The organism is Flavonifractor sp. An10, from assembly GCF_002161215.1.
Classification (GTDB): domain Bacteria; phylum Bacillota; class Clostridia; order Oscillospirales; family Oscillospiraceae; genus Flavonifractor; species Flavonifractor avistercoris.
On record NZ_NFMB01000003.1, the window covers coordinates 345,547 to 460,889 of the forward strand.

At 58.7% G+C, this 115,343-nt stretch carries 102 protein-coding genes and 2 pseudogenes (2 of these 104 only partly in view); 42 read left to right on the forward strand and 62 right to left on the reverse strand.

The genetic code is table 11. From position 1 onward, the window contains the following. A protein-coding gene (tnpA, locus tag B5E42_RS06925) for an IS200/IS605 family transposase (RefSeq protein WP_204244376.1) crosses the window boundary here: on the reverse strand, positions 1-200 show its beginning. 277 nt of this gene lie to the left of the window's left edge; the window shows 200 of its 477 coding nt (coding positions 1-200); the start codon lies at positions 198-200; its stop codon lies beyond the left edge, outside the window. A gap of 183 nt (positions 201-383) precedes the next feature. Beyond that, entirely contained in the window at positions 384-1,406 is a 1,023-nt protein-coding gene (locus tag B5E42_RS06930; RefSeq protein ID WP_087238005.1) for a PDDEXK nuclease domain-containing protein, read from the reverse strand. A 324-nt stretch (positions 1,407-1,730) separates the two neighbouring features. Here B5E42_RS06930 and B5E42_RS06935 point away from each other — a divergent pair, with 324 nt between their 5' ends. The 5 genes and pseudogenes from B5E42_RS06935 to B5E42_RS06955 all read left to right on the forward strand — a co-directional run bounded on the left by B5E42_RS06935 (position 1,731) and on the right by B5E42_RS06955 (position 5,631). Continuing rightward, positions 1,731-2,411 (forward strand): DUF3991 and toprim domain-containing protein, encoded by a 681-nt coding sequence (locus B5E42_RS06935; protein WP_242967049.1) that lies wholly within the window; start codon positions 1,731-1,733, stop codon positions 2,409-2,411. A gap of 127 nt (positions 2,412-2,538) precedes the next feature. Further along, positions 2,539-3,930: pseudogene (locus B5E42_RS06940) on the forward strand (type IV secretory system conjugative DNA transfer family protein); the annotation flags it as partial. A gap of 515 nt (positions 3,931-4,445) precedes the next feature. Next, on the forward strand, positions 4,446-4,784 hold the full coding sequence (locus B5E42_RS18775) for a hypothetical protein (RefSeq protein WP_141242477.1): 339 nt from the start codon (positions 4,446-4,448) through the stop codon (positions 4,782-4,784). 143 nt (positions 4,785-4,927) lie between these two features. Next, positions 4,928-5,371, forward strand: a pseudogene (locus tag B5E42_RS06950) (TraM recognition domain-containing protein); the annotation flags it as partial. Further along, positions 5,368-5,631 (forward strand): helix-turn-helix domain-containing protein, encoded by a 264-nt coding sequence (locus B5E42_RS06955; protein WP_087238011.1) that lies wholly within the window; start codon positions 5,368-5,370, stop codon positions 5,629-5,631. The pseudogene B5E42_RS06950 and the gene B5E42_RS06955, both read left to right, overlap by 4 nt. A 13-nt stretch (positions 5,632-5,644) precedes the next feature. Here B5E42_RS06955 and B5E42_RS06960 read toward each other — a convergent pair whose 3' ends face one another. The 13 genes from B5E42_RS06960 to B5E42_RS07020 all read right to left on the reverse strand — a co-directional run bounded on the left by B5E42_RS06960 (position 5,645) and on the right by B5E42_RS07020 (position 21,999). Beyond that, positions 5,645-6,175: a biotin transporter BioY gene (locus tag B5E42_RS06960; protein WP_087238013.1), complete on the reverse strand. Its 531-nt coding sequence runs from the start codon at positions 6,173-6,175 to the stop codon at positions 5,645-5,647. Between the two features lie 249 nt (positions 6,176-6,424). Beyond that, positions 6,425-7,813: a solute carrier family 23 protein gene (locus tag B5E42_RS06965; protein ID WP_087238015.1), complete on the reverse strand. Its 1,389-nt coding sequence runs from the start codon at positions 7,811-7,813 to the stop codon at positions 6,425-6,427. Between the two features lie 63 nt (positions 7,814-7,876). Next, positions 7,877-9,355, reverse strand: coding sequence for an amidase family protein (locus tag B5E42_RS06970; RefSeq protein ID WP_087238017.1), 1,479 nt, complete (start codon positions 9,353-9,355; stop codon positions 7,877-7,879). 5 nt (positions 9,356-9,360) lie between these two features. Further along, a complete protein-coding gene (gene arcC, locus B5E42_RS06975) occupies positions 9,361-10,302 on the reverse strand; it encodes a carbamate kinase (RefSeq protein ID WP_087238019.1) in 942 nt (313 codons plus the stop codon). A 103-nt stretch (positions 10,303-10,405) separates the two neighbouring features. Then, positions 10,406-11,614: an amidohydrolase family protein gene (locus B5E42_RS06980; protein ID WP_087238021.1), complete on the reverse strand. Its 1,209-nt coding sequence runs from the start codon at positions 11,612-11,614 to the stop codon at positions 10,406-10,408. A gap of 110 nt (positions 11,615-11,724) precedes the next feature. Continuing rightward, positions 11,725-12,960, reverse strand: a complete 1,236-nt coding sequence (locus tag B5E42_RS06985; protein WP_162613921.1) for an amidohydrolase family protein — start codon at positions 12,958-12,960, stop codon at positions 11,725-11,727. 14 nt (positions 12,961-12,974) lie between these two features. Beyond that, complete coding sequence (locus B5E42_RS06990) at positions 12,975-14,321, reverse strand: solute carrier family 23 protein (RefSeq protein ID WP_087238025.1); 1,347 nt, start codon at positions 14,319-14,321, stop codon at positions 12,975-12,977. Positions 14,322-14,377: 56 nt separating this feature from the next. Beyond that, the gene (locus B5E42_RS06995; RefSeq protein ID WP_087238027.1) at positions 14,378-15,784 is read right to left on the reverse strand and encodes an amidohydrolase family protein; all 1,407 of its coding nucleotides are present in this window, start codon (positions 15,782-15,784) and stop codon (positions 14,378-14,380) included. A 38-nt stretch (positions 15,785-15,822) separates the two neighbouring features. Beyond that, positions 15,823-17,145 (reverse strand): solute carrier family 23 protein, encoded by a 1,323-nt coding sequence (locus tag B5E42_RS07000; RefSeq protein ID WP_162613922.1) that lies wholly within the window; start codon positions 17,143-17,145, stop codon positions 15,823-15,825. Positions 17,146-17,299: 154 nt separating this feature from the next. Further along, complete coding sequence (locus B5E42_RS07005; RefSeq protein ID WP_087238031.1) at positions 17,300-18,100, reverse strand: cyclase family protein; 801 nt, start codon at positions 18,098-18,100, stop codon at positions 17,300-17,302. A gap of 54 nt (positions 18,101-18,154) precedes the next feature. Next, on the reverse strand, positions 18,155-19,579 hold the full coding sequence (locus tag B5E42_RS07010; protein ID WP_087238033.1) for a DUF1116 domain-containing protein: 1,425 nt from the start codon (positions 19,577-19,579) through the stop codon (positions 18,155-18,157). 19 nt (positions 19,580-19,598) lie between these two features. Next, the gene (gene fdrA / locus B5E42_RS07015) at positions 19,599-21,155 is read right to left on the reverse strand and encodes an acyl-CoA synthetase FdrA (protein WP_242967050.1); all 1,557 of its coding nucleotides are present in this window, start codon (positions 21,153-21,155) and stop codon (positions 19,599-19,601) included. Beyond that, on the reverse strand, positions 21,142-21,999 hold the full coding sequence (locus tag B5E42_RS07020) for a DUF2877 domain-containing protein (protein WP_087238035.1): 858 nt from the start codon (positions 21,997-21,999) through the stop codon (positions 21,142-21,144). Before B5E42_RS07020 ends, fdrA begins: the two co-directional genes overlap by 14 nt. A gap of 225 nt (positions 22,000-22,224) precedes the next feature. Here B5E42_RS07020 and B5E42_RS07025 point away from each other — a divergent pair, with 225 nt between their 5' ends. Together B5E42_RS07025 and B5E42_RS07030 are read left to right on the forward strand one after the other, a co-directional pair. Continuing rightward, positions 22,225-22,848, forward strand: a complete 624-nt coding sequence (locus tag B5E42_RS07025; protein WP_162613923.1) for a PucR family transcriptional regulator ligand-binding domain-containing protein — start codon at positions 22,225-22,227, stop codon at positions 22,846-22,848. 46 nt (positions 22,849-22,894) lie between these two features. Then, entirely contained in the window at positions 22,895-23,854 is a 960-nt protein-coding gene (locus B5E42_RS07030; protein WP_162613924.1) for a helix-turn-helix domain-containing protein, read from the forward strand. Between the two features lie 57 nt (positions 23,855-23,911). On the opposite strand, the gene B5E42_RS07035 is transcribed toward B5E42_RS07030, so the two are convergent. Together B5E42_RS07035 and B5E42_RS07040 are read right to left on the reverse strand one after the other, a co-directional pair. Further along, complete coding sequence (locus B5E42_RS07035; protein ID WP_087238042.1) at positions 23,912-24,430, reverse strand: nitroreductase; 519 nt, start codon at positions 24,428-24,430, stop codon at positions 23,912-23,914. Positions 24,431-24,455: 25 nt separating this feature from the next. Further along, a complete protein-coding gene (locus tag B5E42_RS07040; RefSeq protein WP_087238044.1) occupies positions 24,456-25,112 on the reverse strand; it encodes an HAD family hydrolase in 657 nt (218 codons plus the stop codon). Between the two features lie 205 nt (positions 25,113-25,317). Between B5E42_RS07040 and B5E42_RS07045 the strand changes: the two genes are divergently transcribed. The 25 genes from B5E42_RS07045 to speB all read left to right on the forward strand — a co-directional run bounded on the left by B5E42_RS07045 (position 25,318) and on the right by speB (position 50,224). Further along, a complete protein-coding gene (locus B5E42_RS07045; protein WP_087238047.1) occupies positions 25,318-25,767 on the forward strand; it encodes a HutP family protein in 450 nt (149 codons plus the stop codon). Positions 25,768-25,956: 189 nt separating this feature from the next. Next, the gene (locus B5E42_RS19840; protein WP_255396994.1) at positions 25,957-26,091 is read left to right on the forward strand and encodes a hypothetical protein; all 135 of its coding nucleotides are present in this window, start codon (positions 25,957-25,959) and stop codon (positions 26,089-26,091) included. Between the two features lie 2 nt (positions 26,092-26,093). Beyond that, on the forward strand, positions 26,094-27,302 hold the full coding sequence (gene madB, locus B5E42_RS07050) for a Na+-transporting malonate decarboxylase, carboxybiotin decarboxylase subunit (RefSeq protein ID WP_087238049.1): 1,209 nt from the start codon (positions 26,094-26,096) through the stop codon (positions 27,300-27,302). A 32-nt stretch (positions 27,303-27,334) separates the two neighbouring features. Beyond that, entirely contained in the window at positions 27,335-29,005 is a 1,671-nt protein-coding gene (mdcA, locus tag B5E42_RS07055) for a malonate decarboxylase subunit alpha (RefSeq protein WP_087238051.1), read from the forward strand. A gap of 13 nt (positions 29,006-29,018) precedes the next feature. Further along, positions 29,019-29,345, forward strand: a complete 327-nt coding sequence (gene mdcC / locus B5E42_RS07060; RefSeq protein ID WP_087238053.1) for a malonate decarboxylase acyl carrier protein — start codon at positions 29,019-29,021, stop codon at positions 29,343-29,345. Then, a complete protein-coding gene (locus tag B5E42_RS07065) occupies positions 29,342-30,304 on the forward strand; it encodes a biotin-independent malonate decarboxylase subunit beta (RefSeq protein WP_087238055.1) in 963 nt (320 codons plus the stop codon). The genes mdcC and B5E42_RS07065 overlap by 4 nt, the downstream gene beginning before the upstream one ends. 1 nt (position 30,305) lies before the next feature. Then, a complete protein-coding gene (mdcE, locus tag B5E42_RS07070; protein WP_087238057.1) occupies positions 30,306-31,181 on the forward strand; it encodes a biotin-independent malonate decarboxylase subunit gamma in 876 nt (291 codons plus the stop codon). A gap of 1 nt (position 31,182) precedes the next feature. Further along, the gene (locus B5E42_RS07075) at positions 31,183-32,256 is read left to right on the forward strand and encodes a hypothetical protein (protein WP_087238059.1); all 1,074 of its coding nucleotides are present in this window, start codon (positions 31,183-31,185) and stop codon (positions 32,254-32,256) included. Next, positions 32,250-32,945: a malonate decarboxylase holo-[acyl-carrier-protein] synthase gene (mdcG, locus tag B5E42_RS07080; RefSeq protein WP_087238061.1), complete on the forward strand. Its 696-nt coding sequence runs from the start codon at positions 32,250-32,252 to the stop codon at positions 32,943-32,945. Before B5E42_RS07075 ends, mdcG begins: the two co-directional genes overlap by 7 nt. 11 nt (positions 32,946-32,956) lie before the next feature. Further along, the gene (locus B5E42_RS07085) at positions 32,957-33,166 is read left to right on the forward strand and encodes a biotin/lipoyl-containing protein (protein ID WP_087238063.1); all 210 of its coding nucleotides are present in this window, start codon (positions 32,957-32,959) and stop codon (positions 33,164-33,166) included. Between the two features lie 75 nt (positions 33,167-33,241). After that, positions 33,242-34,105 (forward strand): triphosphoribosyl-dephospho-CoA synthase, encoded by an 864-nt coding sequence (locus B5E42_RS07090; protein WP_087238065.1) that lies wholly within the window; start codon positions 33,242-33,244, stop codon positions 34,103-34,105. A gap of 439 nt (positions 34,106-34,544) precedes the next feature. After that, positions 34,545-35,009 carry a hypothetical protein gene (locus B5E42_RS07095; RefSeq protein ID WP_087238067.1) on the forward strand — a complete coding sequence of 155 codons (465 nt, stop codon included), beginning with the start codon at positions 34,545-34,547 and terminating at the stop codon, positions 35,007-35,009. A 559-nt stretch (positions 35,010-35,568) separates the two neighbouring features. Further along, a complete protein-coding gene (locus B5E42_RS19315; RefSeq protein WP_204244389.1) occupies positions 35,569-35,712 on the forward strand; it encodes a hypothetical protein in 144 nt (47 codons plus the stop codon). A gap of 73 nt (positions 35,713-35,785) precedes the next feature. Then, the gene (locus B5E42_RS07100; RefSeq protein WP_087238069.1) at positions 35,786-37,390 is read left to right on the forward strand and encodes a recombinase family protein; all 1,605 of its coding nucleotides are present in this window, start codon (positions 35,786-35,788) and stop codon (positions 37,388-37,390) included. Then, positions 37,390-38,142, forward strand: a complete 753-nt coding sequence (locus B5E42_RS07105; RefSeq protein ID WP_087238071.1) for a recombinase family protein — start codon at positions 37,390-37,392, stop codon at positions 38,140-38,142. Before B5E42_RS07100 ends, B5E42_RS07105 begins: the two co-directional genes overlap by 1 nt. Beyond that, positions 38,139-39,785, forward strand: a complete 1,647-nt coding sequence (locus B5E42_RS07110) for a recombinase family protein (protein ID WP_087238073.1) — start codon at positions 38,139-38,141, stop codon at positions 39,783-39,785. Before B5E42_RS07105 ends, B5E42_RS07110 begins: the two co-directional genes overlap by 4 nt. Further along, positions 39,782-40,531 carry a metallophosphoesterase gene (locus tag B5E42_RS07115; RefSeq protein WP_087238076.1) on the forward strand — a complete coding sequence of 250 codons (750 nt, stop codon included), beginning with the start codon at positions 39,782-39,784 and terminating at the stop codon, positions 40,529-40,531. Before B5E42_RS07110 ends, B5E42_RS07115 begins: the two co-directional genes overlap by 4 nt. A 235-nt stretch (positions 40,532-40,766) precedes the next feature. Further along, positions 40,767-41,399, forward strand: a complete 633-nt coding sequence (locus tag B5E42_RS07120) for a hypothetical protein (RefSeq protein ID WP_343214180.1) — start codon at positions 40,767-40,769, stop codon at positions 41,397-41,399. 49 nt (positions 41,400-41,448) lie between these two features. Continuing rightward, positions 41,449-42,969 (forward strand): DNA methylase, encoded by a 1,521-nt coding sequence (locus B5E42_RS07125; protein ID WP_087238078.1) that lies wholly within the window; start codon positions 41,449-41,451, stop codon positions 42,967-42,969. Further along, positions 42,966-43,409, forward strand: a complete 444-nt coding sequence (locus B5E42_RS07130) for a hypothetical protein (protein WP_087238080.1) — start codon at positions 42,966-42,968, stop codon at positions 43,407-43,409. Before B5E42_RS07125 ends, B5E42_RS07130 begins: the two co-directional genes overlap by 4 nt. A 7-nt stretch (positions 43,410-43,416) precedes the next feature. Beyond that, the gene (locus B5E42_RS07135; protein ID WP_087238082.1) at positions 43,417-44,253 is read left to right on the forward strand and encodes a KilA-N domain-containing protein; all 837 of its coding nucleotides are present in this window, start codon (positions 43,417-43,419) and stop codon (positions 44,251-44,253) included. A 63-nt stretch (positions 44,254-44,316) separates the two neighbouring features. Further along, entirely contained in the window at positions 44,317-45,339 is a 1,023-nt protein-coding gene (locus tag B5E42_RS07140; RefSeq protein WP_087238084.1) for a serine protease, read from the forward strand. Between the two features lie 819 nt (positions 45,340-46,158). Continuing rightward, positions 46,159-47,523: a sigma 54-interacting transcriptional regulator gene (locus B5E42_RS07145; RefSeq protein ID WP_087238087.1), complete on the forward strand. Its 1,365-nt coding sequence runs from the start codon at positions 46,159-46,161 to the stop codon at positions 47,521-47,523. Between the two features lie 257 nt (positions 47,524-47,780). Continuing rightward, a complete protein-coding gene (nhaC, locus tag B5E42_RS07150) occupies positions 47,781-49,265 on the forward strand; it encodes a Na+/H+ antiporter NhaC (protein WP_087238089.1) in 1,485 nt (494 codons plus the stop codon). A gap of 35 nt (positions 49,266-49,300) precedes the next feature. After that, positions 49,301-50,224, forward strand: coding sequence for an agmatinase (speB, locus tag B5E42_RS07155; protein ID WP_087238091.1), 924 nt, complete (start codon positions 49,301-49,303; stop codon positions 50,222-50,224). A 594-nt stretch (positions 50,225-50,818) separates the two neighbouring features. Here the strand turns inward: speB and B5E42_RS07160 are convergent. The 8 genes from B5E42_RS07160 to B5E42_RS07195 all read right to left on the reverse strand — a co-directional run bounded on the left by B5E42_RS07160 (position 50,819) and on the right by B5E42_RS07195 (position 59,394). After that, positions 50,819-51,976 (reverse strand): site-specific integrase, encoded by a 1,158-nt coding sequence (locus B5E42_RS07160; protein WP_087238093.1) that lies wholly within the window; start codon positions 51,974-51,976, stop codon positions 50,819-50,821. 670 nt (positions 51,977-52,646) lie between these two features. Then, on the reverse strand, positions 52,647-53,444 hold the full coding sequence (gene frlD / locus B5E42_RS07165; RefSeq protein WP_087238095.1) for a fructoselysine 6-kinase: 798 nt from the start codon (positions 53,442-53,444) through the stop codon (positions 52,647-52,649). Continuing rightward, positions 53,441-54,301 carry a fructoselysine 3-epimerase gene (frlC, locus tag B5E42_RS07170; RefSeq protein ID WP_087238098.1) on the reverse strand — a complete coding sequence of 287 codons (861 nt, stop codon included), beginning with the start codon at positions 54,299-54,301 and terminating at the stop codon, positions 53,441-53,443. The genes frlD and frlC overlap by 4 nt, the downstream gene beginning before the upstream one ends. A 61-nt stretch (positions 54,302-54,362) precedes the next feature. Next, positions 54,363-55,358 (reverse strand): SIS domain-containing protein, encoded by a 996-nt coding sequence (locus tag B5E42_RS07175; protein WP_087238100.1) that lies wholly within the window; start codon positions 55,356-55,358, stop codon positions 54,363-54,365. Positions 55,359-55,380: 22 nt separating this feature from the next. Further along, positions 55,381-56,478, reverse strand: a complete 1,098-nt coding sequence (locus B5E42_RS07180; RefSeq protein ID WP_242967051.1) for a spermidine/putrescine ABC transporter substrate-binding protein — start codon at positions 56,476-56,478, stop codon at positions 55,381-55,383. A 79-nt stretch (positions 56,479-56,557) separates the two neighbouring features. After that, positions 56,558-57,385, reverse strand: a complete 828-nt coding sequence (locus B5E42_RS07185; RefSeq protein WP_087238101.1) for an ABC transporter permease — start codon at positions 57,383-57,385, stop codon at positions 56,558-56,560. Position 57,386: 1 nt separating this feature from the next. Then, the gene (locus tag B5E42_RS07190; protein ID WP_242967052.1) at positions 57,387-58,301 is read right to left on the reverse strand and encodes an ABC transporter permease; all 915 of its coding nucleotides are present in this window, start codon (positions 58,299-58,301) and stop codon (positions 57,387-57,389) included. A 13-nt stretch (positions 58,302-58,314) separates the two neighbouring features. Then, entirely contained in the window at positions 58,315-59,394 is a 1,080-nt protein-coding gene (locus tag B5E42_RS07195) for an ABC transporter ATP-binding protein (protein WP_087238103.1), read from the reverse strand. Between the two features lie 359 nt (positions 59,395-59,753). On the opposite strand from B5E42_RS07195, the gene B5E42_RS07200 reads away from it, so the two are divergent. Continuing rightward, positions 59,754-60,506 carry a GntR family transcriptional regulator gene (locus B5E42_RS07200; protein ID WP_087238105.1) on the forward strand — a complete coding sequence of 251 codons (753 nt, stop codon included), beginning with the start codon at positions 59,754-59,756 and terminating at the stop codon, positions 60,504-60,506. Beyond that, positions 60,496-61,263, forward strand: a complete 768-nt coding sequence (locus tag B5E42_RS07205) for a GntR family transcriptional regulator (protein ID WP_087238107.1) — start codon at positions 60,496-60,498, stop codon at positions 61,261-61,263. The genes B5E42_RS07200 and B5E42_RS07205 overlap by 11 nt, the downstream gene beginning before the upstream one ends. 402 nt (positions 61,264-61,665) lie before the next feature. On the opposite strand, the gene B5E42_RS07210 is transcribed toward B5E42_RS07205, so the two are convergent. The 7 genes from B5E42_RS07210 to B5E42_RS07240 form a co-directional block, all read right to left on the reverse strand. After that, a complete protein-coding gene (locus B5E42_RS07210) occupies positions 61,666-62,823 on the reverse strand; it encodes a site-specific integrase (RefSeq protein WP_087238109.1) in 1,158 nt (385 codons plus the stop codon). Between the two features lie 990 nt (positions 62,824-63,813). Next, positions 63,814-64,587, reverse strand: a complete 774-nt coding sequence (locus tag B5E42_RS18785; protein ID WP_141242480.1) for a hypothetical protein — start codon at positions 64,585-64,587, stop codon at positions 63,814-63,816. Between the two features lie 389 nt (positions 64,588-64,976). Continuing rightward, positions 64,977-65,840, reverse strand: coding sequence for a hypothetical protein (locus B5E42_RS07220; RefSeq protein WP_087238113.1), 864 nt, complete (start codon positions 65,838-65,840; stop codon positions 64,977-64,979). 30 nt (positions 65,841-65,870) lie between these two features. Next, a complete protein-coding gene (locus tag B5E42_RS07225; RefSeq protein WP_141242481.1) occupies positions 65,871-66,617 on the reverse strand; it encodes a hypothetical protein in 747 nt (248 codons plus the stop codon). Between the two features lie 22 nt (positions 66,618-66,639). Next, a complete protein-coding gene (locus B5E42_RS07230; RefSeq protein ID WP_162613925.1) occupies positions 66,640-67,695 on the reverse strand; it encodes a WYL domain-containing protein in 1,056 nt (351 codons plus the stop codon). A 41-nt stretch (positions 67,696-67,736) separates the two neighbouring features. Beyond that, positions 67,737-68,504: a hypothetical protein gene (locus tag B5E42_RS07235; RefSeq protein ID WP_087238119.1), complete on the reverse strand. Its 768-nt coding sequence runs from the start codon at positions 68,502-68,504 to the stop codon at positions 67,737-67,739. Between the two features lie 14 nt (positions 68,505-68,518). After that, the gene (locus B5E42_RS07240) at positions 68,519-70,537 is read right to left on the reverse strand and encodes an AAA family ATPase (RefSeq protein ID WP_162613926.1); all 2,019 of its coding nucleotides are present in this window, start codon (positions 70,535-70,537) and stop codon (positions 68,519-68,521) included. A 104-nt stretch (positions 70,538-70,641) separates the two neighbouring features. Between B5E42_RS07240 and B5E42_RS07245 the strand changes: the two genes are divergently transcribed. Then, positions 70,642-71,661: a hypothetical protein gene (locus B5E42_RS07245; protein ID WP_087238123.1), complete on the forward strand. Its 1,020-nt coding sequence runs from the start codon at positions 70,642-70,644 to the stop codon at positions 71,659-71,661. A gap of 417 nt (positions 71,662-72,078) precedes the next feature. On the opposite strand, the gene tnpA (B5E42_RS07250) is transcribed toward B5E42_RS07245, so the two are convergent. From tnpA (B5E42_RS07250) to B5E42_RS07280, 7 genes are all read right to left on the reverse strand, one after another. Continuing rightward, positions 72,079-72,555: an IS200/IS605 family transposase gene (gene tnpA / locus B5E42_RS07250; protein ID WP_204244376.1), complete on the reverse strand. Its 477-nt coding sequence runs from the start codon at positions 72,553-72,555 to the stop codon at positions 72,079-72,081. 459 nt (positions 72,556-73,014) lie between these two features. Further along, complete coding sequence (locus B5E42_RS07255; RefSeq protein ID WP_087238125.1) at positions 73,015-74,271, reverse strand: acetyl-CoA C-acetyltransferase; 1,257 nt, start codon at positions 74,269-74,271, stop codon at positions 73,015-73,017. 55 nt (positions 74,272-74,326) lie between these two features. Further along, complete coding sequence (locus B5E42_RS07260) at positions 74,327-74,737, reverse strand: MaoC family dehydratase (protein WP_087238127.1); 411 nt, start codon at positions 74,735-74,737, stop codon at positions 74,327-74,329. A gap of 99 nt (positions 74,738-74,836) precedes the next feature. Beyond that, positions 74,837-76,387: a CoA-transferase gene (locus tag B5E42_RS07265; protein ID WP_087238129.1), complete on the reverse strand. Its 1,551-nt coding sequence runs from the start codon at positions 76,385-76,387 to the stop codon at positions 74,837-74,839. A 127-nt stretch (positions 76,388-76,514) separates the two neighbouring features. Further along, entirely contained in the window at positions 76,515-77,840 is a 1,326-nt protein-coding gene (locus B5E42_RS07270; RefSeq protein WP_087238132.1) for a GntP family permease, read from the reverse strand. Positions 77,841-77,899: 59 nt separating this feature from the next. Then, positions 77,900-78,805: an alpha/beta hydrolase gene (locus tag B5E42_RS07275; protein ID WP_162613927.1), complete on the reverse strand. Its 906-nt coding sequence runs from the start codon at positions 78,803-78,805 to the stop codon at positions 77,900-77,902. Between the two features lie 88 nt (positions 78,806-78,893). Further along, positions 78,894-80,228: an acetyl-CoA hydrolase/transferase C-terminal domain-containing protein gene (locus tag B5E42_RS07280; protein WP_087238136.1), complete on the reverse strand. Its 1,335-nt coding sequence runs from the start codon at positions 80,226-80,228 to the stop codon at positions 78,894-78,896. Positions 80,229-80,731: 503 nt separating this feature from the next. On the opposite strand from B5E42_RS07280, the gene B5E42_RS07285 reads away from it, so the two are divergent. Then, the gene (locus B5E42_RS07285; RefSeq protein ID WP_162613928.1) at positions 80,732-81,607 is read left to right on the forward strand and encodes a LysR family transcriptional regulator; all 876 of its coding nucleotides are present in this window, start codon (positions 80,732-80,734) and stop codon (positions 81,605-81,607) included. A gap of 1,288 nt (positions 81,608-82,895) precedes the next feature. Here the strand turns inward: B5E42_RS07285 and B5E42_RS07295 are convergent. From B5E42_RS07295 to B5E42_RS07315, 5 genes are all read right to left on the reverse strand, one after another. Then, the gene (locus tag B5E42_RS07295) at positions 82,896-83,810 is read right to left on the reverse strand and encodes a 3-keto-5-aminohexanoate cleavage protein (RefSeq protein ID WP_087238142.1); all 915 of its coding nucleotides are present in this window, start codon (positions 83,808-83,810) and stop codon (positions 82,896-82,898) included. Positions 83,811-83,817: 7 nt separating this feature from the next. Continuing rightward, positions 83,818-84,669, reverse strand: a complete 852-nt coding sequence (locus tag B5E42_RS07300) for a 3-keto-5-aminohexanoate cleavage protein (RefSeq protein WP_343214181.1) — start codon at positions 84,667-84,669, stop codon at positions 83,818-83,820. Between the two features lie 9 nt (positions 84,670-84,678). Continuing rightward, a complete protein-coding gene (locus tag B5E42_RS07305) occupies positions 84,679-85,713 on the reverse strand; it encodes a 2-dehydropantoate 2-reductase (protein ID WP_087238144.1) in 1,035 nt (344 codons plus the stop codon). A 21-nt stretch (positions 85,714-85,734) separates the two neighbouring features. Then, positions 85,735-86,583, reverse strand: a complete 849-nt coding sequence (locus B5E42_RS07310) for a 3-keto-5-aminohexanoate cleavage protein (protein ID WP_087238146.1) — start codon at positions 86,581-86,583, stop codon at positions 85,735-85,737. Between the two features lie 205 nt (positions 86,584-86,788). Further along, on the reverse strand, positions 86,789-88,228 hold the full coding sequence (locus B5E42_RS07315) for a sigma 54-interacting transcriptional regulator (RefSeq protein ID WP_242967053.1): 1,440 nt from the start codon (positions 88,226-88,228) through the stop codon (positions 86,789-86,791). A gap of 218 nt (positions 88,229-88,446) precedes the next feature. Between B5E42_RS07315 and B5E42_RS07320 the strand changes: the two genes are divergently transcribed. From B5E42_RS07320 to B5E42_RS07330, 4 genes are read left to right on the forward strand one after another with little or no spacing between them, the layout of a single operon-like run. Then, the gene (locus B5E42_RS07320) at positions 88,447-89,490 is read left to right on the forward strand and encodes a ketopantoate reductase family protein (RefSeq protein WP_087238148.1); all 1,044 of its coding nucleotides are present in this window, start codon (positions 88,447-88,449) and stop codon (positions 89,488-89,490) included. Positions 89,491-89,499: 9 nt separating this feature from the next. After that, positions 89,500-89,919 carry a MaoC family dehydratase gene (locus B5E42_RS07325; RefSeq protein ID WP_087238152.1) on the forward strand — a complete coding sequence of 140 codons (420 nt, stop codon included), beginning with the start codon at positions 89,500-89,502 and terminating at the stop codon, positions 89,917-89,919. A 52-nt stretch (positions 89,920-89,971) separates the two neighbouring features. Continuing rightward, a complete protein-coding gene (locus B5E42_RS19140) occupies positions 89,972-90,139 on the forward strand; it encodes a hypothetical protein (protein WP_162613929.1) in 168 nt (55 codons plus the stop codon). Between the two features lie 58 nt (positions 90,140-90,197). Beyond that, complete coding sequence (locus B5E42_RS07330) at positions 90,198-91,748, forward strand: sodium:solute symporter family protein (RefSeq protein WP_087238154.1); 1,551 nt, start codon at positions 90,198-90,200, stop codon at positions 91,746-91,748. 845 nt (positions 91,749-92,593) lie between these two features. Here B5E42_RS07330 and B5E42_RS07340 read toward each other — a convergent pair. The 18 genes from B5E42_RS07340 to B5E42_RS07420 all read right to left on the reverse strand — a co-directional run bounded on the left by B5E42_RS07340 (position 92,594) and on the right by B5E42_RS07420 (position 112,429). Next, the gene (locus B5E42_RS07340; RefSeq protein WP_242967054.1) at positions 92,594-93,631 is read right to left on the reverse strand and encodes an aldose epimerase family protein; all 1,038 of its coding nucleotides are present in this window, start codon (positions 93,629-93,631) and stop codon (positions 92,594-92,596) included. A gap of 3 nt (positions 93,632-93,634) precedes the next feature. Next, a complete protein-coding gene (galT, locus tag B5E42_RS07345) occupies positions 93,635-95,131 on the reverse strand; it encodes a UDP-glucose--hexose-1-phosphate uridylyltransferase (protein WP_087238158.1) in 1,497 nt (498 codons plus the stop codon). Positions 95,132-95,134: 3 nt separating this feature from the next. After that, entirely contained in the window at positions 95,135-96,127 is a 993-nt protein-coding gene (gene galE, locus B5E42_RS07350; RefSeq protein ID WP_087238161.1) for a UDP-glucose 4-epimerase GalE, read from the reverse strand. Positions 96,128-96,164: 37 nt separating this feature from the next. Beyond that, positions 96,165-97,451 (reverse strand): galactokinase family protein, encoded by a 1,287-nt coding sequence (locus B5E42_RS07355; protein ID WP_087238162.1) that lies wholly within the window; start codon positions 97,449-97,451, stop codon positions 96,165-96,167. 165 nt (positions 97,452-97,616) lie between these two features. Further along, a complete protein-coding gene (locus B5E42_RS07360; RefSeq protein WP_087238165.1) occupies positions 97,617-99,272 on the reverse strand; it encodes a galactoside ABC transporter permease in 1,656 nt (551 codons plus the stop codon). A gap of 16 nt (positions 99,273-99,288) precedes the next feature. Then, a complete protein-coding gene (locus B5E42_RS07365; protein WP_087238167.1) occupies positions 99,289-100,797 on the reverse strand; it encodes a sugar ABC transporter ATP-binding protein in 1,509 nt (502 codons plus the stop codon). 202 nt (positions 100,798-100,999) lie between these two features. Then, on the reverse strand, positions 101,000-102,085 hold the full coding sequence (locus tag B5E42_RS07370; RefSeq protein WP_343214182.1) for a substrate-binding domain-containing protein: 1,086 nt from the start codon (positions 102,083-102,085) through the stop codon (positions 101,000-101,002). Positions 102,086-102,092: 7 nt separating this feature from the next. Further along, on the reverse strand, positions 102,093-102,293 hold the full coding sequence (locus tag B5E42_RS20025; protein WP_141242484.1) for a hypothetical protein: 201 nt from the start codon (positions 102,291-102,293) through the stop codon (positions 102,093-102,095). Positions 102,294-102,480: 187 nt separating this feature from the next. Then, a complete protein-coding gene (locus tag B5E42_RS07375) occupies positions 102,481-103,446 on the reverse strand; it encodes a substrate-binding domain-containing protein (protein WP_087238169.1) in 966 nt (321 codons plus the stop codon). Further along, a complete protein-coding gene (locus B5E42_RS07380) occupies positions 103,433-105,145 on the reverse strand; it encodes a sensor histidine kinase (RefSeq protein ID WP_204244390.1) in 1,713 nt (570 codons plus the stop codon). Before B5E42_RS07380 ends, B5E42_RS07375 begins: the two co-directional genes overlap by 14 nt. Further along, positions 105,142-106,425, reverse strand: a complete 1,284-nt coding sequence (locus B5E42_RS07385; RefSeq protein ID WP_087238171.1) for a response regulator — start codon at positions 106,423-106,425, stop codon at positions 105,142-105,144. Before B5E42_RS07385 ends, B5E42_RS07380 begins: the two co-directional genes overlap by 4 nt. A gap of 416 nt (positions 106,426-106,841) precedes the next feature. Next, a complete protein-coding gene (locus tag B5E42_RS07390; protein WP_087238174.1) occupies positions 106,842-107,999 on the reverse strand; it encodes a tyrosine-type recombinase/integrase in 1,158 nt (385 codons plus the stop codon). Positions 108,000-108,076: 77 nt separating this feature from the next. After that, positions 108,077-108,277: an excisionase gene (locus tag B5E42_RS07395; RefSeq protein ID WP_087238176.1), complete on the reverse strand. Its 201-nt coding sequence runs from the start codon at positions 108,275-108,277 to the stop codon at positions 108,077-108,079. 10 nt (positions 108,278-108,287) lie between these two features. Beyond that, positions 108,288-109,598, reverse strand: coding sequence for an FtsK/SpoIIIE domain-containing protein (locus tag B5E42_RS07400; protein WP_087238179.1), 1,311 nt, complete (start codon positions 109,596-109,598; stop codon positions 108,288-108,290). Beyond that, positions 109,585-110,547, reverse strand: a complete 963-nt coding sequence (locus tag B5E42_RS07405) for a viral replication protein (protein WP_087238181.1) — start codon at positions 110,545-110,547, stop codon at positions 109,585-109,587. The genes B5E42_RS07400 and B5E42_RS07405 overlap by 14 nt, the downstream gene beginning before the upstream one ends. 154 nt (positions 110,548-110,701) lie before the next feature. After that, positions 110,702-111,019 (reverse strand): hypothetical protein, encoded by a 318-nt coding sequence (locus B5E42_RS07410; RefSeq protein ID WP_087238183.1) that lies wholly within the window; start codon positions 111,017-111,019, stop codon positions 110,702-110,704. 179 nt (positions 111,020-111,198) lie between these two features. After that, a complete protein-coding gene (locus B5E42_RS07415; protein ID WP_087238185.1) occupies positions 111,199-111,576 on the reverse strand; it encodes a helix-turn-helix domain-containing protein in 378 nt (125 codons plus the stop codon). A 655-nt stretch (positions 111,577-112,231) separates the two neighbouring features. Then, on the reverse strand, positions 112,232-112,429 hold the full coding sequence (locus B5E42_RS07420; RefSeq protein ID WP_343214184.1) for a helix-turn-helix transcriptional regulator: 198 nt from the start codon (positions 112,427-112,429) through the stop codon (positions 112,232-112,234). Positions 112,430-112,524: 95 nt separating this feature from the next. On the opposite strand from B5E42_RS07420, the gene B5E42_RS07425 reads away from it, so the two are divergent. Further along, the gene (locus B5E42_RS07425) at positions 112,525-112,986 is read left to right on the forward strand and encodes a hypothetical protein (RefSeq protein ID WP_087238188.1); all 462 of its coding nucleotides are present in this window, start codon (positions 112,525-112,527) and stop codon (positions 112,984-112,986) included. Between the two features lie 149 nt (positions 112,987-113,135). Next, on the forward strand, positions 113,136-115,343 hold the 5' portion of the coding sequence (locus B5E42_RS18795; protein WP_141242485.1) for an ATP-binding protein. It continues 387 nt past the right edge of the window; 2,208 of the gene's 2,595 nt are visible here — the first part of the coding sequence; the start codon lies at positions 113,136-113,138; its stop codon lies beyond the right edge, outside the window.

Consider the following 115,343-nt stretch of genomic DNA (forward strand, 5'->3'; position numbering starts at 1 on the left):
AACATATGTATATGGTCTGGGCACGCTCTGGCTTCTATAATCTCTATGCCCTTTTGCTGACACAGTTTTCTTAATATTACTCCTATATCTTGTTTTATCTGACTATATATCTCCATCCTTCGATATTTGGGTGCAAATACGATGTGATATTGACACCTCCAACTTGTATGCTCTAAACTACTTATGTCTTTGTCTTTCACGATGAAGACCTCCCTGTTATCGTAGTTGTGTGGTCGGCAAACCACTTCTACCTTATCAGGGAGTTTTTTCTTTTTCTACTTTTCTCCTCGCTATAAGCTATTTTTTACCCCCGGCATAGCCGGGGGTTGCCTTTGGTGCCAGCAAAACTAGTGGGGCTCGGATCAGTCCGAGCCCCACTTCAACTATTCGTCCAATTTGTGAAAGGAGTCGAGTCGGAGCTCCCGCTTCAACTCATCTTCAGAGGGGAGATAGGTCTTGTACTTAGAGGTGAAGATTTGGGTGTTGTTTTCCGGCAGCGTATAGCGCACCACCGCGTCGTTCTTCTCTGCGCACAGCACAATGCCAATGGGCGGATTGTCCCCTTCATTCATCATCTCACGGGTGTAGTAGTTCACATACATCTGCATCTGGCCGATGTCCTGGTGGGTCAGGGTATCTGTTTTCAGGTCAATCAGTACAAAGCACTTGAGGATGTAGTTGTAAAACACCAGATCAATAAAGAAACTCTGCCCGTCCAGAGTAAACCGCTTCTGGCGGGAGACGAAGGAAAAACCGCGGCCCAGTTCCAGAAGAAACTGCTGGAGGTGATCGATAAGGGCCTGCTCCAGATCACTCTCATAGACATGGGTATCCGGCTGGATCTGAAGGAATTCCATGACATAGGGATCCTTGACGATCTTCTCATACTCAGGTTTGGGTTCTCTGCGCTGAATTTCCGCAGCGACGGATGCCTTGTCCTGGCTGGCCAGGATCCGCTGGTAATACATGGTGTTGATCTGGCGCTCCAGCTGACGCACACTCCAGGCCGATTTGGCACACTCCTCCGCATAGAACGCGCGTGCCTTCTCATCTGATACACGCATCAGCAGTCGGTAGTGTGACCAGCTCAATTCGCTCCACAGCGTGGAGCGAATCGGAAACGTGCAATAGAACTGGCGCATATTTCGGAGCCCCTGCACACTGAAGCCTTTTCCGAATTCAGCAGTCAGTTTTGCGGAGAGGTATTCTAAGAGCCTGCTTCCATACTCCGCCCGGTCATTTTCTCCACACGCTTTGTAGATCTGCTCTCCGATCTCCCAATAGGCGGTCACCATGGCGGAGTTGACCGCTTTGGCTACGGAGTGCTGGGCAGTCACAATGGAGCTGCGGATGGCGTGATAGGTCTGCTCTGGGCTGACGGCTAAAACTTCATTCTGATTGTTCATGGGCAGCCTCCTGGCACAGTCAAATTCTGTTTCTTTTATTTTACACAATCCAGGGAAAGACAGCAACCAAAACCGAGGTGATTTCTCACGGGAACCTATATTCACTATACCGACGAGCAGAAGGAGCGGGCCAACTCCGTTGACCTGGAGGAGTTCCTGCGGCGGCGGGGGGAGAAACTGCTCCGCTCCGGGCGGGAGTACCGGCTGGAGCGGCGGCACCGCATCACCGTTCGGGGCAGCGAGTGGTACGACCACGCCGCACGTCAGGGCGGCCATGCGGTCAGCTTCGTCCAGCACTACTACGGGACAACCTATCAGGAGGCCATGGAGCTCCTGTTGGGGAATGAATTGGGGGAGGCATATCCCGCCGCGCAGCCAAAGCGGGAGGAGCCGCCTAAGCCCTTTGCCCTTCCTCCGTCCCACACCGATATGCGTCGGGTGTACGCCTACCTGATGAAGCAGCGCCACATCAGCCGGGAGGTGATCACCCACTTCGCCCGGGCCGGCCTGCTATACGAAGATGCCCAATACCACAACTGTGTCTTTGTGGGCACGGATGAGCAGGGCGTCCCCCGCCACGCCCACAAGCGGAGCACCAACAGCCAGGGCAAGTCCTTCAAGGTCAACGCGGAGGGCAGCAGGCCCCAGTACAGCTTCCACCACGTGGGACAGGACGGCCTGCTCTATGTGTTCGAGGCGCCCGTCGACCTGTTATCCTTTCTGACGCTGTATCCGGGCCGTTGGCAGGAGCACAGCTATGTGGCCCTGTGCGGTACCAGCGGCCAGGCCATGCGCTGGATGTTGGAGCAGAACACCCACCTCCATGATGTGGTGCTCTGCTTGGATCACGACGAACCGGGACAGGCCGCCGCCAGGCGCCTTCAGGAAGAACTGCAGGGAGCAGGATACCACAGCGGTATCCTGCTCCCTGTGCATAAGGACTGGAACGACGACCTGGTGCAGGGTCAGACCATGGCCGGCCCCGCTATGGCCCAGAGTATGTAAGCCTATCCGGCGGTGGCTGGGAGCGCACCGCCCGCCAAGGGGGCGGTGCGCTCTGCCGCTGGACCGGGCCCCGGTTCATCCTGGACCACCAAGAAGGTCACACTGGAAGGTAGATCAAACACAGAGAATGACCAGAAAGAGGGAGATACACGTGAGTAACGATACCTGGATACTGATTCTCCTGCTGGCAGCAGTGTTCGGTGCCCTGGTAGCTATCACCGCCTTCTCCAACCGGGGCAGCCTGGACAGCATCAAGAGCAAGGACGTGGGCGACGGCCAGCACGGCACCGCCCGCTGGGCCACACCGGTGGAGGTGCGGAAGATCTTCCGCTCTGTACCCTTCCAGCCTGCGCTGTGGCGGAAGGGGGAGCAGCTCCCGGACGCGCAGGGGCTGGTGCTGGGCTGTATGGGAAAGATCCCGGCCCCGCCAGAGTTCTGTTTGCTCGGGAAAACCGTCCATCCGCCCATTCCGGAGAGACTGTGGAAGCACGGTGGGATCCGGGCCCTGGTGGACTGTGACGACATCCACTGCCTCATGATCGGTGCCTCTGGCGTGGGCAAGACCGCCTACTTCCTATACCCAAATCTGGAATATGCCTGCGCCAGCGGCATGAGCTTCCTAGCCCTGGACACGAAGGGGGATCTGTCGCGAAATTATGGCGGTATTGCCCGGGACTGCTATGGCTATCAGGTGTCCGTGGTGGATCTCCGCAATCCCACCCGCTCGGATGGCTACAACCTGCTCACCCTGATCAACCACTACATGGACGTGTGCCGGAAAGACCCGTCCAACCTGGCGGCCCGGGCCAAGGCAGAGAAGTACGCCAAAATCCTGTCCAAGACCATCATCAACCCGGAGGGGGAGAACTTCGCACAAAATCAATATTTTTACGACGCAGCAGAGGGTGTGCTCACTGCCGTGACCCTCCTGCTGGCGGAATATTTGCCGCCCAAACGGATTCACGGGGAGCTGCGGGAGCGGAGGCACATCGTGTCCGTGTTCAAGCTGGTGCAGGAGCTCCTGGCCCCCAGCATCCTGCCGGGCAAAAACGAGTTCCAGCTCCTCATGGACCGCCTGCCGGAGGAACACAAGGCCAAGTGGTTCTCCGGCTCCGCCCTCACCGCCGCCGAGCAATCCATGGCCTCCGTCATGTCCACCGTGCTCTCCCGGCTGAACACCTTCCTGGACTCGGAGCTGGAGCAGGTGCTCTGCTTCGACAGCGCCATGGACGCTGAGAGCTTTGCCTCACGGAAATCCGCTATCTTTCTGATACTTCCGGAGGAAGACAGCACCAAGAACTTCATGGCCGGGCTGATGATCCAGACCCTGAGCCGGGAACTGTTCTCCGTGGCGGATGAGCACGATGGGAAGCTGCCCAACCGGGTGGTGTTTTTCTGTGACGAGCTAGGAACCATGCCCGCCTTCGACATTCTGCCCCTGTTCTCTGCCGGCCGCTCCCGGCGGCTGACCCTGGTGCCCATCATCCAGTCCCTGGCCCAGTTGGAGAAGAACTACGGCGCGACTTGTTAGCCAACAACCACTATCCTATAGGACTAAATCCTATAGGCGACAGACCGTATAGTGTGAAAATGGCTGGGCAAAGTAATTTGCCTAACTGTAACCTTGATAGATGGAATGAGGGGGTAACGCCCTGAAACGTCTTCCCTGATACTCCGATTGGCGCTGCAAGACAGCACTTGTAGGGTCAAGAGCTCGGTGAAGTCGGCTGAATACACTCGCTGTATCGACAACAATCATATTGTATCGTTACGGCAAAAGCAAGCCAGAGGTGGCTGTGAGTGTTAGGCCGGGGGTCTACAAAATGCCTATGGTGAGAATGAATGAAAATTCTGACGAATATCCGAATGTACGGGTCTACATTTTTAGGAAGTCGAAAAGGCTTTTGAGCAATTTGCTCGTGTGTGGGGTAAAGTAAAAATCGTAGTTATGAAATACCCTATTCCGTTACAGGCGGAAGTAAGCACACAGGCTCACAGGATACACCTAAGGGCATATATGCAAAGATAGAGGTTATGGAACAAGGGAAGGTTAGAACACAGAAAATGAGTGCTGTCTCAGTGTTAGCAGGGAAACTCTATGACATAACCTGCTTTTATCTAACTGAAAGCGGTGGCACGACTGATGAAGTTGCTGTAATGGCAATGGAGGAACAGCCACCAGTCAAATCTGAAGAAAGGCAAATAAAACTACATTATAGCAATTTGGTACTGGTAACAACTGATGTTCATCGGCTGCTTCACGCAGCAAAGCCAGAAACGATAAGGGCTTATATGGACATGCTTAAGCCAGATAAAAAGCAGATGGCTAAGATCAATCGTCTCAGAAAAATGCTCGACCTACCCTGTATTTAACAGAAAATTGTGTTTAGTTTCAGGTGTAGTTTAAGTTGCAAAATTCAGTTTTGATGGAACGCCGTGTGCGGGGAAACCTGCTTGCACGGTGTGGAGTGGGGGAAAAGTTGGAGATGACATCAAAGACTTACCTATCACTATGTAAAGAAGGGGCGGAAATCATCATGGACAATGTGCAGGACACTATCTTCGGCGGCTTTGCCCCTAACAGCCAGACCGCCGAGGTGCTCTCCAAGGCCCTGGGCAGCCGCACCGTCATGAGCGGCTCCATCTCCAGGGGGAAGGGTGAGACCAGCCAGAGCCTGCAGATGATTGAGAGGCCTCTCATGACCCCGGATGAGCTCAAGTCCATCCCCAAGGGCCACTTCATCGTCATGAAAACAGGCACCCACCCCATGCAGACCCGCCTGCGGCTGTTCCTGGAGTGGGGGATCACCTTTGGGGAGCCCTACCAGGTGCCCCAGCGGGCCGCCCGGAAGGTCTACTACGCCAGCAAGGCGGAGCTGACCAGAGCCATCTGCCGGGCGTTTCCCCTCCGGACAGGGGGTGCTGATTACCGTACAGGGAAGGAGAAGGGCAATAAATGAGCTATTTTAACGAGATCTACAATGACCCGGAACTGAGCGCCAGGGCCAAGCAGGTGCTGGTCTACCTTCACGACCGGGCAAACAAGGACGGCGAGAGCTGGTACGCCATTGGCACCATGGCAAAAGATCTAAGTCTCTCTCGCTCCACGATAAAGAGGGCCCTGGAGTTGATCCGCCAGGGCCGGGTGGAGAAAAGGGCAAGATACCGAGGGAATGGAGGATGCACTTCCAATCTGTGCATACTCCTGGAGGTGAAGTAGAATAAGTAATGTTTTAGCGGCTTTTGGCCAGAACGGGGGCCAGCCTCTTACGCAAGGACCAGGCCAGGATCAGCTTTGCGGTATCGGGTAGAAGGAAAGGAATCACACATGTACTCAGTACAGCTGGCAATCCCGCAGCACCACCAGCATACCCCAGAGCATACCACACTGAACCGAACAGATAACACAGACCCTGTCCCACAAGGGCAGAGGCCAGAAATACCGGCTGAGAAGTGCCAAGGGCAATCTCTGCCAGCCATACCACCAGAGTAGTGAGCAAGAAGCCTAGCAGATAACCGCCAGTGGCACCTAGCAGGACACCGATTCCCCCGGAAAAGCCGGCAAATACCGGTAGACCCACCGCGCCAAGCAGCAGATATGTTCCCACCGCAATTGTGCCCATCTTGCCACCGAGCAGAGCGGGGGCAAGAAAGACAGCGAAGGTCTGGAGGGTGAAGGGCACCGGCGCAGGGATGGATATCCAGGAACAAATTGCCATGAGGGCGGCGAAAAGAGCCACCCGAGACAGATTACGGGCAGGCATTGCAAATCTTCTTCAATTGTAAACTTTAGATATATTTTAGTTTACAGCAAAACACAAATAGCAAGATACGGTATTATGAGAGGAAAGATACTCATCATTCAGAAATCTGTGGCAGCATCAGATCGCCACACCCGATGTACACGCAGCCGGGCCTGTGTGGCTAACACACAGGCCCGGGCTGGTACGATATCTGTTTGGTGCAGACCTCCGCAAGCTTCCCGCAGTTTTCAATAAAACTGCATTGCCTTTTTAGCTTGCTTTCTCTTCTTTCTTATCCTTCAGGATGATGTTCAGAATAATGTTCAGACCGACACCAAAAATCACCGCCAGAAACACGTTGGAAGTGCACACCATGTTCAGGAAGGGCGGCAGAGAGCTGGCCCACTCCGCATAGGTAGAGCTGCAGTGATATGGGAGCATAACCGCCAGAGAAAGCGTGGTTCCGGCAATGATCGTGTTCCTCAGTGTTCTGGGGGAGGACACGATTGTGTCAATCCCGGAGAACATGATGGAAGCCGCTGTAATCAGGAAAACCGCGCCGATGATCGGCTTGGGGATTCCCGCCAGTACATACGCCATCTTGGGGCACAGACCGTACAGCAAAAACAGGATTCCCGCAACCTGTGTCACACGTCGGGAGGCCACGCCGGTGGCAGCCACAATGCCGATATTCTGGGTATAGGAGGTGCAGGGCAGGGCGCCGAAGAAGGCGGTGATCACACAGCCCAGGCCCTCGGCCATAATACCCCGGTCGATATGTTTGACCCGATAGACCTCTTTACAGGCGGAGCAGGTGGCGCCATAGTCGCCGACTGACTCAAAAATCGAGCCGATGTACCCGGAGAAGCCGCCGAGGATTGCGGCTCCGACAAACGCGACCAGCTGGCCGGACTCCCCGGACGGATTTGGCATATCCCGGAAGGGAAACAGCTGAGGCAGGGCAAACCAGGGTGCCTCCTGAACCGCTTTCCAGTCGAAGAGCCCCAAAGCAGACGCGCCGACAACCCCAACGAGAACCACACTGATGAGGATAAAGCCCTGAGAGACGATGCCTCTCCCCAAGAATTTCAGCAGCAGCGCCAGAATAAAGGCGATGACGGCCAGGATCATATAGACCGGCTCTGTGTTGGAAAAGGTCCACTGCACGGCAATCCTGGCAGCCACAAACCCGATAGAGGTGACCACCGAACCCAATACCACCGGAGGCAGAAACTTCCGGATTTTGCTGATCACACGGGTCGCGCCCAGCAGGAATTCCAGGAAGCCGCCCACCAGGATGGAGCCCCAGGTGGCCGGAAGCCCGTACACACCGGCAATGCTCCCCATGGAGGACATCAGCGAGGACGACGTGCCCTGTACAATGGGGAGCCGGTTTCCAATGGTGGTCTGCAGGAAGGTGCAGATACCCATGCAGAAAAAGCAGGCACTCAGCATTGTGGCCGTAAAGCTGGCGGACTGGATACCGGCAAGGGATGCAAAACCGCTGACCCACATAAACGGTGTGAAATCCACCAGTGTGATCTGCAGGGCAAAATACCAGCTCTTCCACCAGGGTTTTGGAACATCCTCAATCCCGATGGTCACTTCAATGTTGGATTCCGGCTGTTCATCAAAGATGGGCTGTTCTGGTTGATACATGTTCTTTCCTCCTATCTGCATACCGCAGGCAGGGAGCGGCGGAGGCTCACCAAAGGCGGGAAATCAGGGAAGCTCCGGTGCCGACTGCGGCGGACGGCGGAGCCGAGATACCTGTTCGAAGGAATAGGCGATGGCAATCAGGACGGGCTCGCTGAAGGGCCGGCCGATAATCTCCATGCCCACCGGTACGCCGATGGGGGCAGTTCCGCTGGGGGCAAACCCGGCGGGCACCACAACAGAGGGGAACCCAGTCACCGAGCAGAGCACGCCGTTGCGCTGCTGCTGGGATTCGCCTATTTTGCACACCAGTTGCTGCTGGTGAGGATACACGATGGCGTCCAGCCGCAACTCTGCCATGAGGCCCATCACCTGATCCCGCACTCTGTCCTGGAGCAGTCGCTTCCGGTTGTATTCCGGTGTGTCGACCTCCTTCTCCTCTGCCTCCAGCAAGTGCTGCCGGAGGGCCGGGTGATACTTGCCGCTGGCCACCACCTCCTCCAGAGAGTGGACGGGGGCGGAATCCCCCTGCTGGGCCAGGTAGTGGTTTAGATCGTGCTTGAAGTCGTCCAGGTGGACGCTGACATGCCCGGTCAGCCAGGCGGAGTCGATGGACTCCCGGATGGAGATCAGCTCTGCTCCTCCCTCTTCAAAATAGCGGAGGGCGGGCCGGACCACCCGGTTGACCGCCTCATTGGCGGGCTGGGTGCCGAAGAAGCTCTCCAGCACGCCGATGCGCTTCCCCCGCATCCCATCCGGGTCCAGGAAGGGGAGGTAGCTCTCCGGCTTACGGCCCACACACCAGGCGGTCCTGGGATCCGCATGGTCATAGCCCGCGATCACGTCCAGCGTCCGCACGGCGTCCTCCACCGTGCGGCAGATGGGGCCAGCGGTGTCCTGGGTCATGCTGTAGGGTACGATGCCATCCCGGCTGACCAGCCCCAGGGTGGGCCGGATGCCTACCAGGCTGTTGGCGGAGGAGGGGCTGCGGATGGAGTTGATGGTGTCGGTGCCGATGCCAATGAGGCCCATATTGGCGGCAATGGCTGCCCCGGTGCCTCCAGAGGAACCGCCTGGCGTCCGGGTCAGGTCGTAGGGATTTCGGGTCTGCCCCAGGATGGAGCTGATTGTCTCCCCCCAGATGGCGAACTCATGCAGATTGGTCTTGGCCAGGATCAGGGCTCCGGCCTGGCGCAGGCGTTTGGTGAGGAAAGCATCCTCCCGGGGGACAAAGCCCTCTAGGGCGCGGGAGCCAGCTGTGGTAGGCATATCGCAGGTGCCCACGTTGTCCTTCAGCAGGACGGGGACGCCGTGCAGGGGGCCGGAGAGGGCCCCCGTCTCCCGGAGCACCCGATCCAGCCGATCCGCCTCCTCCAGCGCCCGTGGGTTGACGGCAATGATGGCGTTGAGGGCGGGCCCCTGTTGATCATAGGCCTCCATGCGCGCCAGATAGGCCTCTGTCAGTTCTCGGCAGGTCAGCTTTCCCTCCAGCATGGCCTGCTGAACCTGGCGGATGGTACATTCCATGATGGGAAATGTGGTCATATCACTCAACTCCCAATTCTGGTTCCGGTCTTGCCCTGGATTCCGTCCTTGGCCTTTTCCAACAGAGTGATCAGGGCACTGCGTCCCTGGCCGGACTCGGCGAACTGGAGGGCGGCCTCCACCTTGGGCAGCATGGAGCCTGGGGCGAAGTGCCCCTCGGCGATATAGGTTCTGGCCTCATCCGGAGTCATGGAATCCAGCCACTTCTCCTGGGGGGTGCCGAAGTGGATGGCCACCTTCTCCACTGCCGTAAGGATGACCAGGAAGTCGGCCTCCAGCTCCTGGGCCAGGCGGCAGGAGGCGAAGTCCTTGTCAATGATAGCCTCCACACCCTCCAGGTTGCCCTCCTCTGTCCGAACCACCGGGATCCCACCGCCGCCGCAGGCGATCACAATCTGCCCCGCCTGCACCAGGTCACGGATGGCGGGCAGCTCCACAATGGAGGCGGGCTGGGGGGAGGGCACCACCCGGCGCAGGCCCCGGCCGGCGTCCTCCGCGTAGGTAAAGCCCCGCTCCGCGATGAGGCGGTCGGCCTCCTCCCGGCTCACATAGGTGCCGATGGGCTTGGTGGGGTTTTGGAACGCCGGGTCAGCCCGATCCACCACCACATGGGTGAGTACAGTGCTGACCTCCTTGGCAATCTCCCGCCGGGCCAGCTCGTCCCGGATGGCGATCTGCAGATCGTGGCCGATGTAGCCCTGGCTCATGGCGCAACAGATGGACAGGGGGCAGAGGGTGTACTTGTCCGGCTCCTGCTTATGAAGTGCGGTCATTGCCTTCTGGATCATGCCCACCTGGGGGCCGTTGCCGTGGGCGACGATGACCTCGTGGCCCTCGGCCGCTAGATCCACGATAGCCTTGGCGGTATTGCGCACCGCCTCCCGCTGTTCCTGATAGTTATTCCCCAGGGCGTTGCCGCCCAGGGCGATGACAATTCGTTTTCCCATTTTTGGCTCCTCCTGTCAAAATATCGGGCGATGAACGGCGGCGGCCCGCCGGCGGGGACGGGCTGTTCCCGGGCGGGCCGCCGATGCACGCGGTTAGATGGAATCAATCTCTCAGGGTGACGTCCACGCCGTCCTTGATGACGCAGACCGGAGGACGGTGGTGCCAGATGGCGTGGTAGACGTCCTCCTCGTCCAGGATCACCAGGTCGGCGTTGCCGCCCACCTCCAGCTTGTGGCCCTGCATGCCCAGCACCCTGGCGGCGCTGGTGGTCACCATGTCGTAGAGCAACTCCATGTCGGCAAAGGTGGTCATCCAGAGCAGGTGGCTGGCCAGGAAGGCGATCTGCAGCATGTTGCACTCACCGAAGGGGTAGTAGGCGTCGGCCACGTCGTCCTGGCCCAGGGCCACGGGGACGCCGGCGGCCAGCAGATCCCGGACGCGGGCGTGGAGGGGGCCGGTGTGGGGGTCGGACACCAGGCCGACGCCCGCCTGCTTCATGAGGGCCACCAGCTTGCGGAAATAGTTCTCGTTGTAGAGCTCCATGGCACGGCAGTGCTGGGCGGTCACCCGGCCCTGCCAGCCCATCTCAATGGACTTTTTACACAGCATCTCCAGGGTGCGCTCACCGGGGTCGCCCACGTCGTCCAGCAGCATGGAGATGTTCTTGTCGAACTCCTTGGCGATGGCGCACATCTTGTCCACATGGGACTGCTCCAGCTCCTCGGTGTACTCCATCCAGGGGATGCCGCCGATCACGTCCACCCCCATCTCCGCCGCCTGGCGCACCAGCTCCTCGGTGCCGGGCTCACGGATCACGCCGTCCTGGGGGAAGGCAACCACCTGCAGCTCCACCTTGCCCTTGAACTCCTCCCGGGCCTTCAGCAGGGCCTTCACACCCTCCAGCCGGGCCTTGGAGTCCACGTCGGCAAAGGCGCGGATGTGGGTGTTGCCATGCTTCAGCGCCATCCGGCACACCTTGCGGACGTTCTCGATAATCCACTTCTCGTCGTAGCAGGCCTTGAAGTCGGCGGCCCGCTCGATGGCGGTCATGGCGCCGCCCATGCCGCCGGTGTGGTACTCGCCCAGGGCCTCCTGCCCGGCCATCTCCAGGGTGAACACCTTGTCCAGGTGCAGGTGGCCGTTGACAAAGGACTCGGTCACCAGGCAGCCCTTGGCGTCGATGGTCTGGGCCGCGTCGGTGGAGAGGTTCTTTCCGATGTCGGCGATCTTACCCGCCCGGATGCCGATGTCCACGGTCTCCTTGCCGGAGGCGCGGGTCTTGGCATTGGTAATCAGAATGTCATAGGTCATATGTGTTTTCCTTCTTTCTATTGTCATAAATAATTCATGTGAAATATGGAGATGGCAACAGTTTTTATGCCCAGGTTGGTAGTAGGTGTGCCGTTACAAGTCGCTTAGATTTAGATAAAGAGCTTCGTTTCCCTCTCTGTCTGCGCAACCACCTTGCCCTTGCGTATCACATACAGCCGGTCGGAGTCCAGCCGAATCGCTTCTCGCACATCCGTGGCATCCAAGATTACGAGGTTAGCATTTTTCCCGATTTCCAGGCCGTAATCTTCCAGTCCCAGGATCTTTGCAGCATCCACTGTGATCATATCGTAAAGTTTTTCGATCTCGTCTGGTGCGGTCATCTGCGCGGCATGGCCGGTCAGGTTGGCAAGCTGGAGCGAATTGGCTGCTCCAAAGGGATAAAATGTATCGTTCAGATTGTCCTGTCCAAAGCAGACAGTCACTCCGGCTGCCAGAAGTTCCTTCACTCTGGTAATGCCGCGGCGGATGGGCTGTTTGTCGTTGCGGCCTTCCAGAACCAGGTTGGTAGGCGGATTCGTTATAATCCTCATACCAGCCTTGGCAACCTTTTCAATCACATAGGAGGCATAGTGGTCATCATACGCCGCCAAGGCGCAGGTATGTCCGGCGGTGACCCGACCGATGTAGCCGCGCTTCAGCGCTTCGTCTGCCACCATCTCCAGGGTGCGGTAAAAGGGATCATCCGTTTCATCGACATGCATATCCACGTCCGCATCATATTTTTCCGCCAGGTCAAAGCAGAATTTGACGTGTTCCCTGGAATCATCCGGCGAATTTTCGTTAGCAGGCATTCCTCCGACAACGTCGGCGCCCCGTTTCATGGCCTCTTCCATAAGTTCCTTAGCCATCGGGCATTTGATCAGACCAACCTGGGGGAAGGCTACGATTTGGATGTCACAGACGCCCTTATACTTTTCTTTTAACGCGGCAACGCCGTCATAGGTAACAATACCCGCCACATCATCCAAATCAATATGAGATCGGATGTTCAGGGTACCATTTACAATTGCACGATTGACCACATCGCTGCCCCGCTTCACGATACGCTCAACGGAGTAGTTTTTCTTTGCAATTGCCTGGATGTCAATAGCATCCTGTAAAGTGACCACCTTTGCATCCGGCATCTCATCCAGCACGTTGTTTTTGTCCAGGTGAATATGAGGCTCAATGAAGCTCGAGGTGACCAAACGGCCTTCGGCATCAACCACGGTGTCCGCTTCACAGAGAACCCGCTTTCCGATTTCCTTGATTTTCCCATCATCCACCGCTACATCCATCAAATCACTCTGATTGCGTAGCTTGGCATTTTTGATCAGCATTTGCATCATTGATTCCCCCTTCAGTCTTTTTCGCCCTGGCCCTGGTAGATGTAGTCGTTACCAGGGAGGATCAGATTCAGGACAATACCGACAAAAGCAGATACAGCCAGTCCGCCAAATTCAAAGCTGCCGATAATCAGCGGATGGGCCTCGAAGCCCAAACCGAAAATCAAGATAATTGCCATCAGCAGCATATTCCGGGGATTCGACAGATTCACCTTTTCCTCCATGAGCGTGGAAACACCGGAAACGACAATAGTACCATAAAGGATGGTGGAAATACCTCCCAAAATCGAGGCGGGGATCGTGTTGATAAACGCATCAAACACGCCGAAGAAGGACAGCAGGATGGAAAAGATGCCGGCGATGAGTGTAGTTCTAGCATCATAGACTTTCGTCATGGAGACAACGCCGGTATTCTCGGAATAGGTCGTGTTTGCAAAGCCGCCCAGCAGACCGGCAACAGAAGTTCCGACGCCGTCGCCGATCAGACTGCGGTGCAGACCGGGATCAACGATGAAGTTGCGCTTACAGGCTGCGCCCACAGCGGCGGTCACGCCTACGGTGTTGACCACACCGGCGAGGGAAACAATCATAAATGTGATCACCGCATTTGCTGCCACGTTGAAGTCAAATTCCGCGCCGCCGGTCAGGAAGGAGAGCGGTGAAGATGACATGAACGGGGGAACTCGGAAAATTTCGACCTGTCCAAACGCAGAAAAGTCAATCCAGGTGAGCCCGAGAAAATCAGGATCGATCAGGGTGACAATGGCACCCACAGCGTAAGATACCGCAACTGCCAGCAGAACAGGAAGCAGCTTGATCATGCCCTTGCCGAAAAGATTTACCACAAACATTGTGATAATTGCAATTCCGGCGAGGACCCAGTTGGTGGAGCAATCCGCCACGCCTGTATCTGCCAGCACCAGCGCCAGCAGCATGACACAGGGAGCGGTGACAACCGGCGGGAAAATGCGCATGATTCTTGCGGTGCCAAGCTGTTTGACAAAAAAGGCCACAACCAGGTAAATTAAACCTGCAAAGAAGGTACCCAGAGCAACATAGGGAAGAAGAGCACCTTCCCCATTCGCGATAGAAAGCGCGGCGCTGATAAACGCAAAGGATGACCCAAGGAATACCGGCATCTTTTTCTTCGTAATGAAGAAATACAGGACGGTACCCAATCCGCAGCTGAACAATGTCACAGAAACACTGAAGCCAGTTAGCAGAGGAACCAAAACAGTTGCGCCGAACATGGCGAATACGTGCTGGCAGCCCAGGAGCAGCATTTTTGCCATTCCAAGCTGTTTGAATCCGTCGCGGATACCATCTTCCGGAATTTCAACATGCGTTGTTGACTTAACCATTTGGCCGACCTCCTAATATAAATTGGGGGAGTGCTTTGGTCTTTTGTCAAATTATTTCAGCACAGATCCGCCTTCAGCCCCTCAATGCGCGCGGAGGCCCGGGTCAGCAGCTCACGGCCCACCTGGGTGACGTACTGGCGCTTCTCTTCCTCATTGACCTTGGTCAAATGGCCCTTATGCACCACCAGCTCACCGTTGACCACGACCTCCTCCACCATGCGGGCGTCACCACTTAGGACAATGCAGTCCACCGGGTCGTTGCAGCCGCCGGCATACTGGAGCTGGCTCCAGTTCATGAGGGTAAAGTCGGCGGCCATGCCGGGGGCCAGGTAGCCGATGTCGTCACGATTGAGCACCTTGGCCCCGCCGGCGGTAGCCAGATAGAGCACGTCCTCAGCGTTGGCGGAGTTGTCACCCCAACTCAGACGGTTGAGCAGGTAAGATACCCGGATCTCCTCCATCATGTTGGCCGAGTTGCTGCTGGCCGCACCGTCCACGCCGATGCCGAAGCGGGTGACGCCGGCCCGCAGGAAATCGGGCACCCGGCAGGAGCCGGAGCTGAGATACATGTTGGAGATGGGGCAGGTGGAAATTCCGGTGTTGGTCTTGGCCATCAGCTCCACCTCCTCGTCGTTCAGGTGGATGCAGTGGGCATAGTAGAACCGGTCGCCCAGCATGTCGTGGCGGCGGAACCACTCCACCGGCCGGCATCCAAAGTGCTCGATGGTGTACTCTACCTCGTGCTGGCTCTCGGCCAGGTGGCCGTGAACCATGATGTCCAGCTTCTCCGCCAGATCCACCGTGGCCCGGACGATCTCCTCGGTCTCATACTGGGCGATGCTGGGGCCGATGCCCACCTGGCACATGGAGAATCGGGAGGGGTCGTGGTATTTCTTGACCAGACGCTCGGCGTCGGCCATGACGCCCTCGGTGGTGTCCACCACCTCGGGGGGAACAATGTCGCTGGTCACTGAGTGGTAGGCCCGCACCGGGTGGAAGCGGATACCCAGTTCCCGGGCGGCCTCAATCTCCGCGTCTACCAGGCCGGTGACCCCCACAGGGTGGGGATACCACAGGTCGTTGGAGGTAGTCACGCCGGTTTTCAGGCCGTCACCAAGACTGGCATAGATACCGGCCCGCGCCACATCGGTGTTGAGATCCTTGTAGATCTCGTACATGGTGGTAAGCCACGGCTCCAGCCGCAGGCCCTGGGTAGCCTTGATGTTGCGGATCAGTGTCTGCCAGGTGTGGTGGTGGGTATTGACAAAGCCGGGGAGGATCACGCGCCCGCTGGCATCCACCACCTCGTCAATCTCCACCGTGCCGGCCAAGCTCTTTTCCAGATCCGTGCCGACGGCCTTGATCTGATTCCCCTCGATGAGCAGGTCACCGTGGCGGTAACGGGTACGCGCCTCGTCCATGGTGATGATCCAATCTGCGTTCTTATACAAAGTACGTTTCATATCTGTGTTTTCCCTCCTATCCGCTGGCTGCGGCTGGCTTACTGATTGGCGGCCTCCGCCTTCTCCTCCTTGTCCTCCCGGAGGATCAGGCTGAGCACGACCGCGGTGATGGCCGTTCCGGGCACGCCGCTGAGGATGGTGGACACCCAGAAGGGGAAGGCGGCCAGGGCGTTGGCGGTCATGCTAAAGCCGATGCCCACGGCCAGGGAGGCGCCCACGATGGTGGTGGTGCGGGGGGTGAGCTTGCTGCTCATGATCACGGTCATGCCGGACACCAGGATGGTGCCGAAAGCAGTCAGGGCCACGCCGCCCAGCACGGGCTCAGGAATGGCGGAGAACACGGCGCACAGCTTGGGGCACAGGCCGCACAGGGCAACCACGACGCCGGCGATGGCGGTAATATAGCGGCTGGTGACGCCGGAGACGCCGCACAGGCCGATGTTGGCACTGCCGGAGATCACGGGCACATTGTTGAACAGGGTGGAGAGAATGCTGCCGATACCCTGAGCCAGGATGCCGCCACGGGTCTCCTTGCTGTTGGCCAGGCGGTTCTGGGCCAGCATGGCCGCCGTGGCCTGGTCGCCCATGAGCTCTACCAGCGCGAAGAAGCAGAGCACTGTGATGGTAACCGTGGGGCCAAGCTCAAATTCCAGGCCGAAGTGCAGGGGCTGGGGGGCGCGGAGCCAGGGCTCACTGGCGATGCCGGAGAGATCCAGTTTCCCAAAAGCGGCGGCCACACAGGACATGATCACAATGGCGATGAGGGGAGACGCCTTGGAGAGGAAATTCTTCCGGCCGTAGTGGTTCAGCACCAGCATGATGATAATCGTGCCTGCGGCCAGGAGGAGATTGATGGGATCGCCGTAGTCGGCGGAGCCGTCCCCGCCGGCGCAGTAGCCGATGCCCACGCCGCAGAGGCTCAGGCCCAGGGCGGTGACCACGGAGCCGGTGATATAGGGCTTGAACAGGTTGGACAGCTGCTTATGGAACGCGGTCCACAGCACCACCGTCACGATGCTGCCCACCAGGCAGGCGCCTGTATAGACCCCCAAGCCGTATTGAGCGCCCAGGGCGATGCCGGGGGCCACGAACACGAAGCTGCACTCCAGGGGGATGGGCAGCCGGGCGCCCACCGGGCCGAAGCCGATGGTCTGGATAATGGTGGCAATACCGGTGACCAGCAGACAGCCGGCCACCAGGATGGTGATCTCTGACGCGCTCAGGCCCACGCCGCTGCCGATGAGCAGGGGCACAGGCAGTACGTTGAATACCAGAACGACAATCTGCTGGAGGCTGAGGGGGATGGACTCGCCGACGGGCGGGCACTCGTTCAGCGTGTATCCGGTTGGGATCTTTTTCACAGGGTTTTCCTCCATTTCTCTCTAATTTCTGGCGTTTGCAATGCAGAAAGCCCAGGGAACAGCGTTATGAAACTGTCGCCCTGGGCTTTCCTCATGCGGGGTTTGGGTATGGTATTCTGGAGGTTCGGGTATTACAGTCTATCCGGATTCCGGCTTACACGTCGTCGAACCCGTCAAAGGCCACAATGCGGCTGATGCAGCTCTCACCCTCCACCAGGCGCCAGGGGAAGCAGCCGATGACCACGCGCTTGTTGGACAGCTGGTCGATATCGCCGCCCATGCACTCGGCGTGGATGGCCTCGTAGGGCTTGCAGAACAGCTCGATGTGCATGGCCTGGTAGTGCTCCGGCCAGGGATAGACCTCGTTGAGGGTCTTGCCGTAGCGCTCCTGGAAGATCTTGTCGCACTTGGCGGCCTCCATGGGCTCCCAGTCGCGGATCTTGGTGTTCATGGGGTGGTCGGCGGAGCCGCAGTCCACACCGATCCACTTGATCTTCTTGTCGCGCACCCACTGGATAAAGTCCAGGGAGGGGCCGGGGTGGCGGAGCATGTAGCGGCGCTCGTCGGCGGTGGGGGAGTCCCAGCCGTAGATGTGGTAGCCGGTGTTGATGATCAGGATGTCGCCCTCCTTGACCTCCACCCGCTTCTCGATGTCCTCGGCGGTGTAGATGCCGAAGTCCTCCATCTGATCCCGCAGATCCACCACCACGCCGGGGGCACAGAGCTTGGTCAGCTCCAGGGAGGCGATGTCGCGGCCGGCGGTGTCGAAGTGCAGGGGGCCGTCCAGGTGAGTGCCCACGTGGTTGGAGTGAGTGATCAGCTGGCCGTTGGCGCCGTTGGGGGCCAGGCGCTTGAAGAACTTCATCTGCAGGGGCTCATAGGTGGGCCAGGGGGGCGTGTTGATGCCCAGGGGGATGGTGAGATCGTACATTTTGATGTCAGACCACTTGCTCATAAGAATACCTCCATTTGTTTTAAGCGGTTTGGTTTGTGAATGAGTGGAATATGCTCAACCCCAGGCCTCGGCGCAGGCGGCGATGGCCTTGGTGAAGCAGCCCTCGGGGGGATTGACCAGACCGGCGCCGATCTGTCCCACGCCGTAGTCCTTGTGGGCGATGCCGGTGTTGATGATGGGACGGATGCCGGTCTCGATAACCTTCATAATGTCGATGCCGGTGGCGCTGCCCCGGAAGTCCAGGACGGGGATCTTGTAGGCATTGCCCTCGCCCACGGTGATCTCATACATCTGGGAGGAGTAGTTGATGGCGTCCTGCACCTGCCCGCCCACGAACTGAACGATGGCGGGGGAGGCGGCCATACAGAAGCCGCCGATGCCGGTAGTCTCGGTGATGCAGCTATCGCCCACGTCCCGGTTGGCATCCTTCTCGGTGAAGCCGGGGAAGTAGAGGCCGCGGATGAACTCCGAGGGGGCGGTGAACCACTGATCCTTGCCCAGGCCGGCGATGCGGATGCCGAACTCCGTGCCGTTGCGGCACATGGTGGCCACCACGGTGCTGTAGGGAATGTCGAAGATGGCGTCCATGGTGCTCTTGCAGGCGGGCATGGTCAGGTTGAGGAACACGTGATCGTTGTCGTTGAGGAACTTGAAGGCGGCCATCTGCTGTTCCTTGGGGAAGTGGGTGTTGTAGATGTCCTGGGCGATCTCCCGCAGGAGCAGGGACGTGCCGGCCTTGTTCCGATTGTGGCCCTCGTCGCCCATCTGGAGAGCCTGCGCGATCATGACCTTCAGGTCGATCTCGCCGTGGAGCTCCAGGGCCTCCTTCAGCACGGGGTAATACACCTCCCGCATCCGGTGCAGGCGGTCAAACACCTCTTGGTCACAGGCGCCGAAGCGGAGCACCTTGCCCAGGCCCTCGTTCATGGTGCAGTAGGCGTCAATGCCGAAGGTCTTGTTCACCACGTGCCACACGGGCATGGAGTAGGTGACGATGCCGGCCATGGGGCCCACCGCGTTGTGGTGGTGGCAGGGGGAGAAGGTGATCTTCCCGCTGGCGGCCAGCTCCTCCGCCTCCTTCAGATCCTTGGCCAGTCCCTCGTAGATCAGGCCGCCCATTACAGCGCCCCGGACGGGGCCGCACATGTTCTCCCAGGTCACCGGCGGGCCGGCGTGGAGAATGGTGGTGGGGGTCATGCCGGGGATGGCCTCGCCGGCGGTGGACATGCCCACCAGCACGGGCTGGGCGGACAGGATGCGGGACAGGGCCTCCTGGTTGGCCGCCTGGATCTTCTCATACAGCTCCGGCTGCTTCAGCTTGCGCAGGTAGCCGGCAATCTTCTTGTCGCCGCCGGCGATGGGCTTCCAGTCCACGTGGACGGCGGGCTTGTCCTGCTTGACCAGATCCTGATAGAAGGACTCGATGCCGAAGTTGACTACGTTCAATTTTTGTTCAAACAGCTCGTTAACCTTGCTCATTTCCAAACCTCCTGACGGATTACAGTCTGCGCAGGATCAGCTGCGCGAAGCGGGTGGCCTGGGCGTTGGTGGGCAGGACGATGGCCCCGGCGTCCGCCAGCTTCATCTGGGTGGCGGAACGGCTCTGGGGGTCGCCCTCGGTGCCGCAGACGGAGGCTACCACAGCCAGATGGCGGCCGTTCTTGGAGGCCTCGGCCTTGGCCGCCCGGATGGCGTCAGCCAGGTCGGCGGCGGGATCCTCGTGGGAGCCGTAGCCGATCACGCAGTCCACCAGGATTACGGCCGCCTCGGGGTCGGACGCCTCCTGCACCACCCGCTCGGCGCGGAGGGAGGGGTCGATCATGGGGTGGGGGCGGCCCACGGTGAAGGCGTCGTCGCCGAAATCCAGGAAGGTGTGGCGGACGGACGGAGCGGTGCGGGCGTTCTCCAGGTTGTCCTCCGGGTTCAGGGGGATGTTGGACTGGATGTGGCCCAGCTCGCCGATGAGCAGCTTCATGGCCTCGTCGCAGAGCGTGCCGCCGGTATAGAGGCCGCGGATGTACTTCTGGGTGGGGGCCATCTTGGCCGCCTCGGCGGCCGCCATCTGCTCGGCCTGCTGGACGCCCATGGAGAAGGTGTCGAAGGTCTCCGGCGTCTCGCCCTTGGAGAGGGCCACCGCCTTGTGGGCACAGTCCTCCAGGGAGCAGGCCGCCACAAGGCCCCGCTTCTCAATCTCGGTGGGGTCGCCGCCGATGAAGCAGACCACCACAGGCTTGCCTCCGGCGGCCGCCTGATCCAGGATCTGGGCCGCAATTTCAGGTGCGGGGGGCTTGGAGACCATGGCGATGACCTTGGTCTTGGGGTCGTTGATGAGCGCGTCCAGGCAGAGCTTCATCATGATGCCGCCGATTTCACGGCGCAGATCCCGGCCGCCGGTACCCAGCAGCTGGGAGATGCCGCCGCCAAGCTGGTCGATGATGCAGGACACCTCCTGGGCGCCGGTGCCGGAGGCGCACACCATGCCGATGTCGCCGCTCTTGACCACGTTGGCGAAGGCCAGGGGGACATGGTTGATGATGGCGGTGCCACAGTCGGGGCCCATCATCAGCAGCTCCTTGGCCGCGGCGTTCTCCTTGAGCTCCTTCTCCTCCTCGATGGTCACGTTGTCGCTGAACAGCATCACATTGATGTTGTGGTCCAGGCAGTTCTGCGCCACACCGGCGGCGTGACGGCCGGGCACGGAGATGATGGCCATGTTCAGATCGGGGTTGACCTTCAGCGCGCCCTCCAGCGTAGGCGGGAAGTAGTCGCTCTTGCCCTTGGACGCCTTCTTGCTGAGCAGCTCATCCACCTTGGCCACAGCGGCTGCAAAGGCCTCGTCGCTGTCGCAGTCGGCGGCCACAAAGAAGTCGTTGGCGGTGACCTCTTCAAAGCCGGGGGCCGCCAGGTGCAGATTCTTTACCAGCTCCTGGTTCAGGTCGGTACCCATGCCCACCAGCGCCTCGTTGACCCCGTCCACAGTCTTGACCTCCTTGGAGATGATCATCAGGGTCACCGAGTCGTAGTACGTGTTCTTGCGAACCTCAAGTTTCTTCAAGTCGTTTCCCTCCAGTTGAATTGGTGTCCAGAAGTCCAAAATAGAAGCCTGTCAGAAAATCACATCCAGAGCTGCTCCCGAAGCTGGCCACCCGCTCCATCGCGGTTAACCGTTCCGCCTCCCCGCCGCCGCGGCAGAGGCAGCGCTTCAACGCCAGGATGTCCTCGGAAAAATATCCCTTCCCCGCCCAGCGGAGCAGGTTCGCGCTGATGTCGTTGGTGGCCGCCGCCGCCGTCTCCGCCAGGAGCGCGGCCGTCCCGTCCCTCCGGAAAGCCGGCGGGAGGGCGGCCAGATAGCCGCACAGCCAGTCGTCCGAGGAGGGGGTCAATCCGGGGCCGCAGCCGGCGATGCGCCGAACCGCGTAGCAGGCGGAACCGGCCTCGCCAGACCAAACCGCCCTCCGGAAGGCCAGAAGCCGGTGGGACAGGAACTCGGCCCAGGGGTTGTCCGCCTCCTGAAAAGCCAGACAGACAAGCCCGGTGCCCCGGCGCCCGGAGAGAAAATTCAGAATGAACGACTCACTCCCCGGCGGAGGAAGGGCCTCGCCGGGCCGCAGTTCCATCCTCTGCGCCTGCTGAAACGAGATCAGCTTGGCGCCGTCCGCGAAAATGCCGTCCCGCCCGATGGTCAGAGAATACGCACCCAGCCTGGAGAAATCCATCGCCCGCTCCAGCACCGCCGAGCCCGGCTGCAGCCCCTTTCCGGGGGAAAGCAGCGTGAGCATCCCGGCGCCGGCAGACAGGTTGGCGGCGTGCTGAAAGGCGGAGTGGAGTGATGCAGGGCCCGGCTCCTGATCCAGGGAGCTCCACAGCGACGCGCAGATTTTTATCGCTCTGACCGGCATTCCCTCTCCTCCTTTCCCATCGCTCCGGTGTGGTTCCGACAGTCAAAAATCCGGCGGCAGTCCCGCCGCGCATCACCTCCGGTTGTGGTTATTTCCAGTTTCGTTTTCCTTTGCTTTGTTACAATCCACATTATAAAAGTCGCCATACGGCGCTTCTATATTGACATTTTACAAATGCGATTTTATAATTTTGTCAGAATTTTTCCGGCACAGGAGATGGGTATCATGACAGAGATTGAGGAAATTTCATACTTTCCGGAGGTGTCCGAGGTCATCAGCCTTCCAGTGTTCCACGGCGCCAGGCTGCTGGGCGGAGGCGCGGGCCTGAACCGGACTGTGGAGGGCATCAACCTGAGCGATACCCCGGAGTATTACAAATGGCTCAGCAAGGGGGAGCTGATGGCCACCACCTGCTATGCCATCCACGACGATCCGGAGGCGGTGCGGGCCTTTCTCCCCAATCTGGCGAAAAAGGGGATCTCCGCCGTCTGTATCAAGCCGGCCCAGTACCTCAAGGAAATCCCGTCCTTCATGGTGGAGCAAGCCGACGCCTATGGCCTGCCTTTGCTGGAGCTGCCCGCCTCGGTACAGCTCTCCGAGCTGACCAAGGGCGTCTCCGACGAGTTGCTGCGCCGGCAGACCGCTCTGCTGCGCAGCACCCTCCAGGTCAATGAGATGCTCACCCGCACCATCATCGAGGGGGCGGGTCTTTCGGACATCGCCCGGATGATCTCCGAGCTGGCCGGAACCTCTGTTTTGATCCTGGACAACATCAACCATCGCAAAGCACTTTGTGTCGCCAAGGGCGACCAAAGTACACTACACAGGGGGGGTAAACACACAAGATAATATCATTAAAGCTATCATTGCTAACTCTCGAGTGCATGAGCTTGAGGTGGGTGGTTATTCATTTGGCTACTTATATCTTTATGGCTTTGACCACAGCACCTACCTCCAGAACGACATTTTGCACCAGATCCTCCAGACCATCCCCCTGGAGATCTCCCGGGAGCGTTCCGTGCAGGAGCGCAGTGACGACGGCTTTATCGCCTATCTGCGGCACATCTTCTCCGACCCGATCACCGACGAGGGCTCCGAGCGCCTGCGGGCCGCGGAATACGGCCTGAACCTGGAGTACAGCCACATGCTGCTCCAGCTGGAGGTGGTGGAGCAGGACGCCTCCGGCGGCCACTATGCGGTGGAGTTCCAGCGCACCCTGCTGACCAGCAACCTGCTCTCCATGCTCACCAACCTGGCCCTCTCTCCCCGGCTGCTCCCCCTGGTGGACGGCTTCCTGGTGATGATGAGCGCCCCGGCCAACAGTGTGGATCTCAACCACCTCTCCGCCCGCTTCCCGGAGTATCTCCGCTCCCTGACACGGGAATATCCGGCCCTGCGCCTCACCGGCGGCTGCGGCAGGCCCCACACCGGCCTGGATGGCCTGATCCTCAGCCGTCGGGAGGCGGAGATCGCCCTGCGGGCCGCCGCCGGCCGGGACGGCGTCCTGCTGCGCTTTGAGGATCTGGGCGTGCTGCGCCTGATCTACGCCAAGGATACCGAGACGGAGATCGACCACTTTGTCCGGGAGAAGCTGGGGGAGCTGGTGGACGCCTCCCACCCCCGCAACGCCGAACTGATGAGGACTCTGTCCTCCTATTTCGACAACTTCGGCAACGTCAAGCGGATGAGCGAGGAGCTGTTTACCCACTACAACACCGTGGCCTACCGGCTGAAGAACGTGCAGGAGCTCACCGGGGCCGATTTCCGCAAGGCCACGGACCGCTTCGAGGTGGAGCTGGCCCTCTACCTGTATGACTTCCAGAAGCGGCAGCGGGAGGAATTGGACGGCAAATAAGTATAAACAGGGCGGGGCCCTTCCATTTTGGAAGGGCCCCACCCTGTTTGCGCTATTTTACAGCTTGACGATATAGTTCTGCTTCCTGGGGGCCGCCTCAACTGGCTCCTGGGCGGCATAGCCCAGCGCCACGGCGCCCACGCCCCGCAGCGTCTCCGGGAGTCCCCACTCCCGTAGCAGTGCTTTCCCCTTCTCATTGTCAAACATCTCCCGCTCCCGGTGGACCCACACGGTGGCCAGCCCCATGGCGTGGGCGGCCAGCATCAGGTTTTCCAGAACGCAGGTGCCGTCCTCCACGAAGGTGTTCCCCTCGGCCAGAACCAGCACCACCACCGGCGCGCCGTAGTAGGGGTCGGAATCCCCTCCCATGATCTCCGCATTCATGGCGGAGAGCGCGCTCCGCAGCTTAGAATCCCGCACCGCGATGATTACCGGCGACTGCCGTCCGCCGCCGGTGGGGGCATAGGTGCCCGCCTCCAGCACCTTGTCCAGTACGTCCTCCGGCACGGCGTCGGGCCGGTAGGAGCGGCAACTGCGGCGAGTTTTGATCAGGGTCAGCATTTCCTCGTGGTTCATAGTTAAATTCCTCCTGTTTCGTATTTCAATATATAGATAAAAGTATCTGCTCCAGCTCCGCCACGGAGTGGGCGATGGCCGGGGCTCCGGCGGAGAGAAGCTCCTCCTCGCTTCCATAGCCAAAGGTGACACCGACAGCGTCGATGCCGGCCTGCCGCGCCCCCTCTACGTCGTGCCGGCGGTCTCCCACCAGGACGGCCCTTCCGTCGGCGGGCAGCGGGCACTGAGAGAGGGCGTAGGCGGCTACCTCGTGCTTTTTGCTGCGGCTGCCGTCCAGCTCGCTGCCGGCGATCACCTGGAAATTGCCGTCCAGCCCATAATGGTGCAAGATCTGGCGGGCAAACACCTCCGGTTTGGAGGTAGCCACAGCCAGAACCTTCCCCGCCCCCCTCAGGTGGGCCAACAGCTCCGGAATTCCGTCGTAGACCCGGTTTTCCAGCATGCCCTTCTCCCGATAATATTCTCGGTAGTGCTCCACCGCTTCGGCGGCCTGGCCGGCGGAAAACCCGCAGAACTCCCGGAAGCCCTCCGCCAGAGGCGGGCCGATAAAGCGGTTCAGCTCCGCCGTGCTCATCTGGATCCCATAATAGCGCAGGGCGTGGGCCACGGAATTCCGGATTCCCTCCCCAGGGTCCGTCAGGGTGCCGTCCAAGTCAAACAGAATCGGATTGTATGATTTCACAGATTACCTCCCAAGCAGAGATCTCCGGCGGCCCTTCCTTGGATGCCCGCACCAGATCTACTTTTACATACAGGATTGTAGCACCAGCGGGGCGGAAAGTGTCCCTAAAAAGCCGGATTGGATTTTGTGGAGATTTGTGATTGTTTTGCCCTCACCATTCGACTATCGTAATAAGCGTCCAAGACAGCAGCGGGAGGTGAGGCACATGCCGGAGGACATCTTTACGGACGAGGCGTTGCCCCTCAGCCAGAACGGGGTGGGCTTCAATGCTCTGCGCCTGGCTATGACACGGACGCTGGCGGAGGAGGAGGAGTTAAAGCGGCGCTATGCGCAGGCAGGGCTCCGATTTGTGGTGACTGAGGTGGGCGGCAATACTAAGCGGGACTTTCAGGAGAAGGTCAGCCGGGCGGTATTCGGCGCCGCGCTGAACGCAGGGGTCATTGAAAAGGAGCCCCACGAGGTCCACGCCCTGATCCACGCCGCGGAGGAGGCCAAGCACGGCACCATTGTGAACACCTCCTCCGAGTCCAATCTGGCGGTGAAGATCGCCATCGTCCGGGAGCCCCACTGGCTCGCCGTGGCCATGTTCGGTGAGTCGGCAATCCACCCCATCACCAGCCACCAGAGGTGTGGCCTGGGCGTGATGAATGTTTAAAAAGGGCATATGTCCTTTTTAATAGAGAGAAAGAGAGTGATTCTGGAATCAACACGCAGGAGACGCGGCGCTTCATGAGCAGACATTTTAGGATGAGAGAGACAGACGGAGTTTTCCGAATAGAGGCCGCGTGCTCTTTTCCGGCGGAGACAGCTTCCGCCAAAGCAGAATGGAGGTAAGAGATCAATCATGAGTCCCATCACCTATTCCCTGTTTGCATACGGGCTGACCGCAGTGATCTCGTATGTAGTCATCGCCATCATTGTGGCCATCAACGCGTTTATGAGCCGATCCCATAAGGGCTCCGGCAGAAAGGAGGCGTGAGCATGGAACTGCTGACGACCCTCTTCCCTGGTATCGGAAGTATGCTGGCCCAGGAGCCGGCCATCGCCGCCGCGCGGCTGGTTTTGATTGTCATAGGCTTTATCCTGGCCTATATGGGCTTCACCCGTAAGCTGGAACCCCTGATCATGGTTCCCATGGGGCTGGGTATGATCTGTGTCAATGCAGGCGTACTCTTCCTCAGTGACGGCTCGATCGGCACCCTGCTGCTGGATCCCCTGGTCAGCGATCCCACGGAGCTGATGAACATCCTGCAGGTCAACTGCTTCCAGCCCATCTATAACTTCATGTTCTCCAACGGCCTGATCGCCTGCCTGGTGTTTATGGGCATCGGTGCGCAGAGTGAGATCAGCTTCCTGCTGGCCAAGCCTTGGACCAGCATCACCATCGCCCTGTTTGCCGAGCTGGGCACCTTTGTCACCCTGGCGGTAGGCATCCTAGGCTTCGGGCTGGAGCCGGGCCAGGCCGCCGCCGTGGCTACTATCGGAGGGGCCGACGGCCCCATGGTGCTGTTCACCTCCCTGATCCAGGCACCGGAGCTGTTTGTCCCCATCTCCATCATCGCATACCTGTACCTGAGCCTTACTTACGGCGGCTATCCCTATCTGATCCGTCTAATGGTGCCGAAAAAGTACCGCGGCATTGACGTGGAGGTCTATCCCCCCGAGGTGCCCCAAAAGACCAAGTTCATCTTCTGCGTGGTGGTCTGCGGCGTGCTCTGCCTGCTGCTGCCCATGGCCGCTCCCCTGATCCTCTCCTTCTTCATCGGCGTAGCCGTAAAGGAGGCGGAGATCCTCCCCTTCCAGGAGCTTCTGGAAAAGGGCATCCTGTACTTCTCCACCTTCTTCCTGGGTCTCACCCTGGGCATCCTCTGCGAGGCGTCCACCCTTTTGAACACCGCCGTCATCAAGATCCTGATCCTGGGCATCCTGGCCCTGGCCATCTCCGGCGTGGGCGGCCTGCTGGGCGGCTGGGTGATGTACCTGGTCAAAAAGAAGCAGTTCAACCCGGTCATCGGCATTGCCGGCGTATCCTGCGTGCCCACCACCGCCAAGCTGGCCCAGCACGCGGCGGCGGATGAGAACCCCTTCGCCGTGATCCTGCCTGTGGCGATGGGTGCCAACATCTGCGGCGTCATCACCAGCGCTATTGCGGCAGGCGTGTTCGTCACCACCATCTCCATGATCGGCTGACCGGCCGAAGCGCAAAGAGAGGAGTCATTGCCATGCAAGAGACACAGCAGCGTCAATGGGATACTCTGCGGCAGGATACCGCCCGGAGGCTGGCAGCCGCCGAGGAGGCAGTGGGGGCCGGCAAGCTGGTGAAGGCCAAGGACACCGTCAAGCTGTTGGAGGCCGTCATCCACCCCGGTGATAAGATCAATCTGGAGGGCAACAATCAGAAGCAGGCCGACTTTTTGGCCGAGCGGCTGTGCCGTGTGAATCCCGAGAAGATCCACGGCCTGCACTTGGTACAGTCCGCCATCGCCCTGGACAGCCACACCAAGCTGTTTGAAAAGGGTATCGCGGAGAAGATCGACTTCTCCTACTCTGGCGCCCAGGCCGGCAAGCTGGCCCAGGCTGTGCAGGAGGGCAAGGTGAAGCTGGGAGACATCCACACCTATCTGGAGCTCTTCGGCCGGTATTTCATCGATCTGATCCCCCGGGTTGCCCTGGTGGCCGCCTACCAGGCGGACAAGGACGGCAATCTTTACACCGGCTCCAACACCGAGGATACCCCCGTAGTGGTGGAGGCCACCAAGTTCAAACAGGGCATTGTGATTGCCCAGGTCAACGAGGTGGTGGACCGTCTCCCCCGGGTTGACATCCCCGGCGACTGGGTGGACTTTGTCATTCAGTCCCCCCGCCCCTTCTACCTGGAGCCCCTGTTTACCCGCGACCCCGCCCTGATCACCGATGCCCAGGTGCTCCGTGCCATGATGGCCATTAAGGGCATCTATGCCGAGTACGGTGTCCAGACGGTAAACCACGGGATCGGCTTCGATACGGCAGCCATCGAGCTTCTGTTGCCTACCTACGGCGAGCAGCTGGGCCTGAAGGGGAAAATCTGCACCTCCTTCGCTCTTAACCCCCACCCCACCCTGATCCCCGCCATCGAGAGCGGCTGGGTAAAGAACATCCACTGCTTTGGCGGAGAGTTGGGCATGGAGGAGTATGTCAAGGCACGGCCCGATGTGTTTTTTGTGGGGCCGGACGGCACGCCCCGCTCCAACCGCACCTATGCCCAGATCGCCGGCCACTACGCCGTGGATCTGTTCATCGGAGGCACCCTGCAGATTGATGAGGACGGCAACAGCTCTACCGCCACGGCTACTCGTATTGCTGGATTTGGCGGAGCGCCTAATATGGGCTGTGATCCCCACGGACGCCGGCACGCCAGCCAGGCATGGCTCAAGTGCGGCGCAGAGTCCGGCACAGCGGAGGCCGCTCTGGGCGGCATGCCCCGGGGCAAGCGTCTGGTGGTCCAGCTCCAGGAGACCTTCCGGGAAAAGATGGCCCCTGGGTTTGTGGAGCGGCTGGATGCCTGGGAGCTGAAGGAGAAGGCCGGTCTGGCCCTGCCTCCGGTCATGATCTACGGCGACGATCTGACCCATATTGTGACCGAGGAGGGAATTGCCTATCTGCACAAGTGCAGAAGCCTGGAGGAGCGGCGCGCAGCCATCCGCGCGGTGGCCGGCTATACCGCGGTAGGCCTCAAGGCCAACCCCAAGGAGACCCGGGAGCTCCGGGCCAGCGGGATTGTCAAGACCCCGCAGGATCTGGGCATTGACCCGGCCAAGGCCAACCGGAGCCTTCTGGCGGCCAAGAACGTCCGGGATCTGGTAAAGTGGTCTGGCGGCCTGTACCAGCCCCCCGGCAAATTCAAAAACTGGTAAGGAGGTCTGCAGGATGGCACTGCAACATCTGGAATTTTCCTACCCGGGTATCCCCGGCGCGTCCATTCCCGACCAGTGGTTCCACAGCGGTGTGGTGGGCTCCGGCGATATGGAGGTCCTTCTGACCCGCAAAGAACAACAGGGGAAAGTCACTGTCAAAGTCTGCACTCCGGTGCGTGGCTTTGAGCAGGTGTGGGACAAGGTGCTGGAGCGTTTTGTTCTGGAGAGCGGCTGCGGGGACCTGGAGCTGGAGATCAACGACAACAACGCCACCCCGTTTGTAGTGGGCCTCCGTCTGCGGCAGGCCCTCCAGGATGCGAGAGGAGGGGAGCTGGCGTGAACTATCAGGAGGGACAGAACCACAGCTTTCTGGAGGCAACCGCCAGAGAGCGGGCTAACCTGCTGGTGGATGAGGGGAGCTTTACAGAGCTCCTGGGTCCCCAGGATCGTATGACCAGTCCTCACCTGCCCGCATTGGGCGAGGCGGTCAGCTTTGACGACGGCGTGGTCACCGGCGTGGGCCGGATTGGAACCCGCCCCGTCTTCCTCATCTCCCAGGAGGGTCGGTTTATCGGCGGCGCCGTGGGCGAGGTGCACGGTGCCAAAATGGCCGGTATCTTCCGCCTGGCCTTGGAAGCCTACGAGGCGGCCGCCAAAGCGCATCCTGACAACTTGGATCTATATCGCCCCGCAGTGGTGATCTCCTTCGAAACTGGGGGCGTGCGCCTCCATGAGGCCAACGCTGGCCTGCTGGCCCACGCAGAGGTCATGGATCTGATCCAGGACACCAAGGGCAAGCTGCCGGTGATCTCCCTCATCGGCAGCAAGGTGGGCTGCTTCGGCGGTATGGGCTTTGTGGCCGCCGCTACGGACGCCATTATCATGAGCCCCCAGGGACGTCTGGGGCTGACCGGCCCGGAGGTGATCGAACAGGAGATGGGCAAGGAGGAATTTGACGCCTCTGACAAGTCCCTGATCTCCCGCACCACTGGCGGCAAGCACAAGTACATCATGCGGGACTGCAACATCCTGGTGGAGGACAAGGTGGCGGATTTCCGGCGGGCCCTGTGCGAGCTGCTGGCCCAGCCCTACGAAAAGGTGTGCGCCTGCCGCCGCATCGGCTCCTATGAGCTGGTGAAGGAGCAGATGGATCTAGTTGCCCTGGCCGCGGAGCTGAACCCCGGCGATGCTAAGGACGTGTGGCGCTACTACGGCAACGAGCATCCGGAGCAGCTGCCCGAACTGGAGACAGCGGAGTTCCTGCGCGTGGTACACCGCCGCCCAAAGGAGGTGCGTTGACATGGAATCAATGATCGGCCGCGGCCGGGATGCCATCTCCATGATTGTGGATCCCGACAGTTTTACGGAAAACCGGGTGGGCGAGGCCCAGGTGCCGGAGGGCTACGGCCCCGGCGCCGTGGTGGGCACCGCCAGCCTCAACGGCAGACCCGTCACCATCCTGGCCAATGACGCCCAGGCCGTCAACCCCCGTTTCCCGGTGGTCTATTTCGGCGTCATCGGTATGGAGGAAGCCTATAAGATGGCCTCCGCCGTCTACGAATCCATCCTGGCCGACCGGGACAAGCCCGTGGGAGAAAAGCGGCCCCTGCTGCTGATTGTGGACACCCCGGGCAACGGCCCCGGCAAGGTGGAGGAGATCTTCGGCATGAACAAGGCCACCGGCGCCTATCAGCTTGCCCTGGCGGAGGCGCGGAAGGCGGGCCATGCGGTGATCGCCATGGTCATCGGCCGGGCCATCAGCGGCGCGTTCCTGTGCCACGGCCTTCAGGCGGATCACATCCTGGCCTTGCCCAAGGAGTGCGGCACCATGATCCATGTGATGCCCCTGACCAGCATCTCCCGCATCACCAAAATGGACATCGAGCGGCTGGAGGAGCTCTCCCAGGAGAGCCCGGTGTTCGCCGCCGGCGTGGATTTCTTCTACCGCCTGGGCGGCGTGGAGGAGATCGTCCCCGCCCCGGAGGGCATGCGGGACGCCCTGGCCCGGCATGTGGAGCTGGTGGAGGCCCTGAAGCGCGAGGGGCACTATGAGCAGACCGGCCCCTGGAGCCGGGGCGCTCTGGGCGCGGAGCGGGGCGGGCGGACAACCCGGCCGGAGGTGCTCCGCCGGATGGCGGAGGAGTTTGCCGCGGTATCCTCCTCCTATCTCGCCTGACATGGGTGCCGGAGCGGAGCTGCGCCGGGCCCTGCTGGAGTTCGGCACGGGCCCGCTCCTGGCCGAGATGCCCCGCCGCACCCTGGCGGACAAGGGGATCGCCGGCCCCACGGCGGCCCATGTGATTGAGGAGCTCCACACCCCGCTGAACCTGGCCTATACGACCTTTACCACAGGCACCACCGCATTCCAGACCCCTGTGGGCGTCACCTGGCAGGAGCTTCCTGACCGCGCGGCGGCCGGTGTCCGGGCCCTGGAGCGGTGCGGCGTCCCCCGGGGCGCGGAGCTTCTGGTGACCTACCCGCCGCTGGTCAATGTATTCAGCCGGCAGGCCCTGGAGGAGTATGGCTCGAAGGCCCGCTTCATCCTGCGCCCCTCCAGGGACGCGCTGCTGGCCGAGCTGTGCAGCGGTGCCCGCTTTGTGGTGGGGGAATCCTCCTTCCTGCGGGCAGCTCTGCAGGACGCACACCGGCTGGGCCTGTCCCGCGAGCTGCCGGAGAACCTGGTGCTCATCGCCGCCGGCACCCCGCTGGATCCGGAGCTGGCTGATGAGGCCGCTAGGCTACCCGGCGCGCAGGTTCACGATCTGTATGGCTGTCAGGAGTTCGGCTGGCTGGTGTTGGACGGTGCCCCCCTGCGGACAGATATCACTCTGTGCCGGGATCCGGGGGATGCGGGCAGGCACCATCTTCTGGTGGGCGGACTCCCCACGGGAGACTGTTTCCGGCTCGGAGCACACCCGCTGAACCCGGAGGGTGCCATCTGTACCAATACCAAGGTTCGCTCCCCTCTGGAGCTGGAAACCACCCTGTTGGCAGGGAATGTCTCCAGCCGGGATACGGCGCTCCGCACCGCTCGCACCATCCTGCGCATCAAGTCCCGTATCATCCGGGTATCCCCAGATTATGTCTGTGGGGCGGAGCAGACGCGGTTGACGGTGGGGCCTCCGGGCGGCCCACCCCTGCTGGAGCTGGAGGGCCCGGAGGCTACCCGCATGCTGGACACGCTGGTACAGGCCCAGCGGCAGTACCAGAGACAGGCCAAGACCGATCCGGTCTGGAGGAAGAAATGCTGACAGAAATTCCGCGCCGCCATACGCTGCTCCGCCTCTCCAGAGCCGGGGAGGAGTCCCTCTGGCTCCGCAGAGAGACCGTCTACCCCGATCCCGCCGCCTGGGAGGCGGTTTGGGAGCGATTCCGCGGCATCCCTGTGATCACCCGGCGGCGGGCCGCCCCCGGGGAACTGATTCCTGTGGGGGTATCTCTCCCCATCCGGCGGGACGGCGGGCGATGGCGCATGGCCTCACAGGTGCCTTTGGACGGGGTAACGAAGGCCGTTTCCGCCGTACAGGCGGCGGAAATGTGCGCCGAAGGCTCTTTGCCCTTCAGCGGCCTGGTGACGCAGCTGCTCCGTCAGGTGCCTCGGTATGGGGCTGCGGCGGGCTTGTTCGGCTCCGCCGCCCTGGAGGCGGTTACAGGTCTGCCCTACTGCCACGCCGGTTCCGATCTGGACGTACTGCTCCTGCCCCAAGAGGACGCGGATCTCCCAGCTCTGGGAGGTCTGCTACGCCGGCTGGAGGAAAAATGGAGCCTGCGCATAGACGCGGAGGTGGCCCTGGGCAGCGGGCGATATGGAAAACTGGCGGAGCTGCTGTCCGGCTCCGGCACCATCCTGGTCAAAGGCGGTTCAGCCCCTGTATTGTGTTCCACCCGCGCTGTCCTGGCAGGCCTGGGCAGCGGCGGTAAATCAATTCTGAAAAAGTGAGGTTATCAGTTATGGAAATCAAAGCGCGTGTTCCCGGTATGATCGTGGATGTGAAGGTCAATGAGGGCGACCATGTGGAGGTCAAGGACGTCCTGATGGTCATGGAGGCCATGAAGATGGAACAGCCCATCCCCTGCCCTGTGTCCGGCGAGGTTGTGGAGCTGCGTGTGGAAAAGGGCGACCGGGTCCGCAGCGGCGACGTACTGGCTGTCGTCGAGTAAATCTGATCACCGCAGGCTGGGCCGCACCGCGCATCATTCGCCGGTGCGGCCCTTTTAGATAGGAGGTAGTTGGCCATGACCGCAAATGCGCAATCCGCGGTTCTGGAACAGGAGGCGGCCTTTGCGGCGCGGCAGGCCACCCGCAGCCTGCTCTATGAGGTGAGTGTATCCCCCAAGCCGGGCCTGGTGGATCGCTTTGACAGCGGAGCCCATGCTGATATGGATTTTTTCACCTATTTGGACAGTTCGGCAGCCTTAACCGAATATTTCCGCATAGCCTATCTGGAAGGCGCTGCCTCCTCCTGCCTTACTCCACCGGAGCTATTTCCTCGTCTGAGACGGCTAGGTGTCCAGGCAGAGCAACAGATGTACACTGCTACTGGGGGTGTAAACACCCACAAAGGGATTATTTTTACCCTGGGGCTGTTTTGCGGCGGGCTGGGCTGGCTTTTCGGACGCGGTGAGTCTGCGGATGAGATGGGATTGCTGCATCTGTGCAGTCAAATCGTGACATCGGAATTTGAACGTGAACTAAAAATGCTGCCACGCACATCGATGCGAAGCGGTGGAGAGCGTTTTTATGCTGCTACCGGTCACTCCGGCATCCGTGGCGAGGCGGCCGCCGGGTACCCCAGCATTGCTTACTGTGGACTTCCTGCCCTTCGTAGCGCTCTGCAGCAAGGATATTCCATCAACGATGCCGGTATCATTGCTCTGCTGGAACTGCTGTGTTGCGTCCACGATTCCAATCTCTTTGTACGCTGTGGGGAGAAGAAACAGCACGAATTGGCTCAGGCAGCCAGAGAAATCTTGGATGCGGAACAACTAGATCTTGGGCGGGTAGCACGGCTGAACCAGCGGTGTGTCCGCGACTGGGCCAGTCCCGGAGGCTGCGCAGACCTGCTTGCCGCAACGTTTTTTTGCATTTTTATTTTATGAAGCCTGAGAAAATTGGAGAGAGTATTTCATCCGAGAAAGGCAGTTTGGAAAGTTGAATCTCTTTTACGGAACTGTTTTTCAACAAGCCGGAATCGTCCACGCTGTATTGCCTGCCCAGGTACCACAGCGTGGATTTTTTATAGCCACCTTCCTTGTATACTCACATTCATGAGAGGAAAGGGAATATCATAATATACCTGGGTTCACTGTGGCATTAAGAAGTGCCTGCGCCTACCGGCGCACCGCACCGCCTTTACCTATGCAGCAAAAAGAACCTGGATCTGCTGCAGACTTCTTAATGCCGCAAATCAGGCCGACGGCTTTGTGCGTTGGCTCAAACCCGATGGTCTTTGTTTTCCCTATTGGCACACGGTAGGGTGCCGCGGTCCTCCGTTTCTGAATTTTGGACTTCCAAATTCAGAAGAACGGAGGAAACAGCATGGGCTTTAACTATGCAAGGGAACGCAGGAAGTTCGAAGCAGAATGGAGAAAGCTCCGTCAGGAATACGAACAGGCAGGAATGGATCCGAGCTCAATAGAGGAAATATATCTCTTTGATCTGGCTGAATTTTGCTCCCGCAGGAGATTCGAGACACGGACACAGCCTCTGCCTGATATGTATGAAGCAGCTGAAGGAGCAAGTCAATCTTTTTTGCTGAGAAAGCAAAAAAGATTTTCCACAGGATTTGATGAGGCTGACTTTTTAGGGGAAGATTCATGGCTGGAAACAATAGAGGATCCTACCCTCTGGAAACGCTTGAATCAGCTGAATCATAGGGATCTGGAGCTGCTGAAATACCTCGTTTTGGAAGGACATACTCAGAAAGAGCTTGCACAGAAGTGGCACTGTTCACAGAGGCTCATATCTAAGCGGCTCAAAAAAATTAAAAAATTTTTGAAATAAGGTTCTAAAAATTGACCTCTCGCTGCCTATAGCAGTGAGAGGCCAATTTTTCAGCCTTTCTGGTATATTGAAAAGTGAATATCCGGCAGCGGGATACGTCCGCTGACGAGAGGCCCTCCGGGAAGGGGGCCAAAGCGACGCTGGAGGATGCGCCAAGACCACCTGTGCGGGAGACCGCATCAAAGACGGCCAAGGAAGGTGCAGAGCGGTACCCATCCGTCCACAAAGCAGCCTGTGGCGGGCTGTTTCGCATTGCGGCTGGTTTTGAACCAGTCCGACCCTCGTCAGCAATCCAGTAATGATACTCCTGTCCAGCCACAGCCCCGGGTGATACCGGGACCAAGCAATGGGGGCAGCTCGGAGAGATCCTCGGAGGGGTGAGATTCCCGTGATGTGTGCCAACACAGTCCGTCTGCTGCCGCCCTGCCGCCTGGGGGAGTAGTGTCGAATACAGGCGTGGAACGATTGCATTTTAGAAATTCAAAATTTCAGAAGATAGGGAGTGGAGGCCGCTCCCTGCCCATTTGGGAGCGGCCTCCGCCTGAAACGAGGGTTGGTTATGAACCAGAATATCAACTACATCGGGATGGTGAACCTCCTCCGCCGCCTCCAGAGCACCGGCCTTGTCAGCCGGAAGGAGGCCAGGAGGATCGCCGCCCGGCTCCGGGCAGAAACCGGGGCAGACGTCATATTTTATCCCTGATTTTTGTTGTGTTTGGATATGGATATTTTGCGGAAGTGCTGGTATTGTGTGTTGCTGAAAAGGAGACGATTCCGTGGACGAGCAGAAGAAAACCAGCGGTTCCCTGGCGCTGAGCGGAGCGCCCCAGGTGATCACCATCCCGCCCAGTGACCCGGTCAGAGCCCGGAAGCTGCGGGTGGCGGCCTATGCTCGGGTGAGCTCCAGCTCAGAAGACCAGCTCAACTCCTTCGCGGCCCAGAATGCCTACTACACAGAGCTCATCACTGCCAACCCGGAGTGGGAGTTCGTGGATGTGTATGCGGACAAAGGCATCACCGGCACCTCGGCGGAAAAACGGGAGGATTTCCAGCGCCTGCTGGCGGACTGCCGCCGGGGCCGGGTGGACAAGATCCTGGTGAAGTCCTCCTCCCGGTTCGCCCGGAACGCCAAAGAGTGCCTGGAGGTCATCCGGGAGCTGAAGGCCCTGGGGGTGGGGGTGTGCTTCGAGGAGCAGGGCATCGACACCTCAGAGCTGGCCGGTGAGTTTCTGACCGCCATCTTCGCCATGATGGACCAGAAGGAGAGCGAAAATATCTCGGACAATATCCGCTGGAGCATCCAAAAACGGATGGCAGGCGGTACATTCGTCCCCTCTTCCCTTCCCTTCGGCTACAAAAAGGATGAAGAAGGCGGAATCACCATAGACCCTGGGCGGGCAGAGTATGTACGGGGAATCTTCTCGGATTTCCTGAAGGGATACAACACGCAGGAAATCGCCGACCGCATGAAAAAGTGCCAGAGCGTTGACCCTGCGCTGAGTCCCTATCAGTGGACAGTCAAGGCGGTTGCCCGTATTTTGAAGAACGAAAAATACACAGGGAACTCCCTTTGGCAGAAGTCGTTCCGGACGCAAACGCTCCCCCGCCGCTCACTGACCAACAGAGGAGAGTTCAATCAATACTATGCGCTGAACACACACCCCGCAATTATCGACCAGGCCGTATTTGACAAAGTGCAGAGCCTCCTGCGAGAGCGGAAGCAGCACTATTTCAGCAAGGTAAAATGCGGTACCCCCATAAGCGGGATGTTGAGGTGCGGCCACTGCGGCACTCTCTTCCGGAAACAGGTGAATAGCGGGATTACTTACTTTATCTGCCGCACCCACACTGTGGATCTGGATGCATGCCCCATCGGCCCCGTTCCAGAGCGTACCATATATGAAGCCTTCCTCCGGCTGTACCACAAGCTCCGGCACCAGGGGATGCCCATTCTCACCCAACTGCTTACAGATCTCCAGGCGGCCCGGAAGGGCAAGCTGCTCTGGAGCTTGGACATCGTGGCACTCAACCAGAAAATTGCAGACATCACCCGTCAGGATCGGCTCTTGGCCCAGCTCAGGCAGCAAGGGCTTGTCGACCCTGATATTTTTATATCACGCAAAAACGAGCTGGCGGAACAGCTCCGCTCCGCGAAGCTGGAGAAGGAACGGTTCCTGGAGGCCGAGGAGGATCAGACAATCCAGCAGACCCAGGAGCTGATAGAAGCCCTGGAGGCCGGGCCGGCCTTCCTGGACACCTTCGATGGGGAGCTGTTCCGCGAGCTCGTGGACAAGATCATCGTGGAGAGCAATGACCGCCTGCGGTTCCGGCTGATCAATGGCCTGGAGCTGACAGAACCCATAGAACGGACGGTGAGATAATGGGGAGCAACCGGAAGCGGCCCTTCGGCTACCGGATGGAGCTGGGAGAGGTGGTGTTCCACCCGGCAGAGGCGGAGACAGTGCGTTGGATCTATGACAGCTACCTGGCCGGGGCCAGCTACAACGCCCTGGTGGACAAGCTCCGGGAGCGGGGCATCCCCTACGACGAGGGCAGGCCCTGGAACAAGAACATGGCCGCCCGTATCCTGGCAGACCGCCGGTACACCGGCGATGGTGGATTTCCGTCCATCATCCCGGAGGGCCAGTTCGGCATGGTTCAAGCCCGAAGGCAGGAAAAAGTCTCCCCTCGCAAAAAGACGCCAGCCCAGAAGGAACTGCGGAAGCTGTGCGGCGGCAGCCCGCCGGCCTGGGTGGAACGGCAGATGTCGGGCCTCCTGAACCGCCTGATCCGGCACCCGGAGCTCATCACCTGCCCCGTGTTGGAGGAGGAGCCCCCGCCAGAGGCAAAGAAGCTGCGCCGGGAGCTGGACGAACTCCTGCACCGCCCGCCGGTGGACGAAGCCCAAGCCAAAAGGCTGGCCCTCCAGCTTGCAGCCCTCCAGCTAAACGACATCGGGCCGGAGGAGTATGAAACTCTACGCCTCCAGAGGCTGTTTCAGGGGCGGACTCCCATGGAGGAACTGGAGCAGGTGCTGCTCCACGATAGCGTCCGCCGCATCACCGTCAGCAACGGGGCAATCACTGTCCTGCTGAAAAATAATCAGACCTTGGAAGGAGGAAATGGTACATGAACGATACCGCGCCTCAAGTGATTGTGATCCCAGCCAAAGCAGAGACGCCCCAGGAACAGGAGAAGAAGCGCCACCTGCGGGTGGCCGCCTACTGCCGGGTGTCCACAGACAGCGAGGAACAGCTGTCCAGCTATGAGAACCAGCTGGCCTACTACACGGAGAAGATCATGAAGGAACCGGGCTGGACCATGGCCGGGGTGTTCGCGGACGAGGGCATCACCGGCACCTCCACCTGCAAGCGCAAGGAGTTCCTTCGGATGATCCGCCAGTGCAGGCAGGGGAAAATCGACATGATTCTGGCAAAGTCGGTCTCCCGCTTCGCCCGCAATACCGTGGACACCCTCAACTTCACCCGGGAGCTGCGAGGCTTGGGAATTCCGGTGATCTTTGAGGAGCAGAACATCAACTCCATCTACCCGGAGAGCGAGTTCCTCATCACCCTCCACGGGGCATTTGCCCAGGCGGAGAGTGAGAGCACCAGCAGCCGGGTGCGCTGGGGCAAGCGCCAGGCCATGAAGTCCGGCCACGCCGCCATGCACTACGAGCGGCTGCTGGGCTATGAGAAGGGGCCGGACGGCAGGCCCAGGATTGTTCCGGAGCAGGCGGAGACAGTCCGCTTTATATATGACCGCTATCTGGCCGGAGACAGTATCCGGGAGATCAAGGCGGCCCTGGAAGAGAGGAAAGTCCCCACAGTCTCCGGGAAAGAGGTGTGGATGGGCTCCCATATCCGGAGCATCCTGACCAACGAGAAATACTGCGGGGACGTCCTGCTCCAGAAGACCTTCATCGCCGACTGCATCAGCAAGAAGGTCATTCCCAACACCGGGCAGCTCCCCAAATACCTGATTCAGAACCACCACGAGGGCATCGTCAGCCGGGAGGCGTTCGATGCCGTCCAGCTGGAGATGGCCCGGCGGAACGCCAAAGCGGGCGCCACGAGAAAGAGCACCCCCACTGGCCGGGGCAAGTACAGCGGCAAGCATGTACTTAGCAACCTGCTATTCTGCGGGGAATGCGGCACCGCCTACCGGCGGTGCGTGTGGACCCAGCACGGGGTCAAGCGGCCTGTATGGCGGTGCGTCAGCCGGCTGGACTACGGGAAGAAGTTCTGCACCCAGTCCCCCACCCTGGACGAGGAACCGCTTCAGCAGGCCGTCCTGGCCGCCGTCAACACCGCCATGGCCGACCACGACACCCTGGCCCGGCAGCTCACCGCCGCCATGGAGCGGGAGCTAGCCCCCATCCCCGGGGAGAGCATGAGTCTGGCGGACATGGATCGGGCTCTGGAGGAACTGAGCACCCAGTTTAATGCCCTGCTGGCCGAGGCGTCTGCCAACCCTGGGGCGGACTACACGGAGCAGTTCCGGGAGCTGTCTGAGTCCACCGCCCAGCTCAGGGAGAGAAAAGCCGGGCTGGAGGGTGCCTGCCAGGAACAGGGCCGGGTACAGAAGCGTCTGTTGGCGGTGTCGGCCGCCATGGAACATATGACGGCGGCGCTGACAGAGTGGGATGAGGAGGTCATCCATCAACTGCTGGAGAAAGTAACGGTGCTCTCCCGGGAGAAGATCCGGGTGACCTTCCGGGACGGCAGGGAAATCGAGCAATACGTGGCACAGCCAAAAAGGAGGAAGCTGGCGTGAAGCTCTATGCGACGGGCGACACCCACGGGAATTTTGAGCGGTTCCGCCCGGAAACCTTCCCGGAGGGCCGGGAACTCACCAAGGAGGATGTGGTGCTCCAGCTGGGAGACTTCGGCGGAGTGTGGTTTGGGGATGAACGGGATGACGAGGCCCTGGATTGGCTGGAGGGATTGCCCTTCACCGTGGCCTTCCTCTCGGGAAACCATGAAAACTATGACGCCTTGGCCCAATACCCGGTGGAGACCTGGCACGGCGGCAGGGTACAGTCCATCCGGCCCCACGTGCTCCACCTGATGCGGGGACAGGTCTATGAACTGGCTGGGTTCACCTTCTTCACCATGGGCGGCGCGGCCTCCCACGACATTGAAGACGGCATCCTCAGCCTGGATGACCCCAACTTTGAGCGGAAATACCTGACATTGAAGCGAAAGGAACGGGCCCGGTTCCGCATCGACCACCTGTCCTGGTGGAAGGAGGAACTGCCCTCAGAGGAGGAGTACGCGGAGGCCAGGAGAAACCTGGACGCCCATGGCTGGGCGGTGGACTATATCCTCACCCACTGCGCCCCCACCAGCATCGCCCTCCGGCTCTCGCGGCACAACGTGGCGGACCGCCTGACGGACTTCCTCCAGGAGGTCAAAGACCGGGTCCAGTACCACTACTGGCTGTTCGGCCACTACCACGGCAACAGAGCTGTTGACACCAAGCACATCCTCCTGTGGGAGCAGATCGTGCAGGTCCCATGACGTAGACCGCAAAGGAAAGGGCAGCCCGCCACCTTTTCCTTTGCGGCTTTCATTTGAGAAAATATCTCGCCCCTATGGCACGGATAGAACAAATGTGCTATAATCGAGACAGAACATGCTCAGGGAGGCGGTCACCGTGGCAGTGGAGGACGGCGTGTGGATCATGCGGGGGCTGGACTGGGACGACCCCAGCCGCATCCAGAGCTGAGAGGAGCTCATCGGCTGGATTGACGAGGTGGGTTTCCTGCCCCTGTTCAAGAACGAGGTGGACGGCTTTTCCGCGGAGGAGAACACCTCCGACCTCTACTGGTGGACGGGGGACGAGGAACAGGACCCCTGGGAATGGCGGCGGCTGATCGCCCGCAGCGGCAAGGTGGCCTACGGCAAGTTCTTCGGCGGCAAGGCCGGGTTCATCTCCAAAGCCTGGTTCCCCCACTTTGCCAACTGGCGGCGGGACGGCTATGACTTTGACAGCCGCTGGGAGGACGAGCTGGCCTCTATGCGCCAGAAGCGGATCATGGACTGCTTTTCGGAGCAGGACGAGTGGTTCTCCTCTGAGCTCAAGCGCCGGGCCGGCTTTGGCAAGGGCGGGGAGAAGAACTTCGAGGGGACGGTGACCGACCTGCAGATGGGCGGCTATCTGCTCATCCGGAACTTCCGGCAGCGGGTCAACAAAAAGGGCCTTCCCTACGGCTGGCCCATCTCGGTGTACGCCACCCCGGAGGCCCTGTGGAGCTATGACCACGTCACCTCCGCCTACGGCGCAAATCCGGCGGAGTCCAAAGCCCAGGTCTATGAGCAGGTGCGGGAGCATTTCCCGGAGGCGGCCCAGGAGGAGCTGGACGAGGTGCTGGGCTGGTCCCGATAATGGGACCGGCGGTGTGAGATACTAACGCGGAGAAGGGAGTGACCGGGGCGTGAAGGAAGAGTGCTATGTGTGCTGCGACCTGAAGAGCTTTTACGCCTCGGTGGAATGCGTGGAGCGGGGCCTGGATCCCATGACCACCAACCTGGTGGTGGCGGACAAGCGCCGGACGGACAAGACCATCTGCCTGGCGGTCTCTCCCTCCCTGAAAGCCTATGACATCTCCGGCAGGGCCCGGCTCTTTGAGGTGGTCCAGCGGGTGCGGGAGGTCAACGCCCGCCGGCAGCAGCGGGCGCCGGAACATCGGTTCACCGGCTCCTCCTGGCACGACCCGGAGCTGCGGAGAAACCGCTCCCTGGCCCTGGACTACATCGTGGCTCCGCCCCGGATGGCCAAGTATATCGAATGGAGCACGAGGATCTACCAGGTGTACCTGAAATACGTGGCCCCGGAGGACATTTTCCCATACAGCATCGACGAGGTGTTCATGGACGTCACCAACTACCTGGACACCTACAAGATGACCGCCCGGGAGCTGACCCGCACCATCATCCTGGATATCCTCCAGACCACCGGCATCACCGCCGCGGCGGGGATGGGCACCAATCTGTACCTGGCCAAGGTGGCCATGGACATCGGGGCCAAGCACGTCCCCGCCGACGAGTACGGGGTGCGCATCGCCTGGCTGAACGAAACGGACTACCGCCGGGCCCTGTGGACCCATCAGCCCCTCACCGACTTCTGGCGGGTGGGAAAGGGATACGCCGCCAAGCTGGAGGCCCACGGCCTGTACACCATGGGCGACATCGCCCGGTGCTCCATCGGCAGGCCGGAGGACTTCCATAACGAGGAGCTGCTGTATAAGCTGTTCGGGGTCAACGCGGAGATCCTTATCGACCATGCCTGGGGCTGGGAGCCCTGCACCATCGCGGACATCAAGGCGTACAGGCCGGAGAACAAGAGCATCGTCTCCGGCCAGGTGCTCCAGCACCCCTATGACTTCGACAAGGCCCGGCTGGTGGTGCGGGAGATGGCGGACGCCCTGGCCCTGGATCTGGTGGACAAGGGGCTGGTGACCAACCAGTTTGTCCTGACCGTGGGCTACGACAGGGAGAACCTGGACGACCCGCGCCGCCGCCAGAGCTACCACGGTCCGGTGACCACCGACCACTATGGGCGGCAGATCCCCAAGCACGCGGTGGGAACGGAGAACTTCCCCTACACCTCCTCAGGCACAGACCTGCTCCGTGCGGCGACGGCGCTCTATGACCGCATCGTGGACAAAAACCTGCTGATCCGCCGTCTGAGCATCAGCGCCAACAAGCTGCTGGATGAGGCGGAGGCGGCCCGGCAGTGCCCCGCGGAGCAGCTGGACCTGTTCACCGACTACGCCGCCAGGGAAGAACAGGAACAGGCGACCGAGGCCGCCCATGCCAGGGAGCGGAAGCTCCAGGAGGCTATGCTGGGCATCAAGAAGCGATATGGCAAGAACGCCATCCTCAAGGGCATGGACCTGGAGGAGGGCGCCACCGCCCGGGAGCGGAATCAAACCATAGGAGGACACCACGAATGAGCGGACGCTACGACGACATCATCGGCCTGCCCCACCCCACGTCCCAGCGGCATCCCCGGATGCCCATCCGGGAGCGGGCTGCGATTTTCAGCCCCTTCGCCGCCCTGAGCGGCCACGGGGCCGCCATCGCGGAGACCGCCCGGCTGACGAAGCGGCGGATGGAGCTGGACGAGGATACCAAGGCGGAGTTGGACCGCAGACAGGCCGTCCTGCTGGCGCACATCGGGGAGCAGCCGGAGGTTACGGTCACCTGGTTCCAGCCGGACGAAAAGAAGGACGGCGGGACCTACGTCACCACCACAGGTCGGCTGAAAAAGCTCGACACCGTCCAGCGGGTCCTGGTCCTGCTGGACGGAACCAGCATCCCGCTGGAGGATGTGGTCGGTCTGGAGGGCGATATCTTTCAGGAGTTCATTGACGATTTGATATACGGGAGGTAAGCAGCAGGTGAATAAACTGGTTGTCCGTGGGACAGAGGTCAGTATCCAATGGAATATGGAGCGGGATGACTATATCAGTCTGACTGATATTGCGAAAGTGAAGGACAGCGATAACCCCAGATACATTATCCAGAACTGGATGCGGAACCGAAATACAATAGAGTTTCTTGGGGTCTGGGAATCTCTCTACAATCCAAATTTTAACCGTGTCGAATTCGATACGTTTAAAAGCCAGGCCGGCCTGAACAGCTTTGTGATGACTCCGCAGAAATGGATCGAGGCCACATCCGCGATAGGGATCGTTTCCAAGGCTGGCCGTTACGGCGGGACGTATGCCCATAAGGAAATTGCCTTCGAGTTTGCCTCCTGGATCTCGGTTGAATTCAAACTATACCTGGTCAAAGAGTTTGAGCGGCTCAAGGCAGAAGAGATGCGGCGGTTTGGCTGGGACATCAAGCGCAATCTAGCTAAAATCAATTATCGCATCCATACCGACGCCATCAAGGAGAACCTGATCCCGCCGGAACTCTCCTCCAAGCAGATTTCCCTCGTTTACGCCAGTGAAGCAGATGTCTTGAACATGGCTCTGTTTGGCATGACCGCACAAGAGTGGCGGGATCGTCACCCGGAGCTGAAGGGCAATATCCGGGATCACGCAAATGTTTCTCAGCTCGTGTGCCTTGCCAATCTGGAAAATCTGAACGCCGTATTTATCGGCGAGGGGATGCCCCAGGCGGAACGGCTGGCAAGGCTGAATGCCATAGCAATCAGCCAGATGCAGGTGCTGACTCAGGATCACCGGATCGAAATGCTGGAGGCGCAAGTAGATACAGGGAACAAGTAGAGTGATTGAGGCGTTGTCATTTGTATTCCATTGAAAAAGAGGAAAGTTAGTTGAGAGGTCATTATGAAAGAATTTAATGATTACGACAGAAAATATCCGAATCTTGTAATGGATATTCTTGATTACTTCAAAATTGAATCCGGTATTGATAAGAAGTCAATTCTTAAATTTTGTACAATGCATGGTAAGAAAAATGGTGGCGGAGTCGATCTTGTATATCAACCTGAAATAGTAAGCAGAATTTGTCAAAAACTTTGCAAAAAGAATAAGCTATCAGCGTTGCGAACAGGTAGCGGCCTGGGCTTTGATGACAATTATGGATTCATTATCCACAACAAACACGAGTGGGAACGAAACTACAACAAGTTGCGCCATTACTATAATTCTTTAGTATACGGATTCGAATATATTTATTACTTTTATAAAGAATTAGTTATTCCGCTTGTATGGGAAAAAGGAAATGGAGATTACTCTGCAGGCACGGGTTTCAAGTTTTATGGCGGTATTGTTACAGCGAGGCACTGCATAGAAGATCCTAAACACCTATCGATTAAAGGTTTTTCGGCGGCTGAACTACGGGAAAGCCAAATTCTTGTACCAAACAATCCAAATCTTGACATTGCATTTATCGATGTAGGTCGATCTGATGATTTAGAGGTATTTATTGATGATGGAACAATTTTACAAGATGTTCTAGTAATGGGCTATCCCAAAATTCCTGCATTTACTGATTTTCTAACTGCAGAAAAAGGAACAATTTCAAGCAAGGCTGAATCCAGATTGACTCCAACGAAAGGAGCCGTTGCGGCTTTCGGAGACAACTATTTATCTGGGGCCGAACTCATGCTTATTACTGCAAGAATTAGGGGTGGGAACAGCGGCGGGCCCGTAATAAATGAAGATGGTTCAATTATAGGAATCGCCTGCCAAACGCCATACTATGACGATGAGATTGGAGATTACGATGATTTAGGCTATGGAATCGCCGTGCCTATAAAATATTTGCTAGAGGTTTTACGGGGGAAAAATCAAACCACAAGGAAAAATAAAGATTTTTTTAGAGATAATACTTTATGTGGCGAATGAACGCACTCGATGAAAATGAATTCAGCCTGCGCTGGGGTATAACCCATGGCAAACACTCATACGGTGCAAAAGTGCCGCCAAGCAGAAGGCCGACATTCGCATTCTTCAAATATCCAGATTGGAGTCCAAAGACATAAAAGTACCGCATTCCGTTGGAATGCGGTACTTTTTTCACTTTTTCGACCACTTGTTTTTTGCGTTTCTAACACTTTTCTAACACACCGTCCTGTGAAATAGCCTGTGGCAGCTGTAATTTGCTGATACCGGGCTTTATCCTAGTACTAAAATCGAACGCCCCCAAAGGGCCCAAAATCGGGGCCCTAGGAGGCGTTCTTTCTCTGGAACTGAATGGCCTAGATGGTCAGGATTACCGCGTCATGACTGCCCTGGACAGCCGCCGCCCCACACGCGGCCCAACGCCGCCGAAATCCCCGTTTCAGTAGCACCGCCTTCACCTCCACCCCCAAAACCGGCACACAGGGGAGGCACGGCCGCGACAGGGAGCTTCCTTGTGGTTATCTGCCTCTCCTTCTGGAGTGGGTGTGAGCCGTGCCCGCAAATGCGCCGTGCAGTAGCTTGCGGCAAGCCAGGGTGCTCTGCTTGCCCCACCCAAGGGTGAGTGATCGAGCTTTAGAGGCTGCTCCATTCCCAGGTACAATACCCGTCTGACTGACTTGTACTGCCCAGAGAATTGTCCAATCGCGGCTTTTATGGTATATTGATCAGGAAACCATGGGCACAACCAGCGCAGAGGAATCTACCCAGGACACGTCTGGTGCGGAAAGCGCTAGCTTTGGATAGCGGTGAGGTGAGCAGCACATGATCGGAAAATGGCTCAATTACATGGCCAGGCTGCACGACGGCGTGGACGCCATTCTGATTGCAGATCGTCATGGAATAATTGAATATTCCGCTATGTTTTCAGAGCGGGAAAATGGCATGATTGACGAGGGCTTTATCGGGAAAAGCATCCTGGAGGCATACCCGGAGCTGACTGAGGAGACCTCCAGCCACTTCCGGGTGATGCGGACGGGCAAACCGGTGCTCAATGAAAAGCAGGAGCTGACGGACTTCTACGGCCGACGGATCATGCTGGTCAGTTCCACCTTTCCCCTGGAGGACGGCGGGGAGCTGATCGGCACCATGGAGACCTCGGTGTTCTATCACAAGGACTCCCAGCTGGACGGGAAGAACCACTGGCTGACCAATTCCCACACGGGCCTGTTTCGCCTGGAGGACATCATCACCCGGAATTCGGAGATGCTGGCCCTGAAGGACACCGTGCAGCGGGTGGCCGCCAACCCCTCTCCGGTGCTGATCTGGGGGGAGACCGGCACGGGCAAGGAGCTCTTTGCCCAGGCCCTCCACAGCCACAGCACCAGATCCAAGGGCCCCTTCATCTCCCAGAACTGCGCGGCCATTCCCACCACCCTGCTGGAGAGCACGCTGTTCGGCACCACCCGGGGGAGCTATACCGGCGCGGAAAACCGGAAGGGCCTGCTCAAGCAGGCCGACGGTGGCACCCTCTTTCTGGACGAGGTCAACTCCATGGATCTCTCCCTCCAGGCCAAGATATTGAAGGCCATTGAGGAGAAGAAGTTCAGGCCCGTGGGCGGAGAGCAGGATGTGCACAGCGATGTGCGCATCGTCTCCGCCATGAACGTGGATCCCATCACCGCCGTGCGGGACGGACTGCTCCGGCGGGATCTGTTTTACCGGCTGGGGGTGGTGCAGCTGGCCCTGCCGCCCCTGCGGAAGCGGCCGGAGGACATTCCGCTGCTTACCGACTTCTATGTGGAGCGGTACAACCGGAAAATGGAGCGGACGATCACAGGGGTCAGCGAGCTGGTGCGCAACGCCCTGCTGGCCTACGACTGGCCCGGCAACGTGCGGGAGCTGCGAAACGCGGTGGAGTCGGCCTTTAACCTGTGCACCGGCTCTGTGATCCAGCTCAGTGACATCCCGCGGTACATCTTTTACCACGAGGAGGAAAAGGCGGCGGAACCGGCGGCGGAGGCCCTGCCGGACGGCATGGGCCTGCAGGAGGCGGTGCGCCGCTATGAGAAGGGCCTGATTGTCCGCACGCTGGAGCAAAGCCGCACCATTACGGAGGCGGCGGAGAAGCTGAAGCTGACCCGCCAGGCCCTGCAGTATAAGATGATGAAATACCATCTGAACAGCTAAACGAAAGGCAAGAATTTTTGCAATTTTGCGCAAATTTTCTTGCCTTTTTCTGTTTCTGCCGTTCTGGATCTACTGCCGCCTGAGCCGGACAGCCCTATTCACAAGGGTGTCTGACAAAATCAGGCCCATCTGAAAACCTGGCATCTCTCTTGCTAAATATCCAGGCAGTGATCTGCTGGGAGCCCCATAGGCAAGGTCAGGAGAGGGACGTCAGGCTCCGGTGATCCAGCATGCTGTGAAAGGAACGGTGAAAGAAGATGAACTCCAACCAGTCCGCTCAAGAACCCCGAGCCCTACCCCTCCCGGTGGCACTGCTTCCCATCCTGGCTTTGGTGCTGATCATGGGCAGCGCAGTTCTGCTGTTCGGCGCAGACCCCCATGTGCCACTCCTGATGAGCACCGTCGTATCCGTCATTATCGGTCTGATCTACGGCCACAAGTGGAAGGATATCCAGAGCCGGATCATCGAATCCGTTAGCTCCGTGTCTGAAACGGTGCTGATTTTGATGCTGATCGGTGGCCTTGTGGCCATGTGGATTGTCTCCGGCACGGTTCCCGCCATGGTCTATTACGGCCTGAAGGTCATCAACCCGTCCTTTTTCCTGGTTACCAGCTGTGCGCTGTGCTGCATCGTCTCGGTGGCCTGCGGCAGTTCCTGGACCACAGCGGCCACTGTAGGCATCGCACTGATGGGAATCGGCGCCGGTCTGGGCATCAACCCAGCCATGACGGCCGGCAGTGTGGTCTCCGGCTCCTTCTTCGGTGACCGGCTCTCCCCTCTGTCCGACATCACCAACCTGACCTCGGCGGTGACCAAGGTCAACCTGTTCGAGCATATCCGCCATATGATTTACACATCCGCCCCCGCGCTGATCCTGGCGATGATTATCTACTTCTTCCTGGGTCTGCAGTATTCCAGCGACAGCATGGACATGAGCACCATCTATTCCATGCAGCAGACCCTGGCGGCAAACTTTGACCTGAACCCCATCCTGCTGCTTCCCCCTGTCCTGGTGGTGCTGATGGTGGTCTTCCGGGTACCTGCCATCCCCGGTCTGGCAGGGGGCATTGCCCTGGGCGGCGTGTTCTTCATCTTTTTCCAGGGCGGGCTGCAGATGGGCTTTTCCGCCAGCTTCCAGACCATTATCGAGTGCATCAATTACGGCGCGGTGGTGGAAACCGGCGACGCTTTCATCGACGGCCTGCTCACCAGAGGCGGGATCCAGGGCATGCTCTACACCATCTCCCTGATGATTTGCGCCATGGTGTTCGGCGGAAGTCTGGAGCAGATCGGCTCTTTGCGCGTAGTCTCCGACAAACTTTTGAATCTGGCCAGAGGAACCGGCTCCCTGGTTCTGGTCACTATTCTGTCCTGCATCCTCACCAATGCGCTAACGGGCGACGTCTATCTGTCCCTGATGATCCCTGGCCGCATGTACTCCAACGAGTACAAAAAGCGGGGCCTGCAGGGAAAGAATCTATCCCGAGCTCTGGAGGACGGCGGTGCGGTCAGTTCCTGCTTCTTCCCCTGGAACGCCTGCGGCTCTTATATGAGCAGCACGCTGGGCGTGAGCTGTGCTGCCTATGTACCCTTTGCTTTTGTCAACCTGATCACCCCCATCGTTTCCATTTTGTTTGCCTATGCCGGCATTACCATCATAAAAATGACCAAAGAAGAATGGGCACAGGCTAAGGCCCAACTGGCTGAGACCGGCGAACCCTCCCTGTCCGAGGAGCGCTGAATGATATTTAAAGAAATAAGAAAGAGGCGATCATTATGTTGCTGCAAAATTCCGTCATCCACGATCCCGCCATCTGGGCGGGGCTGAACCACCCCGAGCTTTCTCTGGAGGAGGCGGACATCGCTGTTTTCGGCATCCCCTACGATGGAGGGGTCAGCTTCCGCTCCGGCACCTGCGAGGCGCCCCAGGAGCTGCGGAAGATCACCCACACCATCTCTCCCACTACCGAGGACTTCCGGGACATCTCCCCCCTGAAGGTGAAGGATCTGGGGGACTGCGTCGGAAAAGACCGGGACGAGATGTTCGCCGAGGCGGAGGAGCTGGCCTTCCAGGCCGTGAAGGCGGGCAAGTTCTTCACCATGATCGGCGGCGACCACTCGGTGACCATCCCCGTCCACCGGGGCATCAACCGGGCCGTGGATGAGGACTTCGGCATCATCCACATCGACGCCCACTTCGACCTCTGCCACGAGATGCACGGCGACACCCTCTCCCACGGCTCCACCGAGCGGCGGGCCACGGAGCTGTCCCACGTGGGGGACAGCGACCACCTCTACTTCCTGGGCATCCGCTCCATCGAGTCCGACGAGCTGGACTTCTACCACAGCAACAAGGTCAACGTCCTCTCCGCCGCGGAGATCGACCACCAAGGCGTCCCGGCGGTGCTGGAGCAGGTGGTGGGCCACATGAAACGCTTCTCCAAGGTCTACATCACCCTGGATATCGACTGCCTGGATCCCGCCTACGCCGCCGGCACCGGCACCCCGCAGTTCGGCGGCCTCACCGCCCGGCAGCTGCTGGACATCCTGAAGGGGCTCTTTGACGGCCTGAACATCATCGGCATGGACGTGGTGGAGGTGGCCCCCAAGCTGGATCCCTCCCTGGCCGCCCTGTTTGCCGCCCGGAAGATCGTTACCGAGTGCTGGGCGCATCACTACTTTAAGAACCTGAACCCCTGACAGAGGCGCCCTCCCCAATAGGGCAGCTATTAGAGCCTCAAAAGGCTTCAAGGCAGCTGCTGCCGCGGCTGAAGATTCAAAATGCTCCCCCTTCAGCCAGAGAAGGCCCGGCAGAATAGAATTCTGCCGGGCCTCTCTTTTTTGCCCTTCGTTGCATTGATAGGGCAAATGGTTGCTTTCTATAATGGAATTAGCGGCAACAAATCATCTCCTGCCAATGGTGAAGTTTCTGCTTCTGAAGCGGGCCATTCTCTTGTTTATTGCAACGCAAAATCTGAGGTTGGCAAAACTTTGACCCAGAATCTGACCCAGAACAGGAAAAATCCCGGCGGAGCGGAGAGCATATGACCTCCGGGATCTGGAAGATTTCCGGAACAAAAAGGACCGGAAAGGGCCGGAAATCAACGGATTGAACCTCTGATAGCAGCTCATAACCCGGAGGTCGAAGGTTCAAATCCTTCCCCTGCAACCATAAACCCGTCAGAATTCGTGGATTCTGACGGGTTTCCTTTTGTTTTCATCACTTTTTCGGGCTGATTATTTTTGCCGTTTTGGTCTGACCCAAACCGCGACCCATACGGGATCTCGGAGCGGTCAGGGCTGGAGAGTTCCAGAGAGGACGCTGCCCATGGTTTTTGCCGCCTGGCGTTGGGATGCCGTGGTCACGTGGGCGTATGTGTCCAGGGTGAACCCCGCAGAGAAGTGCCCCAGCATCCCGGACACCGTTTTCACATCCACCCCGTTCTGCAGGGCCAGGGTGGCAAAGGTGTGGCGCAGATCATGGAACCTAACCCTAGGCAGCCCCGCCCGTTTCAGCACCCGGTGGAGCATGTGCAGCACGCTGTCCGGGGAGATTGGACCGCCGGTAGGGCTGGGGAACACCCAGGGGCTACCGCCCACTTTTTCCTTCTGCTCTAACAGAATGCTTACCGTATCCTCTGCCAGCGGCAGGGTGCGGTAGGCATTTTTCGTTTTTAGTGGCGCATCCACCACCTCGCCGTTGATTCGGGCAATCTGCCGCCGAACCCGGAGGTCGCCCCGCTCTAAATCAATATCCTCCCATTTGAGGCCGAGAAGTTCTCCCCGGCGGAGCCCGGTGGCCAGCTCCAGGTAGTAGAGCTCATACACACCGCTTTCTTTTGCCTCTCTCAGGAAGGACTGTAGCTGTTCCACCGGCAGAGTTTTCATCTCCCGGTGCTCCAGCCTGGGCAGGGCGCAGCCCTCCGCCGGATTGGCGACGATTAGTTTCTGCTCTTTGGCTAAGCTCATCGCAGAGGAGATGATCTGGTGGATGTTCCGCACTGTCTTGGGGCTCAGCCCTTTGGCCTGGTGCCTGGATTCCAATCGGTCTACGCGACCGTTGGCCAGCAGCTTCTTGTAGAACTTCTGTAGTTCCGGAGAAGTGAGCTTTTCCAGCGGGATTCTTCCAATATTGGGCTTGATGTGGTTGTCGATGTACCCACGATAGGTCTGATGGGAGGAGGGCCGCACCTTCACCTTGGCGTAGTGCTCGAACCACACCTCCATCCACTGGCCAACCGTGTACCGACCAACCTTGGCCGCATCCAGCCCCTTCGCTTCCTCGATTGCCTGCTTCAACTTAGCCTTGACCTCCGCCTGGGTCTTTCCCAGGACGTTTTTGTAGATAGCCTTGCCCGTCTCCGGATCGCGGCCGGCGGTATATCGTCCTTCCCATCGGCCATCTTTCCGCTTGCGGAGGTTACCCTCCCCGTTGGCCCTTCGTTTTGCCATGGCTTATTACCTCCTTTGCAGCAACACAGCATACCGCAGAAGGGGAGAAATAGCCATGCCAACGGTGCAGAGTTAACAGAACATTATCATTTGCCTTTTCTTTGTTTTATGCGGCGCAGGATTTGCGTATCCTATGCAGGGAAGGGTGCTCCTAGCCCAAACGCCCCCACAGCGTCGGTTAAAAAGGCCGGAACCAGCTGAAAACACTGGATTTCTCAAATTGACGACCACCTAAAACCGCTGTCTGTGGTGAAAAGGTGCACCTTCCGCGAAAGCCGGAAAAGCCCCGCACCGCGGGGCTTTGTGGCCGGTAGGTGGACGCTTGCGACCACCTACCTTTATCCTAGTACGAAAATCGAACGCCCCCAGAGGGCCCAAACAGGGCTTCCCGGAGGCGTTCTTCTGTTGGAATTGAATGTTCTGGATGGTCAGGATCACCGCGTCATGACTTGTCCAAGACAGCCACCGCCCCACACACGGCCCAACGCTGTCCAAATACCCTCGACAGGGGCACCCGCCTCCATCCGCTCCGAAACCGGCACACAGGGCCCACACGGCCGTGACAGGGGTCTTCCTGTGGGCGTCTGCCCCTTCCCGGAGAGTGGGTGCGGGCCACGCCCGCAAAAGGCGTTTGGCGGCCGCTTACGGCAAGCCAGGTGCTCTGCTTGCCTTACCATGCCCCGGCATAGCCCAGGGTGACGCTACTGTTTTCGGCCCCCAGGGCCATGCAGGCTGGGATGTCCTCCCCCCGCATAAGGCCGTAGAGGAAGCCGGCAATGAAGCTGTCTCCGGCGCCCATGGTGTCCACCACCGTGCAGGGCACGATGCCCCCCCGGTAAAACCGGCTCCCGTCAAAGGCCAGGCTGCCCCGCTCTCCCCGGGTGGCCACTACGAGCTCCGGTCCCTTGGTGTGGATGGCGCGGAGGATGTCCTCCAACTCCCTGTCTCCGGCGGAGTCGTTGGAGAAAAAGGCGTAGTCCACCCAGGGCAAGGCCTTTTCCGCCGCCGGGTCCTCCGGCCGGTTGGCGCAGTCGAAGGCCACCGGTACCCCCCGGGTCTTCAACCGGGGCAGGTCGCCCTCCACCCGGCCCCACAAACCGGACACCACCAAGTCGTGGCCACAGAGGAAGTCCACGTCCTCCTCCGTCAGGCGGAAGTTCTCCATCACCCCCTCCTCGTAGTCACCGAACACCCGGTCTCCGTTTACGACCGTCACGTGGGACAGGGCGGTGGAGCCGGGCTCGGTGTGCAGGTGGGATACGTCCACCCCTTTGGCCGCCACAGCCTGCCGCATGAGTCTGCCATATTTGTCATCCCCCACCACGCCGGTATAGGAGGCGCTACCCCCCAGCCGCACGGTGTATACCGCAACATTCACCGGGTTTCCGCCGGGGTAGGCGTCCCCCGTCTGGTCGTATAGGTCGATGCAGTTGTCCCCCACGGCGGCCAGCCTGATGTCGTCCTTCATAGCTTCCTCCCAGCGCTTGTGCGCGTTTTTCGCAGATTTTCCGTCTCCATGGCCCGCACCCGCTCCAGGGCCCGGCGGGCATAGAGGGCGGGCTCGGACAGGTAGGCGGTGACCAGCTCGATGGTGGCCTTCCCCTGGTAGCCCCGCTCTGCCAGTTCCCTCAGAAGCTCCGGCAGAGGCAGGATCCCATCGCCGGGGATCAGATGATCGTCGCTGTGCCCATCGGAGTCCACCAGGTGCAGATGGGCCAGCTTCTTCCCCAGAAGATCCAGATAGTTTTCCACTGGCTCCCCCGCTGCCGCTGGGGGCACCACGTCGCACATGCCCAGCAAGCAGGGAGAATCTACCTCCTCCAGGGCCTGAGCCAGCTCCCCGGCGGTGGTGCACAGGTTACTCTCCCATGGGGTAAGGCTCTCCAGCAGAATTTTATGATCCAGTGCCTCCGCTCTGTCCGCCAAACGGCGCAGGCTCTCCACCAGCCGGGCCCACAGCGCCCGCCGGGGCACGCTATATCCCCCGTGGCCCACGGAGATGAGGGTGTACTCAGCCCCTAGGGCCTTCCCCATCTCCAGACACAGCTCCAAATATTCCATGCTGTCCTCCCACTGGGCGCGTCCTCCGGCCATATAGTTGTAGGGGTAGGCGTTGTGTTCCGGCGTGTAGACGTATACAGGCATCTGGTATTTTTCCACCATAGACCGGATTTCTGCCACACCGCCCAGCCGGAGATCCGGGGCGAAGGCGTGGGGGCGGCCTCCCCAAAGCTCGATATAGTCATACCCCAGCCGCCCGGCATCGGAAAAGGCCCGCTCCAGGGGATAGCGCTGATAGCCGCTGGTAAACATACCCAGTTCCATTTCGTCCTCCCGAAAAGGGCGGCCCCGAAGGCTGTTCGGGGCCGCCCTTTGATGGCGTGACTCAGTAATCCAGCCGCCGGTAGTAGCGCCGGATCTCCATAGGATGGCAGTTGATGGCCTCCATGTGAGCGTCAATGCGCTGGGTGACGGCGTGGGTCACCAGATGGGACAGGTTTCCCCGATACTTGTCGTCGATACCGGGCAGAGCGTAGTCCCTGGAGTCGATGACGGTATAGTTGGCACACACGCGGGGCAGGAACTTCACCACCCGCTCGCCGAGGGGCCGCTGGGCATCCTCTCCCACAAACACGGTCACCGGGGTGTCCCGATCCACGATTTCCAGCATGCCGTGGAAGAACTCGGCGGCGTGGATGCTCTTGGTGCGGATCCAGTGCTGCTCCTCCCAGTAACACATGGCGTAGGAGTAGGTGGAACCGTACTGGTTGCCAGCGCCCACGAAGTAGTGGAGCCTGTCATCGTGGTGCTTCTGGGCGAACTCCAGGCCGAAGGCGTCGGCGGCCTTCTCCACTTCCACCAGATCCCGGGCCAGATGGGCATCCAGTTGGGCGTAGTACTCGTCGTACTCCGGGAACTCCCCCCGGTTGTACATAAACCGGTCGGCCACCATGAAGAACTTCAGCTGCTCATTGGCGGGGTAAGCGATCTCCCAGTCCACCATTCCAGCCAGCTGGGCGGTCTCCACGTCGATAAAACCCAGCACCCTGGCACCGGCGGCCTTGACTTTCTCCACGCCCCGCACCATCTCCTCGGTGCTGCCGGTGACGGAGGAGATCACTACAATGGTTCCATCCCCCACCCGCCGGCTGCCGGTGGTCAGGTACTCCGCCGCGTTCTCCACAAAGAGCTCCAGGTCGGAGCGCTCCTTCATGTGGACCTCGGCCTGGAGGCAGGAGGCCCAGGTGCCCCCGATGCCCAGCCAGCATAGGTTGCGGAACCCCTTCTCACAGATCTCGTCCACAATGGCCTCGATCCGCTGCCGCAGGGCCAAGGCCCCCTGTACGCTGGCAATCTGTTTTTCCTCGTCAAATTTCAGCATAGAGTCCTCCTCGGCTGGCGGTTTACTCGCCGACCTTCAGCATCTGATAGTAGTCGTTGTAGATGGTCAGGGCCTCGCCCACATCCTCCTGGAAGAACACATTCTCTTTGTAATCGAAATCCTTGGAGGGGTCGTTGCGGTAGGACTCGGGGGCGGCGGCCACAGCGGCGTCGTTGGGGCAGAAGTAGGGGAATTCCTCCAGGTTCTGGGCCATGACCTCGGGGTCGCAGATATAGTCCAGGAACTTATATGCCAGGTCGGTGTGCTTGGCGCCGGTGGGGATAACATACATGTCAAAGCCCAGCTGCACCGCGTCGTCGGTGAAGGGGGCCACAGTCAGGGGGCTGTCCGCGCCGCCGGTCTCGGCAAAGGCCCAGGAGGCGTTGCCATCATAGGTGAAGGCCACGCTGGCGGTGCCGTTGGTCAGGTTCTGCTCGGCGTTGCCGTAGGCCACCACGTTGTCGTTGTACTTCACCAGCCACTCATAGGCCTCGGCCAGCTCCTCCTCGTTCTCGGAGTTGGGGTCGTAGCCCAGGGCCACCAGGGCCATGGGGAACAGGTTGCGGGCGCCGTCGATGGAGGTGATCTGCCCCTTCAGGGCGGGGTCGATCAGGTCGTTGTAGCAGGTGATCTCGATGGGGCAGGTCTCGGTGTTGTACACCACATAGATGTAGTTGCCCAGGTAGGGGATGCTGTGGTTAGGGGAGGACCAGTAGGCGGGGTTGATGTTGGAGGAGTTGGGGATGCGGGACAGGTCCAGCTCCTCCACGTAGCCGCCGGCGATCAGGGACTCCATGTAGGCGTCGCAGGTCATGATCAGGTCGTACTGGTCGCCGCCGCCGGAGGTGAGCCGGGTGACGGCGTCGGCGTTGTCGCTCATGTAGGAGATGTTGACGGTGCAGTTGTTGGCCTCCTCAAAGTCGGAGACCACCTGGTCGGAGATGTACTGCTGCCACATGTAGATGTTCAGCTCGGTGCTGGCGGTCTCCTCGCCGGTGGGGGTCTCGGCGGCGGGGGTCTCCCCGGAGGGGGGCTCGGCGGCGGGCTCGTTGCCGCCGCCGCAGGCGGCCAGGGCCAGAGCCATGGTCAGGGCCAGGATCAGTGCAAGAAACCGTTTCATTTGTCTGCCTCCTTGTGATGTTTGGTTGAGACTGCTTCTATGCCGTATCCGCCGCGTCCTCCCGCGGCGGGGTGGGCCGTTACCGGGCGGCCGCCTTCTCCCTCCTGCGGAGCAGGGCCTTGACGCCGTTGCTCAGCAGCATGGCGGCCACGATCACCAGGATCATGATGGTGGTCAGGGCGTTGACGTCGGGGGTGACGCCGGTGCGGTTCATGGACAGGATCAGCACCGGCAGGGTGGAGTTGCGGGCGCCGGAGAGCATGTTGCTCATGACCACGTCGTCGATGGACAGGGTGAAGGACAGGAAGGCGGCGGACATGATGCCGGGCACCATGCTGGGCAGGGTGACCCGCAGGAAGGTCTGGATGCGGTTAGCCCCCAGATCCATGGAGGCCTCCTCCAGTTCGTAGCCGTCGCCGCTGATGCGTCCCTTAATGGTGACCACCGCGTAGGGGATGCAGAAGGTACAGTGGCCCACCAGGATGGATCCCAGCCCAAGGGACAGGCCCACGTTCATGAAGATGATGAGCAGGGCCACGGCCAGCACGATCTCGGGCACGATGATGGGCACGTAGAGCATGCTGTTGATGAAGCGCTTGCCCCTGAACTCGTACCGCTTCAGGCCCAGGGCGCCCAGGGTGCCGATGACCACCGAGATCACCGTGGCCAGCACCGCGATGACCAGGGAGTACCACAGGCTGCCGATGAGGGCGTCGTTCTCCAGCAGCTTGCCGTACCACTGGGTGGTGAAGCCGTTCCAGTAGAAGTTGTACTTCTGGTCGTTGAAGGAGAAGACCATCATCACCGCCACGGGGATGTAGAGCACGGTGTAGATGAGGATGGCGTACACGTCGCCCAGAATGCCGAGGCGCCGCTTGCGCCGCTGAGTCTTGGACAGGGCCGCCATGTCACACCACCTCCATGTCTTCCAGCTTGGCGAAGCGGGTGTAGATGAAGATCAGCAGCCCGGTGATCACCAGCAGCAGCACGGACAGGGCCGCGCCCAGGGGCCAGTTGCGGATGGCGCCGAACTGGTTCTTGATGATGTTGCCGATGTAGAGGACCTTGCCCCCGCCCAGCATGTCGGACACGGTGTAGATGCCCAGGGAGGGGATGAACACCAGGATCACGGCGGAGAAGATGCCGGGGAAGGTGAGGGGCAGGGTGATGCGGAAGAAGGTCTGCCGGGGGTTGGCCCCCAGGTCGGAGGAGGCCTCCAGCAGGGAGTTCTGCAATTTCTCAATGGTGCTGTACAGGGGGAGCACCGCGAAGGGGAGCATGTTGGTCACCAGGCCCAGCATCACCAGGGGGTCGGTGTAGATGAAGGTGATGGGCCCGCTGGTGATGCCCGCCCACTGGAGGAAGGTGTTCACCGGGCCGCTGGTCTGGAAGAGGAGCAGCCAGCTGTTCAGCCGCATCAGGGAGTTGGTCCAGAAGGGGATCATGATGAGCATGATCAGCTTGGAGGCCACCTCCGGCGGCTTGCGGGCGATGTAGTAGGCGAAGGGGTAGCCCAGCAGCAGGCAGGCCACGGTGGTGAACAGGGCCACCTGGAGGGACTTGACGATGACCTTGAAGTAGATGCTGTCCAGCAGGGTCTGATAGCTTTCCAGAGAGAACTCGTACACCACATCGCCGAAGACGCCCCGGGACATGAAGCTGACATAGATGATGTAGAGCATGGGGATGGTGACGAAGAGCACCATCCACGCCGACACCGGCCCGGCCTGGGCCAGAGCGGGGATGGTCTTGCGGCGCACGTCCCGCCGGCGGTTGATGGCCTCCAGCTCGCCGGCGCCGGCGTTTGGCTTGTGACGGCTCATTTCCGCGCCCCCTTTACTGGGCGGCGGCCGACTTCTTGATGGCCACCGATTTTTCCGGGCTCCAGCGGAGGAAGAGCTGCTCCCCCTCCCGCAGGCCGTAGTCCTGCTCGAACCGGGAGAACTTGACCTCCTGGCCGTCCCGCAGGTCCAGGGCGGTCTTGACTACCGTGCCCATATAGGTGAAGTCCTTCAGGATAGCCGGCAGATCGAAGCCCTCCGCCGGCGCCAGGCCGTACTCCAGGTGCTCCGGACGGACAGATACATGCATCTCCTCGCCAACCTGGAACCCCTTGCCGCGTGTGGTGAGCATTCCGGACGGGGTTTCCACCCGCAGCAGGTCCCCCTCCACCGCCTTCACCGTGCCGTCGAAAATGTTGGACTCCCCGATGAATCCGGCTACAAAGCGGGTCTTCGGATGGTCATAGATCTCCATGGGCACGTCCAGCTGTTCGATCACACCGCCATTCATGACGGCAATGCGGTCGGACATGGTGAGGGCCTCTTCCTGGTCATGGGTGACATAGACGAAGGTGATGCCCAGCTTTTTCTGAAGGCGCTTGAGCTCAATCTGCATCTGCTTGCGCAGCTTGAGATCCAGGGCGCCCAGCGGCTCATCCAGCAGCAGCACTTTGGGGTTGTTGATCAGGGCCCGTGCGATGGCCACCCGCTGCTTCTGCCCGCCGGACAGTGCGTCCGGCTTGCGCTTTTCAAAGCCAGCCAGCTGCACCAGGGCGAGCATCTCGGTCACACGGCGCTGGATCTCGTCCTTGGGAACCTTTTTGATGGTCAAACCGTAGGCCACGTTGTCAAACACTGTCATGTGGGGGAACAGGGAGTAATTCTGGAACACGGTGTTCACGTCCCGCTGATAGGGCTCCTTGCTCTCCACCCGTTCCCCCTGCACCTTGATGATGCCGGAGGTGGCATCCTCAAACCCGGCGATCATCCGCAGGGTGGTGGTCTTGCCGCAGCCGGAGGGCCCCAGCAGGGTGAGGAACTCCCCCTCCTGGATCTCCATATTCATTTTTCGTACCACTAGGTTGCTCCCGAACCGTTTCTCCACGTTGATCAGGGATACAATACTCTCTGCCATGCCCGATCTCACCTCATTTTTGGTTAAAAGCCGCAAAAATCCAGGCGGAAACCGGGTGGTTTTCCTCCGCCTCTCTCTTTGCCTGCATCATAGCATATCTTCCCAGGGATAGCAATCTCTTTTTACAGATAAGCAAAAAATAAAAGCATACCAATTTGTAATTTTAAATATTCTTTGTGCTCCACAGCTTTTGCAGTTGGAAAAAAACTGAAGAAACGCCGGACTTTTTCCTGCAGGCCGGAGCAGAATTGGACTGAAATCACCTTCACCTGCCTGGATGCGCCATTGTCAGATCTTTGGAAATGTGGTATGCTTTTGACAGATTTTCCGGCCCGGGGCCGGAGGAGGAGCGATGATGAATGGAGGAATATAAGCTCAGGCCGGGTGCCCGGGCGCGGGAACTGCTGGAGGGCTTCCTGGTGGAGTACGGCCTGGCGCCGGGGGATCGTCTGCCCTCTGAGCGGGCACTGAGCCAGCGCTGGGGGCTGAGCCGCTCCACCCTCCGCAACGCTCTGTCCCTGATGGAAGAGGATGGAACCCTCCGCTCCCGGATCGGGGCAGGCACCTTCGTGGCTCCGGCCAAATACACCCGCAGCCTCCAAGGCCTGCTGTCCATGAGTCAGTCAGCCGCGGGACAGGGGCGTACCGTGACCACCCGCCTGCTGCGGCTGGAGCAGGCAGAGTGCGACAAGCATCTGGCAAAGCGATTTGGCCAAATGTTGGGCTATCCGCTTTATAAAATCGTGCGCCTGCGCTCGGTGGATGGGGAGCCGGTGATGATTGAGACATCCTATATCCCCGCAGGGCGTGTTCCCGGCCTGGAAAAGAAGGATCTGGAGCACCAGTCCCTCTTCGCTATACTAGAGGAGGACTATGGCGTGATTCCCCGGGAGGGCGATGAAAAAATCGGCATCACTTATGCCACGGATGAGGAAGCTGCACTGATGGGGGTGGAACCGGAGTCTCCCCTATTCTGGATTGTCAGTACTACCTACGACCAGGGCGGACAGATGATGGAGTACTGCCGGGCAGCAGCCCGGCCGGACCGCCTGCGTATCACCACGGTTATGGAGCGTAAATTGGAAGGGGCGATAACTGAATATGAGGCATGACGAAGCTGTGGGCCCCCAGTCCCCCCTGTATCTCCAACTTCGCGAGCTCATCCGCAGCAAGATCGAAAACGGCGAATATCCCCCCGGCACCGCCATCCCCTCAGTAGGCACTTTGGCTGAGAAATACGGCATCCACCGTCTTTCGGTTCGCTCGGCCATCTCCGCCCTGATCGGAGAAGGGCTGCTCAAGAGTGTCCAGGGCAAAGGGATTTTTGTGGTGGGAGAAAAGCTGGAGCAGGATCTGGAGACTGTGGGCGGCTTTGAACAAACGCTGAAGGCATCGGCCAAGCACTTTGAGCAGCGGCTTCTGGTCAAAGCCAGCCGTACTGCCGGCCCTCTCTATGCCAGCTGGCTGAACTGTCTGGCAGAAGAACCGCTTTATTATGTCAAGCGCCTGAGCCTGCTGGATGGGGAGCCCCTGTCTTTGGAAGAGGCCTACATCCCACAGTGGCTTGTCCCCAATTTAGCCGATGTGGATCTGAACGTATTTCCACTCCATGAGGTGTACGAATTTTATGGCATACACCTATTACGCGGGGAGCAGAGTTTGGGTATCACCCGGCTGGATTCTCCCGATGCCAGGCTGCTGGACGTGGATCCCAGGCGGGGGGTACTCACCCTCCAGTGCGTGCGCTATGGCAGCCCCGAGCGGGCCGACGGGGCCCCCGCCGGCCCCGGGGACGAACAGCCGGTGGAGTTTACTCGTACCCACATCCGAGCAGATAAGTGTGACCTGAGCGTCCATTTTCACCGTTGAGTTCTCAACCTTCTTCTTTTATCTTATAGGCTTTCTCTGGCGCAGTTGGCAGCTTCTTTTTCCTATACCTGCTACAAATTCTGCGGCCGGGCTACTACCTTGACCCAAAACTTGACCCAGAACAGGAAAAATCTCGGCGGAGCGGAGAGCATATGACCTCCAGGATTTGGCAGATTTCCAGAGCAAAAAGGGGCGGAAAGTGCCCAAAATCAATGGATTGAACCTCTGGCAGCAGCTCATAACCCGGAGGTCGAAGGTTCAAATCCTTCCCCCGCAACCATAAACCCGTCAGAATTCGTGGATTCTGACGGGTTTCCTTTTGTTTTCATCACTTTTTCGGGCTGATTATTTTTGCCGTTTTGGTCTGACCCAAACCGCGACCCATACGGGATCTCGGAGCGGTCAGGGCTGGAGAGTTCCAGAGAGGACGCTGCCCATGGTTTTTGCCGCCTGGCGTTGGGATGCCGTGGTCACGTGGGCGTATGTGTCCAGGGTGAACCCCGCAGAGAAGTGCCCCAGCATCCCGGACACCGTTTTCACATCCACCCCGTTCTGCAGGGCCAGGGTGGCAAAGGTGTGGCGCAGATCATGGAACCTAACCCTAGGCAGCCCCGCCCGTTTCAGCACCCGGTGGAGCATGTGCAGCACGCTGTCCGGGGAGATTGGACCGCCGGTAGGGCTGGGGAACACCCAGGGGCTGTCTTCTGCTTTCTTCTTCTGTGCTTCCAGAACGTCTATCGTATCCACCGCCAGCGGCAGGGTGCGGTAGGCGTTTTTTGTTTTCAGAGGTGCCTCCAGCACCTCTCCGTTGATCCGGGCGATCTGCCGCTTAACCCGGAGGTCGCCCCGCTCCAAATCAATATCCTCCCATTTCAGGCCGAGAAGTTCGCCTCGCCTCAAGCCGGTGGCCAACTCCAGGTAGTAGAGCTCAAACACGCCGCTGTCCTTGGCCTCTCTCAGGAAGGACTGGAGCTGTTCCACAGGTAGGGTTTTCATCTCCCGGTGCTCCAACCTTGGCAGGGCGCAGCCCTCCGCCGGATTGCTGGCTATCAGTTTCTGCTCCTGAGCCAGTTTCATAGCCGAGGAAATGATCTGGTGGATGTTCCGCACGGTCTTGGGGCTCAGCCCCTTGGCCTGATGCCTGGATTCCAGCCGGTCCACCCTGCCTTCCTCCAACAACTTCTTGTAGAACTTCTGTAATTCCAGAGAAGTGAGCTTTCCCAGCGGGATTTTTCCAATATTGGGCTTGATGTGGTTGTCGATATACCCACGGTAGGTCTGGTGGGATGAGGGCCGTACCTTCACCTTGGCGTAGTGCTCGAACCACACCTCCATCCACTGCCCCACCGTGTACCGGCCAACCTTGGCCGTGTCCAGTCCTTTCGCTTCCTCGATTGCTTGTTTCAGCTTTGCCTTAGCCTCCGCCTGGGTCTTTCCCAGCACGTTCTTGTAGATGGCCCTGCCCGTCTCTGGATCGCGGCCGGCGGTATATCGCCCTTCCCATCGGCCATCTTTCCGCTTGCGGAGGTTACCCTCCCCGTTGGCCCTTCGTTTTGCCATGGCTTATTACCTCCTTTGCAGCAACACAGCATACCGCAGAAGGGGAGAAATAGCCAGGCCAACGGTGCAGAGTTAACAGAACATTATCATTTGCCTTTTCTTTGTTTTATGCGGCGCAGGATTTGCGTACCCTGCGCGGGGAAGGATGCTCCCAGCCCAAACGCCCCGACAGCGTCGGTCAAAAAGGCTGGAACCGGCTGGGAACATTGGATTTCTCAAATTGACGACCACCTAAAACCACCGACTGTGGCGAAAAGGTGCACCTTCCGCGAAAGCCGGAAAAGCCCCGCACCGCGGGGCTTTGTGGCCGGGAGATGGGCGCTTGCGACCACCTCTCTTTATCCTAGTACGAAAATCGAACGCCCCCAGAGAACCCGAAACGGGACTCCCCGGAGGCGTTCTTCTTCTGGAATTGAATGTTCTGGATGGCCAGGATCGCCGCGTCATGGCTGTCCCAGACAGCCACCGCCCCACACACGGCCCAACACCGCCGAAATTCCCGTTCCGGGGGCAGCTTGCCCCGCTTCCGCTCTGAAACCGGCACACAGGGTGCACACGGCCGCGACAGCGGTTTCCTCCTGCCTGTCCGCCTCGTGCTTGAGTACGCCGGATGCTCACGGTGCAAAGTGGGTGCGGGCCACGCCCGCAAATGCGCCGGGCTGCCGCTTGCGGCAAGCCAGGTGCTCTGCTTGCCCCACCCATGGGTGGGTAAAACGTCCCCTTGACCTCCAGCCTCCGGATGGGTTACTCCAGGCACGGCACAGAGCCAAGTTCTTCCTTCTGAATTTCCCCGTAGGGGCTAACCCCTTTTTTGTTTTATTGCGGCGCAGCTTTTGAGGTGGGTCTACCGCCTTGACCCTGAATCTGACACAGAACAGGAAAAATCCCGACAGAGCGGAGACTATATGACCTCTGGAATTTGGCAGATTTCTGGGATAAAAAGGGCCAGAAAGCGCATGAAATCAACGGATTGAACCGTTGGTAGCAACTTCATAACCCGGAGCTCGGAGGTTGACACCCTTCATCGGAAAGACCGGGCCCAGTTCCAAGGATCTCTTTTGTATAAATAATTCGGTGATGTTCAAAGGGGCAACAAAAGAAAGTGATATCGAGAAAGAATTCTGGCTTCACAACCAGCTTACTGTATTGAGCGTTCAAGAGTTCCTCCAGATCAGTCAGTCCCCATGACTCTGGAATATCCCCGACATGAGCATCGCACAGCACAAAGCGACCGTCTTTCGGAAGAAACAGGCCATTTTCTGAGCGGGAATATGGCCCTGAAGTGAGAATCTGGATTTTTGTGGAAAGAGCTGCTCCCATAGCTTCCATGAGATCTGTGAAATCAAAAGGTGCCATACTAAGTGGATCGGTATAGAAAAGGAAACAGGTGCGATATATGTCCTCCAATGTGCTGAGACTATCAGCACATACGACCAGCCATAATGAATCAGATGACTTATTACATTCCTCAGCCTGTTGCCAGAGGCTTAAAATGCTTGGTATGGTCTCTTCGGTGACATTCAGATTACCAATCACACGTACTGGAATGGCTCCGTTTATTGAGCCGTAGAATGGTTGTTTATCTTGATCCATTGCAGTTAAAATGGTCGAAAGCTCGGCAGGATCTTTGCATTTCCAATCGATTGTATAACAGGAAAATTTATACCCAACCCAACCGTGTGCAATTGAAGCTGGGATGTTTTGGCACTCCAGCGAAACAAGATATCGCTCTTCTGTAGTCCACATGTCGCTCAACAAGCCCATAAAATAGCCCCTCATTTCTGTAATCGTTCCAATCCTCTCGTCGTGCGGCTTTGCGCTCCTGACTCAGGTATCACTTGGACTTTTCTGATATATATCATCTTAAGGCAAGGCGCTGTCATCAGCCGGAACAGAATTCTTCGATGGCCAGGCTCGCCGCGTCATGACTGTCCCAGACAGCCACCGCCCCACACACGGCCCAACGTCGTCGAAGCCCTCTGGCAGGGGCACACACCTTCTCCACCGCCTCGAAACCGGCACACAGAGGTCACACGGCCGCCACAGGGGTCCTGTCCGGCAATCCTGCACATGAGTGTGACTTCCCCCGCCAGGAAAGTGGGTGCGGGCCACGCCCGCAAATGCGCCGGGCGGTCGCTTGCGGCAAGCAGAGCCTACCCTCTGATCAGCTGAGCGCAAAGGGCAAACGCATCCGGACTCCCGATGCCAAAATCCAACAGCCAACTTCGGAGCTTTTTCAGGGCCCGCGGCTTCGGAGCGGCCTTCTCCATCGGTTCCATGGAGAGCCAGTTCGCCGACCAGTTATGGGTGGAGCAGGAGGCCAGCTTTTCCCGGTCGTCGTCCCCTACAAAGCAGACACAGGGGTGAGGCGTGCCATCCTCACAGACGCCCTGGAGAAACAGGCCGGCCGGGATGCCGGCGGTTCTGACCCAGTTGCCGTCGGAGAAGGGAAGCTCCAGGTCGGGCAGATGGTGGAGGATCGGCTCTTTTTCGCCGGGAAGGCGGTGCTCCGCGGCCCCCCGCAGAAATGACTCCTCCCGGAGTTCCCCCAGCCCCGCCCGCCGGAGCAGAGCATCTCCCAGGACGGGATAATGGGGAAACCAGACGCCGCACGCATCCCGCACCATCAAAAAAGCGCCGATAAATCGTGCCTCCCCGCTTGGCAGGGGATCAAACAGTTGCAGCAGCGGGTCTGTCCCGACAGAAGGGCACACAGACGCATGAAGGGCCGCATCCAGGCGGAAGTATGGTTCCTGGTCTTCCCGCCAAAGATACAACCGGTCCGGGAGGGCCTCATAAAACGCCTGCCAAGCCGCCCGGAAGGTCTTTGCCAGAAACCGAATGGCGCGGGCCTCCGCCGGGTTCGCCTCCGCCGCCAGCCCCTCCAGCAGCTCCGCCTTCCGGTTCATAGGCAGGGGGGCGCAGGCGATGATTTGACCCTGTTCAAAGGGGGTAAGGGACTGGCAGGCGAGCCAGGCGGCGATACGGGGGGATGAGATCAGCGCTGGGATATTCACACAGCATCCTCCTTCTCAGGATGAAGGCAGTCACGGGTGTCGGATTGTTACAGGCTCTTTCAGATTCTTAAGGCTTGGCTCAAAAATATGACAGGCGGGGTGGTACACATAATAAACGTCAGTCCATTCACTTTTGCCTGGGAGCCACACATGTTGGGGTCCGCCCTTGTTCCAGGGCTGAATCCCGAGCATCTCAGCGACCACATCAAAGCAGCCACAGCAGACGATGATCTCCGGAGACAGAAGTTCAATCTCCCGTATGATGAAGGCCATGTACTTTTGAACATACTGCTTCAGCTGCGTGTTATTGCAATCCCCAAATCCACCCCGTTTATTCAGGTTTATATATCCAAAAGATTCTGTACCGTTCCGCCCCAATGCTTCAAAAACCGCTTGAAACCTATTTGCATATATTTTCCTTGTCGAACTATTTATGCACTCGTTGAACCAGAAGCGACCGCTGGTTTCCGGACCAATGGCGCCGTAGCCGCTGAGATTGGCCTCCTTTAAAATAAAAAGCACCTGCACACTTTGGGTACACGGCTGTCTGACAGGCACCTCCATGCGGGTGACGCCGTCCGGGCAGAAGCTGCCCCTGAATTTTTCCGTGTCCTCATCGTCTACTTTTTTGCCGCCCCTGCCGATGGGATAGGTGTCCGGATAACCTTCAGAAAGCTGTTCGCACAGATGCGCCGCCCTCCAGAGCACAAAAAGCTCCTCCAGATTTGAGCATCGTTCAATGCCTTTTCCCCAATCAAAATACTGGTTCATACTCATCCCGTCTGCTTCCCCTCTCATTTTATTGGTACCCCTCCAGCGCCCGCTCCAGCATCCCCTTCACTCTGTCCCGTAAATCCTCCGGCTCCAGGACGGTCACATGGGGTGCGAAGCTCTTGGCGAACTGCTCCACAGACATTTCGTTGGCGAACACCGTGGCAGTGACACCGTTGTCATCCTCGTCAGAGAAAGCGATATCCATCCCAAATAGGTCGATCATATCGCTGACCAGGAAGGAGGCGATCCGCAGCCTGGCCCGGCAGTCGCCGCTGGCATACATATAGACATGGCGCCTCATATACTCCGCCAGATCCAATGGGCGGCCATCCGTCCCCGTCAGGGAGGAGAAGGGCCGGGCGGACTCATTCAGCACCTCCAGGTCACAGATGCGGTCCAGCCGGTAGTTGGCCACATTGTCGTGGCTGTCATGGTTGCAGATAAGGTAGTATTTTCCCTCCCTAGCCGCCATCTGGTAGGGAGTGACTACATACTCCCGGACGCTGCCGTCGGACCGGGTACGAAGGTGCTGCTGCTTGTCCGTGCGGTACTCCAGATAGTGAAAGGAGACCTTCCGGTTTCTGCAGATGGCCTCGTCCAGCAGCTCGATGTTGAGAAAGAGCTGCCGGTTGTCGGTCCGGTCCTCCGGCATGGGAGCGATATGGCCCACCCGGGAGCGGAAATAGACACTGGACAGCTCCTCCAGCTTCTCCACCAGCTCCCTGCACTGACTGTGGGGCAGGTGCCGGGAGAAGAGAAGCCCGTCAATGAGCAGCCGCAGTTCCCCGTCGGTAAACTCCCGCACCAGGTAGAATTCAGTGAGGATAGTGTTCTCCGCCAACTCCCCTGTCCGGGGGTCCGATGTAGTGCGGGCGATCTCCGTGTATTCAACACCCAGGCCGAACTCCACCAGATCCATCAGGTTGCGTTTGATGGCCTTCCGGTCGGCGGTCATACCGTACCGGCTGCGCAGCAGGTCGCCAATCTCCCGCTGGCTGAGCCTGTGGTTCTCGTCGGAGTATCTGCGCAGGATGTCCAGAATGTTCACGATCAGCAGCTTCTTGGGCTGTTTGGCATACATGGTCATTCCCTCCCCCACTTCAGTATAGCAGAGCTGTCCCCTCAGGGCAAGGGCGGGCCGGAAAGCCTGCTGTAATCGGGCATGGCCGCGTCTTCATCCACGGGGGCGTGGAAGCTGTCCCCTCCGTTCTGGTCGTTCCACAGTGCCAGCAGGGCCTGATATACCGTGCCCGGAAAATAATAGCTAGGGGCCGGGCCTGCCAGGACGGCGGCCAGCTCTGAACGTTCCTCCGGGGAAAGCCTGTCTTCTGCCGGGGAGAGCCAGGCGGGCTCCGTCAGGCTGACCGCCGCTCCCGTGCCGTCCGGCCGGACATAGTGGAAATGGGGCCGGGGCTCACAGTCGTCTGTTCCGATCCGCAGGGCGAATTTCCCCCGGCGGGTAAAGGCCGTAGCCCAGTCCTCCCGCTGCAGCAGATTAACGTAGAAGGGGCGGTGGAGTTGTTCCGGTACCTGGCAGGCGTTGTAGGCGTTCCACGCGGCCATGGCCTGTTCCCAGTTAGTGGGGTCGCCCGGCGCTCTCCGTTGGCGAAAGAACCGCTCCAGCTCCCACCGCCGGGAGAGGGGCAGGTTGTCGTGGGGCTCCATGGGCCGGGCATCTTCCAGCAGCAGGCAGATCTCCCGGCCCCGGCCATACCGAAAGAAGAAGTGGGGCTTGTCAAAGTCCCGGCACGGGGCGCACACCAGCACCTGCCCGCCCCGGTCAGTCCAGCCCACCAGGAGGAAGGACTGACCGTCGGGGCCGGTAATCCGGCTACCGGTGACAGGACGGAGCTTTTCCCTGAGTCGGGCAATCAGCTTCGGCAATCTCATAACGGCATGCCTCCTTACGCAAAGCCGATGGTCCTCCGCTCTGGCCGGCTTTCGCATACCGGCGCCTCAAAATCCTCCGCCAGCAGGAGGCCTACCTCCCTGGAGGATACCCGTTCCGGCCCGACCCGCACCAGGCGGCTGGCCTGACGCATGCAGGCCCGTTCCAGCAGGTTCCGGGCCAGACGGCCATTTCCGAAGTCCGGCGTTTTTACCGCGTCCCGGTAGATGGCCAGGAGCTTCTCCGCCGCCGCTGGCTCCACCGTCAGCTTCTTTTTTTCCGCCAGCAACCGTGTGATGTCCACCAGCTGCTCCGGCGTGTAGTCGTCGAAGGGTACATGGAAGGCGATGCGGGAGCGCAGGCCAGGGTTCTGTTCCAGAAACTGCTCCATTTTGTCGGGATAGCCGGCGAAGATCACCACCGTGCTTCCCCGGGCGTTCTCCATCTCCTGGACGATGGTGTTGATAGCCTCATCGCCGTAGAGACCCCGGCCGTCTGCCAGGGAGTAGGCCTCGTCGATGAACAGGACGGAGCCTTTGGCCTTCCGGAAGGCCTCCTGTACCAGTTTGGCGGTCCAGCCCACATATTTGCCCACTAGGTCGGCCCGCCCCACCTCATGGAGCCGTCCATAGGGCAGCACCTTGTTTTCCACCAGAATCTCCGCCAGCAGCCGGGCCACAGTGGTCTTGGCCGAGCCGGGGTTCCCGGTGAAGGCCATGTGCAGGGCAGGCATGGCGCAGGCCATACCCTGGGCCGCAAACAGTTTCTGCGCCTTGGCGTAGTCCAGGATTTGATCCGCCACAGCTTTGACCCGCTCCAGCCCCACCAGCTCCTGGAGATGCCGATAGGCGTCCCCTTTGGGCTTCCGGGCGGCAGCCAGATCCCGGGCGGGGGTCATGTGGGCATACTGCGGATAGACCCGGCTGCGCAGGAGGCAGTTGTGCCAGCGCCGGTACCGCTCGTCCAGCTCCGTCCGGCGGAGGCTGGGCCCGCTGTCCAGGCCCCGGTAAAGGGTCCGGTCCCCCGGCACCCCGTCCTTTTTCGCCCTTCTTCGGAGATAGGCCCGGGCCTGCTCCGGTGTGGCGGGCTCCTCCCGGAGTTCCACCAGCACCGTGCCCTCCAGCTGCTCGAGCAGGGCCTCCCGGGCCTCCGCAGCTCCTGTCGGCAGGCAGACCACCAGCTGGAGGCTGTCCCCGAAGAGGTCGAAGCAATCCGCCAGCAGCTTGATGCCGTTCAGGTCGCTTTTGGCAAAGGCGTCGCCCCGTTCCACCTCCCCCGCCATCACGACCAGGGCGCCGTGGGCAGCGTTGCCGCAGATCTCGGTCACATCCATGAAGCCCTTTATATCATCCAAATCGCAGATGCAGTACCGCCGGCTCTCCAGCCTACCGGCCTGGTACAGCGCCTGGAGCAGGAGCCCGGCAATTTCCTGCTGGTCCGGGACATGCTCCGCCTGAACCAGATAGTGAACCGGATAGCCTCCGGAGAACGTGGCGGCGGCGGGGCGGCGGACGCGCTCCAGTTCGGGAAGGAAGGTGCCGGAGCACATAAGTTCCTCTGCCCGACGGGCCAGCTCCGCCCAGGGGCGCTTCCGGGCCAGCAACTTGTCCCGGAGTATGCGGCTGTCAGACTCGAAGTGGTGCCCCCCTCGCCGGTAAAAGTGCAGGCAGGCAAACTGGTCCAGCCAGGAGCGCCAGTCTGCCACCAGCCTCTGATCCTCCGCCTTCTCCAGCATACCCCGCAGCCGGCTGCCGGTGATCTCCTCTGCCTTCTCCAGCCGGACTCCGGTCAGCCCCAGACTTTGGAGGAAGTCCTGGGGCTCCCGTCCCAAGTGTTCTGTCAGTGCGGCGCCCAGGATGAGGTGATTCTCATGATATTGCTCCAAAAAGATGAAGTAGTCTTTTTCAAGTCCGTTTTCATCCAGGCGGAACGCCTCGATCTGCTCCCGCAACAGCGACCGGTCGGCCTGGTCCTCCTTTTCCGGAAGCACCTGCTCGGCGTTATCCGCAGTAAACGTAAAGCAATAAAACAGCATGCAGCTTCCCCCTTCTGCCCACAGGATAGCGGATTGGATGGGGCGTTTTTGCCCCATCCAATCCGTTATCCTGTACCCGTAACATCCAAAGGGAGGGGCTTGTCATGGAAAAGGCGACCGCAGCGGTGCTGGAGCTCATCGAGTCCGCGGAAATGCGCGGCTATCTGAAAAAGGTGGGGGACACGCTGCCCCTCCAGGTTTGGCTGGAGGCTGCGGCAGGCGCACCGGCGCCGCTGGAGAAAAAGCTGGCGGTTCTGGAGCGGATCGCCCTAGCACAGACAGAGCCGGGTGCGCGCCGGCTGGCAGAGGAATACTGCCGGGCCGCAGCACGGGTGCTGGAGGCGCTCACCGGGCCGCAGATACCGGGCACGGTGTTCCAGCTGGTGCAGATGTCCGCCGCGGAAGATTCAAACCGAATAGAACGGGATGATGTATTCCTTTTTACTAAGTGGAAAGCGGTACAGGCCTTCGCAAGGTCCTATCTGGATGAGCTCTATGAGGACGAGCCGCCGGAAGAGAAAGCCCGCCCCTGGTACTGGTACGAGCTGACCCTGTGCCGGCCGGAAGAGGGCGGTATGCTGCGCCCCGGGGCATACACCTATCTGCTGTCGGCGGCGGGAGAGGCCTGGCTGTTCATGCGGGAGCGCCCGGACGGGAAGGCCACACCCCAGCCAGAGGAGGACTTCTGGTGGTCCGGCCTGAGTCTGAACCTGCCCGTCCCGTTCCGGCCCGGCGATATCCTTACAGTGGACTGCCGGCCCTTTGCCGGCCCGGGTCGGTGCCTGGTTCTGGAGGTAGGGGACAACCGGGACTGCTGCTGCGTGCAGGTGCTCTATCCCTGCCCGGGCGGCCGGGCGGACGTCGGCGCGCTCAAGCACGGACACTGCTTTTGCAGCGGGGTGGTGCAGATCCTCTCGCCCCTCTACCGGGTATCCCGCTGGACAGGTCAGCTCCCGCCGGAGGAGGTGTTTCTGGAACCGCTCAGCCGAAAGCTCCACGCCGACCCGCTGCTGGGGCCCAGGCTGTGGACCGCTATTTACCGGTACGAGCTTGAGACCGACCGGCTAGGCGGCCAATCCTCCTCCGGCATCCCGGTGGCGGATCTGCTCGCCCTGGTTCCATAGACGGAACCCTTCCGATCCACATGCCCGATGGTGCCGTTTTGTCCGCGAGCCGCGCGCTGAGCCATTTTTTGTTTATAGCGGCGCAAATCTTGAGGCGGCTCTACTGCTCTGACCCATAACCTGACCCAGAATAGGAAAAATACCAGCGGAGCGGAGCATATATGACCTCCGGGATTTGGCAGATTTTCGGAGTAAAAAGTGCCGGAAATCGTCTGAAATCAATGGATTGAATTTCTGACAGCAGCTCATAACCCGGAGGTCGAAGGTTCAAATCCTTCCCCCGCAGTCAAAACCTCCGGCTAAGCCGGAGGCTTGAGTAGGCCCTATAAGGGCCTGATACGGACGAAGCCCCTTAAGGGGCCCCGAAAGGTTTGCCGACTGCATTTCTTTCTCGGGCTACCCCTTAAGGGGTTCCTTTTATGCCTTCCTGTTCTCGCGACCCGTAAACGGGTCAACAAACTCTTTCAGGCCTATCTGGTCTGCTATTTGATCCGATGCCAGTTGGTTTCGGATATACTCTGCTATTTGCTTTTTATTCCGTCCCACTGTATCCACATAATATCCTCTGGCCCAAAAGTGCCGATTTCCATACTTATACTTCAAATTTGCATGCCGATCAAATATCATCAGACTACTTTTCCCTTTCAAATACCCCATAATCTGTGATACGCTGTACTTGGGTGGGATACTTATCAACATATGTATATGGTCTGGGCACGCTCTGGCTTCTATAATCTCTATGCCCTTTTGCTGACACAGTTTTCTTAATATTACTCCTATATCTTGTTTTATCTGACTATATATCTCCATCCTTCGATATTTGGGTGCAAATACGATGTGATATTGACACCTCCAACTTGTATGCTCTAAACTACTTATGTCTTTGTCTTTCACGATGAAGACCTCCCTGTTATCGTAGTTGTGTGGTCGGCAAACCACTTCTACCTTATCAGGGAGTTTTTTCTTTTTCTACTTTTCTCCTCGCTATAAGCTATTTTTTACCCCCGGCATAGCCGGGGGTTGCCTTTGGCGCCACCAAAACGAACGCCCTCCCGGGCCCCAAATGGGGGCCCGGGAGGGCGTTCATTTTCTGGGCCTTCATCTGCTGGGTCACTTTGGTGTGTTGTCCTGTATTCTCTGAGAAGCCACTTTCTCACGCGCCGCACAAGTCTGCGGAAATCGCTTCCGAGGGGTACTTTCCTGTGCTTTCCATGAAACCGGCATACAGGGGCGACATGGCTGAGGCAGGGGCCCTGGTATTCTACTCACTCTCACTCAAAAGCAGCCGAGGGCTTCTCCCTTCCAAAATGCATTTAACGGTATCACAGTTTCCAATGTACTTGACAGCCTAGTTTAGCACTTTTCGAAGATGGTTGCAACACCCATGCCGCCGCCGATGCACAGGGTGGCCAGGCCCTTCTTGGCCTCGGGCCGCTTCTGCATTTCGTGGAGCAGGGTGACGATGATGCGCGCGCCGGAGGCGCCCACGGGGTGGCCGATGGAGATGGCGCCGCCGTTGACGTTCACCTTGTCCATGTCGAAGCCCAGCTCACGGGCCACGGCGATGGACTGGGCGGCAAAGGCCTCGTTGGCCTCCACCAGGTCGATGTCCTCGATCTTCAGGCCGGCCTTCTCCATGGCCTGACGGGAGGCGGGCACCGGGCCCACGCCCATGATCTTGGGATCCACGCCGCCCTGGCCCCAGCTCACCAGCTTGGCCATGGGCTTCAGGCCGTACTTCTCAACGGCCTCGCCGCTGGCCAGCACGATGGCGGCGGCGCCGTCGTTGATGCCGGAGGCGTTGCCGGCGGTGACCCGCTGCACGTGCTTGCGGGTGTCGTCGGCGTGCACCTGGGTGGGCTCAAAGGTGTGGACAATCTCGTCCTCCACGCCCTCGGGGCCCACGGGGAAGGCGCCCTTCAGCTTGGCCAGGCCCTCCACGGTGGTGCCGGCGCGGGGGAACTCGTCCACCTTGAACTCCACCATTTCCTTCTTCTTCACCATGACGGGGACAATCTCGTCGTTGAACCGGCCGGAGCTGATGGCGGCCTCGGCCTTCTGCTGGGAGGCGGCGCCGAAGGCGTCCAGCTCTTCCCGGGTGATGCCCCACACGTCGCAGATATTCTCGGCGGTGGTGCCCATGTGGTAGTTGTTGTAGGCGTCCCACAGGCCGTCCTTGATCATGGTATCGACGACCTTCTTGTCGCCCATGCGGGCGCCCCAGCGCTCATTGGGCAGGGCGAAGGGGGCGGCGGACATGTTCTCGGTGCCGCCGGCCACAATGATGTCGGCGTCGCCGGCCAGGATGGCCCGGGCGCCCTCAATGACGCTCTTCATGCCGGAGCCGCACACCATGCCCACGGTGTAGGCGGGGACGGAGTAGGGCAGGCCGGCCTTCACGCCCACCTGGCGGGCGGGGTTCTGGCCCAGGGCGGCGGTGAGGATGCAGCCGAACATCAGCTCGTCCACCTGCTCCGGCTTCACGCCGGCGCGGTTCAGGGCCTCCTTCACCACCACGGCGCCCAGCTCGGGGGCGGGCGTGTCCTTTAGGCTGCCCCCGAAGGAACCCACCGCGGTACGGCAGCAGTTCACAATATAGATTTCTTTCATATATGTCTACCTTCCTGTTGTGTCCATATTCAGTAGAGGCTTCTTAAAATCATGTTTAGCCCCTCGGCGGCATTGTTGTAGCCATACCTATAATTACGGTATCTCCCCGCTGATTCGTACAGACGGTTTCAAATTTGGCGATATTTTTTTCAGGCAGGAGTTCCTTTACGGTACAGGTTGCAGTAATTGTATCACCAATGCGAACCGGCTTTGTAAACCTCAGCTCCTGCCCAAGATAAATGGTACCGGGTCCCGGAAGTTTCATGCCCAGGACCGCGGATATGAAGCCAGCGCCTAGTATACCGTGGGCAATCCGTCCGCCAAACCGTGTCTGACTTGCCGATACTTCGTCTGTGTGGGCGGGGTTTAGATCACCTGTAATTCCGGCAAAGAGGTAGACATCTGTCTCTGTGACGGTTTTGGTTACACTGGCGCAGTCTCCCAACTTCATCTCCTCAATGGTCATAACAAGATCCTCCAGTTCTTAGCAGTTTATCCTATCAGCTGTTTAAATCGGAGCACTTGCGGCACCTATGGTTTACCCTATTTATATCGCATGGTGCAGTTATAGTTTAAGCCCCATCAATTCATCGCAGAAAATACGCTCGTCCATGACTTTTACATCCTTTATGACAGGGACGAAGTCCATCTGATCAAGGACATCTTTCTGAATATCGATGCCTGGTGCAATCTCTTTCAGCTCTACTCCGTCCTCAGTAAGTTCAAATACGGCACGCTCCGTAACATATAGGACGGGTTGCCGGTGTTTCATTGCATAGCTTCCCGCGAAGGTGACCTGCTCCACCTGATTGATCAGTTTTCTGACCCTGCCTTCCTGAATGATGCTCAATCTTCCGTCATTCACGGCGACTTTCAGCCCTCCGGCGCTGAACGTACCGCAGTAGACCACTTTTTTGGCATTTTGTGTGATATTAATGAAGCCGCCGCACCCGGCGACTTTGGGGCCGAATTTGCTCACATTAATATTTCCCATCTTGTCCATCTGTGCCAGCCCGAGAAATGCCACATCCAGTCCGCCGCCGTCGTAGAAATCAAACTGGACCGGCTGCTCCAGAATGCAATCTACATTTGTGGCGGCACCAAAGTCCAGTCCGCCGGCTGGAACGCCCCCTACCGCGCCCACTTCTGTCGTAAGAATCATGCCTGTCAGGCCCTCTTCTGCCGCAATGGCGGCCACGCCTTCCGGCATGCCGATTCCCAGATTCGTGACTGCATGTGGAATTAACTCCATCGCGGAGCGGCGGGCAATAATCTTACGTTCACTCATCGGAAGAGGGGCGAGGGCATCCAGGGGAACCCGAATCTCACCTGAAAACGCGGGATTGTATTGGGTGCCGAAGGTCTGCATATGATGCCTCGGTTCCGCTACTACCACAGCATCCACATAGATCCCGGGCAGGCGGATAAGTCTCGTATCCAGGCAACCATAGGAGACCACTTCTTCCACCTGAACAATGACCTTACCGCCAGAGTTGTGGGCGGCCTGCGCCTGTGCAACGGCCTCGGCGTATATACCCTCCTTTTCAAATGTGCAGTTCCCGTGTTCATCGGCATAGGTGGCACGGATGACTGCAACATCGATGGGAAATGATGGGTAAAAAAGCTTTTCTTCTCCCTCTAATTCAATGAGTTTGACAACATCTCCCGCTTCACAGGCAGCCTGGTTGATCTTCCCGCCTTCCAGTCGGGGATCTACAAAGGTATCCAATCCTACATGGGTGATAACCCCCGGACGCCTCGCCGCGATTTCACGAAACAGCTCAGAAATGACACCCTGAGGCAGGTTATAGGCCGCGACTTTATTTTCGAGTGCCAGCTTTCCCAATTTAGGCGCCAGCCCCCAATGACCACCGATAATCGTCTTGCATAGCCCGTCAACGGCCAAATGGTTTAAGCCGCGGTCGGCGCTGTCACCCTGTCCGGAAGCGTATACGATCTTTAAATCTCTGAGGTGTCCGCCCCGCCCCGCATCTTCCAGAGCCGCCATAATCTCTTCGGGATGCATCAGCCCATTGGCAAATCCGCCGAAGGTGACGGTCGCACCATCAAAGAAAAAGGTTTCAACTGCCTCTCTGGCTGTTAATATTTTCATCAAGCTTCCAGTTCCTTTCTGCGTTTTTCTATGCCAATACGCTCCATCTGATAGAAAAGAGGGGCCAGCGTCTATGTAAATTGACACTGGCCCGCTCAAGCCATTTCCGCCCTGCGTTACTCTGAGGGTATCAGATGATTCCCATAATTGCCATTCCGGCGGCAATCAGAGCCAGGACAATGGGGGTGATGACGGTCATAATAAGAACATGGGGGTAGGACTCTTTGGTGGTCACGCCACAGACCTGGGCCTCCATCACAAAGGTGGGGCAGTGGGGCAGCGTATCCATGCCCATCGAGGCCATGCCGACAACCTTGTAGAGAGCCTCTGCATTCACAGTGCCCAGGGACATAAACTGGTCGGCCATCGTGCTGCAGAAAATCTGCGTACCGCTGAGGGAGGCGCCGGTGATGCCGGAGAACACGTTGGTCACGATCACCGCAGAGATGTAGGGGTTCATCTTATCGGCCATCAGCATGGCCAGGTCCATGAAGTACTGGAAGCCTGCGCAGGCATTGACAACGGAGGCAAAACCCATCAGCGCGGCGGTCAGCAGCAGGGGATTGATGCTGGAGAGGAAGCCATTTACGATATCCGTCGCGATATGGCCCTTCAGGTATTTGTAGTTGGTAATAATCAGAACCACAGCGCCCACCGCCATAGCGGTATTGATGCCGTCGGAAGCACTCATGACATTGGCCAGGGCCAGCTTCAGAACAATGATGACAATATAGGGCAGGAGGGCAAGGTGAATCGGCGGCAGCTCCTTGCCGCTGGTGCTGCCCGCAATCAGCTCGGCATCGCTCTCAGATGCCACAAACCCGATGCCGCGTGCCCGGAGAGAGCCGGCGGCCCAGGTGAAGTAGAAGATGCCGAAGCCAAACGCCACCACCAGGAGCACGATGGCCATCGTGGGCGCGGCAAAAGTCGTGACGCCCAGCTTTTCGGAGAGCGCGATGCACAGCATGGAGGGGGCGCCGGGGGTGACGACATTCAGAACCACAGCGCCGTACAGGAAAATGGCGGGCATCAAGAGCTTGGAGACATTGGCCTTGCGGAACATGGGAACCGCGACAGGGTACACCGCAAAAATAATGATGAAGGCGTTTACGCCGCCGTATGCCAGCAGGAAGGTGATAATCAGGGTGCCTGCGACGGTGGCCTTCACGCCGAGGAATCTGAACAGGAAGTTTGCAATGGATTCGGCCGCGCCGCTCTTCTTCATCAGCTCGCTGTAGGCCGAGCCGATGGTGAACAGGAACAGATAGGAGCCGAAGGTGCTCCCCAGGGAGGCCGCATAAGTACCGGTCAGGGTTTCCCAAAAGGGAAGCCCGCTGGTTATAATGACAATGATGGAACCCACGATGGATGCCACGAAGCCGTTGATTCCCTTAAAAGTCAGGTAAATCAGGACTGCAACACCCAGAATCATGCCGATTACGCTGATGATTTCCATAGTTTCTCCTCTCTCTGTCTTGGTTTGATCGTCTTATATCTCTGCGGAAGAATTCCGCGTCAGCGAAAGGCGAAGGCCGCGATGGCCCCGCGCCACTGCATGGGATTTTCGGAGGCCGCCATATGGGTGCACCCATACACCGGCATCAGCTCCGCATGGGGGATCTGCTCTCCCATGTATTTTGCCGTGCCCGGGCAGTATCCGGAGCCGGGATCTGCATAGAGGATCAGCACCGGAACGTCAATCTCAGGCAGAACGTCCCGAAAATCCTCGCCCGCCATCGTGAACCAATAGTGATAATTGGCCGCCATATGTTCAGGCGTGATGTCCACCATCCCCTTGATAAGCGTCTGTGCGATCAGATCGCTGCGCCGGCGCAGAATCCGGGAGCGGATCTCGTCCGCGCATCCGGTAAAGTCACGGGGGCCCTCGGGCGTGTTCGGAAACAGCAGCCCCTCCGCGACCAGCAGCGCAAAGCGCTTGTAGTCACTGCGGATCCACTCCAGATCCCGTTCGTACATCTCCCGGGTGTAGTGCCCCTGATACAGGCCCAGGTTCCAGCCGTCCTCATTGATCAGCTTGGGCGACATATCCCCGAGGATGATTTTGGAAATTCGGTCGGTGCCGAACTGCCGCACATAGGAGAAGGCCGCCGCGGCCCCCATGGAGTAGCCGTAAAGGATGACTGAATCCAGATTCAAGTGCAGCATCAGGGCCCTGACATCCCGGGCAGTCCGGTGAATCCCCATCTCGCCTGCGGCCGGTGTCATGCCGAAGGCGCGCTGGTCAAAGACAAGGATTCTGCCCTTGGACGACATCTCCTCGATGAAGGACGCCTGAGATTCTATGGTGCTTCCAAACCCGCAGACATATATCATGGGCTGTCCGCTTCCGACGTCCACATAGGAGAGCTCTGCGCCGTCCTCCGCTTGGAAGGTCTGAATGTGAAAACCCAAATCGCTCATATAAACCCCATTATTTATCATTTCATACTTTTATTGGGAATTTTGGGGCGAAGTTGTCCCGTAAACTCTCCCCACTGGCGGATCCGGCTTACCAGATCATGTTTTTCTCGGCTTCCTCCCGGAGCATGTCCCTGAAATCGGGGTGGGCGATCTTGATGAGCTCCTCCACTCTCTGGCGGATGTTCAGGCCGCGCAGCCATGCGATACCGTACTCGGTGACCACATAGTCGGTGTCGTTTCTGGAGGTGGTGACCGCCGCTCCGCGGGCCAGGAAGGGCACAATCTTGGAGTGGAGCACCGTTTTCCCATTTTCATCCGTGGTGGAATAGGTGGAGTGCATGGCGATGATGGATTTTCCGCCGGGGGACATCTGAGCGCCCTGCACGGTTTCGGACTGGCCGCCGGTGCCGGACCACTGAAGGTTGCCGACGGTCTCAGAGGCGCACTGGCCGGTAAGATCAATCTCCAGGCTGGCGTTCACAGAGACGAACTTGTTGTTCCGGGCGATCGTGTAGGGGTCGTTGGAGAAGGTGGCGGACTTGAAGAGCACAGACGGATTGTTGTTGACAAAGTCATAGAGCCTCTGGCTCCCCATTGTGAAGGAGCAGACGGAGTACCCGTCCATAAAGCCCTTCTGAGAGTTGTCAACCGCGCCGCACTCAATCAGATCCACCATGGTCTCCGTAAACATCTCGGTGTGGATGCCCAGGTGCTTCTTGCTCTTGAGCTCATTGGCCACCGCATTGGGGATATTCCCGATTCCCAGCTGAATGGTGGAGCCGTCTTCCACCAGGGACGCGACATACTCGCCGATCTTCTGATCCACCGGGGTATAGGGTGTGAGCTTCGACACGGGAATGGGGCGGTCGGACTCCACAAGGGCATCCACCTCAGAGATATGTACCTGTGTGTCGCCGAACGTTCTTGGGAAGTTGGAATTGACCTCCAGAAGGACCAGCGCGCCCTGATTGATCAGATCTCTCTCGTAAATCGCGCTGATGGAGAGCGACAGGTATCCGTGCTCATCCATGGGAGATACGGTGGCCATCACCACGGGCCGCCGGCCGTCGTGCCGGATCCGCTGAAGGGTTTTTCGCAGGACAGAGGTGGAGCTCTGGGGCACGGCGCTGACCAGCTTTCGCTTCTGTGCGTCGCGAAGTCCGGCATTGAAGAACCACCCGCTGTGATCCATGATGCCTCTCATTTCGGGGTCCTTCATGGCATCGTAGTACTGGATGGGCAGGCAGGTGTTCAGAGTGGTGCCCTTGACGCCGGTCTTCTTCAGATGCTGAAGCTTGGACAAGATTGCCTGGGGCTCGGCGGCGGCCTGCGCGGAGAACATATAGTCGCCGTCTCGAATCAGCTCCAGGGCCTGCTCGGCGGTCATTTTTTTCTTTTGGTATAACTCCTCGTACTGATTCATGGAATGAAGTTCCTTTCATATTTGTTCTGTTTTATACGGTGCTGAAATCTTCTCCTGTCCGTGTGGAACAGTTCCTTTCTTGTCATCCCCCTTTATGTGTTGTCATATTTGCCCCAAATTACCTTTCCTTGTTCTTCTTGTTTTGGTGATTTGATTATAATTCAAATCGCGTCATTTGATAAATACATCTTTTTTATCGTCGCATGAATCAAAGTTATATGATAGAATAATTTGAAATAGCTTTGAATTCCCGAAATTTGTATTGGATATTTTACAAAAACATTATTACTTCAGCAGCTCTTACCCGCCATAGCACCCGTGGATTTAACGCAAATTGCCATGTTTTTTCTGGCTATATCAAAAAGACATTTGCGAAACACTTCCATATACTTTACAATAAAAGCACAACACGCCCCGTTGTACGAATGTTCTTTTTGTCTAGAGTGGATATGGCTTGGGAAGTTGAATCCCGCTTTGGCTGCATGGGGAGGTCACGCTTACTTATGAAACAAATTCAATTGGAATACTTTGTGCGTGTTGTAGAAGAAAAAAGTTTCACAAAGGCCGCAGAGAAATTATTCATCAGCCAGCCAGCGCTGAGCAAAGCCATCCGCTCCATGGAGAAAGAGCTTGGTGTTGTCCTATTCAACCGTGCCCCCAAGGAACTGAGCCTGACCGAGGAAGGTAAAACTGTATATCGCTACGCAGTAGATGTTCTAAACTACTGTGGCAGCCGCACGACTGAGCTGCTTTCCTTACTAGAGCAGGCAAAGGGCTCCATTAAATTTGGCCTGCCGCCGTCGGTTGGAAGCGTATTTTTTTCCAAGATCCTGCATGAGTACAGAGCAATGTTTCCACAAATCAATTTGCAGATATATGAAGGCACCTCCAAAAAAATTGAAGCCATGATTATGGGCGAACAGCTTGATTTGGGGGTAGTTGTCGAGCCATATGAGAATCCTCATATGCAATTGAAAACGGTTTATCGTTCCGATGCAGTCCTAGCGGTTTCTCAAAAACACCGGCTGGCAAAGCGAAAGACTGTCGGATTTTTAGAGCTAAAAGATGAGCCCATGTTATTGGTATCAAAAGATTACATGTTCCACGATCAGATTATCGTCCGTTGCCAAGAAGCCGGCTTTACCCCCAATATAGCCTTCACCTCGTCTCAGTGGGATCTGCTGCTTGAGATGGTTGCAGAGAATCAAGGTGTTACGATTATCGGGAGGCCATTGGTTGAAAAACTTTACAATGATCGGGTCCGCTGTATCTCATTGAAAAATCCTGAATTTCCCTGGATCCTTGGCTTGATATTTAAGAAGGGCCGCACTCTATCCGGGGCTGCAAAGCGCTTCTGGGATTTCTGCGGCAACGTATGATCAACAAGAAGGGACACTTCATTTTGAGTGAAAGACGGGACGTCTTCATTTGCTCAGGCAGGAGATAGTTATATCTGGTATAGGATTAACTTAGAGAACATCTCGATGGATAATAGTAACGCCAGGACCTCAAAGCGGCCAATGATGGGGACGCATAAAAGCCCTAATCAATGAGGCTTGAAGCTGGGAGACTGACGCAGCAGGATCTGAAGAGCCTGTGCACTCGCCACTCTGGGTTGTTAGCTGCTCCACCCTCGTTAGCAGTTCGCGCTGGCAAACATCTTACGGATTTTCTGGCCAAAACCGCGATACTCGGTCGCTCATTTCGTACTGTTTCCTGTTGGACGCCCCGCATATTAAATAACGCGCCTCACCTAAAAGAGAAAACGGCCTCCACGATAAACTGGTCCAGTAAAAATGGGCAGTGATAAAAGACCCCCTGATGTAGGAAAACAGGCTGCATCAGGGGGTCTGGTCATGGAAAAGCAGGCGTATGAGATTCAGCGCTTGCAGATGGAAAACAGATTACTGCGAGATTTTCTGCGGTTTACAGGAGGGCGGTGAGGGCAAAGATAAAATACCACACCATATATCGTTACAGAACAGAGTATTCAGTGCCAGTCATGTGCAAATTCTTTTCAGTATCCAGAAGCGGCTACTATGCCTTGTCCACTGCCTGGACAGGTCCGAGAAGGATACCGCCCTTGCAGAGATCATCGCACAGCAACAGGAATGCAGCTTCCGTACCTATGGCTACCGGCGGATGCGGCTGTGGCTGAAAAGCCAGAATATTTTCCGTGATCCCAAAACAGTGCTGCGGGTCATGAAGAAGTATGGTTTATTCCCAGATATCCGCCGCCGCAGAAAATGGAAGCAGAACAGAGTGCATTTATCGATGCAAGCCTGTTGCTGTTTCCCCAGGACAATGAGATAATTGACCGATACATTCACTTTTGCAGCCATGAACGCATCCTGCAAAAAACTGGAGAGGCGCCGCTGGCGCGGCGCCTCTCCACCTAAATCTCAATATTTCCTACCAGGGCTCTTTTTTGTTCTGTCCACACTATCTGGAGCAGTTCACAGGCTGACTGCCGTTTCCCCGTTCTGCCTCACATCCGTGTCTTCTTTTTGCCTCGGGACACAAAAAGTTCACCGGTTCTGCCATGCCGAGGGGATTGCGTAAAAAGGTCCTCAGTCTCTCCAAGACCGCTCCTGCGATTCAGTGCTGTTCAGTATAGCAGAGGCTCCTCGCTTATCAACCCAGGATTTTCCGGACTTCTTTCCTCCCTTATGCCTGTGTCAGGCAGAGAATTTCTCTCGCCTCGTCCGGGGATGCTACGTGACGGCCCAGTTCTTCGGCAATGCGCCGCACTTTAGCGATGGGCTCAGCGTTGGACTTGGCCAGCACACCGCGGCCCAGGTAGAGGTTGTCCTCCAGGCCCACACGGGCATTGCCGCCCAGACAGATAGCGGCAGTGACCAGGTCGAACTGGGTCTTTCCCGCCGCGGCGCAGGACCAGGTAAAGTCCTTCCCCAAAACCTTATAGGCGGTCTCCACCAGGAAGTTCAGGTTGGCGATGGTTGCGGGCATACCGCCCATCACTCCCAGGACAAACTGGAGGTAGACGGGGGGCTTCACCATGCCCCGTTTGAGGAAATAGTCGATGTTGCTGATCATGCCCGCCTCATAGACCTCAAACTCCGGCTTGACGTTGTGCCTGGCCATGATGGCCATGTAGTCCTCGATGTCCTGGAAGGTATTGGCGAAGGGTACCCGGTAGGTGTTCTTCACAAATGGGATTTCCCAGTCAAACTTGGGCTCCTTGATCTTGTCGGCAATGGGGGCAAAGCAGAAGTTGACCGATCCGGCATTGCAGGAGGCCAGTTCCGGCCTGGCCACGGGGAGGGCCGCCAGGCGCTCCTCACTGCTCATGCCGATGGCGCCGCCTGTGGTGATTCCGATGACCACGTCGCAGCGGCTGCGTACGCCTTCCACCACCTGCTGCATCAGGACCGGGTCGCCGGTGGGCTGGCCGGTTTGGGGGTCGCGGGTATGCAGGTGCACCACCGCGGCGCCTGCCTGGCAGGCCGCAACCGCCTCGTCAATGATCTGTTCCGGCGTGATGGGCAGGTAGGGAGACATGCTGGGGATGTGAACCGCGCCAGTGACGGCGGCGGTCAGGATCACAGTCTGTTGGGCCATGGCGCGCTCATTTTCCCAAGCCCAGGATCTCACGGGCCTCGGCGGGGGTGGCGACCTCCTTGCCGTACTCGCGGACGACGCGGGCGGCGCGCTCCACGAACTGGACGTTGCTCTCGGCCAGCACGCCCTTGGAGTACATGACGTTGTCCTCCATGCCCACGCGGATGTGGCCGCCCAGGGCCACGGCGCCGTAGAGCATCTCCATGGCGGAGTGGCCCACGCCGAAGCAGCTCCAGGTGGAGCCGGGGCACAGGGACTCCATGGTCTCCTTCATGAAGATCAGGTTCTTCATGGAGCCGGGGATGCCGTTGGCGCAGCCCATGCAGAACTGGAAGTGCAGGGGGGCCTTCAGCACGCCCTTCTTCAGGTAGTAGGCGGCGTTGGCAATCATGCCGGGGTCAAAGGCCTCGATCTCCGGCTTGACGCCCCACTCCTGCATGTTCTTGCCCAGCTCCTCCAGAAAGGAGGGGGGATTGAGGAACAGGGAGGTGTGCAGCCAGTTCATGGAGCCGCAGTCGTAGGAGCCCATCTCAGGGCGCAGCTCCTTTAGGTGGATCTGGCGGGTCTCCTCGGTGGCGTTGAGATCGCCGGAGGTGGTCATGTTCAGGATGATGTCGCAGTCGGGGTGGTTGGCGCGGAGCAGCTCCACCGTCTTGCGGAACTTCTCCTTGTCCATGGTGCCCTTGCCCTCGTCGTCCCGCATGTGCAGGTGGGCCACGGCGGCGCCGGCCTTCCAGCAGGCGTACACGTCCTCGGCGATCTCCTCGGGAGTCATGGGCACGTTGGGGTTGTTTGCCTTGGTGGGCCAGGCGCCGGTGGTGGCCACGGTGATGATCGTCTTGTTCTTCAGGTCGCTCATGCTAACACCTCACTGGTCGTCAGCTGCCAGAAGCGGCAGGAATTCTTCCTTGTTCTTCATGGTGTGGAGCACGCCGGTCTGCTCCTCCCGCTTGACCAGCTCCACCACCTTGTCATTGTAGGGGGTGTCGATGCCCATCTCATCGCCCTTGCGGCAGACGATGCCGTTGATGAAGTCGATCTCGGTGGGGCGTCCCTTCTCCAGATCCTGGAGCATACTGGCCTTCAGGGCGGCGTGCTGATCCCACACCCTGTGGTAGATGGGGAACTTGGAGGGGATGTCCGCCGGGGAGTCCAGCTTGAGCTCCTCGAAGTCGGTGCCCTGCATGATGGCCAGGCGCACGCCGCAGGCGTTGGCCACCCGGACGGTCTCGTCGGCGATGTGGGCGATGCAGCGCAGGGTGGTCTCGTCGTTGAGCACCGCGCCGAAGGTATCCGCCATGGCGGCGGACATGCCGGAGAAGGTGGCGTTCATGAGTACCTTGGCCCAGCGGATGCCCATCAGATTGTCCAGCACCTCGGTGTGGCCCACCAGGTTGAGGATCTTCTGGGCCTCCCGGATGCGGGGGGTGTCGGAGCCGTCGATCTCGCCGATCTCAAAGGCGAAGTTCTCCATGACCTTCATGGTGGAGGTGAGGCGGGAGACGCCGGGCTCCAGCCAGGTGGCGCCCCAGCCCACCGCGCCGCCGGCGGTGCGCTCCTTGCCCACGTAGGAGGAGACCAGCTCCTCGGGGATGCCGTTCTGCAGGGTGAGCACCAGGCTGTTCTCGTCCATGTGCTCCATCAGCTGGGGCATGACGGTATGGAGAGCAGTCTGCTTGGTGGTCAGGAGGAACAGGTCGTATACCCCCTCCATCTCGTCGGTGTGGAGGGCGGACACGGGGACGTTCAGCTCCATGGTGCCGGTTACCGTGGCACCCTTGGCCCGCAGGGCGTCGATGGTGGGCTGATAGGAGTCCACCAGGTCCACCTGGCCGCCGTTCTTGGTGATAAGGGCGCCGATGATGGTGCCCAGAGAACCGATACCGATGACTGCTGTTCTCATGAAAAACACTCCTTTTCGCGATTAAAACACTTTCCGGGTCAGACCGAGGATCTTGCGGGCCTCGTCGGGGGTGGCGGCCTCCAGGTCGGCCTCCTCCAGCAGGTGCTTGGCGCGGGCCACGAACTGGGCGTTGTTGTCGGCCAGGACGCCCTTCCGGTAGTACACATTGTCCTCCATGCCCACGCGCAGGTGGCCGCCCATGGCGATGGTGGCCAGCATGATGGGCAGGTGGCCGTGGCCGATGCCGCAGGCCGCCCAGGTGGAGCCCTCAGGCAGCATGTTGCGGAGGAACACCAGGTTTTCCACCGTGCTGGGCAGGCCGCCGGCGCAGCCCAGGACGATCTGGAAGTGGCAGGGGGCCTTGAGCACGCCGGTCTTGATGTAGTGGATGGCGTTCTGGATCATGCCGCCGTCGAAGATTTCGATTTCCGGCTTGATGTTGCTCTCCTGGAGGGCATAGCCCAGCTTCTCCAGGAAGGAGGGCGGGTTCATGAACACGGTGCGGTGCTGCCAGTTCAGGGTACCCGCATCGTAGGAGGCCAGCTCGGGCAGCAGCTGCTGCAGGGGATAGATGCGCTCCTCGTCCCCGAAGTCCACACTGCCGGAGCTGGTGATGTTGATGCAGATGTCGCAGTCCTTGTGGGCGCGGATGCGCTCCACGGTCTCCTTGTACTTGGCAAAGTCGGTGGAGGGCGAACCGTCGTCGTTGCGCACATGGATGTGGGCAATGGCGGCGCCCGCCTTCCAGCAGTTGTACACGTCCTCGGCGATGGCCTCCGGGGTGAAGGGGACGTTGGGGTTGTCGTCGTGGGTGGGCCAGGAGCCGGTGACAGCTACCGAGATAACGCGCTTTCTTTTCAGATCAGACATGAGATTTTCCTCCTAAAATTCCAAGTATAGATTGGGTGTCTGTATGCTGTCTTTGCAAACGACGTGCCAACCGGAGAAAAAACGGGCTCCGCAATAGAATTCTATAAGAATGGGGCGCAAAAAACGGCGAGTCGGAATCGGTTTACGAACCGATTCCGACTCGCCGTTGAACCGACCGGCGACTTGCCGCCGGGGTGGGCGGGGGTCAGGACAGAGAGTATTTTCGCTTCCGCCGCATGATGGAGGACTGGCTGGTGCCCAGGGCGGCAGCTGCAGCATAGGAGCTCTTATATGTGGTCAGAGCGTACTGGACATATTCCCGCTCGCATCGCTCCAGATATTCCTGAAGTGAAAGTCCCTTACCCCAGAGCTGCTGGTATATGGGCATCTGAACTCCGTAGCTCTGAGGCGGCGCGGAGCGGTGGTCAAACCCCACCCGCCTGTCATGGCTGGCGGCGATGCCCTGAATGTTGGTGATTTCGATATAGTCCCCAGCGCTCATCACAACGGAGCGCTCCACAAAGTTCTTCAGCTCCCGCACGTTGCCCGGCCAATCGTAGTTCCTCATTTCCTGCATGGTATTGCCAGCAAATGTTTTGCTTTTTGTGTATTTCTTGTTGTAATGGGACAAAAAATGCAGGGCCAGCGGTATGACGTCGTCTTTTCTCTCCCGCAGGGGCGCAATTTCCAGAGGGATCACATTCAGACGATAGAAGAGATCTGCCCGGAACCGCTTCTCCTCCACCGCTTTCCATAGATCTTCATTTGTGGCGGAGACCAGGCGGAAATCCACTTTTTTCAGGGAGGTGGAGCCGATCCTCTGAATGGTTTTGGTCTCCAGGGCCCGCAGCAGCTTCCCTTGCAGTGCAATGGGGAGGGAGTTGATCTCATCCAGGAACAGAGTGCTGCCGTCGGCCGCCTCGATCAAGCCCTTTTTCCCGGTGGCAGAAGCGCCGGTAAAGGCCCCTTTCTCATAGCCGAAGAGCTCTGCCTCCAGCAGATTTTCCGGGAGTGAGGCGCAGTTGATGACCACCATCTCCCGCCCGGCGCGGCGGCCGTGGCTGTGGATATACTGGGCGATCACCTCTTTGCCGGTGCCGGACTCCCCGCTGATGAGTACAGAGGTGTCAAAGTCCGAAATCTCCCGCGCTACCCGCAGCAATTCTTTCATTGCGTCGCTTTCAGCCACAATGTCGTCCCGGCTGCCTGAGAGTCCCTCGTCCCTTCCCGGGCCGGAGAAGGTGGATATGGTTCCCCTTGTCATGGCCTCGTTATAAAAATCATTGATGGTGTCAATGGGCCTGCAGATGGCGATGATATTCTGCACCTCTCCGTCCGGGCCGAACACAGGGTTGGAGATCACCAGCTGCCGGAAGGGGTTGCTGCGCTGGCTGTTGGCGATGTCCACATCCTGAAACATCACCACCCTTCGCTTCTCCCGATAGACCACGTCGGAGATACAGAAATCAATCTGGTTGCTGGTCTTGAAGTCGTGGACGTTGTAGGCCAGAAGCTCCGCCTTGCTCATGCCGATGATGTGGATGTAGGCGCTGTTGGCAAACAGGTAGTTCCCCTGGTTGTCCAGGATGTAGATGCCGTCGGGAATATTGTCCAGCATCAGTTCATAAAACGGGCCGAGATTCACAGTACAATCTCCTCCTTTACGCAGGGCCAATCAGGATGATTCTGTGCAAAACAGATGCCAGCATGGGCGTCCGGCTTTTGGATTTTGTCATTATAGCATGGCGGGGGCGAATCTACAAGAAGGGAGAGGAGAGGAGGCGGTCTCGGCTCTGTCAAAAAATTTGGCATGAAATTTGCAAGTATTCAGAGCAGATTTCAGAAAGGAGGGGAAAAATTTTTATGAGAATCGCAATTCTAGGCTGCGGAGCCATGGGAACGGTCCTGGGTGCTTATCTGACCGCCAACGGCTGTCCGGTGGATATGGTGGACAGCTATCAGGCCCATGTGGATGCCCTGAATGAAAAGGGGGCCCACATCGTCGGTACTGTGGATAAGACTGTGCCGGTGCGGGCGATGACGCCCGAACAGATGGAGGGCATCTACGACCTGGTGTTCCTGTTCACCAAGCAGACGGCCAACGACCAGGTGCTTCCGGCCCTGCCGCCCCATCTGGGGGAGGACAGCACCGTCTGCACCCTGCAGAACGGTGTCCCCGAGCCCTATGTGGCCGGCTATGTGGGCCAGAACCGCACCGTGGGCGGCACCGTCCTCTGGGGCGCCACTTTTGTGGGGCCCGGCACGTCGGAGCTCACCCAGAACATCGAGAAAAACGACCACCTGTTTGAGATCGGTGAGATGGACGGCAGCATCGGCCCCCGCATCCAGAAGGTGGCGGATGTGCTGGGCTATATGGGCCGTCCGGCCAAGGTGACGGATGGGCTCATGGCCTCCCGCTGGGGCAAGCTGATCAACAACGCCTGCATGAGCGGCATGTCCGCCGTGTGCGGCGCTACCTTCGGCGGCGTGCTGGAAAACCCGGTGTCCCGGGCCTGCCTGAGCTACCTGGGACGGGAGGTCAAGCAGTGCTGTGAGGCGGCGGGCTACCATCTGCCCTTGCTGCTCAACGAGCAGTCGCCGGACACCCTGGACCTGATTGACGAGGCCATGTACCAGGCCGACCAGCAGATGTTCCAGGTCATGTACCAGGACATGCACACGGCCAAGGCCAGCATGCTCCAGGATCTGGAGAAGGGCAAAAAGACCGAGGTCACCATGATCAACGGCTTTGTCTGCCAGACCGGCGACCAGCACGGTATCCCGACCCCGTTCAACCACAAGGTGGTGGAGATCGTGGAGAAAATCGAGTCCGAGGAGCTGCCCCTGTCCATAGACAATCTCCAGTATTTCCCGCGGGAATGGTTTACCTATCCCATTGAGAACTAGGAGGCAGGTATGAGCCAGACCTTTCAGGTGGGGCAGCAGGCGTCTGTCACCCGCACCATCTCTGAGAGCGACGTATATCTCTTCGCCGGTATCACCGGGGACCTGAACCCGGCCCACACCAACGAGGAGTACGCCAAGAAGACCCACTTCAAAACACGCATTGCCCATGGCATGCTGTCGGCGGGACTGATCTCCGCCGTGCTCGGCATGAAACTGCCCGGACCGGGCACCATCTACACGGGGCAGACCATCAAGTTCCTGGCCCCGGTACACATCGGCGACACCATTACGGCAACGGCAGAGATCCAGTCCCTGGATCTGAACCGCAATCGCGTGGTGCTCACCACGACCTGCACCAACCAGGACGGCAGGGTGGTCATCACCGGTGAGGCTACGGCGCTCCTCCCGTGGGATGACGCAGCCGGCTGAATCCTGGCGCAGATCGTGTCAAACAAGCTGATTCAGAAAGAGAGGTATTGCTATGGTATCAATGTTCCCGTTTATCGCATGGATCGTCATTATCTTAATCGGGCTGGTCGTTTACCTCATTGTGGCCACCAAGATCGAGAAATCCGGTCTGGAGCGCCTGGGCGCTACCGGCCACCTGTTTACCTGCAACCCGGAAGCCAAGAAAAAGCCAAAAAAGTAATGAGGCTCTCCCAAAAATCGCCAGTCTGCAAAAGAGGTAATGAGGAGGCAGTAAGGATATGACAACGAAAAGCATTATCTACCTGGTCGTATTCGTCATCTATTTCGGATTTATCATCATCACGTCCATCCAGAGTTCTAAAAAGGTGGAGACCATGAGTGACTTCACCACCGGCGGCAACAAGATGGGCCTGCTGCTGGGCGTGGGTACATCCATGGCCACCTGGCTTTCCGTGGCCTCGGTCATGGGCGTGCCCGGCAACATTTACTCCCGCGGCGTGTGCGCTGTGTTCGGCTGGGTCGGCGGCTGGTTTCTGGCCACGGGCCTGATGCCCCTGGTAGCCTACAAAATCCGCCGTCCCGAGGTTCCCAGCCGCACCTTCCCCGAGTTCATGCGCACCCGCTATGACCCCTACACTGAGAAGAGCCCCATCCAGATCTTCTCCGCTGTCATTGAGCTGGTGGGTTACTTCGTGTTCTCATACATCCAGATTCAGGGCTTCGGCATTGTGTTCTCCACACTGACTGGTGTGCCCTATGCCATTGCTTGCCTGTTCTTCATGGTGCTGCTAATTTTCACCTGCATGGGCGGCTTTGAGTCCGTGGCTGCCACAGACACTCTGAATGCCTGCCTGATCCTGGTAGGTGTTATTGCCGCCATGGTAGCAGTTCTGACCGAGTGCGGCGGTATCGGCGCCATCTTCCAGAACTTCGCCACCACTACCGCCCCCACCACTGTGGGCGGCGAACCCCTGGTGGCCGGCATCTTGGGTACCAACTGGGGCACCCTGGGCGCCAGCGTTTGTATTTCCTACTTCCTGTCCAACTGCTTCGGCTCCACCGTGGCGCCTCACTGGGTGTCCCGCTTTATGGCCCCCCGCAACGCCAAGACCGCTGCCCTGCAGATGTTCCTGGTCATGGTGGCTCTCATCGCCGTGTTCGTGCCCCTCATCACCATCGGTATGGGCGGCAAGATGCTGATGCCCAGCCTGCCCGAGGGTGTCACCTCCGACTACATGTTCCCCCGCCTGATCATGGATCACATCAACCCCGTTCTGGGCGCCTTGGCCCTGACCGCCATCTGCGCCGCGGCCGTGTCTACCGCCAACTCCATGCTGCTCCACTGCTCCACCTCTCTGATCTATGACATCAAGCGGGTTCTCAAGGGCGGCGAGGCCTCCGAGGAAGAGGACGCCAAGACCACCAAGCAGCTGCGCGTTACCATCCTCTCCCTGGGCGTTATCGCGGTTATCTGCGCCATCGGTCAGTTCTCCCTGCTGGCGGACGGCTTCACCTACGTGTACGGCGCCTTCGGCTCCATGTTCTTCGCCTCCATCTGGCTGGGCCTCTATGTCAAGCGCATGAACAAGGAGGCCGCCTTCGCCTCCATGATCGTGGGCCTGATCGCCTACATCTACTGCATGGTGGCCGGCTCTCCCTTCGGCCTGCCCGCCTTCATCGTGTCCTGCGGCCTGTCCCTGGTGGCTGCCGTGGTGGGCATACTGGTTGGCAAGAAGCCCCCGCTGGAGGCCTATGAGAGCTACTTCAGCGATCATGTGAGCGCCAAGACCATTGAAATCGCTCACAAGATCCGCAAGGACGTTGTCTGATCCTCTCTTATCCGCAGGATGATTGATCCACCTAACCCTTCTTCATGTACAAAACACAGACCTTCCCTAACACAAGCCTTCCCACCGGTGGATAAATCAGGACACAAAGGACGTGCTGCAGGAGTATACTCCAGCACGTCCTTTTCCTTTTCCCCGGCGGATAAGGCAGTCCTGTGGCGGGACACGGCACCGGAACCCATAGCATGCCGTACTGTTTCTTTTCCTACCCCAGCTATCTGCGGAAATCCGGGCGGGACAGGACCATCAGGATCTCCGCCCGTTGCCGCAGGACAAATCTCCGGGTTGACGCAACCGAATTCCGCAGCCATGCCCGCGTCCTGCGCCGCCCGCCCGGGCACATCAGTTTCAGCATACACTCCCGCTTTTCCATCATGCGGGCCATCCGGTCTGCAAATTCCTCCATGGACAGGGCCCCGTCCTGCCGGACCAGCTCCTCCGATCCCTTGGCATGGCGGCATTTCGCGGCAGAGCGGCTTCAAACATCTGCCGTTTCATCGTGACCAGGATGCGCAGCATACTGCCTATATGGTTCGAGCATATCTTCGGGACAAAAAAGTGAGGCAGTCGTTCCCCGCTCCAGGAACCCCCATGATAACTCCGCGTGTGAGTCCTTTTTCCATACACTGTATGCAGCACCTCAGAAGCTGGAGGAAATTTTGGATGAATATATGGATTTTTATAGCGGCTACCGGCTCCACAGGAAGCTGGGCATGAAAACTCCGGATCAATTTGAAGCGGAGTACTTTCCTGCGGCAAAAATCAACAAAAATAAAAGGCTCCCGCTTTTGAAACCGGAGCTGCCGGATTCGAAAGCGGGAACCTTTTCAGCACATACTCACCCGGTAGACGGTGGTGTGGCGGTAGAGCTCCCCCGCCCGGAGCACCGGGGAGGGGAAGCTGGCGTGGTGAATCGCGTCGGGCCAGCTCTGGGTCTCCAGACAGAAGGCCGACCGGGGGCCATAGGAGGCCCCGCCCTTGCCGGGGGTGCCGTCCAGGTAGTTGGCGGTGTAGAGCTGGAGGCCGGGCTGGGTGGTAAGGCACTCCAGCACCAGCCCGCCGCCGGACACCCGGGCCGCCAGGGACAGGGGGGAGACGGGGGCGGTGTGGAGGGCAAAGTTGTGGTCGTAGCCGTTGCCCAGGGCCAGCTGGGGGTGGTTCATGGCCAGGCCCTCCAGGAAGTCCCGGGGCCTGCGCAGATCAAAGGGGGTGCCCTCCACCGGCAGCAGAGCGCCGGTGGGGGTGCTGTTTTCATCGGTCTGAGTGATGGCGTCGGCAAAGATCTCCACCTGCTGGCCCGCCAGGGTGCCGGCGTCATGGCCCAGCAGGTTGAAGTAGCTGTGGTTGGTGAGATTGCACAGGGTGTCGGCGTCGCTTTTGGCCCAGTAGTCCAGCCTCATCACACCGTCGGCGGTGAGGGAGTAGGTCACCCGCACCTCCAGGGTGCCGGGGAAGCCCTCATCCCCGTCCGGGCTCACGTGGGTGAGCACCAGGGAGCCGTCCACCTCCCGGGCCTGCCATACCGCCTGGTTGAAGCCCCGGACGCCGCCGTGGAGGCAGTTGGGCCCGCTGTTGGCGGCCAGGGGATAGGACTTTCCGTTCAGCTCAAAGGCGGCCCCGCCGATGCGGTTGGCCACCCGGCCCACCAGGGCCCCCAGGTACTTGTCCTGCTTCTCATAGTCCTCCAGGATCTCACAGCCCAGGACGATATCCCGGCTGCCGCCGGGGGCGGGGACGGTGAGGGACCGGAGGATGCCGCCGTAGGTGAGCACCTGGGCGGCATAGCCCCCCGCCCGGAGCGTCCAGACGTCCACCAGGCGCCCGTCCGGTGTGGCCCCGAAGGATGCTTTCGTCACTTCCGTCATGGCCTACACCTGCCTTAAGAAGCGGAGGAAGGCGTCCTGCCCCTCGGGCGTGCGGGCATACACGCCGGCGTGCTCCAGCACTTTGGCGAACACCAGGCCGGTCTCCTTGTACACGATATCCAGGGCGTTGTCCGCCGTGATGGTGTAGCTGGGGGCAAACCCCTCCGCCCAGTCGGCGTGGGCCTCGGTCAGGGGGTCGGCCCGGAGATCCTCCCCCTTCACCAGCTTGTCCGCCACCGCCGCCAGCTCCGTCTTGAGGCGGGCGGGGAGGACGGCCAGCCCCATCACCTCGATGAGGCCGATGTTCTCCTTCTTGATGTGGTGGAGTTCGGCGTGGGGATGGTAGAGGCCCAGGGGGTGCTCCTCGGTGGTCAGGTTGTTGCGCAGCACCAGATCCAGCTCATATCGCTCCCCTCTCCGCCGGGCGATGGGGGTGATGGTGTTGTGGGGGACGCCCTCGGTCTCCGCGTAGATGACGGCATCCGCGTCGGTGTAGACCCGCCAGGAGGTGAGAATCCGGTCGGCCAGGCCGATGAGCCGCTCCGGGTCGTCCGCCGTCAGGCGCACCACCGACATGGGCCACTTGACGATGCCCGCCTCCACGTCCTCATAGCCGGGGAACACAAAGGGGGTCTCCACCGGGGCCCTCTCCATGGCAAAGACATACCGGCCGCCCTGGAAGTGATCGTGGGCCAGGATGGAGCCGCCCACGATGGGCAGATCGGCGTTGGAGCCCACGAAGTAGTGGGGGAACTGCTCCACGAAGTCCAGCAGCTTGGCAAAGCAGGCCCGGTCGATCTTCATGGGGGTGTGCACCTTGTTCAGGCAGATGCAGTGCTCGTTGTAGTACACATAGGGGGAGTACTGGAGGTACCACTGGGAGCCGTGGATGGTGATGGGCACGATGCGGTGGTTCTGCCGGGCGGGGTGGTTGACCCGGCCGGCATAGCCCTCGTTCTCGGCGCACAGCTGGCACCGGGGATAGGAGGCGGCGGGCAGGTTGCGGGCCGCCGCGATGGCCTTGGGATCCTTCTCCGGCTTGGACAGGTTGATGGTGATGTCCAGCTCCCCGTATTCGGTGGGGGCTTTCCACTGCACATCCTTTGCGATGCGATCCCGGCGGATGTAGTTGGTGTCCTGGCTGAACTGATAGTACCAGTCGGTGGCCGCCCGGGGGCTTTTGGCATAGAGTGCCTGGAATTTCTCGATTACCTGGGCGGGCCGTGGGGTGAGAACCCCCATGAGTTTGGTGTCAAAGAGATCCCGGTAGACGATGGAGTTCTCCGCCAGCACGCCCCGGGCGTAGGCGTCGTCCACCAGCGCATCCAGGATGGCGGGCAGCTCCGCCTCTGCCGCCGGCTCTCCCTCCGGCGGGGTATAGCTGTCCAGGGACAGGGCCTCCAGCAGGGCGTTCACCGCCCACATCTCCTCCGACGGCTGGATCAGTCCCCTGTCCAGGGCATAGCGCACCAGCGCCCGGATGGCCTCGCTGCGCTCCATGGGTCAGCCCTCCTCAAAGCCGTGGGGGTGGCTCCTGTGCCAGGCCCAGGCGGTGGCGATGATGGTGTTCAGATCGTTGTACCGGGGCTGCCACCCCAGCACGTCGATGGCTTTCTGGGAGGAGGCGATCAGCTGGGCCGGGTCGCCTGCCCGGCGGGGGGAGATCACGGCGGGGATGGGGTGACCGGTGACTTCCCGGGCCACGTCGATGACCTCCTTGACGGAGAAGCCCACCCCGTTGCCCAGGTTGAACACGTTGTTCTCCCCGCCCTTCAGCAGGTAGTCCAGGGCCAGGATGTGGGCCTGGGCCAGGTCGGTGACGTGGATATAGTCCCGGATGCAGGTGCCGTCGGCGGTGGGGTAGTCATCGCCGAAGACGCTCACCGCCTCCCGCTGGCCGTTGGGCACCTGGAGGATGATGGGGATCAGGTGGGTCTCGGGGTCGTGGGCCTCGCCGATGGCGCCGGAGGGGTGGGCGCCGCAGGCGTTGAAGTACCGCAGGGCCACGTATTTCAGCCCGTGGGCCCGGGACACCCAGCTCATCATGTGCTCCATGGACAGCTTGGTCTCGCCATAGCAGTTGGTGGGCTGGGTGCGGTCGGTCTCCAGAATGGGCACCCGCTCCGGCTCGCCGTAGGTGGCGGCGGTGGAGGAGAAGACGATCTTATCCACCCCGTGCTCCACCATGGATTTCAGAAGCACCATTGTGCCGTGGAGGTTGTTGTCATAGTACTTCAGCGGGTCGGACATGGACTCCCCCACCTGGGAGGAGGCGGCGAAGTGGATCACGCCCTCGATGTCCTCCGCCTGGAACAGGGTGTCCAGGGCCCCCTTGTCCCGGATGTCCAGCTGATAGAACCGGGCCTTGGGGTGGACGGCGGCCCGGAAGCCGGTCTGGAGGTTGTCGGCCACCACCACATCCCGGCCCGCGTCGATGAGCTCGTATACCGTGTGGGAGCCGATATACCCGGCCCCGCCCAAAACAAGAATCGCCATATTGCATAGCTCCTTTCCAGTTGCGTATCAAATGGGATTACGGCAGGAGGACAGTGCCGCCCACCGGCCGGATGGACAGCACGTGGCAGCAGCCCGCCCCCAGGGCCTCCTCCATCCGGGCCCGGAAGGTCTCCAGGTGATCCAGGGGGACGAACGCCTGCAGGGTGCCGGCAAAGCCGCCGCCGTGGATCCGGCAGGCGCCCCGGCCCTCCAGGGCCCGCTCCGCCATGGTCAGGGCCACGGCCATGGCCTGCTCTCCCACCGCGCCGGTGGGGGTGATGTCCTGGAGCTGCTCCCAGGAGGAGCGGCCGGACGCATTGACCAGGGCGAGGAACGCATCCATGTCCCCCCGCTCCAGGGCGTCGGCCTCCCCCTGCACCCGCCGGTCGTCCGCATAGAAGTGGAGGGTGCGGAGCACCGCCCGATCCCCCGCGGCTCTGCGCAGGGCGGGCAGATTGGCCAGCACCTGGGCCTCGTCCACCTCCCGCAGCACGGTCTTGCCGAAGAAGGCGGCCGCCGCCCTCATCTCCTGGGGGATGGAGTCATACTCGCCGGTGAGGGAGGCGTGGCTGGCCCCCGAGTCCACAATGCACAGGGCATAGCCCAGGGCGTTCAGATCCACCGACACGGAGCGCACCACGGGTTCCGCCGGATCGGCAAAGTCGATGGCCACCGCGCCCCCCACCGAGGAGGCGGTCTGATCCATCAGGCCGCTCTGTTTCCCAAAGTAGCCGTTCTCCGCCTTCTGGCCCATCTGGGCGAGCTCTACGGCGGTCAGCTCCTCCCGGCAGAACAGGTGGTTCTCGATGACGCCCAGCAGCACCTCGCAGGCCGCCGAGGAGGACAGGCCGGAGCCGGGCAGCACGTCGGACATGGCGTAGGCATCAAAGCCGGACACCGGATAGCCCCTCCGGATGGCCTGGGCCGCCATGCCCCGCACCAGGGCGGCGGTGGACTCCTTCTCCCCCTCCAGGGACTCCAGGGTATCCAGTTCCACCTCCACCAGGGGCCAGCCCTCCGACTGGAAGCGGATGGTGTTGGTGCCGTTGGGGGCGGCACAGGCCAGGAAATCCACATTTACCGCCGCGGCCAGCACCCGTCCGTGCTGGTGGTCGGTGTGGTTGCCGCAGATCTCCGTCCGGCCCGGGGCGGAGCAGATTGTGACGGGGGTGTCCTCCCCCGCGCCAAAGGTCTGGCGGAAGCCGTCCAGCAGCCGGGATACCCGCTGCCGGCCGGGCGCGGGATCCCCGCACATCAGGCGGGCCAGGGCCGCGTCCAGCTCCCCGGCCTCCAGCGCCTTTCGTACAGCGCCCAATTCCTGCATAGATTTCGCTCTCCTTTTCGCGCCGGCCGGTCGGCCGGGCGTGTTTTCTTGGATGCGCGCCCCATGGCGCCCGGAGGGCGGCGCGCCGTTCTCAAAGGAAGCCGCTGCAAAGCAGGCGGGGGTTCCTGCCTGTCTTACAGCGGCTTTTGGTACGTATGAAGGGGATTACTTCTTCTGGACGTACTTCAAGCAGTCCAGCATCACGGCCACCAGGATGATGATGCCGGAGAACACGAACTGGAGGTTGGTATCAATGCCCAGAACGGTGAGGGAGTAGGTCAGGGCGGTGAAGATGCACACGCCCACCACCACGCCGGAGATCTTGCCGATGCCGCCGGTGAAGGAGACGCCGCCCACCACGCAGGCCGCGATGGCGTCCATCTCCCAGCCCTGGCCGTAAGCGGCCGAACCGGAGCCGGTCATGCGGATGCACTCCAGCCAGGAGCCGAAGCCGTACAGGACGCCGGCCAGAACAAAGGCGCCCACGGTGACCCAGAACACGGAGATACCGGAGACAGAGGCCGCCTCCGGGTTGCCGCCCACGGCAAACAGGTTCTTGCCAAAGGTGGTCTTGTTCCAGATGAACCACACCACGGCCACGGCCGCCACCGCCCACAGGATGATGGTGGGGAAGCCGTTGATCTGGGGGATAATCATCTGGCGGATGGAGGGGTCAATGGCGCCGAAGGAGACGCCCTTGGTGGAATAGGTCACCAGGCCGAAGATGACCAGCATGGTGGCCATGGTGGAGATGAAGGGGTGCATCTTGAACTTGGCGGTGAAGAAGCCGGCAATGGTGGTAAACACGGTGCACAGCACGACGCACACCACCAGGGCCAGGATCACCCGCACCGGGACGGGGATGCCGGAGAAGTCAAACACATGTCCGAACACGCCGCCGGTGTTGGGGCCCTGGTGCATGACGATAGTAGCCGCCGTCATGCCCATGCCCACCATACGGCCGATGGACAGGTCGGTGCCGGCCAGCAGGATCAGGCCGGCCACGCCCAGGGCCAGGAACATGCGGGGAGACGCCTGCTGGAGGATGTTCAGCACGTTGTTCACCGTCAGCAGGGGCGTATTCTTGACAATGGGGGTAATGATGCACAGGGCGATGAAGATGATGATGATGGCGATGTACAGGCCGTTGCGCAGCAGGAAGTCCCGGCGGTTGAAGGTGTACTTGTAGTTCTCCCACCGCTGGGCCAGGGACTCGCCGAAGGTGAACTTGGACAGGCGCAGCATGTCGATGAGGTGGTACCGGTGGTCAAAGGCCGCGTGCCGGCGGTCTTTGGCCTCCTGGATATCCTTGGCCAGCTGCATCTTGGCATCGAACAGGCGGTTCTTTTGGACGTACTTTTCGTCCTTGATCTCCCCCTGGTCGGTGAGCTTGGCCAGGGTCTCCTGGTGCTCCTGATTCAGCTGGGCCACCACCTGCTGGTACTTCTCCTGGGCCAGGGCCTGCTCCTCCTTGCAGCTGGTGACCACGGCCTGGTAGTAGTCCTTGTCGTAGTGCTCTTTCAGATAGGCCTCGGCCTGGGCGATCAGCTTGGAGACCTCGGCCTTGTTCTGGGCCTCCACCGCCTTGGCCTTCTCCAGCTCCGCGGTGAGGGCGGCCCGCCTGCCGGCCTTCTCCTCCTGGGTATAAATGCGATCCCGCTTGAGATCATCCAGGCTGCTCTGCAGCTCCACCACCCGGCTGGTGCCGTTGGCCCGGAGCGCGTCGATTTTCTCCTGGATTCCGCCCACATAGGCGTCAATGGGCTGTCGGAGCTGCCGCTCCTGTTCAGCCGTCAGAATTTTTGTCTTATCTGCTGCCATATGGGAAATTCCCCCCTCATAGATATTTTGCGCTCAGCCGCAGAAGCTCCTCCTGGTCGGTCTCCTTGGTATTCACAATTCCGGAGAGGCGGCCGTTGGACATCACGCCGATGCGGTTGGTAATGCCGAGGATCTCGGGCATCTCCGAGGAGACCACGATGATGGTCTTGCCCTGCTTCGCCATCTGGATGATGAGCTCATAGATCTCGTACTTGGCGCCCACGTCGATGCCGCGGGTGGGCTCGTCCATCATGAACACCTGGGGCTCCCGCTCCAGCCACTTGCCGAAGATGACCTTCTGCTGGTTGCCGCCGGACAGGCTGGTGATCATATCGTCGGGGCCCATGCACTTGGTGTGCATGACCTTGATCTCCTTGTTGGTGGCCTTGACCATCTTGGGACTGGAGAGGGCCGGGCCCACCTTGTACTGCTCCAGGTTGGCGATGGTGGTGTTGAAGGTCAGGTCGCACTTGAGGAACAGGCCGTTGGCCTTGCGCTCCTCGGTGATCAGGGCGAAGCCGTGGTCGATGGCCTGCTTGGCGTCGTCGAAGTTCATCAGCCGGTTTTTGAAGTAAACCCGCCCGGCGGCGCGGGTGCGCACGCCGAAGATGGTCTCCAGCAGCTCGGTGCGCCCGGCGCCCACCAGGCCGTACAGTCCGAAGATCTCCCCCTCCCGCACGTCGAAGGTGATGTCCTGGAGATGGGGGGCGTACTTGGTGGACAGGTGCTGGATCGACAAAATAGGCTCGCCGGGGGTGTTGTCCACCGGAGGGAAGCGGCTCTCCAGGGAACGGCCCACCATGGCGGTAATCAGCTCGTTCATGTTGGTGTCCTGGGTGGCCTTGGTCATAACCAGGTTGCCGTCCCGGAGCACCGAGATTTCGTCGCAGATCTCAAAGATCTCGTCCATCTTGTGGGAGATGTAGATGAGGGCGATGCCCTGCGACTTGAGCATCCGCATCATCTCGAAGAGCTTCTCCACCTCCTGTACGGTGAGGGAGGAGGTGGGCTCGTCCAGGACGATCACCTGGGAATTGTAGGAGATGGCCTTGGCGATCTCACACATCTGCCGCTGGGAGACGGACATGTTCCGCATGGGCTGGGTCAGGTTCACCGTCATGCCCAGCTTGCGGAACAGCTCCGCAGCCTTCTTTTTCATGTTGTTCTCGTCCACCACGCCCGCGGAGTTGGTGGGGTAGCGGCCCAGGAACAGGTTGTCAATGACGTTGCGCTCCAGGCACTGGTTCAGCTCCTGGTGAACCATGGCGATCCCGTTTTCCAGCGCGTCCTTGGGGCCGGAGAAGCTGATCTCCTTGCCGTTGAGGAAGATTTTCCCCTCGTCTTTCTGGTAGGTGCCGAACAGGCACTTCATCATGGTGGACTTTCCGGCGCCGTTTTCGCCCATCAGCCCCATGACCGTTCCGCGTTTTACGTCCAGATTGATATGGTCAAGCACCCGGTTGCGGCCGAAGGACTTGCACATACCGCGGATCGACAGGACGATATCGTTTTTCGCATCTGCCATGCTCGATACTCCTGTTTCTGAAGATTAGCAGGGTCAGCGAGGCCGCTGATTCTGCCGGGTTTTTCCAAGAAACTGCGATTAGGGAGAATTCCTTCTGCCGAACGGAGAGACATTTCTCCCGTACGAAGAATTCCTTCTCCCTAATCGCATTTGTCATATTTTCATCAGGGGGCTTCCGCCCCGCCGCTGCACGTCCGGAGAATTAGCTGAGCAGGGTGGTGTAGGAAGCGGCGTTGTCGGTCTTCACCATGTTGAAGGCGAAGGCGTCATAGGCGTCGGGGTTGCTCAGGCGGTTGGTGATGTTGGCCTCGGTCTGGCCGTCGCCGCCGATGTACTCCACGTTGAGGTTCAGCAGATCGTCGTACTTCTGCAGCAGGGGCTGATAGGTGGAGCCCAGGAAGTTATCCGCCGCGTTGTAGATGTTCAGCCACACGTTCTTGGTGGGGTGGGCGGCGGCGTCCAGCTGGTTGGACACGGGGGCGTAGGTGACGGTGGAGTCCAGGAAGTCCTCGTAGTTCTCCTCGGTGACAGCCACGTTCAGGGCGTAGTAGGAGCGGGCGTCGGCGTCATAGTAGTACACGTCGTCGCTGAGCACGTTGCCCGCATCGTCCTCGGTGCCGATGCCGGTGTCGATGTCCACGCCGTCCAGGGCGTTGCGCAGCACGCGCAGGGTCAGGTAGGCCTGCACGTCGGCGTGCTGGCTGATGGTGCCGCCGTAGCCGTTGGCGATGGCGGCCACCGCGTCGGCGTTGGCGTCATAGCCGAAGGTGGGCACGCCGTTGGTCTGAGACCAGGCGTTGAACATGGCCATGCCCATGCCGTCGTTGTTGGAGACAACGATGTCGATCTGGTCGCCGAAGGAGGAAGACCAGGTGTTGATGGCGTTGCCGGCGGTGGCGGCGTCCCAGGTGGCGCCGGCGGAGTTCTTCATCTCCTGAGAGGCCAGCTCACGCACGGTGTAGGTGGTGCCGTTGATGTCCAGGGTGCCGTCCTGCACGGCGGTGGCGGAGCCGTCGGTGTTGGTGCCGATGGGGTCGGAGTTGATGGCGCCGTCCACCTCGACGCCGGTGCCCAGAGCGGAGCGGACGCCGCGGGTACGGGCGATGGAGTCGTTGTGGCCGATGTCGCCGATGGCCAGCACGTAGCCGATGATGCCGTCGCCGTTGCGGTCCAGGGTGTCAATGTTGGCCTCGATGTAATCCAGAACCATCTGGCCCTGCAGCTCGGCGCCCTGATTGGCGTCGAAGCCCACGTAGTAAGTATTTTCGTTGAAGCTCAGGGCGTTCATGTCCAGCTCACCGGTGGAGCTGTTGGAGGGCTGGCGGTTGAACCAGACCAGGGCTTCTCGCGTTGGAGACCTCGGCGGAGGGGCACTGGTGGCGGGGTGGTCTCGCCGGCGGGCGGGTGCTGCTCTCGGCGGTGGTGGTGCCGCCGCCGCAGGCGGCCAGGCCCAGCGTCATGGCAGCAGCCAGAGACAGTGCAAGAATCTTTTTCATGACAATTCTCCTTTTCCTAAAGTTCCGCAGGGTTCCTTCGTTCCCTGCGTGCTACAGTCTTATCTTAAGGCACTGCTAACCAAAAAACAAGGGAAAAAAACACGGAACCACGGGCAAATTTTCATCCAACTTGTATGATTTATCAAAAAAATTCGGGAAATATCTGACATAATGACCAATAAAGAGCCTATCCGAAGGCAAAGAGGGCCTTCTGACTGTCCAGGGAAAACAGGTTGCTCCGGTATACGATCTGGGTGGAGGTATCCACCATGGGGGCCAGCTCCTCCGCCTGCCCGGTGAGGAGCCGGTAGGCGCTCTCCACCCCCAGATAGCCCATGGCATAGGGGTTCTGAACCACGAGGGCGTCCACGCTCCCGGTCTGGAGGCCCTCGATGGTGGCCACATTGGAGTCAAACCCCACCAGGAACACCTGCTCCTCCAGCCCCAGCTCCTCCACCGCCTGGGCGGCCCCAACGCTGGTGGGCTCGTTGAAGGCCACCAGGACGTTGATGTCCGGGTGCCCGGCCAGCAGGGCGGCGGTGTCCTCCCGGGCCTGCCCGGCGTCCACCAGGGTGGTGATCTCGGCGGCCACGCTGGCCCGGCCGCACCGGGTCAGGGCGTCCAGCACGCCCCGCTCCCGCTCCTGGCCGTTGGCGGTGCCCTCGTCGTAATTGACCAGCCCCACGGACAGGGGGCCCTCCACCTGCTCCAGGGCCGCCTGGGCCGCCATCTGTCCGGCGGCGTAGTTGTCGGTGCCGATATAGGTGCTCACCTGGCTGGAGTCCACACCGCTGTCGATGGACACGATGCGGACGCCTGCCTGGGCGGCGGCATCCACGGCGGGGGCGTTCTTTTCAAAGTCGATGGCGGAAAAGACCAGGGCCTCCGTCCCCGCCTCCACCGCCCGGGCGATCATCTCATTCTGTGTCTCGTAGTCCTCCTCCGTCTCCGGCCCCACGGTGGTGAGCTCCAGGTTGTACTCGGCGGCGGCGGCCTCCGCCCCGGCAAAGACGGACAGCCAGAACTCCGTCTGGGTGGATTTGGCCACCAGCGTCACCGAGTGGAGGGGGGCCGGCGGCGTGTTTGCCCCGCAGGCGCTCAGGAGCAGCAGCCCCGCCGCAAGGCCCACGGCGGCCCGTTCAGTTCTGCCCATGCTCGTCCCCCCTCACCTTGGGCATCCGGATCTCCACACAGGTGCCCACGTCCGGTTCGCTGGCGATATGCAGCCCGTACTGGCTGCCGAAGTAGATCTTCAGCCGCTCATCCACGTTCCGGATGCCGATACCCGCGTTCTCCCCGGGGGCGCGGGTCAGGATGGCGTTCACCTGCTCCTGGCTCATCCCCACCCCGTTGTCCTCCACCCGGAAGAGGATGGCGTCCCCCTCCTGGCAGATCTCCACGGTGATGTGCCCCTCGTCCACCATCAGCTCCAGCCCGTGGTTGATGGCGTTCTCCAGAATGGGCTGGAGGGTGATCTTGTTGCAGTAGTAGTCCAGGCAGTCCGGCTCCACCCGGAACTCATAGGTAAAGCGGTTTTTGTAGCGGTACTTCTGGATCTGGAGGTAGCTCTCGGCGTGCTCAATCTCCTTGGCAATGGGGATGAGCTCGTGGCCCTTGCTGATGCTGATGCGGAACAGCCGGGCCAGGGCGTGCACCATGCTGACCGCCTCGGCGCTGCGGCCCTGCTCACACATCCAGGCGATGGAGTCCAGCGTGTTATAGAGGAAGTGGGGATTGATCTGGGCCTGAAGCGCCTTCAGCTCCGTCTTGCGCAGGTTGACCTCCTCCTCCCGCACGGTGGACATGAGCCGCTGGATGCGCACCACCATGTGACCGAAGGAGTTGGACAGCTCCCGCACCTCCCGGGTGCCCCCCACCGGGCGGTAGGCGAAGCGGTCGGCATCCCGCTCGAACCGCTCCATGGCGGCGGCCAGTCCCCGCAGGGGGCGGCCCAGCAGCCGGGAGAGGAGCCAGCTGGTCAGCAGGGCCGCCGCCAGGATCACCGCCGCCATGGCCACGGAGAGCCGGAGCATGGCCCGCATATTCTGGTTGACCAGCTCGTCCACATAGCTGACGCCCACCACCCGCCACGCGCCCCCCTGCACGCTGGACAGGGAGTAGATCACCGTGTCGTCGGCGTAGGTGCCGTCGGCCAGGGCCGCCAGGCCGGAGGTGTCCTCCGACTTCAGCCCCGCGTAGAGCAGGCGCTGCTGGGGGTGGTAGACGATGGTGCCGTCCCCGTCCATCAGGAAGCAGTAGCCCCGCTGGCCGATGCCCACGTCGTTGATGTAGCTGGAGATGCTGGAAAAGCTGAGATCCAGGGAGACCCAGGCGGCGTCCCGCCCGGTCTCCAGCGGGGCGGTCATGGTGACCACCCAGGGATAGTAGCTCTCAAAGATGCTCTCCACATGGGGAGCCGTCAGATAGGCGCTGTCGCTGGCCATGGCCCGCACCGGGTCAAAGGAGAGGTTCTGGAGGATATCCTCCCGGGGCTCCCGCCCCAGGGCCCAGCAGTCCGTCAGCTCCCCGGTCTCCGAATAGCTGGTGATGGCCACCACGTCGGGGCGGAAGAGGAGAAAGGCGGAGAGCAGCCTGTCCCGGTCGTCCGGCGCCTCCGCCATGGCCTGCTCCACCCGATCCATGGCCTGCTCCATACCCTGGAGATAGCTGCCCACGGTGTTGGACACCTGGGACACCGCCTGGGCAGTGCTGGTGCGGGCGCTCTGCACCATGGCGCCGCGGTAGCGGTTGAGAAACAGCAGGATGCAGCAGCACAGAATGATGGCCACCACACTCACCACCACGGCCACCAGGATTGTGGTGGTGGGCAGTCCCCGGCGTCTCCGCTTCAAGCGCCCTCACCCGCCCTTTCCGCGCTCAGCCGGCGGCGCATGGCGTTGGGGGACTCGCCGCAGTACTTTTTGAAGCAGTAGCTGAAATAGTGCTGATCGGTGTACCCGCAGCGGCGGGAGATCTCCTGCAGCTTCAGTTCGGTGCCGGTCACCAGCTCCCTCCCCGCCTCCATCCGCCGGCGGATGAGAATGTTGATAAAGGTGTCGCCGGCGTATTTCTTGATGCAGGCGCTCAGGTGGTTGGGGCTCACGTCCAGCATGCCGCTCAGGGACACCAGGGAGAGATCTGCGTCCATGTACCGCTGATCCAGCAGCTCCAGCGCCCGCTGGCACAGCAGCTCTCCCCCCTGGGCGGCGGGGGCGAGATCCCGGACAAACTGGGCGCCCTCCCCACTGTGCTCGCCCTGGCGGAGTGCCTCCACCGCCTCCCGGTAGGCCCCGTGGAGGCTGGCCAGGGAGCGCACCATCCGGCTGATGCCCATGTGGCACCGGCCGTCCAGGGCCCGCCGGGCCATCTGGGGAAGCTCGTCGGCCAGGATGTGCAGATACTCCTCAAAATCCGAGGGATTGCCCAGCAGCACCGTCACCACCTTGCCGCCGGAAAAGAAGCTGACGCTGCGCAGGTACTTGGCGGCCAGCCGGTCAATGGAGGCCGCGAAGGAAGGGGTGGTGCGGTTGGCGCCCTCCCTGCTGAGTAGGGTGGACACCATTACGGTATAGCACGGCCTGTCCTCCACATCCCGCAGCAGCCCCACCTCTCTGGCATAGGCCTCCAGCTGGGCCTCCGGCTCCGGCTCGGCATAGCCGTCCAGCACCAGGGGCATCACCCCAGCGGCGCGCACCTTCTGCTCGCCCCCCACCGGGCCGGACTTGCGGAACAGGGCGTACTGGGCATCGATCTTCTGGCGGATGGCGCGCAGCTCCTTTCCCAGGCCCTCGATGGTCAGGGGCTTGAGCATGTAGCTGATGATGTTGTACTGGATGGCCTGCTGGGCGTAAGCGAAGTCATCGTAGCCGCTTAGAAAGGCGATGTTGGTGGCCGGGCGCACCTCCCGCACCTGCCGGGCCAGCTCGATGCCCGAGATAAAGGGCATCCGGATGTCGGTGAGCAGCAGATCCGGCTCGTACTTTTCCACCAGCTGGAGGGCGTCCAGCCCATTGCCGGCGCTGCCCGCCAGACGGAAGCCCAGCTCCTCCCAGGGAATCATGGTGCAGACCGCCTCCCGCAACTCGTCCTCGTCGTCCGCGACAATCACCGTGTATAAGGTGGCTCCCGCCATATTGTACGCCCCTTTCCGGAAGGGCGGAGAACCCGCCCCGATTCGACTGCTTGTATTATAGCAGATTGCATACCGCTCTACAAACCCTTCCTGTGACGCGGGACAAAGTAGTTTCGTTTCTCCATAACAAGGCCCCCTGATGTAGTCTATTTTCCTACATCAGGGGGCCTTTTGTCACTGTCCGTTTTTACTGGATCGGTTCATTCAGATGGAGGCTCTCGGGTGTCTATCTTAGTACATGCCGCCCTCGGGGAATTACGGCTTTCTATAAGAGATAAGTAGAGAAAAGAAGGGATATGGGTTATATTCTATCATTTCTTTCCGATATTCTCTACCATAGTCTACATATCTTACCCGCTGAAAATGGTAAGTTTTATGGTAAGCAGTTGGATATTTTTTGCAGGAAGCAAAGACACCTATAGATTGGAGACCGCCCTGCCAAATGCCTCTTGAACCGCATGAAAGTCAACATGCGTATAGACATCTAATGTCACGCTGACATTGGAGTGGCCCATAAGGTATTGCAGGCTTTTCACATCGATCCCGGCTCGTTGCATATTGGTACAGAAGGTATGGCGCAGTACATGGGGAGTTACACGCGGAAAAGATTTTCCGTAGATCCGCTCCATCTTTTTCTGCATTCCCCGCATATAGTTTTCCAAGTGCATAGCAACCTTTGGCATTCCGGCTTTATCCAGGAAGAGGAAGCCGCTGTATCCATCCACCAGGAGTTCCACTGTTGGAGACTGCCGGTTTGCCACAACACGCTTTAACGCCATGTAGACCACATCACTCATAGGGATACACCGGACACCGCTGCTGGTCTTAGGCGATTTTACAAAGTAAGGCTTTTCCGCCGTCCGGCAGAGCTGGTGGTCAATAAAGATGAGCCGCTTTTTGAAGTCCACGTCTTTCTTGGTAAGGCCGTACAACTCACTGACCCGCAACCCGGTGCCCATCAGGATCACAATATCGTCATAGTAATTATCTTGTCCATTCTCCTGAATAAAACGGAGATAATTTTCCTGCTGTTGCTTGGTGAGAGCCGTTCTTTTCACCGCATCGTCCGGAATAATATCGGCCACCTTAAATTTGAACGGATTTTTGCGAATCATGTCATCATCGACAGCCATTTCGAAGGTGGGCCTTAGTACACTATGGTAGATAGAGATCGTGTTGCGCTTGCTTCCGGTATCATGCAGGTCAATGTAGAAACGTTTGGCATCGGACAACTTTACATTTCGCACCTTCATCTGTCCAAACTCAGATTCCTTAATCCGGTTAATGACTGTTCCATAGGCCCGCTTCGTATTATGTCCAATGTCTCGCTTCAGACTCATATAGCGGTCTACCAAATCAGCGACTGAAATTTCACCCGCAGCATAGTCGATGCCATCGGCAAGGTCCCGTTGGATGGTGGCTTCCTTCTTCCGAAGATCTTCTAATGTCTTAGCGTAAATACATCGCACTTTTCCGTAACTATCTGTATAGCGATAATCATAGGTGCCATTTTTGCGTTGATTTTCACCTGTTTTCAGTACTCGGCCATTTCTATCTTTGCGCTTTCCCGCCACAATGCACACTCCTTTCCGGAAAAGCGCCCGATATGTATGATATAGTTATCATAGCATATCTAGGCGCTTTTTGCCATTCAAATGGAATATTCACTTTGGAGATATGCCTCAAATGGTTTCCGTTTTATCAGGCGGCGATTTCCCACCCAAAGCACATATTTCTCGCACTCCTTGGTATCGGTTATCTGCCTCAGTTTGTTGATGCCAATGTTATAGTAGGCAGCGGCTTCCTCCAAAGTAAGATTGGCTTTCTGCCAAATAGGAATTTCATGTGCCATGGAAATCACCTCACAGCTGCTTTTCGTCCAGCAAGTAAGCCTGGAACACAGTACCATCCCCGGTGATGAAGCGGCCCCTTGCGTCCTTGGGTATCTGATCGGCGGCGCTGGTATTGTCCAGAATGATTTGAGAGAGGACATTATCTGCCCTGCCGCACACCCGGAAATCCAGGTTGTTCTTGATTTGACCAGGAAGGATGTTAGCATCCGGGCGCTGCGTGGCGAGGATCAGGTGGATGCCAAAGGCCCGTCCCAGGCGGGATAGTGTCGCCAGCTTGTTTTCAATCTGGGCCAGCACTTCCTTACTTTCTTTGCTCCGGCCTGTTTTGTCCAGCATCTCTGCTACTTCGTCGCAGGCGAACACGATCCGATGGAGACTTTCTCCTGTGACCTCGTTATAGGTATCCAGATCTTTACACCCGGTTTCTGCCAGCCGTCCCTTGCGGTATTCCAACACCGTCACAAGCTGACCCAGGGTATAGAGCAAATCTTCCTCGGTGAAGCACATCCGGCATTTATTGCGCCAGACTTTGGGAAAGTCCACGCCGCCCTTGAAATCGGCTATGTAGACCTCCGCCCCCTTAAGAAGCGACTGCATAAGCAGCAGCTTTAGCAGCACACTTTTTCCGCTGCCCGTAGAGCCGCCCAGCAGGATATGGGGGATATTTGTGAGGTTGACCGTCACCGCCCCTGTGAGACTTTCTCCCAGCACCAGGACAAAACTTTCTGGGGACAGGTATTTGTCATTCCAGGGGAGCAGGGCCGGAAAATCACTTTTTGCCGGGACAGCATAGACACGAATGAGTTTTCGCCCCTCCGCCCAGGTCATCTTCGCTATGGTAATATCCAGCGCCGTTTCAATCCTGGCCCGTTTGTCCTCCCACTCGCCCAGCGGTATCCCGCAGGGGTCAAACTCCCAGATCGTCAGCCGGGGATTATTCCCGTCCTGCCGTTTGGCTATGAGGGCGGGGGCCTCCCCTGCATGGTTGACAAGGCCAACTTTCTGCAAACCCTCCTTTGCCGCTTTGCTGCCCTGGGGCGTTCCCAGGAACGCCAGGAAAGCCAGGAGGCCGCCCACAGCATAGAGGGGAATCAAAAGATTGATAGCCGCTTCCAGAACAGGGGAAAACATACCATAGGAATCCAGACTGAACAGGTATGCCCGAAACAGCCAGACCAGCGCAGCACCCACCAGATAGGCTCCCAGCAGCACGCCCTTGTAAGGAGTATGCGTTACCACCGCAAGCCCCGTTTTCATGCGTTGGAGTAGGCGGCGGTTCTCCGTCCGCTTGTGAATCGTGTCTTTATCACTTCTTGTCATAGGGAAAGCCCCCTTTCTTGTGGATGATCGTGGAGCCGTCCGGGAGGTACTCCACCACAGTATGGATACGGCGGAGAAATGCCCGCCAGGTTTCCGGCCTCGCCTGCTGTTCCACCCAATATTGATTTTCCAGCGGCGAGTTAGATGTGATATATACTTTTGTGTAACAGGCCGTTTTGTCATTGTACCGGGCCGGGAGGGACAGGGGATAAATGTCCAGATAGTTGAGCATATCTTCAATGGGAATTTGACTGCTGAACTCCTCGAATACAAGCACATCCTGCCCGTGGTAGCCGTCAAAGGAAATACCCCTTGTGGCCCGGTAGTTTGTCACCCGGTAAATACTCCTGGGGTCATGGGTGCTGTAAATGCTCCTTGTCTTGCCAGCACCGCTGGCACCGTAAAGATAGGACACCTGCAAGGGCCTATTCTCCACGGCGTACTTTTCCGCCATCAAGATCTGTCGGAGCAGGTCAATGTCACGGACACGAAAGGCCATGGCCGGATTATCGTCAATGATCTCCGTGGTAGTCAGGCCGTCCCGGATATTCTGGACAAGCCGGAACATCTCCGGGTGTTTCTCCGCCCGTTCCGGTGGAACCTCGCCCCACTCCTCGAATGTCCCAGGCACCGAGGTTTCCGCCTTGTCCGTATCCGTCCATCGGCCCTCCTTACGGATATATGCCCGGTTTTCCTGCACTGTTCCATATGCCTTTTCTATATGCGCTGTGGGAAAGCGGTTTTTGATGGTGGAGAAGCGCACAGGCGATGGAGCATAGAAAAACAAGTGCGTGTGATATGTCCCCGTTGACGCTGTTTCGTCGGCCATGCAGTAATAGTCCGGTGAAAACCGCTGTAAGATTTCCTTGATTGCGCTATGGTCTAACCCGGCCTCTGATGGATTGTTGATGACCAGCGCCCATTTTCGGGATTGGCTGTTGCTGCCCATGTAAAGCCTCCCTTGTATTGCTACATGCTACAAGTTTCCCATAAGGGGTAATACTGACCCTTATGGGAGGGCGGCGCTGGCGCTGCCGCCGGGGGCCATTCCCTTGAGGGGACTGTCCTAATCCCGGCTGGCCTCTCCAGCGCCGCCCAGGTCATCAGGCTTTCGGATTCACCAGATGGATGTCCGCAGCCCTGGCCCCCACCTGGGGTTGGCCCTGGCTCCAATAGATGAATACCTCCAGACCGTCAAAGCGCACTTCCACATAGCTGTCCGGGTTGTCCATACGCTTTTCACCGTCAATGCGTACATTGATTTTGTCCAGACCCTTGTCCGGCAGGGCCACCGTATAGCGGTAGCCGAGGACGGTATCCGTCCGCCTGTTGTTCTGGTACTCATAGGCCGGGGACACCTCCACCAGCCACAACTTGCTCCCCAGGCTCTTAGGGTCAATGATAAGGTCAGTGATTTTCATAGCATTTCCTCCGTTATATTGTGGGCGGTGGCTGGCCTATCCGCCGCCCTGATGATAAGGTCACAAGTCCTTGTGTGGCCCTATCATATCGCAAAAAATCCCTTGAAAATTTCACTGGTGAAATTCAGACAAAAAAATTTACCGCCGTCCCACTTGCTGCCTGGGACGGCGGTTTTCTGTCATTCTTCAAAATTACTCCCCAATAAGGGAAGTCCCTGTTCGGCCAATTCATAGTTTAGCAGGAATACACACCCGTTACGCCGCTTTAACGCCTTGTCGATCTCGTACAGTTCAGGCCATGCGAGATACCGCAGGTTGTCCCGTTCTGCCGTTGTCTTTCTAAGGCCAAGGGCTAACTGGTTAATGTCCTGTTCTGTCAGCCGTACTTTTCCACCTCGCAAAATCCGGCTCACTCTGGCCTCCGGCATACCGCTTGCGGTTGCCAGTTCCTTTTGTGTCATGCCGAGTTTTTGGAGGTCTGCCTGGATCTGCCTTGCCAGGGCAGATTGTTCGTTCCTTTTATAACCGGGGCTTTGCTTCGGCTTCCTGTAAGCCAAAGCGGTTTCCCCTGGTTATAAATTGCCTATGTGGGTCTATTGCCGGAGGTGGTCTGCTGATTGTTTGTGTTCAGCCTGCTATGGTGAAAGATAGAATATGCCATAGCTGCCACCTCCTCCCGTGAGACGCTGTTGGTGAATAACTATATTATCCACCTCCGGCGCAAAGCCCGTTCACGAAAGAAATTCATTGGCGCAGTTTTGGACTGCGCTGGGTCGTTGTTCCCGCAGGGTACCGGGTTGGCAAGTGCAGCAAACTTTTCCCGCCTGCATGTGGGATTGTTCAGGCGTTACCGCCCGCCTCGTGGTTTTTCATGCCGCCCATAGGACGGCGTCCTCGTTGTGCCGTAAAAGCGGCGCTCTAATAAATAGGTCTTGCTGTTGTCGTTGTTCATTCACAGTTATGCCTTTAGACGTTGCCAAAGGTAGAATATCACAGAAGCTCCAAGAAATCAACCATATATTGATTTTAATAATCAAAATATCCTATATCTTGTGTTCTTCCCGATTCAACAACATAAAAGATGATCTGTGCTGAACGCCATTGGTACGCCAACAGGTTCCTCATTTCTTGGGCTTCTATGCAGTTACTAATATCGACCACTTGAATGCACAATTAGAAATAGAAGGCTACCAAACATATTGCTTGGTAGCCTTACTTAAATTCAATGATATCGTTTGGGGTGCAACCAATGATTTTACATAGCTTTTCAAGTGTAACCATGGTAATGTTTTTTCCCTTTTTCAGCGAATCCAAAGTTTTATTATCGATACCGCCCTTTAAAAGTTGGTATTGTGACACTTGCATTCGCTCCATGGTTTTCCATAGCGGGCCATAATCAAAGATTGTCATCACCACCCCGAGTTTCCATACAGCAATTATATTCAATGTTGCAGAAAACAAACATTGTGGGTATAATCACAATATACTAATAGGGGGATGGTGAGATGCTTTGCTTTTTTATTGGTCACCGAAATGCAACCACTCAGCTGATGCCACGATTGGAATCGGCTATTAAAAAGCACATATGTGACTACAATGTAACTGATTTTGTAGTAGGCCAATATGGTGCTTTCGATCGAATGGCAGCGCGTGCAGTAATAAATGCAAAGAAGATATACCCAGGAATTTCGCTGTCTATTTTACTCCCTTATCATCCGGCTGAACGCAAGGTTTATGCCCCTGAAGGATATGACAGCACTTTTTATCCCCCGGGCATGGAAAATGTTCCACACCGGTTTGCAATTTCCAGAGCTAATAAGTATATGATAATGCATTGCGATTATTTAATGGCCTATGCGTGGCAACCGGGAAGCAATTCAAAACATCTGGTAGAGTTTGCTCGACGACACAATATCATCACAACCCAACTCGCCAAAGAACAAGAACTACTGAATGCAAAGGCATAGATAATTTGCTATCGTCATGTTATAATTATTTTTGGAAAATTGTACTACACCATGCTTTCCAATTTTGGGAAAGTATGTATCAGTGGACAATTCCCCACCATGGCGAATATGTCATCGCTTTAAAAAAGTAAAATGAATGGAGGATAGCAATGGGCACTTATCTTGGGATAATCACAATCAGAAATCGATATGTCAATTTTAAACCATTATATGAATATGAAAATGGAAAATTCCACTTTATCAACCAATATGATAGGCAGGCGCTCCTTCCTGAATCTTCGTTTAACGACATAAATTTCTATAGCGGGGACAGCAGACAGCACGTAGAAGACATGTTTATCACCGATACATATTGTTTGCTAGACTTTGAAAAAGAAGATCTGGAAGATAATATTACAAACGGAATTAGAAACCCAACAGGATATAAAATTGATGTGCTCGACAAACTAAATTCTGGTAAAATATACTATTTGAGTGACATAGGCTATTATTATATGCTTTCACAAAATGGTATTGAAGGAAGCTATAAAACAAATCCAATATTAGAAGTTAATGATCCTTATGCATATAAAGGTTTAAAAGTCGTTATTCCCATTGATGAAGAGAAAAATACGGTTATTGGACCTTTTGAAGTAGATTTTCGCGAATATGATGAAAAACTAGTAATTCGAACAGGCCTTCAAACACAGAAATATATTTTGCGCGGATACCGATTTCCAACGTATCTTAGTGAATATGAGATACAGGTGGGCCGTTATGGTGAAGAGCGTACATTTATTCACCTTGATAGGGCAATCTGCAAAGAAAGTACTATTGATGTTATTACAAAAGAGCAGTTGCTTACCTCTTTCAAAAACACTTTAAATAGTGATAACTTTATTGATGGAAAAATTGATCTTGACAATATTGGTGATCTTCTTTCGGCGTATGCAGCCTCTCCTTTTGTCGGCGATGGAATTCCACAAGACATTCAGGATGCTCGCTTTGACATGCTCAACACATTACTAACTGACGAAGAACGATTAAATGATACCTTCGGTTTTATTTCAACAACAATTACCGGGTTGTTGGACAAATATCAAGGTAGTGAGCAATACACTAAACTGGTTCAAGAACTGGCAGATAATCCCGACTTTATGTCGAGAATCCAGCGCTTTCAAATAATTACGGATCACATTAGTCAAAAACAGGCAGAGCTGGATGAACTAATTGCACATGCAGAAGAAGTACAACAGAAATTAGCTGAGGAGAAAAAACAAGAATATGCCTCGGGCTTACTCAGTGAATACGAAGAGCAGATTAGCACATTACGGAATCAAAAAGAGGACCTAGATGCAGAAATCGCCTGCCTTAAAGAAGACCTCAGTGTGCTGCAAAATGGTTCTGATCTAAAGCAAAAACTCACCGACTTAGAAGAGCAAGTCGATTATAAAGAAAGACGCGAAAGAGAACTTGATAATAAGCTTAAAGCAATTGATAGCAAACTTGATTCTATTTTTGCGAATAGTACTGAAAAAGCGCTTCAATTTTCTTTTGATGGAATGCTGGCGAATCGTATGCTCCAGCAAGCAGCTCAATGGGAAAATCAACAAAATGCAATTAATTATGCCAATAAAATAGATGCACTTAAAGGGTTGACTGTTTCAACAGTTAATCAGGCCCCGTTAATTGATAAATTAGTTGCTGAAATTCAAAAGTATCGCCCTACTTATGACAGAAACACCATCCTGAATATTCTTATTTGCTATACTCAAGGATTTCTGACGGTTTTCTCTGGAGAGCCTGGAACAGGCAAAACTTCTATCTGTAAAATTCTTGCATCTGTACTTGGCTTAGCAATTCCTGAAAAAGCTTTACCTCAATATAAAGATGGGTATATTGCAACTCGATTTATTCCTGTTTCTGTTGAACGCGGTTGGACTACTAAGCGCGATTTTATCGGGTATTATAATCCACTGACAAAAGCATTTGACCGGAGCAATAGAAGGATGTTTGATGCTTTGAACATCATGAATCTAGAAGCCAACGGTAATAGTACTGACATGCCCTTTATGATTTTGCTTGACGAAGCAAACCTTAGTCCTATGGAATATTATTGGGCTGACTTTATGAATATCTGTGACGAGATTGATTGCAGTAGTGTAATTAACCTTGGTGACGATTTTTGTTTCAACGTATCAAAACAACTCCGCTTTGTGGCAACAATTAATAATGACCATACCACGGAAGCTCTATCCCCCAGATTGGTTGATCGCGCTTGGGTAATCAAGCTTCCTCGAGTTCGGTCTGGAACTACACGCCCGGTCATCATAAATACCGATGGCGACGAAGTAATTGCCTGGAGTGCTTTGGTTTCT

Coding starts and splice junctions, on each gene's coding strand:
- B5E42_RS18785 (WP_141242480.1), bottom strand. CDS start 64,587: ATGGGCTTGTTGAGCGACATGTGGACTACAGAAGAGCGATATCTTGTT.
- B5E42_RS07395 (WP_087238176.1), bottom strand. CDS start 108,277: ATGGCACATGAAATTCCTATTTGGCAGAAAGCCAATCTTACTTTGGAG.
- mdcE (WP_087238057.1), top strand. CDS start 30,306: ATGGAATCAATGATCGGCCGCGGCCGGGATGCCATCTCCATGATTGTG.
- B5E42_RS07305 (WP_087238144.1), bottom strand. CDS start 85,713: ATGAGAACAGCAGTCATCGGTATCGGTTCTCTGGGCACCATCATCGGC.
- B5E42_RS07075 (WP_087238059.1), top strand. CDS start 31,183: ATGGGTGCCGGAGCGGAGCTGCGCCGGGCCCTGCTGGAGTTCGGCACG.
- B5E42_RS07295 (WP_087238142.1), bottom strand. CDS start 83,810: ATGGCCCAACAGACTGTGATCCTGACCGCCGCCGTCACTGGCGCGGTT.
- B5E42_RS07180 (WP_242967051.1), bottom strand. CDS start 56,478: ATGAAACGGTTTCTTGCACTGATCCTGGCCCTGACCATGGCTCTGGCC.
- B5E42_RS06970 (WP_087238017.1), bottom strand. CDS start 9,355: ATGACCACATTTCCCATCATGGAATGTACCATCCGCCAGGTTCAGCAG.
- B5E42_RS06955 (WP_087238011.1), top strand. CDS start 5,368: ATGAGCTATTTTAACGAGATCTACAATGACCCGGAACTGAGCGCCAGG.
- B5E42_RS07105 (WP_087238071.1), top strand. CDS start 37,390: ATGGGGAGCAACCGGAAGCGGCCCTTCGGCTACCGGATGGAGCTGGGA.
- B5E42_RS07275 (WP_162613927.1), bottom strand. CDS start 78,805: ATGAGCGATTTGGGTTTTCACATTCAGACCTTCCAAGCGGAGGACGGC.
- nhaC (WP_087238089.1), top strand. CDS start 47,781: ATGAACTCCAACCAGTCCGCTCAAGAACCCCGAGCCCTACCCCTCCCG.
- B5E42_RS07160 (WP_087238093.1), bottom strand. CDS start 51,976: ATGGCAAAACGAAGGGCCAACGGGGAGGGTAACCTCCGCAAGCGGAAA.
- B5E42_RS07255 (WP_087238125.1), bottom strand. CDS start 74,271: ATGAAAGAAATCTATATTGTGAACTGCTGCCGTACCGCGGTGGGTTCC.
- B5E42_RS18775 (WP_141242477.1), top strand. CDS start 4,446: ATGGAACAAGGGAAGGTTAGAACACAGAAAATGAGTGCTGTCTCAGTG.
- galT (WP_087238158.1), bottom strand. CDS start 95,131: ATGGAGCGCAGCGAGGCCATCCGGGCGCTGGTGCGCTATGCCCTGGAC.
- B5E42_RS07190 (WP_242967052.1), bottom strand. CDS start 58,301: ATGAGCCGTCACAAGCCAAACGCCGGCGCCGGCGAGCTGGAGGCCATC.
- B5E42_RS06980 (WP_087238021.1), bottom strand. CDS start 11,614: ATGACCTATGACATTCTGATTACCAATGCCAAGACCCGCGCCTCCGGC.
- B5E42_RS07195 (WP_087238103.1), bottom strand. CDS start 59,394: ATGGCAGAGAGTATTGTATCCCTGATCAACGTGGAGAAACGGTTCGGG.
- B5E42_RS07235 (WP_087238119.1), bottom strand. CDS start 68,504: ATGAGATTGCCGAAGCTGATTGCCCGACTCAGGGAAAAGCTCCGTCCT.
- madB (WP_087238049.1), top strand. CDS start 26,094: ATGGAACTGCTGACGACCCTCTTCCCTGGTATCGGAAGTATGCTGGCC.
- B5E42_RS19315 (WP_204244389.1), top strand. CDS start 35,569: ATGAACCAGAATATCAACTACATCGGGATGGTGAACCTCCTCCGCCGC.
- B5E42_RS07210 (WP_087238109.1), bottom strand. CDS start 62,823: ATGGCAAAACGAAGGGCCAACGGGGAGGGTAACCTCCGCAAGCGGAAA.
- B5E42_RS07005 (WP_087238031.1), bottom strand. CDS start 18,100: ATGAGCAAGTGGTCTGACATCAAAATGTACGATCTCACCATCCCCCTG.
- B5E42_RS07400 (WP_087238179.1), bottom strand. CDS start 109,598: ATGACAAGAAGTGATAAAGACACGATTCACAAGCGGACGGAGAACCGC.
- B5E42_RS07360 (WP_087238165.1), bottom strand. CDS start 99,272: ATGGCAGCAGATAAGACAAAAATTCTGACGGCTGAACAGGAGCGGCAG.
- B5E42_RS07310 (WP_087238146.1), bottom strand. CDS start 86,583: ATGTCTGATCTGAAAAGAAAGCGCGTTATCTCGGTAGCTGTCACCGGC.
- B5E42_RS07385 (WP_087238171.1), bottom strand. CDS start 106,425: ATGGCGGGAGCCACCTTATACACGGTGATTGTCGCGGACGACGAGGAC.
- arcC (WP_087238019.1), bottom strand. CDS start 10,302: ATGGGAAAACGAATTGTCATCGCCCTGGGCGGCAACGCCCTGGGGAAT.
- B5E42_RS07375 (WP_087238169.1), bottom strand. CDS start 103,446: ATGGGCAGAACTGAACGGGCCGCCGTGGGCCTTGCGGCGGGGCTGCTG.
- B5E42_RS07090 (WP_087238065.1), top strand. CDS start 33,242: ATGACCGCAAATGCGCAATCCGCGGTTCTGGAACAGGAGGCGGCCTTT.
- B5E42_RS06990 (WP_087238025.1), bottom strand. CDS start 14,321: ATGGTTAAGTCAACAACGCATGTTGAAATTCCGGAAGATGGTATCCGC.
- B5E42_RS07330 (WP_087238154.1), top strand. CDS start 90,198: ATGACAACGAAAAGCATTATCTACCTGGTCGTATTCGTCATCTATTTC.
- B5E42_RS07200 (WP_087238105.1), top strand. CDS start 59,754: ATGGAGGAATATAAGCTCAGGCCGGGTGCCCGGGCGCGGGAACTGCTG.
- B5E42_RS07340 (WP_242967054.1), bottom strand. CDS start 93,631: ATGACGGAAGTGACGAAAGCATCCTTCGGGGCCACACCGGACGGGCGC.
- B5E42_RS07355 (WP_087238162.1), bottom strand. CDS start 97,451: ATGCAGGAATTGGGCGCTGTACGAAAGGCGCTGGAGGCCGGGGAGCTG.
- B5E42_RS07230 (WP_162613925.1), bottom strand. CDS start 67,695: ATGTATGCCAAACAGCCCAAGAAGCTGCTGATCGTGAACATTCTGGAC.
- B5E42_RS06965 (WP_087238015.1), bottom strand. CDS start 7,813: ATGTATCAACCAGAACAGCCCATCTTTGATGAACAGCCGGAATCCAAC.
- B5E42_RS07085 (WP_087238063.1), top strand. CDS start 32,957: ATGGAAATCAAAGCGCGTGTTCCCGGTATGATCGTGGATGTGAAGGTC.
- B5E42_RS07095 (WP_087238067.1), top strand. CDS start 34,545: ATGGGCTTTAACTATGCAAGGGAACGCAGGAAGTTCGAAGCAGAATGG.
- B5E42_RS20025 (WP_141242484.1), bottom strand. CDS start 102,293: ATGAAAAAGATTCTTGCACTGTCTCTGGCTGCTGCCATGACGCTGGGC.
- B5E42_RS06995 (WP_087238027.1), bottom strand. CDS start 15,784: ATGAAACGTACTTTGTATAAGAACGCAGATTGGATCATCACCATGGAC.
- B5E42_RS07370 (WP_343214182.1), bottom strand. CDS start 102,085: ATGAACGCCCTGAGCTTCAACGAAAATACTTACTACGTGGGCTTCGAC.
- B5E42_RS07185 (WP_087238101.1), bottom strand. CDS start 57,385: ATGGCGGCCCTGTCCAAGACTCAGCGGCGCAAGCGGCGCCTCGGCATT.
- B5E42_RS07010 (WP_087238033.1), bottom strand. CDS start 19,579: ATGAGCAAGGTTAACGAGCTGTTTGAACAAAAATTGAACGTAGTCAAC.
- B5E42_RS07035 (WP_087238042.1), bottom strand. CDS start 24,430: ATGAACCACGAGGAAATGCTGACCCTGATCAAAACTCGCCGCAGTTGC.
- B5E42_RS07175 (WP_087238100.1), bottom strand. CDS start 55,358: ATGCTGAAATTTGACGAGGAAAAACAGATTGCCAGCGTACAGGGGGCC.
- B5E42_RS07240 (WP_162613926.1), bottom strand. CDS start 70,537: ATGCTGTTTTATTGCTTTACGTTTACTGCGGATAACGCCGAGCAGGTG.
- B5E42_RS07365 (WP_087238167.1), bottom strand. CDS start 100,797: ATGGCAGATGCGAAAAACGATATCGTCCTGTCGATCCGCGGTATGTGC.
- B5E42_RS07140 (WP_087238084.1), top strand. CDS start 44,317: ATGAAAGAATTTAATGATTACGACAGAAAATATCCGAATCTTGTAATG.
- B5E42_RS07300 (WP_343214181.1), bottom strand. CDS start 84,669: ATGAGCGACCTGAAGAACAAGACGATCATCACCGTGGCCACCACCGGC.
- B5E42_RS07425 (WP_087238188.1), top strand. CDS start 112,525: ATGCTTTGCTTTTTTATTGGTCACCGAAATGCAACCACTCAGCTGATG.
- B5E42_RS07405 (WP_087238181.1), bottom strand. CDS start 110,547: ATGGGCAGCAACAGCCAATCCCGAAAATGGGCGCTGGTCATCAACAAT.
- B5E42_RS07110 (WP_087238073.1), top strand. CDS start 38,139: ATGAACGATACCGCGCCTCAAGTGATTGTGATCCCAGCCAAAGCAGAG.
- B5E42_RS07280 (WP_087238136.1), bottom strand. CDS start 80,228: ATGAATCAGTACGAGGAGTTATACCAAAAGAAAAAAATGACCGCCGAG.
- galE (WP_087238161.1), bottom strand. CDS start 96,127: ATGGCGATTCTTGTTTTGGGCGGGGCCGGGTATATCGGCTCCCACACG.
- frlD (WP_087238095.1), bottom strand. CDS start 53,444: ATGAAGGACGACATCAGGCTGGCCGCCGTGGGGGACAACTGCATCGAC.
- B5E42_RS07420 (WP_343214184.1), bottom strand. CDS start 112,429: ATGACAATCTTTGATTATGGCCCGCTATGGAAAACCATGGAGCGAATG.
- B5E42_RS19840 (WP_255396994.1), top strand. CDS start 25,957: ATGAGTCCCATCACCTATTCCCTGTTTGCATACGGGCTGACCGCAGTG.
- mdcG (WP_087238061.1), top strand. CDS start 32,250: ATGCTGACAGAAATTCCGCGCCGCCATACGCTGCTCCGCCTCTCCAGA.
- B5E42_RS07260 (WP_087238127.1), bottom strand. CDS start 74,737: ATGACCATTGAGGAGATGAAGTTGGGAGACTGCGCCAGTGTAACCAAA.
- B5E42_RS07045 (WP_087238047.1), top strand. CDS start 25,318: ATGCCGGAGGACATCTTTACGGACGAGGCGTTGCCCCTCAGCCAGAAC.
- B5E42_RS07025 (WP_162613923.1), top strand. CDS start 22,225: ATGACAGAGATTGAGGAAATTTCATACTTTCCGGAGGTGTCCGAGGTC.
- B5E42_RS07410 (WP_087238183.1), bottom strand. CDS start 111,019: ATGAAAATCACTGACCTTATCATTGACCCTAAGAGCCTGGGGAGCAAG.
- B5E42_RS07130 (WP_087238080.1), top strand. CDS start 42,966: ATGAGCGGACGCTACGACGACATCATCGGCCTGCCCCACCCCACGTCC.
- B5E42_RS07325 (WP_087238152.1), top strand. CDS start 89,500: ATGAGCCAGACCTTTCAGGTGGGGCAGCAGGCGTCTGTCACCCGCACC.
- B5E42_RS19140 (WP_162613929.1), top strand. CDS start 89,972: ATGGTATCAATGTTCCCGTTTATCGCATGGATCGTCATTATCTTAATC.
- frlC (WP_087238098.1), bottom strand. CDS start 54,301: ATGGAACTGGGTATGTTTACCAGCGGCTATCAGCGCTATCCCCTGGAG.
- speB (WP_087238091.1), top strand. CDS start 49,301: ATGTTGCTGCAAAATTCCGTCATCCACGATCCCGCCATCTGGGCGGGG.
- B5E42_RS07020 (WP_087238035.1), bottom strand. CDS start 21,999: ATGCCGGTCAGAGCGATAAAAATCTGCGCGTCGCTGTGGAGCTCCCTG.
- B5E42_RS07245 (WP_087238123.1), top strand. CDS start 70,642: ATGGAAAAGGCGACCGCAGCGGTGCTGGAGCTCATCGAGTCCGCGGAA.
- B5E42_RS07285 (WP_162613928.1), top strand. CDS start 80,732: ATGAAACAAATTCAATTGGAATACTTTGTGCGTGTTGTAGAAGAAAAA.
- B5E42_RS06985 (WP_162613921.1), bottom strand. CDS start 12,960: ATGCAAATGCTGATCAAAAATGCCAAGCTACGCAATCAGAGTGATTTG.
- B5E42_RS06930 (WP_087238005.1), bottom strand. CDS start 1,406: ATGAACAATCAGAATGAAGTTTTAGCCGTCAGCCCAGAGCAGACCTAT.
- B5E42_RS07320 (WP_087238148.1), top strand. CDS start 88,447: ATGAGAATCGCAATTCTAGGCTGCGGAGCCATGGGAACGGTCCTGGGT.
- mdcC (WP_087238053.1), top strand. CDS start 29,019: ATGGCACTGCAACATCTGGAATTTTCCTACCCGGGTATCCCCGGCGCG.
- B5E42_RS07270 (WP_087238132.1), bottom strand. CDS start 77,840: ATGGAAATCATCAGCGTAATCGGCATGATTCTGGGTGTTGCAGTCCTG.
- B5E42_RS06960 (WP_087238013.1), bottom strand. CDS start 6,175: ATGCCTGCCCGTAATCTGTCTCGGGTGGCTCTTTTCGCCGCCCTCATG.
- B5E42_RS06935 (WP_242967049.1), top strand. CDS start 1,731: ATGGAGCTCCTGTTGGGGAATGAATTGGGGGAGGCATATCCCGCCGCG.
- B5E42_RS07205 (WP_087238107.1), top strand. CDS start 60,496: ATGAGGCATGACGAAGCTGTGGGCCCCCAGTCCCCCCTGTATCTCCAA.
- B5E42_RS07145 (WP_087238087.1), top strand. CDS start 46,159: ATGATCGGAAAATGGCTCAATTACATGGCCAGGCTGCACGACGGCGTG.
- B5E42_RS07225 (WP_141242481.1), bottom strand. CDS start 66,617: ATGAGTATGAACCAGTATTTTGATTGGGGAAAAGGCATTGAACGATGC.
- mdcA (WP_087238051.1), top strand. CDS start 27,335: ATGCAAGAGACACAGCAGCGTCAATGGGATACTCTGCGGCAGGATACC.